The organism is Neobacillus sp. SAB-20_R2A, from assembly GCF_049568635.1.
Classification (GTDB): Bacteria; Bacillota; Bacilli; order Bacillales; family Cytobacillaceae; genus Neobacillus; species Neobacillus citreus.
In genome coordinates this window covers 420,515-535,857 of the sequence record NZ_CP145895.1, presented here as the reverse complement: position 1 = coordinate 535,857, position 115,343 = coordinate 420,515, and the positions used below count along the sequence as shown (strand labels likewise).

Sequence of the window (115,343 nt, the reverse complement as noted above, 5' to 3'; positions counted from 1 at the left end):
TCTGCAATGAATGCAATATTTTTTTTCCAATCTGGCCACTCTCCTATTCTGAATTTTGAAGATGGATATTTTCCTTAAATAGAAAGGCTTCTGGCTAATTCGTAAATAGAAAGATCAATCTTGTGTCGGTCTTTTTCAATTTCCGTAAAGGTTGTATGGGTTAGTTGGCCATTTTTCACCCCTACCATTACACCTTTTTTCCCCTCTATGATTAAATCAACGGCTAGTGCCCCCATTTGGCTGCTCATCATTCGATCATAGGCGCTTGGAGAACCCCCTCGTTGAATATGCCCTAGTATGGTAACCTTTGTTTCAAATCCGGTTTTTTCTTGAATCTCTTTCCCCATTTGCAGCCCTTTGCCAACACCCTCTGCCACTACAATAATGCTGTGTCTTTTTCCGCGCTGATGCCCCTGCTTAATCCGATCAATCACATCTTCCAAATCATAGTCGGCTTCTGGGATAATGATAGACTCCGCCCCGCCGCACACACCTGCCCATAAGGCAATATCCCCTGCACCTCGGCCCATCACCTCAATGACATACGTGCGTTCATGGGAAAATGCTGTATCGCGAATTTTATCGATTGCTTGAACAGCTGTATTTACGGCCGTATCGAATCCAATCGAATAGTCTGTCCCTGCGATATCATTATCAATCGAGCCCGGAATACCAACCGTCGGGAAGCCTAACTCTGTTAATTTTCTTGCACCCCTGAAAGAACCATCCCCGCCGATGACAATTAATCCCTCAATCCCGTTTTCTCTTAATCTTTGAATTGCCTGCTGCTGTACGATTGTGTCCTTAAATTCCTCACACCTGGATGTTTTTAAGATGGTGCCGCCCCGATGAATAATATCCCCTACACTTCCTAGGCTCATTGGAGTGAAATCGCCCTCAATCAAGCCTTTGTAACCATTTACCACTCCATACACATTTAATCCCTTGTGGATCCCTCTGCGAACAACAGCACGAATGGCTGTATTCATTCCAGGTGCATCCCCGCCGCTTGTTAATACCGCTATCTTTTTCATGCAAAACCCTCCATAAAAAGGGCAGATTCAAAAGCTTGAAGTCTGCCCTTATCCAAATTGTTCATAGAACCTTATAGAAGCGCTTTAAACTGGGAAACAATATTCTTAACGGTAAATCCATATTCCTCCATTATTCTCTCGGATGGTGCTGAAGCGCCGAATTGGTCTGCAGCAATGACGCTTCCGCAATCACCAACGTATTTATGCCAGCCCAAGGAAGCCCCCATTTCAATTGCAAGCCGCACGGGAATATTTTTTGGGAGCACACTTTCTTTATATTCCTGCGATTGCTTTTCAAAGCGATCCCAGCTTGGCATGCTTACCACAGAAACACGAATTCCCTCTTTTTCAAGTGCCTTTTGCGCCTCAATGGCAAGCGTTACCTCTGAACCAGATGCGAGTAAAAGTCCATCCATATTTTTCGATTTGGAAACAACATAGGCTCCCTTTTTAACACCTTCGTAGGCTGTCTTAGCATCAACGAGTGTTGGCAAATCTTGACGGGAAAGGATGAGCGCCGTCGGTTCTTGTGTACTTTCTATTGCAAGCCTCCATGCTGCGGCTGTTTCGTTTCCGTCTGCCGGGCGGATCGTTGAAAGTCCAGGCATTGCCCGTAAGGATGCCAGTTGTTCAATCGGTTCGTGCGTTGGACCGTCCTCCCCGACGGCAATGCTGTCATGTGTGAATACATAGATGACCGGCACTTTCATTAGCGCAGAAAGACGGATTGCCGGGCGCAGGTAGTCAGAAAAAACAAAGAAGGTTGCTCCGAATACCTTTACGCCGCCATGCAGTGCCATGCCATTTACAGCTGCACCCATTCCAAACTCGCGTACTCCAAACCAAATGTTTCTTCCGCTATAATCTGCTGCACTAAAGTTTCCTTCACCTTTCAACAATGTCTTATTGGAAGATGACAAATCGGCCGAGCCGCCAAATAATTGCGGAACTCTTTTCGCAAGGGCATTTAACACCTCTCCACCCGAAGAACGAGTTGCAAGTGTATCTTTGCCAACTTGATATTGCGGAACATCCTCATCCCAGCCTTCAGGAAGCTGCCCGCTAATGGCAGATCTTAATTCGTTTGCAAGAGAGGGGAAGGCTTCCTCATACTTGGCAAACAAGTTATTCCAAGCCTGTTCCTTCTTCCCGGATGCCTCTTCCAGCTCCTTAAAATACAGTTTTACATCTTCTGGGATATAAAAATCCTCTTCAAATTCCCAGTTGTATTGCCCTTTTACAAGTTTTATTTCAGCTTTCCCAAGCGGAGCACCATGTGAAGCAGACTTGCCGCCTTTATTAGGAGAACCATAACCAATGGTTGTTTTCACTTCGATTAAGGTTGGCTGTTCTTGATTAGCCTTGGCAGCAGCTAACGACTGGGCTATTTTCTCCACGTCATTCCCATCTTCGACCCGCAATACTTGCCAGCCATATGCTTCGAAACGCTCCTGAACACCTTCACTAAATGACATGTGGAGATCTCCGTCAAGGGAAATATCATTTGAATCATATAACACAATTAAACGGCCAAGTTTCAAATGACCGGCAAGTGAAGCCGCTTCGGCTGCTACACCTTCCATCAAATCCCCATCACCACAAATACTATAGGTGCAGTGGTCAATCACATTGAAATCAGGGCGATTATACACGGATGCCAAATGTCTTTCTGCCATCGCCATCCCAACGGCCATTGCAACTCCCTGCCCAAGCGGTCCCGTTGTGGCATCCACTCCAGCGGTATGGCCAAATTCAGGATGCCCAGGTGTTTTACTTTGCCATTGGCGGAAATTTTTCAAGTCATCCAAAGACAAATCATAACCTGTTAAATGTAATAAACTGTATAACAGCATCGATCCATGGCCTGCGGATAAGACAAAGCGATCACGGTTAAACCAGCTTGGATTTTTTGGATTATAATTCATAAATTTCGTCCAAAGGGTGTAAGCCATCGGCGCTGCACCCATCGGCATACCGGGATGGCCTGTTCCGGCTTTTTCAATTGCATCAATGCTTAGCGTTCTAATCGTGTTAATGGATAGCAGATCCAAATCTACCTTTTGCTCAATCATCATGCTTCCCCTTTCTCCCTATATTGGCCCCTTAGTTTGTCACCAAGCAGGCTTCCGCTTGCTGAGCTTTTCCTGAAGAACCGAATTCACGCATTTTGCCTTTCACTGTATCTTTAATTGCTTCACGTGCAGGTCCCAAGAATTTGCGTGGGTCGTATTCTTTTGGCTTCGCACTTAATACTTCACGAACTGCTTTTGTAGCTGAAATTTGACTTTCTGTATTGACATTAATTTTGGCAGTTCCAAGCGAAATCGCTCTTTGAATGTCCTTTGTTGGAATTCCGGTGCCGCCATGAAGAACAAGCGGAACACCCGTTAATTCTTTCACTTCCTTCATCCGGTCAAAACCGAGTCTTGGCTCACCTTTATATGGGCCGTGGACGGAACCTAACGCCGGTGCAAAGCAGTCTACGCCAGTTTCGCGGACCAATTGATCACATTCAGCAGGGATCGCATACATCGCTTCGGCATCTTCAACGCTTAAATCGTCCTCTTGCCCGCCAATTCGGCCAAGCTCAGCCTCAACCGATACGCCAACAGCATGTGCCACTTCCACTACCCTTTTTGTTAATTCAATATTCTTCTCAAGCGGATAGTGCGAGCCATCGAACATAACAGAAGTAAATCCGGCATGAATCGCTTTAATACACATTTCAAGACTTGGACCATGATCAAGATGAATCGCGACTGGTACTGTCACCTTATAGGCTTCCATCAATTCCTTCACCATCGTAACAATCAGCTTAAATCCGCCCATATATTTGGCAGCCCCTTCGGATACACCTAGAATAACCGGTGAGTTCTCCTCTTGGGCTGCTTGTAAAATGGCCTGCGTAAACTCCAGATTATTAATATTAAATTGTCCAACTGCGTAATGGTTTTCTTTAGCATGAATCAGCATTTCTTTCATTGAAACTAATGGCATATTATTACCTCTCCTTTTTTCAATTCATTTTTTTCAACTGGCAAAAAAATTTTATTTCCAGAACGAATGGTATGCTTCCACCAACTGATATCTTTCACTTACTCCTTTTCCGGTAATGAACGAATGGGTTAGCATTAAACCATTCTCTTTCTTCTTTACCCCCCGCATTAGCATCCCATCTGTTATGCCGGTTGCAGCAAAAAAGCAATCATCTGATTGGACCATTTCATCTAATGTGAAGACCTGTTCCGGATCTTGGATTCCCATCTTGATACAGCGATTAAATTCTTCCTGATTTTGCGGGGCCAGCTGACCTTGGAAATCGCCTCCCAAGCATTTCAAAGCAGTGGCAGCAATGACTCCCTCCGGAGCTCCCCCTGTACCTACTAAAATATCAATACCTAATTCATCAATGGCTGTTGCAATTGCAGCGGTGACGTCTCCATCGGGGAATAGCTTCACTCTCGCTCCGACATCAAAGACCTGTTTCATTAAGTGGTTATGACGCGGCCGATCTTGAATCATGACGGTTAATTCTGATAAATCCTTTCCTAAGGCCTTTGCGACGGAAATCATATTTTCTGTTAAAGAAGCCTGAATGTTAATATGACCTTTCGCCTTTGGTCCAACAGCCAGTTTTTTCATGTACATATCCGGTGCATGTAAAAGACTGCCCCTCGTTGCTACCGCAAGAACTGTGATCGAGTTTTCCTGTCCCTTTGCCAAAAAGGTTGTTCCTTCCACTGGATCAACGGCAATATCAACCAATGGACCCCGGCCTGTCCCTAGCTCTTCGTTAATATAAAGCATTGGGGCTTCGTCCATTTCCCCTTCACCAATCACAACCCGTCCGCTCATTTCAATGAGATTCATGCGTTTGCGCATCGCTTCTGTTCCGGCGCGGTCGGCATCATGTTTATTGCCTTTCCCGATCCAAGGATAGGCAGCAATCGCTGCTTGTTGTGCGACAGAAAGAAAATCCATTGCCAGGGTATGAACACCTTCTTTTACAACACTACTAGTTCCCAAAACATCACCCCTTTTGATTGTCGTATTTTCTACAGTCAGAATACACCGTAAATTCTGAATCATCTGTACAAATATGATTATAAATAGTATAATACCTTTATGTAAGTACGCACTTTAAGTTCATATAGTATCAATTAATATACTAATAATGATTTTGGGAGGAATGATGATGGGCCATATTGATAGTAAGACCTTTAACTGTGAAAAGGAATTGACGCTGGAGATTATCGGCGGAAAATGGAAGATGCTGATTTTATGGTATCTTGGCAAAGAAGGAACAAAACGATTTAATCAACTGAAGTCTTTGATGCCGGGAATTACGCAAAGAATGCTTGTCAATCAATTGCGCGAATTAGAGGATGATCAGATCGTCCATCGTGAAGTTTATCCAGTCGTCCCTCCAAAAGTAGAATACTCACTGACCGAGCAGGGGAAGACTCTTTTACCTATTCTTGAATCAATGTATGAATGGGGAAAGAACTACATGGATACAGTATTGGTTGAAAAAAAGAAATTGATTGAGGCAGATTGATCTCATTGTTAAAATAGCATTTTCATTAGAAATCCCTGTAAATCCCTACGGTAGGAAGGGTTTACAGGGATTTTGATTTGCTATTTCACCTTTACTCTTGCTGCTTTTTCCATTTTTTCAGCCACGAATTTCACAAGCTCGACAACCCTGACTGAATAACCCCATTCATTGTCATACCATGCCAGCACCTTAATTTTCCTTTCACCGATGACCATCGTTGATAATCCATCGATAATGGCCGAATGAGAATTTGAATTAAAATCAATGGATACAAGCGGTTCGGTTGTGTATTCCAAAATCCCGTTTAAATAGCTGTTCGCGGCATATAGAAAGGCAAGATTAACGTCATCAATAGTTACATCCGTTTTTAAATCAACAACTAAATCAACAAGTGAAACGTTGGGAGTTGGCACACGAAGTGCAAGGCCATGCAATTTACCTTTTAAATGCGGCAATACGAGCGAAAGTGATTTTGCCGCACCGGTTGTTGTCGGAATAATACTCTGTCCGCAGGCACGGGCCCGCCGCAGGTCCTTGTGTGGATTATCAAGATTATTTTGATCATTCGTATAAGAATGTACTGTAGTCACCAAACCATTTTCAATCCCAAACTGGTCATCCAATACTTTGACTACAGGGGCAAGACAATTTGTTGTACATGATGCATTGGAAATAATTAAATGCCGCTCAACATCCAACTGATCTTGGTTGACCCCCATCACGACCGTTATATCCTCGTTCTTTCCAGGGGCGGTTAACACCACTTTCTTTGCCCCTGCCTCTAAGTGAAGCACTGCTTTTTCCCTGGAATTAAATTTCCCGGTTGCTTCGACAACGATATCTATATCATATTCCTTCCAAGGAAGGTATTTAGGGTCCCGGCTATTTAATAATTGAATGGTGCGGCCGTTTACAATCAGGTGATTGCCTGAAGGAATCACGTCACCATTAAATTTGCCATGAATCGTATCATATTTGATTAAGTGGGCCAAGGTTTCAGCTGGATAGCTGGCATTGATTGCCACAACATCAAGTGTATCGTCCATAATCGCTTTGCGGAAAACCAGCCTGCCGATTCTGCCAAACCCATTGATGGCTACTCTTGCCTTCATTTCCTCATTCCTCCCATCCTGTCTTTCACTTGTTTTTTGCTTACCACCAATTAAATCCATCTTCCTCCAATAGTTGATCTGCTGCCCTTGGACCCATTGTTCCGGCTGAATAACCATGAAGCGGCAAAGCATTTTGCTCAAACGCATCCAAAATAGGCTGCACCCATTTCCAAGACAGTTCTACCTCTTTCCACTGTACGAAGAACGTGGAATCACCATTTAGAGCATCAAATAACAAGAGTTCATAAGCCTCCGGGACATCCTTTTTATTTGCAGAAAAGGTTACCTTAATAGGCTCAATTTTGCTGTTATTTAACGGATTTTTGCTATTAAATTGCAGGGAAACACTTTCATTTGGACTGATTTCAATGATTAACAGATTAGGAGGTGTTTTCTCATTTTTTTCTTTATATAAATCTGTTAATGAATTTTTAAATTCAATGACTATTCTAGTAGACTTCTCCTTCATTCTTTTTCCTGTTCGGATATAGAATGGTACGCCGCCCCAAAAAGCATCATCAATCCAGAGACGGGCAGCAATAAATGTATCATTCATGGATGTTGGCTTAATTCCAGGTTCAGCCGTGTAGGACGGAACTGGTTCTCCATTGATCTCCCCAAGACTGTATTGGCCACGGACCAAGTTTCTTCCGACATCGTCCATATTTAATGGCCTCAAGTGTTCTAATACTTTAATCTTCTGCTTGCGAATCTCTTCTGCACTTATTTTTTCTGGTTGCTGCATGCCAGTCATCATCACTAATTGAAGCAGATGATTTTGGACCATATCACGAATGGCACCGGCCTGGTCGTAATAACCCGCTCTTTCCTCAACCCCGACCGTTTCGCTTGCGGTAATTTGAATATTGGAAATATGTTTATTGCTCCATAACGCCTGCAGCATTGGGTTTGCAAACGCCAAGGCTTCGATATTTTGAACCATCGGCTTGCCGAGATAGTGATCGATAAGATAGATTTCATCTTCTTCAAAGGCTTCTCTTAATTTTGCATTTAATTCTTGCGCAGACTTCAAATCATGCCCAAATGGCTTTTCAATCACCAAACGCTTCCATCCCTTGCTTGACCCTAATCCGCTTTTTTTGATGTTCAAGGCAATCACATCAAAAAACTCAGGGGCAACGGATAAATAAAAGATACGGTTTTCAGGAATACTCAACTCTTCCTCATATTTTTGAATGACACATAGTAATTGCTTATAACCTTCTTGCTCCGTAACATCTAAAGCTCGATAATGAAAAAAACGTAAAAATTCCTTTATTTTGTAAGCGTCTACATTATTGGAACGTTCAGAAAATGATTGCAGTGATTTTTCAACATGTTTTTGAAATGCTTCATCGGACCATTCTCTTCTGCCTAATCCAATGATGGTTAATGAATCGGGCATTTTTCTATCCAAAAATAAATTAAACAGCGAAGGAAATATTTTTCTCTTTGCCAAATCACCGGTTGCGCCAAACAAAACGAATGTCAACGAATCCAATTTCGCTGGCTTCACACTGTTGAAATCACTGACGACCGATTTAAACTCCTTAGGAATCATTACACCATTCATGCTTTCCCCTCCTGATTTTTAGATTTCCAAAACCCTTTTATCAACAAATTTACCAGTAGTTTGTTATTGTTTCTTATGAAAATAGTATAATCTCAAAAAATTTTGTTTGTAAGTACGCACTTTTTTATTATATAGTATAGAAAAATACACTTAATTCTGATAATTCTGACTTGAGGAGAGCAAGGAGGAAGACAAAATGGGCCATTTATGTGAGAAAATCTTTAATTGTGAAAAGGAATTAACATTATCGATTATTAGCGGCAAATGGAAGATGCTGATTATGTGGCATTTAGGGAAAGAGGGAACAAAACGGTTTGGTGAATTAAAATCTATGATTCCGGGAATTACTCATCGGATGCTTGTAAGCCAATTAAGGGAACTTGAGGATGACCTGATCATTTCACGGGTAGTGTATCCGGTTGTTCCTCCAAAAGTGGAATATTCACTGACAGAACGTGGAAGAAGTCTTTTGCCGATTCTCGAGGCAATGCATGAATGGGGAAAGCAATATATTGAAACCGCTTTACCAGAGCAATCAAACAAAATACTAAATTCTTTTTAATGAACAACAATAACGTAAAACTAATCCCCATCACTAATTTGAAGGATGGGGATTAGGCTATGTTTTATTAAATTGTTAAACCTTCTGCACTAGATTGGTAGTCGAATTCCTAATTTCTCTAATTGCCTTACCGCGATCAGATTGATTGTATATCGCTGATCCAGCGACAAGGACATTCGCTCCTGCCTCAATGCAGAGTTTGGCTGTTTCCGCGTTTACTCCGCCATCTACTTCAATTTCAACATCCAAATTTTTCTCTCCTACCATTCTTGCAACCTGTCTAATTTTTGGCAGAACAGAATGTATGAAAGATTGCCCGCCAAAGCCTGGATTTACTGTCATCAGCAATACAAGGTCGATATCTTCTAAAATATGTTCAATTAAAGAGACTGGGGTGTGTGGATTTAATACTACTCCTGCCTTTATGCCTGCCGATTTAATTTGGTGAATGACACTATGCAAATGTGTGCATGCTTCAACATGAACTGTTATAATATCGGCACCTGCTTTTACAAACGCTCCAATGTATCTTTCGGGACTTTCTATCATTAAATGAACATCTAATGGTAATTTTGTGACTGGCCGGATTGCCTCTACAATTAGTGGGCCAATTGTTATATTTGGGACAAAATGACCATCCATAACATCAACATGAATATAATCGGCTCCGCCCTTTTCAACATCTTTTATTTCATCTCCAAGCCTTGCAAAGTTGGCTGAAAGAATGGAAGGTGCAATTTTGATCATCCAAAAATACCTCTACTTTCTATTAAATTTTTATTTTATTCGTATCTACAATACTCTTCTCACCATATTCTTTTTGCCAATCTTCCATAAATACTTTAACATTTGCTTCCGTTGCACGATGTGAAAAACATAATCTTAAAATATCTGGAGGGATCGTAACACCGTGAGCCCCAACTAGACAAACATCATGCACTTGTTGAACATTTTTAAAGCTTGCAGCAAGTACTTTACTGTTAAAGTGATGTTTTTCTAATATTTGTACGATCTCCTTAACCACATTCACAGCATTTCCTTCAAGTTTTTCTATACGATTAACATATGGTGTAATATACGCAGCACCTGCTTTTGCTGCAATATATCCTTGTAATGGCGTATATATGGTTGTAGCCATTGTTCTTACACCAGCTTCGCTTAATGCTTTGATTGCCTTGATTCCTTCTTTAGTCACAGGGACTTTAATCACTAATTTATCGAGTATATTCTCACGGATATATTTTGCTTCTTTCACTATTTCTTCTGCATGATCAGCTAGTGTTTGAACAAATAATTCTCTATTACATCCTATTACTTCTCTGATTTCCTCAAGTAATTGCAAGAAATTCTTTTTTTCTTTTACAATAATGCTGGGGTTTGTTGTAACCCCATCAATTGGATAATAGTCAACAAGTTCCCTAATTTCATCTAGATTAGCTGAATCAATGATTAATTGCATAATGACAACTCCTTTATTAGTAGCATTCAAAAATTTCTTCCTGAACTTCAAATTGAGTTGGTTGACACCGCAAGATCGGCTGGATAGACAAGTCCAATTTGTTTCCGTGCCTCGTCCATAATTTCTAGTGTCATTAGCGAATTTTTAAAAGAATTGATGGAAGACTCAAATTGGTTACGATTAATTAAATCAATAAATTCTTTAACCTCATAATACATTGAATGATCTTCTTGTAATTGAGTAATATCTTCAAAACTTCCATCCTGGTAACGAATTTGCACATTTGTCGGGGTTTCAATTTGATCGATTATGATGCTTCCTAGTTCTCCCTGAATTTCTGATGGGATATAGGAAGTGGTTATTTTGGAGTGTACGACAATGGCTTCGCTTTCTTTATATTTACAAAGGATACTTCCTTCACCATCTACTCCAGACTCAAGCAATAAACCATTGGCTTTGATTTGTAAGGGTTTTCCGAATAAAGCAACCATTGGATATATACAATAAACGCCAATATCCATTAGAGAGCCATTGGAGAAAATAGGATTAAATGCATTTAAAATGGTTCCTTCTTTATAAGCATCATAACGGGAGGAGTATTTACAAAAGCTTGCAATATACCGGCGAACTTTTCCAATTTTATGTAAGTTGTTCTGAATACTTTTAAAATTGGGGAGACATGTTGTTTTTAAAGCTTCCATTAACAATACTTTATTATTTTTTGCTGCTGTAATCATATTTTGTAATTCTGCTATATTCGATGCAATCGGCTTTTCACAAAGAACATGTTTACCATTGTTCATACATATAATGGCCTGTTCTGAATGAAAAGAATTAGGGCTAGCAATATAGACCGCGTCAATTTCCTTACTTCTTGCCATCTCTTCGATATCCGTAAAGATGGTCGTAACTCCATACTTTTCGGCAAACTTTATAGCAGTTTCCTCAGTTCGAGAATACACAGCGGTTAAGGAAAAACCCTCTACCAAACTAGCTGCTTTAATAAATTTCTCAGTAATCTGATTTGTTCCAATAATTCCAAAACGTATCATTGACTGCCTCCTAATATCACGATTTTCAGTCGGAATATTCCGATATTTAATTTGTGATGTCACCGTTACCTAGTATACTTATTATAAATTGGATAATATCACGATGTAAGTACGCACTTTAATATCAAATAGTGTTTAAGGATATACTATGGGGTTGGTTCATGGGGACGGTTCTCATGCACCAAATTTGTGTGTAAAAAAAATAGTGCCTGCAACGTCCCGAATCATGTCAAAGAAATAGACAAAATGCGGGAGGTGACAGGCACTTATTCTATATGTGAATTACTTTTTAACCAGTTCCAAAAACGAACAAATCGTCAAAATGCCCTTATCAAAGTTCTCCAGGTTAAAATGCTCATTTGGAGCATGAAGATTTTCATCCGGCAGTCCGAAGCCCATTAGGACAACAGGAACATTTAGGGATTGGTTGAAATCCGATACAATTGGAATCGAGCCGCCTTCCCTTTTGTAAACAGGCGCCTTTCCATACACTTTTTCATATGCTTCAGCCGCTTTTTGAATCATCGGGCTGTCGATTGGCGTTAAGAATGGATTACCTGTATCCTGTAGAGTCACTTGTAATGTGCAGCCTTTTGGTGCATGCTCTTCCAAATGCTTTTTGATCAAGCCCTGAATCTTTTCAGGGTTTTGATTGTGGACGAGACGGCAGGTGATTTTGGCATGTGCCTCGTTCGGGATGACTGTTTTCGTCCCTTCCCCCTGGAATCCGCCCCATAAGCCGTTTATTTCCAAGGTTGGCCGGGAACTGATTTTCTCTGGGTATGGGTAATTGTTTTCCCCTCCCGTTAACTCCGTTAATCCTAACGACTTTTTCAGTTTTTCTTGATCAAAGCCCAACGCTTTAATTTGTTCCTTTTCAAACTCTGTCAGTTCCTCGACGTCATCATAAAAATGGTCCACATTCACCTTACCATTTGCATCGTGAAGCGTAGAAAGCAGCTGCACCAATAAATGGTTGGCGTTCTGAACGCCCCCGCCGAACATGCCTGAATGCAAATCAGAATTAGCTGTTTTAAGGGAGAATTCTAGTGCACACAGGCCTCTTAATGAATAAGTGATAGCCGGAACTCCTCTGTCCCACATATCAGAATCGGAAATCACGACTACATCACAAGCTAGTTTTTCTTTATTTTCGGATAGATACTGTGGCAGATGAGGACTTCCGATTTCCTCTTCTCCTTCGATGCAGAATTTTACGTTCACCGGCAATTTTTCATTTAACGCTAGCAGGGTTTCCACTGCTTTGATATGTAAGAACGTCTGTCCTTTGTCATCTGTTGCCCCTCTGGCATAAATCTTTTCATCGCGGATCGTTGGTTCAAACGGAGGGGTTTCCCATAAATGAACTGGGTCTACCGGCTGGACGTCATAATGCCCGTATACTAACACAGTCGGAGCATTTTCCTGATGAAGCCAGTCCGCATAAATAATCGGATGCCCTTTTGTCTGGACGATTTGCACATGTTCCATGCCAATGCCTTCTAATTTATGGGCAATCCATGTGGCTGCATTTTGGATGTCCTCTTTATGCTCAGATAAGGAGCTTATGCTGGGAATCCTGAGCAATTCTTTTAATTCCTCGACATTTTGATCATGATGACTGGATAAAAACTCAGATAATTGACTCATGTTCTCACCTTTTCTATTTTATTTTCTCTTCTTTATTTTATCGAAAACTGGAGAAAACAAGCAAATTGAGGCATGAGAACCGTCCCCATGCCTCAACCTATACCTTACAGTCTAACTTCCGCAAGGGTTTCTTTTCTTTTTCCGTGCATGATGTAGTAGAGTGCCGTGCAGGCTAGGGCGACGATGGCCATGATAAGATATAGGTTACGGTAGCCGGTTAACGGGATGATGAAGCCAATCACGTATGGACCGAATCCCAGGCCGGCATCCAGTGCGATAAAGTACGTAGATGTCGCCAAACCCATCCGCTCAAGTGGTGTGACTTTCACGGCAATGGCCTGTGAACAAGATTGGATATTTCCGAATCCGAATCCAATCAGGACAGCAGCAAGTAAGAAGATGGTGCCGTTGTTTGCTGAGCTTAATAAGAATAATCCTGCTGCAAAAAGAATAAAAGTCGGATACATCACCGAGTTGGCGCCTTTCACATCCATTAATCGTCCTGTGATTGGCCGCGATACTAAGATTGCTACGGCATAGACGATAAAGAAGAAGCTTGCCACATTTACGAGATCAATCTCAATAGCATAAAAATTAATAAAAGAAAGTACGCTTGCGTAACAAATGCCGGCAATCAGTGTGACCAAGGCAATTGGCAGCGCTTTTGGCTCAATATAGTTGGAAAGCTTGAATCCTCCCTTAACCGCCGCTTTTTTGGCAGGTGTCTTGACTTCAGGCACTTTCATAAACAAGGCAATGATGAGGCTGATGAGGCCTAACGCAAAACAGAAACTAAAAATAGCTGAATAGCTTGTATGCTGACTCATGTATAACCCTATGAATGGGCCGATGGCGGTGGCCATTGTGGTACTCATGCTGTAATAGCCAATCCCTTCGCCTTTGCGTGTTTTCGGGATAATCTGGGCAACAATCGTTCCTGTTGCGGTACTGGCTACCCCTAAAGCTAAACCATGTACAAAGCGGGTAAATAGTAAAAAGGTTACTCCTAAATCGATGTAATATAATAAGGATGTCAAAATAAAAAAGATAAGACCAAAAAGCATTGTTTTCCTATTTCCAACGGACTCGATGATGCGGCCGATCACGAGACGGCCAATCAAGGTTCCGATAATGAAAATTCCCGTCACCAGTCCCGCCTGGCTTTCACTGGCATGATAATGATTGACGGCGTAAACCGCGATGGTCACCAATAATAAATAAAAGATTAAGTATAAGAAAAAGTTTGCAGCCGAAATAATGATAAAATCCTTCGTCCACAATTTAGGTCTCGCTTGTTCCAACTTCTCCATCTCCTGATTGAATTATATTTTTTCGGATATCATCCATCACACGGATGGCCGTTTTCAGATCCTCTTCTGAAATCCCTCTTAAAATTTCTTCTTCATAGGCATCAACGGTCTCGCGGACCTCTTGGTATAACTGTTTGCCGGCCTCCGTTAATTGCATCCGCTTTTCGCGCTTATCCTTTCCACGAACCTGCTCGACGTAGCCCAATTCTTCTAATTGGCCGACTGTTCTGGTAATCGTCGGTTTCTCGACACCCTGGTAATTGGAAAGTTCAACAAGGGTGGCAGGATTGATGTTTTCCAAATAATAAATGATTGTCCATTGCGCCCTGTGCAGTTCATGCTTCCCGAGCTCAGTATTGAGCCTTTTTTCAAAAGGACGATACAGCATTAATAGTTTATGGAAAAATTTCCGTGAATAATTAATGTAAATCACCGCCTAAAATGGTTACCTATGGTAACTGTTATCAAAAGTAACTATATTACCTTATCAGGATTTAATAAACCTGTCAATATTTTGAACACAAAAAGTGACTGTCATGCACCCCATAATGTCGAAAAATGACGGCGTTGATAGGTACTTTTTCTAAACTGAGTTCTATCAGAGAGTTCACAGATTTTACTTATCTCTTGTTCAGTACAGGTACGAAACGAGGCAGAACCGTCCCTTTACATCTCCCAAATCTAACGCAGACTCTGTTTGATTAAGCTTAAGAGTGATACAATGAATAAAATAATTGGGTTATAATACCCCCACTGATCGAAGTTTCTCTTTATATGGGGAGGGCTTTTTTTGCGATATTTAGGTTTACTAGTTTTTCTAACACTCCTGCTTTTCCCTGCCTTCCCACAATTGGCGGCAGCGCAGGATCCGCATGTGATTCGAGTCGGATTTGATAAAAGCTTACCGCCCCTTTCCTATTTGGATCAAGATGGCGAAGCTGCCGGATTCGACATTGAACTGATGCGGAAAGTGACTGAACACCAGGGATATCAGCTCCAATTTATTCCGCTTGAGCTAGATGATGCCATTCAAATGCTAAAGGCTGGTCAGCTTGATGTGATGGCAGGGCTAAAATATACCAGTACCCGTAACTCTTTTATTGACTTCAGCGATTCCTATCTAACGATGTCGGACGCTGTCGTGATTCCCTCCAGTATTCGGGATATTGCCGGTATCAATGATTTGAAAGAAAAAGTGGCAGCGGTTCAGCGGGAAGATGCTGTCATTACACAACTGGAAGGTATTAGAGGAAGTCAAATACTAGAAGCCTTTAATCAACCTGATGCGCTCGACATGCTTTTTTTAGGAAGAGCAGATGTATTCTTGGGGAACCGTTGGACGGCTGAATACGTTCTCCAACATGCTGACGAACAAAAACACTATCGAATTCGGACCGGACTGATCCCGCCTGCGGATTATGCTTTTGCCGTACGCAAAGGCAATTATAAACTATTAAATGTATTGAATAAGGGTTTAGCAGAAGCCCATCATAACGGTACTTACGAACGCTTATATTCCCAGTATCTTGAACCATATAGCGGCTTAGCCATTAGCTGGTGGCGCAATCTGGTCTATGGGCTGCTCATCGTGATGGGAATCATATTTACCATTCTGATAGGGAGCTTTATTTGGAATAAACGATTACAACAAGAAGTTAATAGACAAACACAAGCATTAATAGCGCAGGAAAAGATGCGGGCTTTAGGTCAGCTTGTCGCTGGTATCGCTCATGAACTACGTAATCCACTTACCGCGATTAAAACTTTTGTTGAGCTGCTTCCTAGAAAAATAGACGATCCGCGGTTTCGAACTGAACTTGTCCGCCATGTCCCGGAAGAAGTAGGAAGGATGAACCGAATTATTGAGGATTTACTAGATTATTCACGGGAAAAGCCTATGCATCGCGAATGGGGAAATCTGCTGGAACTGGTTCAATCGGTCACGGATCTTTTTATGAAACAAATCCGAAGTGAAGGGATCATGTTAGAAATTGATATTCCCCCAACCTTGGAAGTGTTTATGGATCGGGGGCGGATTAAACAAGTACTAATCAATTTAATCCTTAATGCTATCGAGGCAATGGCAGACGCGAAGGAAAAACGATTGAGTTTTCATGTTTCAACCGAGGGGTCCATGCAAATTCTCAAGATTGCTGATTCGGGGAAAGGGATTAAGGAAGAGGATGCTCTTCATCTATTTCAGCCTTTTTATACCACTAAGAAGCAAGGAATTGGATTAGGCCTGTATATTAGCCAAAAGATTATGAAGGAGCATGGAGGACGGATTGAAGTGAAAAGCGCCAAAAATACCGGAACAACTTTCAACCTATTTTTTGCTAATGAAGGAGATGCTTCGTGATGGATATTTTAATCATTGATGATGAACAGGCTATTTGCTCCTCTCTTTCGTTCGCTCTTGAGGATGAATACACAGTTTGGACAGCTTCTAATGCGGAGAACGGCCAAAAATTGCTGGAAAGCGAAGCAATTGATGGCGTTTTGCTCGACCTTAATTTAGGCAGATCGAGCGGAATGGATCTTCTTAGGATTATCAAGGAAAAGTGGCCGGATACGGTTGTGATTATGATGACCGCCTATGGCACAATCGATTCCACCGTTGAAGCTATTAAAGAAGGTGCCTATCATTATCTAACAAAGCCCCTAAATCTGGAAGAAGTTAAATTAATGTTAAAAAAGGCCCTTACTTTTCAGCAGCTGCACCAGCAAGTCCAAGTGTTGGGCCAAGCGGTACGCCAGCGGGAATCCTATGCGGGTTTAATCGGTAAGAGTGAATGTATGCAGAAAGTATTCCAATTAATTGAGAAGGTGAAGGATATTCCCTCCAACATTATGATTACGGGGGAAAGCGGAACGGGCAAAGAATTAGTGGCCCGTGCGATTCATTTTCAAGGTATACGCCAACAAAACGCATTTTCTGTCATTAATTGTGCAGCCATTCCAGAATCATTGCTTGAAAGCGAACTGTTCGGGCACGAGAAAGGCGCGTTTACAGGTGCTTATCAGCGCAAACAAGGCCTTTTTGAACAATCCGATGGCGGTACTATCTTCCTGGATGAAATCGGCGAAATGCCACTTGCCCTTCAAGCGAAGATTTTGCGGGTGATTCAGGAGAAGGTGTTCACTCCACTTGGTTCTCAAGCGGCAAAGGAAGTGGACGTAAGAATTATATCCGCGACACATCGAAATCTGCTAGAAGAAGTGGCGAAAGGGAACTTTCGCGAGGATCTCTACTATCGCTTGAACGTGATTCCAATCCATGTTCCTCCATTAAGGGAGCGAAAGGAAGACGTTCCGCTTCTCATCGACCATTTTTTAGCTTTCTATTCTGCTAATATGAATATCCGGACGAAATCGTGCAGCCTTGATGCAAAAAGGATGCTTTACCACTACTCCTATCCTGGTAACGTTCGGGAACTTTCCAATATAGTAGAATATGCGGTTGCCCTATCTGATGACGATGTGATCCAGCTGTCAGATTTCCCTGAAGCCGTTTATCGTAAAGATATTCCTTCTAAAGAATCTCCTGATGAGAAAGGTCTATTCCTTCCGGAAGGCCTTTCGCTTGCGGAAGTAAATAGACAGTATATCCTTTATACTTTGGAAAAAAATCAGGGTCACCGCATCAACACGGCTAAACAATTAGCCATCAGCGAGAGGGGATTACGCGAAAAATTGAAGCAATATTTGAGGGAATCGGAATGAGAAGGTTCTTTTTAATAGTGGGGATTGCACTGTTCACTCTAGGGGCTTTTACACTTGGATGTACGAAGCAGCCAGAAAAAATATCTCATCATCCAGCAAACGAACAAGACTATTTAACGATTGCAACCGGCACGGTTTCTGGTCCCTATTTCACCATTGGGGAGGCATTAGCGAAAGTGTATAAAACGAAACTTGGTTACAATACAGCCGTCCGGTCTACAGACGGCTCAGTCGAGAATGTGAGCCTATTAGAGAATCATAAGGCGGACCTGGCTTTTGTCATGTCCGATACAGCTGCCTTCGAGCTGGACCGCTATGTAAAATCCAGGGATGCAAGATCCAAGCAACCGCCATTTAAAGCAGTAGCTGGACTTTATTTTAACTATGTTCAAATTGTTACACTGCAAGATGAAAACATTCAGTCCGTTTACGATTTAAAAGGAAAGCGGGTCGGTGTAGGTGCCCCGAATAGCGGGGTTGAGAGGAATGCGCGAATGATTTTGCAGGAACATAGCATCTCCTATCAGGATATACAGCCTGAATACCTTTCCTATGCTGAAGCAATGGAACAATTAAAAAACAAAAAAATAGATGCAGCCTTTGTTACTTCCGGCCTTCCCAATAACGCTGTCTTGGAGTTGCAGAAATTAAAAGACGTTGCGATTGTTCCTATTCAAGCTAACATTATCGATCATTTATTGAAACAGTATCCATTCTTTGAGAAGGCAGAACTACCGGCCGGTGTCTACCAAAATAACCAGCCCATTCCGACAGTAGCCATTCGTAACATACTTCTAGTTCGTTCCGATTTAACAGATGCTCAGGTCTATAAAATGACCAAGACATTCTTTGAAAACTTGAATACAGTGCAACAAGCGCATCAAGCTGCAAATAATATTAATCGAGATGGAGCAGGTAAAGGTCTGGTTGTGCCCCTCCATTCGGGAGCGATTAAATATTTTAAAGACTCCGGAATTCAGTAGGTACTTATTTATGCAGAGGAAAAAAAATCCGTTTTGATTTAATATATCCGGCAAAAAAATCCGTTTTAATCGGAATTTTTTGCCGGATATTTTTTTGAAAGAAAAATATTAATTATTAATTTTCTTTATATTCCGTTATAAATAAAGGTTTTATTACCACTGAAACAATTTGGCATGAAATTTGCATTGTAAATAAGTAAGCTATTAAACATCAAGGGGCGAAATGGACTCTAGTTTACATTTTTTGTATTCGCTTACAACATAAAAGGGGGATTTAAGAGTGAAAGAACAAAATGATCGTGCAACTTCACGACGTATTACAAGCAACATCTTCAAGGGATCGCTTGGAAATCTAATTGAATGGTACGACTGGTACGTCTACTCTGCTTTTGCTATTTATTTTTCTGCTGTATTTTTTCCACAAGGAAATCCCACCATTCAATTGCTTAACACAGCTGGGATTTTCGCTATCGGTTTTCTCATGCGTCCTATTGGCAGTCTGTTAATGGGAATATATGCCGACCGGCGTGGCCGCCGAGCTGCGTTGACACTTTCCGTCACCATTATGGCAGGGGGGTCTTTAGTTATTGCCTGTACTCCTGGTTATAGCAGCATTGGCATTCTATCACCTATCATTCTCGTCATTGCACGGCTGATTCAAGGAATCTCGCTCGGCGGAGAGTACGGAACTTCCGCCACTTATTTATCTGAGATGGCGAGCAGCGGACGCCGCGGCTTCTACTCTAGTTTTCAATACGTTACACTTGTCGGTGGACAGTTGGCAGCGCTAGGAGTTCTGATTATCCTTCAGCAAACACTTAGTGAGAGCGCTATGCATTCATGGGGCTGGCGTATTCCGTTCGTCATTGGCGCGTTAGGAGCATTGGCCGTATTATGGTTGCGCCGTACAATGGACGAATCTGAACAATTTTCGAAAATGGGCAAAGAAACCCGTAAGGAAGCTGGAACCCTTAAGGTTTTAATGAAATATCCAAAGGCAGTTTTAACAGTAGTTGGCTTAACGCTGGGCGGAACGATCGCCTTCTATACGTTTACAACTTATTTACAGAAGTTTATGATTAACACGGTAGGAATCGATAAACAATCTGTCAGCTGGATTAATTTTCTGGCATTACTCATATTTGTTGTCCTGCAGCCACTTGCGGGGATGCTTTCCGATCGAATTGGCCGCCGTCCGTTATTAATCGGTTTCGGAGTATTTGGAACCATCCTGACGGTACCGCTCTTTATGCTTATGCAACAGACAAAAAATCCAGTCATGGCTTTTCTGCTTATGTTGGTCGGCCTCGTGATTGTGACTGGCTATACATCCATCAACTCGATTGTAAAAGCGGAATTATTCCCTACCGAAATTCGGGCACTTGGCGTAGGATTTCCGTATTCACTCACCGTTGCTATATTCGGCGGGTCAGCTGAATTCGTTGCCTTATGGTTGAAGAATGCCGGAAAAGAATCTCTCTTCTTCTATTACGTTGCCGTTTGTATAGCAATAAGTCTATTTACTTACTGGCGTATGGGTGAATCTTCTAAAACATCCCATATTGAGTCTGAGCTTAATTCCAATAATAAATCAGCATAGACAAAATGCCCTACTAGGTCATCTATAAACTTGTAGGGCATTTTTGCTCGTAGGTGATAGCAAATTAAATGGTAATAAAATTAGGTTAATAAGAAAAAGAACAATATGATATAATCAGCAACAGGTAAGATACATCAAGTTAGCGAAGGAGTTCATATGGTAATGCAGGTGCTTCAAAAAACACAAACGATAGTTCGCTATCAGAAACCTAACGGTAAAGCTTCTTATGGAATTGTTGAAGATAATGAGATATTACAATTGTCCAGTGATTTTGCTGAAATTGTAAATAATGATCTGAAATTTGATGGTGTAAGGGTTAAATATAGCGATGTGAAGATTTTGGAGCCAGTTATCCCCTCTAAAATCGTTAATTTTGGCTGGACATATGCTGGACACGCAAAAGAGACTGGAGGAACGGCCAATCTTAAAGAGCCGTTTTTGTTTTTAAAACCGACCTCTTCCTTGATCCCAGACCAGGGCGAAATCATCCTTCCATCACCTGACTTAACGCAACAGGTAGAATTGGAGGGAGAAGTGGCAATCGTTATTGGGAAGCGGGCCAAAAATGTAACAGAAGAAGAGGCAATGGATTACGTGTTTGGCTATACTTTATTTAATGATGTAACGGCAAGGGACCTTACAAAAACCGATCCCCAATTCACAAGAGGCAAAGGTTTTGATACTTTTGGGCCGCTGGGTCCGTGTATTGTGACCGGTATAGATCCGACTAATTTACGTATCGTAACGAAGTTAAATGGACAAGTGGTACAAGATGGCAATACGAATCAGATGTCCCTTTCCATCCCTTTCCTTATTAGCTGGATTTCACAGGTTATGACACTCGAGCCAGGTGATGTTCTGGCTACTGGCTCACCTTCGGGAAGCTGTCCAATGAAATCCGGAGATGTTGTAGTTGTTGAAGTAGAGCAGATTGGTAAGCTTTGTAATTATGTAAAATAAATAATACGATTTCAATAACGAATGTCCCTATGCATCTTTAAAGCTATAGACATAGATTTAAAATAAGGTGTTAAATGCAAGTATTCATCTACTACTTGCATTTAACACCTTTACTTTTAAACAATACTTATAGAACTTATAGAAAGTTTAGCTTATAAACCTTTTTGGGTCTTCCTCTCAGTTTTTCTTGCTTTTTATGTGAGATTTTGGCTATCCCCTTTTCCTCAAGTTTATTTAAGATTCGGTTGGCCTGACGTAATGTAATCTTTAAATGAAATGCCAATTCATCCGCCGTTAGTTCATCGGTCATATTTTTGGCAATGACCGCCATGATTTTTTTGATTTGCAAGGTCGATATTTCTAATTTTTCGCTAAGCTGCTCTAACTGCGGTTCAACCGTATTGATAATTTGTATGCAATGTTCTTCGCCAAGCGGCCCAACGATTTCCTGATTGTCAGTAATCACGAAAGCACAAGAAATTCCATGCAATTGCGCTTCTTTATTTGCGTTTTCAGCAGATGTTTTGGCCTGATATAACGAGGAACCGGCACCCCATCCTATATATGTATTGAACGAGAGCGTCTTATTTAGGTATTCAAGAACGGAACATTGCGTAAATTGGTTTGTTAGCTCTTTTAGTTCTCCATAGGAAGTGATAATTTCAAAGCAATCATGCTTTTTTTGAATGGCAGACAGTATTTTGTATTGATCATTGTACTCCATAAGCGCTTTATGGAGAAGAATCTGTTTGAAATCCAAATCAGACATGGTTTCTTGCCCTTCAATCGTGATGATGCCGATTGCCAACTGGTTGTCCATTAACCGAGCAAGCTGCACCTCATTGATGATTTGCTTCATCTGTTCCAATATGGATTCAATAGAAGGAAAGATAAAGATATGAGGAATACCTGACTCTTCGAGGCGGCTAACCACATTGCTCATACGCGTAATCGATAAATCAGTCTTCCCTTGCTTCCATAATGTTAGATGCTTTTCAAATGTCCTCTCATAAATGTCTTCCAAAACTTCAAGGTCATGGGTATAGGGAAATTCCTCCTCCTTTAATACTTTCTGGAGACCCATAAAACCATTTTCTTCACTTATAAAGTCAATAAAAACTCTGGAAAAGTTTAAATCTTTATTCGCATTGCTAATAGTAAATAAATGCTTATAAAAATCCCCTTCAGGGATATCCAAATAAAATGTAGGGGTTGAAAAGTGTGCAGTATTCTTGCTCAATATTTTATAACCCAATTCTCCACTACAGACAAACCCATCACAAAATGGCTGATAGTGCTCATATAACTCCTTAATCTCGCTAATTTTTCGATAAGGAATGAAAATGAGTTCACATTGCTCCCGAATCATGGGTTCAATTTTCTTTATTCTTCCAAGCGAATAAGGAGTCGTAATCACGCCAATTTTAATCATAAGCTATTTCGCTCCTTTCATCTGAACATAAGTACTTTTATTATACTAGTTTACTTGATTTAATACTAAACACTAGCCATTTTTAGAAAATTTCCATTATAAATTATATTGTAATTCTTCAAACCGCTCGTTATAATTAATTTAAGACATGTCTTAAATGATTCCAAAAATAGCACTTCTAACTATCATGAAAAGGGGATTTTCTATGAATGAAAACGTGTATAACAAGAAAACCAAAACAATTGTTTTAACCCTTCTTTTTTTAACTTGGATTGTCAACTATATGGACAAAAACTCTATGAATGTTGCTATCATTTCTATTTCTAAACAATTTCACCTAAATCCAACTCAATCGGGAATGATCATCAGCAGTTTCTTTCTAGCTTATGCGATTATGCAATTAATCGGGGGATGGCTGACAGATAAATATGGTTCAAAGAAAATTATCCTCATATCGTTAATTGTATGGTCCATCTTCACCATTTTTACTGGCTTCGCTTGGTCGTTTCTCTCATTGATTATTATTCGCTTCTTATTTGGGATTGGCGAAGGAAGCTTCCCTTCTGCTAGTTCTGTCGCCTTAGCAGAAAATTTCCCTAAAGAACAGCGTGGAAGGGCAAAAGGACTGTTGTCTGCCGCAACGCAAATAGGCGCCATCACGGCTTCTATTGTGGCTGCCTTAATGATTAGTAAGGTTGGCTGGAATGTAATGTTCTATGTCTTTGGCGGGCTTGGCTTTATTTTCCTTCTTTTACTTTGGAAATACCTTCCTGAAAGAACCCAATTAAACAGAAATCAAGAAAAGCCAAAAGTTTCTTATATAAACGTGCTAAAAAATCCACTTGCTTGGAAGTTAATGCTTATTTATTTCGGGATGAGTATGGTGAACTGGGGATTAAGTTCTTGGCTGCCTTCCTATTGGGTAAACGTGCGTCATCTTGCATTAGTGAAAACGGGCCTCATTTCGATGCTGCCGATTGCATTTTCGCTTCTTGCAATCGCTCTCAGTTCCTGGGCGATTGATAAAATAGCAGCAGGGAAAGAAAAGTATATTATCATAATAGGTTCTCTCATTGGTATCATTTCGCTTTACTTAACAATGGGTGCAGCCTCTGTCCCAATGGCGCTTACATTCCTGTGCATGGCTTATTTTGGAGTTGGTCTCACCTCTGTTGTCCTTGCTCTCCCTTTGAAATATTTTTCTCAAGAATCGATGGGAACCACAGTAGGAATTATGTATTTTGGAGGACAGATGGCAGGAACGATTGCACCAACATTAATGGGCTATACCATCACCATATTTAACGGTTCTTACTCTGGGGCTTTCACATTATTAATTCTTTCTCTTGTGATCCCTATTGTGACAAGCCTATTTTTAAAAACAAATTCTCATTCAACACAAATAAAAGGAAGTAATGCAGCATGACGGATATTCAAAAAATAATTGAGATTATTGAAGAAAAAAGGGACCAATTCATTCAGGTCAGCGATCAAATCTGGGATTTTGCTGAAACGCGCTTTCAAGAAACACGCTCTGCTGAGCTAATTTGTCAAACGCTTGAAGCAGAAGGATTCTCAGTTGAAAAAGGAATTGCAGACCTACCTACCGCTTTTGTTGGCAGCTTTGGTACTGGGAGTCCTGTTGTAACCATCCTAGGTGAATACGATGCACTTTCAGGACTAAGCCAGAAAAGCGGAACGACCTTTCACGAACCCATTGAAACAGGCGGAAATGGACACGGCTGCGGGCATAATCTTCTAGGAACTGGCGCTCTGGCCGCTGCGATTGCTCTAAAAGAGATGATGGAACAGCAGGGGCTGCAGGGAACCGTCAGATATTATGGGTGTCCTGCTGAAGAAGGCGGTTCTGGAAAAACCTTTATGGCTAGAGCAGGTTGTTTTGATGATGTTGATTTCGCCCTTTGCTGGCACCCCTGGACAACTAATACCATTTTACCAGGGAACTCATTAGCTAATTACCAAGTATACTTTAAATTCAAAGGAAAAAGTGCACATGCGGCTGTTCAACCTCACTTGGGAAGAAGCGCACTTGATGCCGTGGAACTGATGAACGTTGGAGTAAATTACCTGCGGGAGCACATCATTTCAGATGCAAGAATCCATTATGCCATTACAAACACTGGAGGATTTTCTCCTAATGTTGTTCAAGCAGAAGCAGAGGTTCTTTATTTAATTCGTGCACCTAAGACAGACCAAGTTAAAGAAATATACGAAAGAGTTTGTAAGATTGCTAGGGGCGCAGCGTTGATGACAGAAACAGAGGTAGAAATTGTGTTTGATAAAGCCTGCTCCAACCTGGTTCCAAATACAACACTTAACGCTAAAATGGCTGAAGTAATGAATCAGATTGGTGTGCCGGTTTATAATGAGGAAGAACTTCTTTTTGCCAAACAGCTTCATGCCACATTATCTGAAGCAGACAGAAAAAACGAATTGAACAATCTGCCGAAAGAAGTAGCTGAGGCTCTCAAAAATAAAGCGATTTCCGATATCAATAATCCTTATTCTGATGATTTAGCAGATAAACCGCTCGGAGGGTCGACCGATGTTGGGGATGTGAGCTGGCTTGTACCGACAGCGCAAATTGGCACTGCCTGCTGGGTTTTAGGGACACCGGCCCATACCTGGCAAGTAGTTACCATAGGCGCTACATCTATTGCTCATAAAGGAATGCTTCAAGCAGGAAAAGTACTAGCCGGAACAGCACTTGAAGTAATCAAAAATCCAGAGCTCCTTGAGAAATGCAAACTTGAACTAAAAGAACGATTAGGTGGAGATGTCTATCAATGTCCAATACCTAAAGAAGTCGTTCCTGCATGTAATAGGATTTAGAAACAAAGGGACGGTTCATCTGCTTTCGAAGCAGATGAACCGTCCCTTTTCAGATCTGAAATTCAGAATCCCCCCTTGCATCACATCATGATGCAGAAGAACCGTCCCCATGCATCTTTTTTGTGATGAACAGGATTCCTGGCAGTAATATGAAGGATACGATGAGTAAAATGATGGTCAGCCAGTTTTGGCTGGTGTCGTTGACTCCGGCTGCGAAGATGACACCGAATACGCTGGAGGCAAGGATATTGCCTATGAATCTTGATGTCATAAACAGACCTGAGGCCGTTCCCGTTTCAGCTACAGAAACAAATGAATAGAGCCGTGTTTGTAATCCTATGTTTAATATTCCATTACTTAATCCAATGGTCGATAACACGATAAATATCCAGTAAAGCGGCGAGTTATGATTGATTGTCAGCAATAGGACACCGCCCACTACTCCAATAATCCCTCCGGTTAGTAACGGCTTTCTATATCCAGACTTATCGATCCAACGTGTCGCAAGTGGTGTGGTAACGATGGAGAATATGGATATAGAGAGCATGATGATACCCGTAAGTTGAGAGCTAAGCTTTATAACAGATTGCAAATAAATCGGCATGGACAGCAGCAGGGCAAAAAAGATCACTGTTGCCAAAATATACTGAACATACACTAATGAAATATTGGGGTTATTCTTTAGGAAAATAACATCGATAAAGGGCCCCGCTTTCTTTTTTTCGAAAAAGTAAAACAAAAATGTCAGCACTAAAGAACCAATTAATGCCCATACATTCAAGCCGCTTGCGAGTGTTTGGAAAAAATACATCCAGCATGTGATAAATAAACTGAACAAAATAATCCCAATTCCATCCCACTTGAATGTATTATTTGTACTCCTTACATCATTCGGAATAAAAAGAACAGCCAAAATAGCCGAAATAATGATAATCGGAAAGTTAACATAAAAAATTACATGCCAGCCGCCCTGCTGAATTAACAATCCGCTGATCGTCGGCCCAAATGCGGCTGACGTGGTGGCAAATACTGATAAAGTGCCGATTACTCTGTTTTGATTTTTTTGAATATAGGAACGAACAATACCAATCCCAGCAGGGTATAGAGCGGATGTACCGATCGCTTGTATCGTTCTCATCCCTAAGAGAAATGGCATATTCGGTGATAATGGAGCGGTAAATGAAGAAATACCTACCAATAATAGGCCAAATAAAAAGATCTTTTTCCTCCCATAATTGTCACTAAGTTTACCAATGAGGGGCAGGAAAATAGCACTTACAATAAAATAGGAAGCAATTAACCACGTAATATCTTTTGAAGTAAGCAAAAACTCATTTTTTATCTCAGGTAATGCAACCGTTATCATCGTTGTATTTAAAGGGTTCAATATGACCCCTAACGCGATAGCAACGATCAAGAAATTTCGGTTTTTAACTAAAGAAACATTTTTTGTTGCAAGCATGTACCATCCGATCTCCTCTTACCAATTTAGTTATAAGTATATCATGAAACACGGGGACGGTTCTTTTGCTTCAGAAGCAAAAGAACCGTCCCCGTGCATCCTTTTACTCATTTACGGGAAAATTACTGTAAAAGATTTGAAAGGAGTGATAATTAATTGAAGAAGATTGGTTGGATTTTTATTACGTTATTTATGTTGATTTTTGCCGGGTGCACAACTGCGCACAAGCCTGAGAAACAGCATCAGACGCAGTCTGAAGCAAAGAAAGAAAATAAGGGCGAGGACAGCAAGCCTGGAGCTAGTGATAATCAAACAAAAGATCAACTGGCCGGCACCGATTATAATGCCTATCAGCATATGACTTACAAGGGAAAGGTTGCTCCCAAGTTTGGAGCGGATGAGCTGGCCGCCCCGCCATCAGGGAATTGGCTCACAAACGGCGGAGATATTCGCAATAGCAGATACTCCCCTCTTGATAAAATCACTGCTGATAATGTAAAAAATTTAAAATTAGAATGGGTCACAAGCTTAGGTTCCGGGACTGAGTTCAAATATTCAGGTGAGGGGACCCCGCTTGTTTATGATGGCGTCATGTTCACGATTACAGGAGCCAATCAGGTTCAGGCACTTGATGCTAAAACCGGAAAAATGATTTGGGAATATCGGCCGCAGATACCAAGCGGCATGAATACTGTCTGCTGCGGATGGTTAAGCCGAGGTGTCGCTTTAGGGGATGGAAAAGTCTTTGTCGGATTACTGGATGCCAGACTGGTGGCTTTAGATCAAAAAACGGGCAAAGTGGTTTGGGAAACCAGGGTCGATGATTGGGAAAAAGGCTATACGATTACAAGTGCGCCGCTCTATTATGATGGAAAAGTCTATACGGGGATTGCCGGCGGTGAATATGGAATCAGAGGGTACGTAGCCGCTTATGACTCCGAAATTGGCAGACAAATTTGGCGGAGTTATACGCTTCCTGCTCCTGGTGAAAAAGGAAGCGAAACATGGCCAAACGGCAGCAAGGACTGGCTGACCGGCGGAGCGCCGATATGGAACACTCCAGCGGTTGACCCTGAATTGGGGATGATTTATTTTGCATCTGGGAATACCTCCCCAGACCTGAACGGCAGCAATCGGGAAGGAGATAACTTATTTGCCAACTCTGTTCTCGCACTGGATGCCAATACAGGAGAATATAAATGGCACTTCCAGGAGGTGCATCATGACATTTGGGACATGGACCCGGCCAATCCCGTCGTTTTATTTGATGTAAACATGAATGGACAAATGCGTAAAGGAATTGTCCAGGCCGGGAAAACAGGATGGCTATATATTTTGGACCGGACAAACGGGAAACCGCTGATTGGCATTGTGGAAAAACCGGTACCGCAAAATACCAATCAAAAAACATCACCAACTCAGCCGTTCCCAATTGGCGACGCATTTGTACCGCAAGCCGTGACGGAAGAAGACGTAAAACGCGATTTGCCGAAGGACTTTAAAGGTGACATTGGCAGTATCTTTACTCCTTTCTGGGATAAGCCCGTCACTCTGAAACCATCTCCGCAGGGAGGAGCCAACTGGCCGCCATCTGCGTATAACCCGAACACAGAGTATTTTTACGTAATGGCTAATGACAATTATTTTGCCTATGCCCATTATGCAGAAGAGGAAAAGGACCGATTCTCCGAGGGGAAAGAATATATCGGCAGCGTCTGGCAGCCGGTGAAAAATTCACCAAGCCGCGGCACGGTGACCGCTCTTGATGTTAAGACAAATAAAATTGTCTGGCAAAAGAAATGGGATGCCATCGCCTACAGCGGTTTGTTAACAACAAAAGGAAACCTGTTATTTACCGGTCATAATGATGGACGGATTATTGCCTACGATGCTTCTAGGGGCGATCAATTATGGGAGTTTAAAATGGATGCCGGTGCAAACGCCCCGCCGATTACTTATGAAGTCGACGGAAAGCAGTATATCTCCATCTATGCTGCCGGAAATACACTGGCCGGAACAAAGCATGGCGATAAGATCTATACCTTCTCATTGGAGGGAAAATACGGATCGGTTAAAGATATCCCTAAAAATAAAATCAATACCTCTCCAGTCAAGCAGAATGTGAAGGAAAAGCAGCAGGCTAACAAAACGAAAAAAGAAACCTCGGGCACTGCCTCTGGTGAAGCGGTCTACAAAAACAACTGCATGGCCTGCCATGGCGAAGCAGGGACAGGTGGACACAATGGTCCAAATTTACAACAGACCAAAATGGACAAGGCTGCGATTATTAGACAGGTAGAGAATGGTAAAGGCCAAATGCCGCCATTTAAAGATAACTTAACGACGAAAGAAATTGATGCAGTCGCTGATTATGTAAAGAGCCTGGGCGGCGGATGATAGCTGTCCGAGAAACAAAAAAGGTAATCGGCCTGTTTTAATGGACGATTACCTTTTTTTAGTTGGCAGATGCTTTTTCTGTTAAGGAAATATGAATTAACCGGTCATCTTTATCAGTCGGATTTCCGCGTTTGTCACGGTTACTAGTAATTGTATACAATTCATTGTGATCAACCAGCACATCCCTTAATCTTCCTGCCTCACTGTAAAACTCTTCAAATTTCTTGCTGGCAAGGTCATACGTAAAGATTTTCTTTCCGGCTAAGGAAGCAACAAAGAGCTTTCCATCATTAAAAGCCATACCTGATGGCGCCCACGTTTGATCACCGGATTGAAGAATCGGCTTCATCATGCCTTGCACCTCTTTATCTCCTTGTGCAACAGGCCAGCCATAGTTTTTCCCGGCTTGAATCAGATTAATTTCATCATGCCCTGATTCCCCATGCTCTGAACTATACAGGTTTCCATCCTGATCCCAAGCCAATCCCTGTGGGTTACGATGGCCATAGGAGTAAATATAAGAATTTTTATATGGGTTATCTGCTGGAACATCCCCATTCACGGTCATTCTTAAAATTTTTCCGGCTAAGCTGTCAAGATTTTGGGCGTTCGCCGATTTGCCGATATCACCTGTAGTCGCGTACAGCATGCCATCCGGGCCGATTTTAATTCGGCCGCCGTTATTAACCTCGCCGCCAGGAATTTTATCCAAGAGAACCTTGTCTTCCTGCCACGTCTTATCTTCAAGCTTGAGTGAAATAATCCGGTTCAGGGTCTCGCCATCTTTCTGATAGCTGTGAAAAGCAAATGCTTTCTTTGTTGTTGCAAAATCAGGTGCTAACGTAAACCCAAGGAAACCGGCTTCCCCTTTATTGAAAATCTTCTCAGAGGTCTTTACATTCTGAACATCTACCAAGCCGAGGTCACCATTTATTTGAATGACCGACCCTTCCCGCTGGCTTAGGAAAAACAAACCGCCATTCTTATTAATCGTCCATGGGATATACAAATGATTCGCATTCACACTGCCATCATCGGATACTGCAACCTCGACTGCCTTATTCATTACCTCGCTTGCATCCTGCTGTAAGGAACCCTGTTTTTGGCCAGGATCTTTTGCATCATCTTTATCTTCCCAAAACACCGCATACCCAAGCCCAGCTGCCAAAGCAACACTCAACACACTAAAACCTATTAACTTCTTCAAAATACCACCTCAAAAATATAATTTACACCAACAGTTTAGACATATTTCAGACTATTTAAACAATGGAGAATGGATTGAAGCATGGGTGAAGCATAGGGACGGTTCTCGTGCATCAATTGCGTTGGGACGCAGGGACGTTTCTTGTGCATCAATCGCACGAAAAAAGGACGGTTCTTCTGCTTTTGAGGCAGAAGAACCGTCCCTGTGCATCATTTTTGTTTTAACAAGAATTCGCAAATTTTACTGGAGTTTAGTCTAGCCGCCACATAAGGGGGATGGATTTCTCTGGCACCTTCGAGCGGGAGTCCGAGCCACAAAACCTTTTCGTCGAGCATGACAAACGGAAACGGAAAGTTCTCTTCCTGGTCTGAAATAACGGTTAATTTCACCCGTTCGCTCCTTTTCATTAGCTGCCCCTTCCATTCTTCCGTTAACTCGGTCCCCTTCGGCAAGGAGATGGTAAGCGATGCCTTTACCGATTTCAGGTCCCGAAAAACAGCTTCCAATTTTAGTGCATGAATCCATCTTAATTTAGGGTGTTGGCTGCGAATCCATGAACCAATTTCCTTCGTCGTGACCGTTTGATTGCGCCTGACCTGATAGTCAACGAGCTGCCTTAGCGTTTTTCCTGAGTAAACATGTTTTTGGATAAAATCTCGATTACTGACGTGAAGAAATTTCCCCTTCGTTCTCGTAATCGCGACATTAATGAGACGTTCACTGTCTTTGCCGGTTAAGAGCATTCCAGCCCTGTCCTGCGGGGCACTGTCGACGGTATCAAAGATCATCACATCCCGTTCACTGCCCTGGAATCGGTGGACAGTGGCCGCAATAATATCCGCTTTGCCGAGCTCATTCGTGTATATCTCTTCAAGCAGCAATTCCATCAGATTCGCCTGCGCCCGGTATGGTGTCACATACCCAATCGATTTAGCCCCGTCCAGGTATGCTTCATGAATCAATTGAAAAGACAATAGTAGCTGCCATAGGTTGAATCTTGAATTAGTCGCTTTATCACTCATACAATGTAAGCCCGTGAAACTTGTATCCACAAGCTTGGCAGCCTGCTCTTTAAAGGGGGCAAGGCTTGTGATTCTGTTCCTGCTTTTATAGACACTCTCATGATCCCCAACCAGTGAATGATAGATATACTTGTTGGTAAAGGCAGAAATATCGGGGTGCATCCTCCGCTGTTCTTTTAATAAAAAAACTTGCGGGTGAAGCTTCCCTTCTTTCAGGGATTCTACAACCCCAGCATGATGGAACACATCCTCTTTCAGGCATTTGGCCACAAGCGGATCCCGGCTTGAAGCAATCGGAGGCAATTGTTTAAAGTCCCCGCAAATAATCACCCGATGACCCAGTGCAGCCGCAAAAGCAGCCTGCGGCACATAGGCCATACTGGCTTCATCGAGGACGACGACGTCATACTCTTGCTCATAAACGGCGCTGTCACTGGCTGCCTTTGCCAGCGTCGTCCCGATAATGGACGCCTCTTTTACTAATTGGACTTCTTTCTTCCGGACTTTTTCGAGAACCCTGGCAATTTGTGTTTCAAGCTCAAGCAGATGATCCGAATCTCGTTTGCTAAAAGAATGGGCCAAATCCTGCTTTAAGTTACGTCTTTCTTCTATTAGTCTCTCTCGATCCTGGGCTAGGAGCGGGTCCTCCTTTTCAATGAGCAGACCTGTGGTAATTTCGTGATGGGCAGACAGCGTATCACCGCCACCTCCACCGTAGCGGAGCACATCCCCTTCCCGGAATCGATTTTTTCTTTTAATAAAATCAGTCAGTTCGCCCATTAAGACATCAACAGCTTGATTGCTATGCGACAGAATTAGCACCTTTTTCTGCTGAAAATATTTGTTGGCTGCCGTTCTGGCCAAGGTGTAGGTTTTTCCGGTTCCCGGAGGACCCCAGACGAACGTGACGGGATTGTATTTTGACCGCAACACCACTTCGTGGACATTGCTCTTAATCTTGTCTGCCGGATGCTTGGTTTCCATCGAAGGATTCATCAATCTTTTCACTCTCAGCCGCTTTTGCTTGTTTTTTTTGATTTCATCCAAGCGTTCGATTAATTGCTCGAGCAGTTCCCAGGGATCATGTAGCAAAAAGGCATCGGAGATGAGGTCGCCAAAACTTTGCTCCAATGCAAGAATGACCCCCCTGCCCTCGGAAGAAAGCACCTTTCCGCTGCTTTTCATCGCGCCCCATTCCAACCTAATCGCCGAACCAACGGGTATCCTTAATGGGATGGCTGTATCAAAATAATAGCTGTAAGTGTCATCGTTTGATAACAGCCTGCCATTTGTCACAATATAACGGCTTCCACCGAACTTTTTTAAATGGTTAATCTCTTGTTGTAAGGCTTGCTGCCACTCTTTTAGATAGGTTTTGGTTGTTGTCATTTGCTACCCCTTTGTCCTTGCTGGCTCCTGAAACACATGGACAGTTCTGCTGCCTCAGAGGCAGCAACCGCCCCTTTCATCATACAAATGTAGAAAGGACAAATCAAAATGATTTGTCCTTTCCCTTTATATATTCGCGCAATGATTTGACTTAATCATTATGGATTAATGACTTCAAAGCCCATTCGGATAGCGGGGATGCCGCTTCCTGGGTGGTCTTGTTGATAGGTTAATTGAGGAGCTAGGTAGATATCAGGCTGCAGTTGCTTGCCTCGATAAATCCCTGGATAAAAATCGATGATATGATATCCTGGTTCACCCGATGCAATCATATTAACCGTCACACTTCCTGCCGTATTAAACCCGCAAACATACCCGAAGTATGCATTATCATAAGTAATATCAAAAGTGTTGTCATATTCTGTCCAGCCTACACCTTTAATTTCGATGGTTATAGGTGTTCCAGGCGGCCCTGATGATGGTGAAATCTTGACGATGGAAGGAGTGATGGACAAATATGTCTGTCCATAAGTCTTTCCGTCTACTTGCAAGTCTATCCGGTGAGGGATTCCACCTAAGTCGTCAGGGACAGGGAAGTCTTTCGTGAAGGAGCCTTGGTCATCTGTATTGACTGAAAAGAGATCGATTTTCTTTTCTCCAAAACCATTTCCCGAAACCCTGCTTCCTCTCATGGTATTAAAGATTATTTTGACGTTTTTGTTTTTTGGCAGTCCTTTAGCTGTCATTTTAACATTTTCCCCAACTACTCCTGAGGATTTATCCAAACTCACTTTTACTCCATCATTATTCTTTAATTCAGGCATTTGGACTCCGCCATCAGCACCCGTTGGCACTTTTTCAACATAGTTGTTCAGATCAGGTTTTTCCTCTGTTACCGTAAAATTGAATTTAGGAACTGGTAAATAAGAAGTGGGGGCTTGCTCATGATTAACATATGGAATCCCCAAATAACCATGCCAAACGGTCAAAGTATGATCTCCAACAGGTCCTGACGCCCGTAGTTTGGCAACCGCCTTCCCATCTGTGGTAATGGCAGTTATTAGTCCAGTTAGCTTATTATCATATGTAAGCTGCCAGTTCCTTTCCATGACATCATATCCGATACCTTCAGCTGTAATGGTAATTTCGGTACCGATTGGCCCTGAGGCTGGGGAAATTTTAAAAGTAGGATTAATATGAATGTTTGTTTGGGCTATAAGCTTATCATCTTGATTCACATAGATGGTGTGATTTCCACCGTACCCGCTTGGTACATTAAAATCACCCTCTAATTCTCCCGCTGAACTGCTTTTTCCGGTCGTCAACGGAAGGACTTTGTCCTTTAAGGACACACCAATAAATTTATAAAGTCCATCATAATCATACTTTCCTTCGACTGTTCCCCATGTGAGAGTTGTTTCCTGGTTAGGATTTAACCCGTTGATTTTAAAATGGACGGGGGAGTTAACTTCCGCCTTTGTAGTGGACAGGGTTATTTTCCCTTGAAAAGCACTCTTTTTATCGGATTGTCCACTATTAGTCTTCTTTTCTACTGTTTTTTTTGTAGAGGCAGTGTTCCCACCACAAGCCGCTAGTAGAACGATGGTGGAAATAATAAGGATTATAATCGTAAATCTATTATTTCTATTCATAGTCACCCTCCATTAGAGTAAATCCATTTTAAGAAATGAGGAGTGTAATGATACTCCTCATTTCTTCCTGCCTTAGTTTCTGCTGTCAGTTACGGTAAATTTGTGATTCTTCGGTACCCATACATCCAGAACTTTCCCGTTTTTGCCGTTTTCCTTTACTTTAAACTGATAGTTGTAGGTTCCAGTTGGGAGATCTGTTTCAAATAGGCGGATTGCACCCACCCAAAGAGGGTTCCCGTCTTTATAATCTGCCCCCTCTTGGATCATAGGAAGTTCAAGTACCTTTTGCCCATTGCTGCTTACCTCTACATACACCGAAACTTGATCTGGTGAAAATGCAGTGTTGGATTTAATACCTTTAAGGAAAACAATTGTGTCGCCAACCAATCCGGTCGGATTTCCCTCTTCGTCCATCACTGGAAGTCCTTTGTCAAACTCATGGATATCCATGACACATCCTAATCCACCTGAGATGATTCCGTCTTTAGGTACTCCTCCAGGAAAAAATCCTCCATTGACAAAGGTAACCTGATTCGGCATAATCTTGGCCTGGCCTTCCGCATTCGAGCTAAATCCCGCTAAAGGGATTAATAGTGCTGCACTCAACCCTGCTGATAACAACCATTTCTTTTTCACTTTACTTGCCTCCTTAAAGTTTTTAAAATTTGATAAAACATTTATAATAAACCTTAATTTAAGAGGCTTTATATGCAAAAAAATACCTCTGATATTAAGGATTACTATTGTTTTTAGGCGGCCAAGACGTAAGACGTAAGACGAAGAGCGGATAAATAATCATAATTTGTTGAATCATTCATACCAGGTGCCAAAAACTTCATTCACTACTTTTCGTTATAAAGAACAAAAAGAGGAATCTATAGTTTCCTAATTATCTAGTTTTCAACTACACACAACTTAATTACTATTATAAAAGTACTAAATGTATACGCTTTTTATAAATTTAAAATTTTACATTAATTTCCATAAGACAAACAAAAACTCGGCTTTTTGAATAGTTTTGACAGGAAATTTTGCAGCGTCTTTCGCTAAATAGTTACCAAAATTCATTGTTTCCTGTAAATATAAACGTATATTTCAAGCCAAACTTCCAAGCATTGTAACAAACTCGCTTGAAATTGAAAACAACTTAGTAATCCTACTTATTGTCGATTTTCACTTTACCTTTTCCGATCGAAAACGGCGTATTTTAACTTTTAATAAATGATAATACGTTCATAGACATAGTTCTTTATAACAGAGCGAATGCTAATTATGTTACAACATCGTTCACCACATCGTCTTAATAAATTAAAATCCCATATACATGATGGCGGACAACCCTTTGATTAGATTCACCCTTTCATAGGATTGTCCGCCATATCATTCTTCTTCTTCTTCTTCCTCCTGCTCGTCCTCCTCCTGTAATTTATGGATTTCATCGGAAAGCTGCTCAAACGCTTGGAGTCGAAATTTTGCACTGGCAATTAGGTCATCGATGATTTGAATAAACGTCTCATAATCAATTCTATTTTCGCTGCATTCTTGAATCATCCTTATTAAATCTGCCTCATACAATTGATATCTCTCTTTAAACGTTTCTTTCTTCATCGTTAGAAAATACTCTTCATCTACAACGAATTCATTAAATATTTTTTTAATCAGCCGCGTCTTTGTCACTTTTATTTCTTCTTGATCCTGCTCACTTTCATAATGCTGCGCATCCTCATATTCCGAGCAAAGCGTCGCATAAATTTTCTCAAGCAGCTCCGTCGGCTCTAAATATTTTAAATTCGGCATCTCGAAAACCTCCCATATCTAGTTATTTCCAAATATCAACTGTCAAACACGGGAGTGATGCATGGGGACGGTTCTCGTGCATCAAATGCGTGTAAAGAAGGGACGGATCTTCTGCCTCATAGAGCAGAAGAACCGTCCCTTTGCATTAAATATTAATGGATTATAGTGGTACCTACTAATGCTGATGGATTTTCCCCTAATGCCAACTTACTAATGTTTGCATAGCTAAGTTGTTTGTATGAATTTAACAATTGTTTTAGTTCAGGAAATCTTTCGTCGTCTTTTAATTTTTCGATTTCCTTATGATAGATGGACAATACATACTCATCCTGGAACTGCGGTTCAAATTCACTCGGTTCCTCATCCATTAAAAGCGCGCCCATATATTGATAGCCATACTGCAATTGCCTAGTCAGCTGAATGATATTAATAAACTTTTCATAAATCGATGGTTTTGTTGTATGTAAGTTTGCTATGGCCATTTGTGCATCTTTTAATTCATCGTAATCTGATGATACTAACACAAAATAAACCTCCTTTAGTTTAATTTAGTAATCCCACGGTTTGTCGATGGTTAGTCTCGATACAAGTTCCTTATTTTGTTCTCTCTTTAATTTGCGGATTCTTTCACGTTCTTTTCCCGTTTCAAATAAATATTTTTCTTCCTCTGTTTCTGGAATAACCCCAGGCACCTCCACCGGTCTTTTGTTTTCATCTAAAGGAACAAAAGTAAAGAATGCATTTGCTGCGATTCGACGCTCTCCTGTTTCAAGATCTTCCGCAATCACTTTACAAAAAATCTCCATTGATTTTCTTCCTGTATAAGTGACAAATGATTCGATACAAACCGAATCACTTACTCGAATTGGCTCAAGAAAATTAACAGAGTCGGTCGATGCCGTTACACATTGCTTAATTCGCGTGTGCCTGCGGGCTGAAAGGGTCGCACAAGCATCCATCTTCTTCATTAAAACTCCGCCAAATAATGTATCATAATTGTTTAAATCATTAATTAGTACCTGATCGGTATGAATAATACGTGTTTCACTAACTTTCCTTGCTTCCACTTAAGCATCACCTTTATACAAAATATACTTACGTTACGTCCCTCTTATCTGGATAATTTTTAAACCTCGGACCTAATATGCCCACATTAAAATTTATCATGTAAATCTTATAGTAAATTCATTACTGCACTCTAAAGCATGCGAAATTCCCCTATGAATCTAGATATCGAATGTCTGATTTTTTCAAAGAACTTCCCAAGTTTAAATTCACTCATATCGCCTATAACGATTGATATCAATCGTATTCATCTATATATTGTATTGCATAATTATCAGAAAACAGTAACATTAGTGATATACGTCCTTTAAAAATGCCTGGTTAAGCCCTTGGCATTTTTGTTATGTATAAGTATATTTTTAAAAAATAATGATAGGGGTGTTGCAGCATTATGAAGCTTTATGGAAAAATCTTCAAAGAATATTGGAATCCCTATGTAGCTATTAGTATTGCAGGATTAGTAAGTGCATTGTACTTTGGCATTACCGGAACTGTTTGGGCCGTGACTGGGGAATTCACAAGATTGGGCGGGCATATTTTAGGATGGTTCGGTGTCGATGTTTCGGATTGGGCCTATTTTCAACTGGTCGGCCTTCAAGGGACTCCCGTCAGCCGGACAGATGGCTGGATTGTCATCGGGATGCTGGCTGGCGCACTCATTACAATTCTCCTAAGCAACAGCTTCAAAATCCGGGTTCCAAAACAAAAGAGGCGGTTGGTACAAGGTTTTATTGGCGGAATTATAGCAGGGTTTGGCGCACGTCTCGCTCTTGGCTGTAACTTGGCCGCCTTTTTCACAGGTGTCCCTCAGTTTTCATTTCATTCATGGATTTTTATGGCTGCCACTGCAATCGGGACCTTTTTTGGCGTTAAGGTTGTGAACACAAAATGGTGGCGAGGCAAGCCAACACTAATGAAAGGGACGATGAACCCAGTTGTTACCGAGCATGACCAAAAAAGGAACATCCAGCCTATCTTGGGTGTAGTCTTTGCCTGTCTATATATTGGTATCATCGTTTACTTTTTCGCAGCAGGCAAAACTCTTTTGGCGGTTGCATGTATAGCTGGGGCCTTGTTTGGCATTCTCATTGAACGCGGACAAATTTGTTTCACTTCCGCTTTCCGCGATTTATGGATCAGCGGCCGTGCCGTTATGTCAAAAGCCATTGCCGTCGGGATGATGATTAGTGTCGTGATAACATTCATCTATATTCAAAACGGCTCTGTTGCTCTCATCAAAATTGCTGCTCCTAGTACCGTAATTGGCGGGCTGCTATTTGGATTTGGTATTGTTCTAGCCGGCGGCTGTGAAACCGGCATGATGTACCGGGCAATGGAAGGTCAATTGTTATTCTGGGTTGTTGGTGCAGGAAATATCGTCGGAGCTACATTCCTGGCATACGGCTGGGACCACCTTGGGATTTTTCATGCCCTTGGGGAAAATTGGCCGAAGGTAAACTTAATTGAACAATGGGGACCTACAGGAGCACTGGTTGGTACAATGGCTATGCTGCTTGTTTGGTTTTTACTTTCAAACTGGTGGGAAAAGCGGTTCCGTTATGGGACTGGAATCAAACACGAAAAGAAAGAACGGATTTCTCACGTTACAAAGGAGGCATAATTCATGTCACAGGTGATGGATGTTAACTACACTTTAGATATTCGCGGCGAGCCATGACCATACCCTGTCATTTATGCGCTGGATGCGCTAAAGTCTATGAAAATCGGGGAAGTATTACAGGTCATCGCGGACTGCCCGCAATCATTCCGCAGTGTGCCGGAGGAAGCCGTCAAACACGGCTATAAACTTCTAGCCGAACCGAAAAAGGTTGGGCAGGATATTTATTTTTATATTAAAGTGGTGTGAAACACAGGGACGGTTCTTCTGCTTCGTGAAGCAGAAGAACCGTCCCTGTGCATTATTTTTTACTGATGAAATCACGGAATTGATCCATATCAAAGTTTTTCCCGGGGCATGTCTTGGTTGTCCCAGGTAACTCGCGATGACCTAAAACATCGGATACAGGGATATTGAACTCGTTCATTAAATAGTGACAAAGTTTTTTCGCTGACGATAATTGCTCTTTTGTCGGATTGTCGACATCAAAATCTCCAGTAAGACAAATACCGAGTGATACTTCATTATAATGATAAGCGTGGGCGCCTACATGGTAGCCTCTCCCCTTCAGAATCTCTCCGTTTGCTTCTATAAAAAAGTTATAGCCAATTCCACTCCATTTGCGTACCGCTTGGTGAAAGTGGTGGGTCTTATAAATATCCCAACCCTGTTCCTGAGCATGGTGAATAATAATGTATTTTATCTGACCAGAAATTTTTTTTAACGGTTCGGAAAATTGTAAATGAACATCCCTGACAAAGTTAGGTTCTTTTAACATGAAATCTCTCCTAGAAATCAAGAAACACCCCATCTGGGATAATGTCTTGATGATCGATTTGTTCACGGACCTTTACTGATTGGAGATACCGAAAATGCTTGTCTCCATAAATCTCTTTCTTTATTTCCAGACATTTTTCCATATATCCGGTTACGGCTGCCTGCTTACTTAATAAAAAGGATAACACAGCAAGATTGTGATAGACCTTTGCTGCTTCCGCGGAGGAGTCCCCTAAATTTCCAACCACGATTTGCAAAGCCTTTAGATAAAGATTTAGCGATTTCCGATACTTTCCTTGCCGTATGTATACGTTCCCTAAATGATTTAGAGCCTGGCTAAAGTTAATATGGGTCATACCAAAAACCTTTTTACCAAACTTAATCACCGCAAGACCCATCTTTGCCGCATCCTCGTATTCCTTTTTATGGTGATAAAAATAGACAAGACTGATATATGCTGCGGCAATCTTTCTTTCATCGTAATTCTCCGGCCTTTTTCGGATTTCAATTGATTTCAAATAGAGAGGTTCCGCTTCCTCTAGCCTGCCCATATCTTGATAAAGTGTCGCAAGGTTGTTGGCAGATAAGGCAACGCCAAGGTGATTTGCTCCCAAGACCTGCTCCCTAATCCTTAATGACTCTAAATATAATGGTTCCGCTTCCTCATATTTTCCCTGGTTATGAAAAATTGTCGCCAAGCCATAATAGGTTTTTGCTGTAAAGCTATTATTGGGCCCGTATACCTTCTCAGCAAGATCCACTGCTTTTCTAAACTGCTTTTCAGCTTCTTGATATTTTGTTTGTTTAAAATAAATAAAAGCCAAGTCATAAACAATGATTGCTAATAACTGACCTGCCTTGTCTGTTGGCATCGGGTCAAGATAGTTGATTAGCTGCTGATGCAGAGGAATGGAAACCTCCCACTTACCGTAATTAAAAAATCTGGAGTCCTCCGCTCTGAACCATTCAACAAACTCCTCTAACGGCATCAAATTCTTCACCGCCAAACTAAACCCATGGAAAAATGATTCATCCAGCCAAAATGAGGGCTTTTCTACCGTTGATTTGAACTCATATTGACTTAGCTGTGATGAAAAGTATTGGAATAAAAACAGGTTTCCTTCCATAAATTTATGAGTTCCAATATGGTTACGCAAGCTTTCACGCATCAAAGAATGCATTTCCCATCTTCCATCAGCACCCATTTTTATAAAAGAAAAATGAGTAAGGTCATCAAAATCATCCGCATAAAAGCCAATATCAAATTGTTTCACAAGCAGTGTAAATAACTCCCGGTCCCAGGAACGGGTGAGAGCCAACAACTCTAACGCCCTTCGTTCTCCCTTTGTCAGGTATTTCATGAACCGAGTGAACAGCTTTTCTACATTTTTCTCAAATTGGAAGTCTTCCTTAACGGGGTCCCGTTCTTTTGAAATTCTTTTAAATAAATCGACGGAAAGTTCAATCGAATAAGGCAGTCCTTTAGAGTAGCCCAATATCGTAGAGATGATTTCTTCTTGATAAATGCCGTGACGTCGTAAAATCTCAGCTCCAACTTCTTCTCCTAATGAGGTGAGCTGCGTCTGAACGATGACATCATTCCAATCTTTATCTTTCTCGGCCCATCGTAACCGTTCCCGTCCAAAAATCACCCATGTTATGCCTGGGGTGACTTGAATCCACTCCCGAATCCATTCATCTACGTAAAACTCGTCCCCTTTTAAACGCTGGTCTTCCCATAAAGCTTCATATGTATCTATAAAAATATAAACTTTCGCGGCATTTTTTTGGATATAATCCATCAAATCCTCACTGAAAATTTGCGGCAGCAATAAGAGGAGTTCAGATGCATCTTTATCAGACAACAAAGATAAATAGCTCATTTTCCTTTCATTTAAATACCTTGTTACTAATTTATGGCCTTTATGATATAAGTTATATATTTTAGGAACAAGACTAATGCCCGGAATTTCCTTTACGGTATTGATGACATCTAAAAGGAAGTCACTTTCATCTAATAGCGGGGCGGATGAGTCATTTAACGCGAGATTTGGGTATGCTTTATTCATGTACAAGGAATAGGCAATGTCAAAGAAAGCGAAATTTATTTTGTACTTTTTCCCTAAAGATTTTCTTAAATGAATAAGTGCATTATCAATTTTTTGGTGCTCCTTTGTTTCAAAATTTAGAATGCCAACCGTATCCAAGTTCTGTTGGATTCTTTTGACCATTTCCTTCCTGAGGGCTGTTTTCCCAATGCCTCCCACCCCATAAAAGGAGCGAACCTTATATGTTTCCAAGGAAAGCGGAGCCTGGCTATCCTCCCTAAAAAAGTCCAGTAAGATTTCTTCACGACCAACGAAAATATCACTAGACTGCTGACTTAATTTCTCCCCTAAACTCGGTCTCTTAAATGCCATACAACCACCCTATATATTAATAAGTATATGTTATTTATTATAACAGGATATGATGCATGGGGACGGTTCTCGTGCATCACAAGCAATATAAAAAAGGAGACGGTTCTTCTGCTTTTGAAGCAGAAGAACCGTCCCTTTGCATCATTAAACGTGTTATAATATGTTAACTAGATTACATTTTAGGTTTACCTTTAACGTTAAATGGGGGGAGAATTATGTACAGGCTGCGAGGTCATCATCTTTTTTGCCTTCTCGGCTATAGGGGAATGGGCTATTCCGAAGAATACGTAAAAAATATGACACGTTTGCATGAAAACTTGCGAAAAAACCCCACAACTTTAATTCATCTTGTAGATGGACCTGATCAGTTGTGCGAAAAATACCCTAACTCTGGGCAATACCACTGCGAAGACAATCATATTTATGAAAGAGACGCCGCTATTTTAGAGAAAATGGGGCTTAAAATCGGGCAAATTCTGAGTTGGGAAGAGATCGAATCGCACATTCGAAAGTTTGTCGTCCCCGCAGATATTCAAACCATCTGCGAAACATGCTCCTGGCGTTCCTACGGAGTTTGTGAGGAAGGGATTCAAGAAATTCACGACGGGAAGGGCTTAAGAGAAGTTACATGAAACATGGGGACGGTTCTTCTGCCTCTGAGGCAGAAGAACCGTCCCCATGCATCATTTTATGCCCAGAAACTTTTCGTATTTTGATAATACTTCCATATAAATGGGCGGCGGTGCGACATCTGGTTTCTTTCTCCTGACTTTCCGCAGTGCCTGTTCACGATCTAACCGATATCGGTACATATAAAAAGCAGTTAGAATAAAACCAGTTCTGTGTATGCCAAACCTGCAATGGATTAGAACTCGATGTCCCCGGTCCATCAACTTATTTATTTGCTTCATCAAATTATCTAACCATTCCACACTCGGTTTAACCCAAAGAAAGATGGGAGACCAAATCATAACTCTCCTTGAAAAATCAAATTCAGGCTGATCAGGAGTTATGCGGAGGTTTACGATTGCCGATATTTTTCTTTTAACAAAGTCCCAGTCATCGGAAGAAATACTCCCCCCTGCGTACAATCTTCCTGGGATCATTTCAATATGGTTCAATGTGTTTACTCCTCAGTACTTGATTAATTTACATTATGAAAAAAGAAGGTTAAAGTTCCCCATCATTCATATCCCAGTATTTTTTACGAGCAAACAAAAAACGACAATGTTTGACGATTACATTTAGTAGAATAGTAGTTACAATTTAATCATTTTGTTAAAAAATAGTAAAACTTGAAACATAACCAATATATTCAACGTCTATAGGATTGATAGCTGAAATTACCTAGGGTGGGGGGATTCTTTTTGGAAAGTACGGTAAATATTAATGAAATCAATCAACAACGCGCAAATCCAACAAGACGGTTTGCAAACTGGAAGTTTATCACTGGATGTATCATTATTGTTTTTGCAGTTATTGCAGCAGGCAGCTATTATCAGGCAACCCACTTTAATTCAAATATCAAGATTAATAGCATAAAAGTCAGTGGAATGAGTGCTGAGCAAGCACTTGATAAGTTAAAAACAACCGAATTAAAAAACGTGGTCTTTATCGGTGATCAGCAAATTATAGATGGCAAAGATACGAAGATGGCATTTACGGACAAAGATTTGCCCGATGTCGAAAAATTATTAAGAAGCCAGTGGACGTTTTTTCCGTCTTCAAAAGCAAAAGATTATTCATTAATGCCTGGCAATCAGGACCAGTACCGAAACCAGACTTTGAAAAAACAATTGGAAGAAAAGCTGCTATCCATGAATCCGACTTTAAACGCACCAAAAGATGCAACGGTTCATTTAGAACAAGGGAAGATTGTTGTCACTAACAGCGTTGGCGGTGAACAGTTAGATGTCGCCGGTCTTCTAAAGGACTTCGATAAGCAAGAATACATTAGTGAAATCCATCTTAATCCTACATATATACAGCCCATTAAAGAAGACAGCGAGATTATAAAAAATCAACAGAAAAAGCTGGAGGCATTCCTTGCGCAATCCGTTGAATATAAGGTTCAGGATAAAGTCTTTTCGTTAAACGCCAGCGAATTAATTAAAAATGCGTCTATTTCAAAAGATTTGCAGATCAAGATTGATGATACAGGTGATATAAAGAATAAGATCGCAGAAATTAATAATTCACAATCCACATTAAATAAGGATTTCTCATTCAAGACTCATTCAGGTTCGGTGATTTCGGTAAAAGGCAAAGGCTATGGCTGGGCCATAAACGTTGATAAAGAAATACCGCGGATTCTGGCAGCTTTTGAAAATGGGGAGAAATCCGTTGACGCCGCCAATATTTACGGTAAAGGCTGGAAAGGTGAAGGCTACGGATATGATACGATTACAAACAATGGCATTGGCGATACGTATGCTGAAGTCTCCATTGCCGAGCAGCGAATTTGGATATACAAAAATGGACAATTAGTCGTCACGACGAATGTCGTAACAGGTACACAGAGTACCGGTCATGGTACAACACCAGGAGTGTGGTATATTCTCTATAAGCAAACACATGCCATCCTAACGGGTAGAGAAAACGGAAAAATCACTTATCAGACTCCTGTTGATTATTGGGCACCTTTTACAAATGATGGCCAGGGGTTCCACGATGCCAGCTGGCGATCAAATTGGGGAAGTAAAGCCTATCTTGCGGCAGGTTCACACGGCTGCGTCAACACACCGCCAAGCGTGATGAAAACCGTGTACAATAACCTCAGTGCCTATCAGCCAGTTATCGTTTATTAAAGATGTGAAATATGGGGACGGTTCTTCTGCCTCTTTTTGAGGCAGAAGAACCGTCCCTTTGCACATCAAAAAGTAATGGTATTTATATCCAATGGCAAGTAAAATAGACATGTAGGTATTATTTTTGTTAAGGGGCGGATTGGTATGATTATCGTAACAACAGAAAATATTGCGAATCATAAAGTGACTGAAGTGTTAGGTCCTGTATTTGGATTAACTGTTAGGGCAAGAGGAATTGGTAAGGATATTATGGCTTCCTTAAAGGGGCTGGTCGGCGGCGAAATCAATCAGTATACAGAAATGCTTGAAGATGCCAGGAAACAAGCGATTGACCGGATGGTGAAAAATGCTGCCGCAATGGGGGCAAACGCAATCGTTATGATGCGCTTTGACTCAGGAGAAATCGGCCAGAATATGAGTGAAATTGTTGCTTACGGAACAGCTGTTGTTGCGGAAAAGGAATAATAAACAATGAAGTGGATTTTGGGATTTTACGGCATCCAATTCTTCATCCTGATTATTCTAATCATCCTATCCTGGCTCATTTGGGACCGCCGCTTCAAGAATAAACATGGACAGCAAGTACCTAAAGGCTTCATCCGAACAAATGAGGTATCCATTGATCCAACCACAAATAAAAAATTAGTCGTTTACTTCAATCCGGAAACCGGAGAGCGCTTCTATAAAGAAGATTAAAACACGGGGACGGTTCTTCTGCTTCATTTTTTGAAGCAGAAGAACCGTCCCCATGCATCATATTCCATAATAACCGCAAACAACCTGGCCGACAGCTTTTGCTGCTACTAGGAGGGCGTCTTCGTCAATGTCGAATTTCGGATGGTGGTTGAAGTATGGTTTTTCAACCCCTTTTGGTGTACAGCAAATGTAGAAGAAGCAGGCTGGGAATTTTTTCGCATAGTGTGCAAAGTCTTCTGATGGTGATAATTTAGGGAATTCCTGTACTTCCGTAATATCTTTATCATTTGCATTTTTTAGAATCTCTGCCACCATTTCCGTTAGGTCCGGATTATTATAGAGCGGCGGATAGTCTGGTGTATATGTCATCTCACAAGTGACGTTAAATTCTTCCTCAATCCCTCTAGAAATACGGCGAATTTCTGTTTCGATTAACGTACGGGTTTCATCTGTCATTGCCCGCACATCGCCTTCAATTTCGACGCTATCCTTAATGACATTAAAGGTGCCCTTTCCGTCAAATGAACCAATCGTGACGACGCCCATATCAAATGGGTTTAAGCGGCGGCTGATAACAGTTTGAACAGCCGTTACAAAATGAGCTCCGGCGACAATCGCATCATTGGCTAAATGAGGCGAAGAACCATGGCCGCCTACCCCTTGGACCTTTAATTTAAAGTAGGCACGTCCAGGAAAGACGTATCCACTGTTATAGCCAACAACCCCGGAAGGTCCCATTGGCAGTAAATGAATACCGAAAATATTGTCCAAATCATCAAGCAGCCCTGATTCAATCATGCCGATCGCTCCGCCTGGCGGTACCTCTTCAGCAGGCTGGTGAATAATTTTAATCGTACCAGGGATCTCATCCTTTAATTGGATTAAACAGTCGGCTAAGATCATGAGATAGGCTGTATGGCCGTCATGAGCGCAGGCATGCATGACACCTGGATTTTTCGACTTAAACGGGACATCTGTTTCTTCAAATATTGGCAGAGCATCGAAATCAGCGCGTAATCCAATCGTCTTCCCTGGCTTTCCGCCTGTAATCGTCACGATTAACCCGTTGCCGCCGCCCACTTTCCGATCTACCTTGACATCTTTCCCTTTATAAAATTCTTCGATATATCTGCTAGTGTTTTCTTCTTCAAACGATAGTTCAGGATGTTCATGAAGATATCGGCGAATTTCAATCATTTCATCTTTACGCTCTTCTAACATTTGCATTAGTTTGCTCTTCATTCCCAGTTCCTCCATTCAATCTTTTTTTGCAAAAATTCTCCGCACATTAACTTGCTTGGGGTTCGGTCTTTAGAACACGCCCACGCTCTTTCTCTTTCCCTGCATTTTGGGGAACCATGATGATAATTGATAACAGCGCCAGCACGCCAAAGATCACATTTACAATCACGCCTGCGGTTGCTGCGAATTCAATGCTGGTAACGGCCGCCATTGTGCTGTAGACTGTCGCGGAAATCGCCACACCAAAGGCGCCGCCAAGCGAACTTGCCATTTTATAAATTCCAGCTGCTTCCCCTACTTTATTGGATGGGGCATTGGATACTGAAGTATCTGTAGAAGGTGTTGCATATATTCCAAGTCCCAGGCCAAATAAGGCAAAGCCAATAAACACGGCAACGGTATATGTTAAGTCATTCAGGAAGGTTAATCCCATCATCGCAACGCCAATAGTTGTAATAATCGTTCCCCAAATCATCGGTTTCTTCGCGCCAACTTTTTGAAGAATTTTCTCACCGACACGAATCATGGCTAACACCGCAACCAAGTAGCCGAGTGACAACATACCTGATTGGAAGGCTGTGAATCCCCTGCCGACTTGTACATATGTGTTTGCAACAACAAGTGTGCCTGCGATCGCATTTAATAGGAAGTTTGAATAAGTCGCTCCTGCATATGGCTTATTTTTAAATAAAGAAAAGTCGATTAGTACGATTTTTTTGTTTTTTTCCACCTTGAAAAAAACAATCGCTCCAACAATCGCAACTGCCGCAAGAATGATGGTAGTTGGGCTTGTCCACCCTAAATCCGCTCCAAAAGCGATAAATACGTTTAATGCAAGCATGGTAATAATGAAGATGACTAAGCCTGCATAATCGAATTTAAAAGCACCAGATGTTTCTCCCTTACTTTCAGGAGTGTCCTTAATTAAAAACATACCAAGAAGAGCAAATATGATGGAGAAGATAAAGATCCATCGCCATCCCATATAAGTAGCAATCGCGCCCCCTGCGAATGAACAAACCCCTGATCCGCCCCAAGAACCAATGGACCAAAAGCTTAATGCCCGCTGCCGATCTGCTCCCTCATAATACGCTTTTACTAACGCAATAGTTGCCGGCATAATACATGCTGCAGATAAGCCTTGAATGATACGTCCGATAATAAGAAGAACCGCTCCTTGGGCAAACACTAAACAAAGCGAGCCGATAATGCTTAAAATCAATCCAATATTGGTAATTTTTTTACGTCCTATTTTATCTGCGAGCCCGCCCGCAGCCACAATAAACATACCTGAAAATAACGCACTTAAACTAATCGCTATATTCAACGCCTCAAGTGATACCCCTAAATCCGCTTGAACAGATGGGACGACGTTGACCATTGCTTGTGCAAACAGCCAGAATGTAATAACGCCAAACACAATCCCGGTAATTAATTTATTTGTACCTTTATAGGTGGTCATCATAAATTCCTCCTTGACCTTATAATTTGTTTTTTTAGTCTTAATTAACCTGCAAGTGTGAAGGTGATTTAAATCATCTTGTGCCTTTATTATAAAAAAATGACCCCTTGTAAAAGGAGTCATTTTTTGTGCAGATAACCGTATCATCAAAGGTATTTATTAACTTAAAAAATAGGAACGCAAAATTTTACGGTCAATTTTTTACATTATAGAATGACTTTTCTTATTTCAAAAAAGTGAACCGCATTTACAGTTAGATAGGAGTAAAACGACCACTCCTCATCAATCATTTCATCAAAAACCTCTAAACTTGGATGGCTTGTCCGGATAATATAGTCAATAATCTCTTGGTCCATGCCATATTTACTATTGTTTTCCCTCCAGTTTTTATAAAGGGCCCCATGATCTTTATCAAAGATATATTTGCGTATTTGATATTCACCACTAGGAATTCCACTAATCGTTACCCGCATTTCTCTCATTAATTTTTGCAAAAAAGTTTCTTCAATTGAAAAATAAGGGTTCACAATATTACTGTTCATTAACACAAGCTGATAGCCGCGTTCATTTTCTGTCATGATATAAGACGGACCCTTTGCGACTACTTTACCTTGCAATTTTTTGAAGAAAGACATGGCATAATAGACAGGCCGCTTGCCATTAAAATAATGAAACAGCTCCATTCCTTCTAGAGGAAGATCTTTTCCTCCCATATTTTGCTCGTGTGTTTCGGTATTAATCCAGAAACCGAGCGTTTTCACGTCATCCGAAACTTTAATCGCATCATTTAAAATTAAGGCTCCCCGGAAAAAGGTTCCGTTCGTATAACGGGTATTTCCTGAAATAGTGTTCCATGTCAGCAAATGCAGCGGCTTCTCAATGGAATGCGCTTTTAAATATTGCTTTAATTTTTCCGTTTTTTCCTTGATAAAATCTTTTGCCAACCCATAATGGCGGTCGATTAATTCTTTAAAATTGATCACTTCATTAGGGCTGACTTTATAGGCGAGAAAATCAATTTCCGCAGCTTGCTGCAAAATCCACTTATACTGGTCATTTGTTGTACCTGCGGTAAATGAAAAAGGTAAAAACGCCCCTACTTGAATCGAAGGAATTTCTGTTTTTATTAACTTTCGCAGTTTTAAATAAAATTTCTCTAATTGTTTACTCGCAAAAGCCTGATCAAATGTTTCTGAAAATAAAAAGCACCAGGTGGCAAGATAACTTTCACCGAATACTTGTAAGCAGTGTTTTAAAAAGCTCTGCAGTTTATGAAGATAGGCACTTTCATCGGATGATATTTCGGCGTAGTTTACTTGAATATATAAAGACAAATCATTCGTTTTCATAAACTGGATGACTTCATCTGAATTATAATACGGAGATGTCGTCGGTATTAATTCATCTGTTTCTACCGCTGGAGATATCGACCGTCCGCTCAATAATTTCTGAATTCCAACATATTTGATTTGTAAATCTTCTTTTGCTAATAGCACTTGTGTTCGAACGGGGTTCTTTAGTAATTCCCTTAGTTCGCCGATCATTAAAATAGGGTTTGGATGATTTAATATTTTTCTATTTACCGAATTCACATCAATTTCGAGCTCTTCAAAACCGGCTTCTGTATTACTAAAGGGTTTGGTAGTTTCACCTTCCGCTATAAGAACGCCTAATTTCATTAATATATCTGGAGAACTAAGAAGGATCTCTGATTCTTGCAGCTGAAGGCTTTCAACGAGAGCAACCTTTTCCTGTGAGTTCTTTTCACGAAAAGTATGCGGCGTTTCCCCATAAACCTTTTTAAACAAATTTGAAAAGGATTTGGTATTGGGGAAGCCATTTTTTAACGATATATACGTAATCGATTCGGTTGTATAGAGCAAATCCTTAACGCTGTGTTCTAAACGAATATTCATTAAAAAATTGATAAAGCCTGTACCTAATTGCTGTTTAAAATATCGCGAGAAATAACTAGGAGACAGATAAAATTTATGAGCAACGTCCTCCAAGGTGAGCTGTTCATCATAATGCTGTTCAAGATACAAGATAATCTGTTTCAGCCTGGTATCCTTGACATGAATATTTTCAGATACCCTCCCCTGCTTTTTAAATCGGCGAATTAAAGTGATTAAAATCTTACAAAGCATTTCGTGCAACTCAAGACGGTAACCTTCATCCTGTCTGCAATAAATAACCATTAATTGTGCAAGCAGTTTCCGCATTTCCGACATCAAATTTTCTTTTCCTCTATCTATTTGCTGGGAAAACAGCTCAAATTGATAACGACGGTACTCCGGATAATATTGCGAAATAAAAGAATCAGAAATGCTTAATGTTAAAACCGTATTTTTCTTCGTACCTTGGACTTGATATATTTGATTTCTGTTAATAATAAGGTAGTCATATTCTTTAAGGTGATAAAATCGGCTATTGGTTTCAATCACCAATTCACCATCAAGGACAAGGAAAATTTCAATCCCCGAATACAGAGTGGATGATAAAAGCTCAATATGTTGTAAACGCAACTGAAAATCTTCGCCCGCAGCCACTTGGATCACTCCCTTCATTATTCATTGTATCCAAAAAAGATGCACGGGGACGGTTCTTCTGCCTCACTGAGGCAGAAGAACCGTCCCCGTGCATCAGTTAATTGAGAAATGTTAATAGCAATTGAAAATTGGAGTTTATTTTCCAGTATATTGATTGGCGCCAATTATTTTAAATAAAAGTTCATTCTCCTTGACAAAATGGGAATATTTATATAATAATATCTCTTGTATTAGAATTATTTTAAAAAACTAATTATAATTAAAAGGAAAATAATTAGTTCCCTGTAGTTTTGGCTATAATGCTATAGTGAACTATTTATTAATACACCCTCAGGAGGAAGATCATTATGTCTTTAATCGGTAAAGAAGTACAACCATTCTTAGCGCAAGCTTACCAAAATGGTGAGTTTATCTCAGTTTCTGAAGAAACTTTCAAAGGTAAGTGGAGCGTCCTTTGCTTCTATCCAGCAGACTTCACATTCGTATGCCCTACTGAATTAGAAGACCTGCAAAACCAATATGCAACTCTTAAAGATCTTGGCGTTGAAGTATACTCTTGTTCAACAGACACTCACTTCACTCATAAAGCATGGCATGATCATTCACCAGCCATCAGCAAAATTGAATATATTATGATTGGCGACCCTGCGCAAAAGGTTACTCGTGCATTCGATGTATTAGATGAAGCAGAAGGTCTTGCACAACGCGGAACTTTTATCATCGATCCTGACGGCATTGTCCAAGCTATGGAAATCAATGCAGATGGCATCGGCCGTGACGCAAGCACAATCGTTAACAAAATTAAAGCAGCACAATACGTTCGTAACAACCCAGGTGAAGTTTGCCCTGCTAAATGGCAAGAAGGCGGCCAAACCCTTAAGCCAAGCCTTGATCTTGTCGGCAAAATTTAAGGAGTCTTAACCATGATTTTAGATGCAGATATAAAAGCACAATTAGCCCAATACCTTCAAATGATGGAGGGCGATGTGCTGCTTAAAGTTAGCGCTGAATCTGATGACGTTTCTCGTGACATGCTGGCCCTTGTGGACGAATTAGCTGCCATGTCAACCCGTATTAAGGTAGAGAAAACAGAATTGCAGAGAACGCCAAGCTTTAGTGTGAATCGGATTGGAGAAGACACAGGGATAACATTTGCCGGAGTCCCTCTTGGGCACGAATTTACTTCCCTCGTGTTGGCACTGCTTCAGGTAAGCGGAAGAGCACCGAAGGTTGACCAAAAAGTCATCGACCAAGTGAAAAACATCAAAGGGGAATACCACTTTGAAACTTACGTTAGCCTAACCTGCCACAACTGTCCTGATGTTGTACAAGCACTGAACGTGATGAGCATTCTTAACCCAAGCATCACTCATACAATGATTGATGGTGCGGCATTTAAAGAAGAAGTTGACAGCAAAGACATCATGGCGGTTCCAACGGTGTTCCTAAATGGGGAATCCTTCGGCAGCGGCCGTATGTCACTAGAAGAGATCCTTTCCAAGGTTGGCAACGCACCGGATGCATCCGAGTTTGCCAACAAGGATCCATTCGATGTCCTTGTGATCGGCGGCGGCCCTGCTGGCGCGAGTGCAGCCATTTACGCGGCGCGCAAAGGCATCCGTACTGGTATTGTCGCAGAACGCTTCGGCGGACAGGTGATGGACACGCTTGGCATTGAGAACCTGATCGGTACGAAATACACGGAAGGTCCTAAGCTCGCAGCAAGTCTCGAAGAGCATGTGAAAGAGTACAACGTTGATATCATGAATCTGCAGCGTGCGAAACGCTTGGAAAAAAAGGACCTCGTCGAAGTTGAGCTTGAAAACGGCGCTGTTCTAAAAAGTAAGACGGTCATCCTTTCAACAGGTGCACGCTGGCGTAATGTCAATGTTCCTGGCGAAGCGGAATTCAAGAACAAAGGTGTAGCCTACTGCCCTCACTGTGATGGTCCATTGTTTGCCGGTAAGGACGTGGCCGTTATCGGCGGCGGAAACTCCGGCATTGAAGCAGCGATTGACCTTGCGGGTATTGTGAAGCACGTAACCGTTATTGAATTTGCCCCGGAGCTTAAGGCTGATTCCGTCCTGCAAGACCGTCTAAACAGCCTTCCTAATGCAACAGTCATCAAGAATGCACAAACAAAAGAAATTACCGGTACTGACAAAGTAAACGGTATTACCTACATTGACCGTGCAACCGGAGAAGAACACCATGTAGAGTTGCAAGGTGTGTTCGTTCAAATCGGCCTTGTACCAAACACCGAGTGGCTAGAAGGTACGGTTGAACGCTCTCGCTTCGGCGAAGTCATTGTAGACAAACACGGCGCTACGACCCTCCCTGGAGTCTTTGCTGCAGGCGACTGTACCGACAGCGCATTTAAACAAATCATCATTTCAATGGGATCAGGAGCAACTGCAGCCTTAGGCGCATTTGATTATCTGATCAGAAATTAACACATGGGGACGGTTCTTCTGCTTCATTTTGAAGCAGAAGAACCGTCCCTTTTCCTTTACGTGATGCATTAGAACCGTCCCCCTGCATCACCAATTTATGCTAATTCAAAAAAAGCCAAAAAATCTATTGACATTTATCTCATATACGGATAATATGAAGAAGCATTATTTTGGAAAGCTAAAATATATCTAATCTTGAGTCTTTCCAAGCAGATAATTTTGACCACTTCCTTCAGGGAGTTAAGGCCATACGGACAGCCGGGTCAAGTGCCGAGTGGCAACTTGGTTGCCTTATTGATTGAGTTAAAAGCTCAAATTTTATAAGTTGGTTACTTTACAACCAGTGCATATGCACACAACTTGTGAAACGGTCAATAAGAGTGGAAAAAGGCATTATTTGCTATATAGACTCTGATCAATTGATATATTTTGATTATTAGAAGCTTTCTTCATAATGTCCAATTAACCATTATGGTAGAGGTATCCGTGTGTGTTTTTTACGGTATACTTATGCTTTTTAATATGACGATTATATCTAAAGCAAGTGTTGTGCGCGTAATATGCGAATTACACTTGCTTTTTTTGTTGGAAAAATATTACTAAGTGAGGGGATATGAAAATGGGTAAAGCACTTATTATCGGGGCTGGCGGCGTGGCATCTGTTGCCGTTCACAAATGTGTTCAAAACAGCGAAGTATTCGAAGAGATTTGTATTGCAAGCCGTACAAAATCAAAATGTGACGATCTTAAAGCTAAATTAGACGGCACAACCAAAACAAAAATTACTACTGCTCAAGTAGATGCAGACAACGTTGATGAGCTAATCGCGTTAATTAATGAAGTAAAGCCAGATATCGTTATGAACCTGGCATTGCCATACCAGGACTTAACCATCATGGACGCTTGTCTTGCAACGAAAACACACTACATGGACACGGCTAACTATGAGCCTGAAGATACGGCTAAGTTTGAATACAAATGGCAATGGGAATACAAAGAGCGCTTTGAAAAAGCCGGTATTACTGCCCTTTTAGGAAGCGGCTTTGACCCAGGTGTGACAGGCGTATTCTCTGCTTATGCATTAAAACATTATTTCGATGAAATAGAATATATCGACATCCTTGACTGTAACGGCGGCGACCATGGCTATCCGTTCGCAACAAACTTTAACCCAGAAATCAACATCCGCGAAGTTTCTGCTAACGGACGTTATTGGGAAAATGGCGAATGGGTAGAAACTGATCCAATGGAAATCAAACGCGTTTACAACTTCAAGGAAGTTGGCGAAAAGGATATGTATCTTCTTTACCACGAAGAGCTTGAATCCCTTGCGAAAAACATGCCGGGACTTAAGCGTATCCGTTTCTTCATGACATTTGGCCAAAGCTACATTATGCACCTAAAAGCTCTTGAGAACGTAGGAATGACTTCTATCGAACCAATCGAATTCGAAGGAAAGCAAATCATTCCGCTTCAATTCTTGAAAGCTGTATTACCTGACCCAGCTTCCCTTGGACCTCGTACAGTCGGCAAAACAAACATTGGCTGTATCTTCAAAGGGAAAAAGGACGGCAAAGATAAAACTTATTACGTATACAATGTTTGTGACCACCAAGAATGCTATAAAGAAGTCGGCTCTCAAGCCATCTCTTATACAACTGGTGTTCCAGCGATGATCGGCGCTGCCATGATCATGACTGGCAAATGGAACAAAGCAGGCGTTTACAATATTGAAGAATTCGATCCAGATCCATTCATGGAAGAGTTAAACAAATGGGGACTTCCATGGGTAGAGGATTTCAATCCAGTTCTTGTTGATGAACTGCCAGAAGACGTAAAAAAACCGGAGTTAGTTCGCTAAAATGCGGTTTGAAGAACTACCAACACCGTGTTATGTAGTCGATGAAGAGCTTGTTGAAAGAAATCTAAAAATCCTGAATGGCGTTATGCAGCGTACTGGAGCAAAGATTGTTTTAGCACAAAAAGCTTTTTCGATGACAACAATGTATCCCCTCATTGGACAATATTTAAGTGGTACAACAGCAAGCGGTTTGTTTGAAGCACGGTTAGGCCACGAGGAAATGGGCAAAGAGAATCACGTCTTTGCCCCTGCCTACCGTGAAGATGAAATCGATGAAATTATTTCGATTTGCGATCACATTATTTTTAATTCTTTTTCACAGCTGGAAAAATTTAAAGATAAAGCATTACAGGCGGGCCGAAAAGTGGGCTTGCGCATCAATCCTGAGTGCTCCACCCAAATTGGACATGCGATTTATGATCCATGTTCACCTGGTTCCCGTTTCGGCGTGACTAGAGACCTTTTCCGTCCAGAATTGCTTGAAGGTGTGTCAGGACTGCATTTCCACACCCTTTGCCAGCAAAACTCTGACGACTTAGAAACCACTCTTAATGCGGTCGAAGAAAAGTTTGGCGAATGGCTTCCACAAATGGAATGGATTAACTTTGGCGGCGGCCACCATATCACTAGGGAAGATTACGATATTCCTAGACTAGAAGCTTGTATTAAGAGAATGCAAGAAAAGTACGGTTTAGAGGTATATCTTGAGCCAGGTGAAGCAGTTGCTCTTAACGCTGGCTATCTGATTACATCTGTCCTTGATTTACATCAAAATAAAATGGATATCGCTATTCTTGACACGTCTGCAACCTGCCATATGCCTGACGTATTAGAAATGCCTTACCGCCCTCCTCTCTTTGGTTCAGGCGAAGCAGGCGAGAAGCCATATACATATCGTCTTGGCGGGCAAACCTGCCTGACAGGCGATGTGATCGGCGATTATTCGTTCGACCAGCCATTAAAGAGCGGTGATCGCTTGGTGTTCGGCGATATGGCCATCTATACCATGGTTAAAAATACTACCTTCAATGGCATGGCACTTCCAGCGATTGCAGTAAAAGGTAAAGACGGCGATTGCAAAGTTGTACGTGAATTTGGTTATCAAGACTTTAAAATGCGCCTTGCTTAACCAGAAGCGAAAAAACCAGACTCAGAAACATGAGTCTGGTTTTTTATTTTCTACAGGGAATTTTATTAACACCCAAAATTACCCTCCATAACCATTAAAGATTTAAAGAACTTCCCGACATACCCCCAAAATCTCAAATTAAATCCCTAAAGTTTTAATGTTGGTCAATTTTTGTCGAATAATGTCCGTCCGCAGGATACGCAAAACACTTACGCTTTTCCTTTTACTTTTAAAACAATTGTTTTATTAAAATATAGACCCATTACACCTTAAGGAGGAATCATATTGAATCGAGTTTTCAGGTGGATGATTAGATCCCTTTTTGCACCTGTTACCGGAAATGCAGGAGCCATTGCGAGCACACTAGGTTTTTTTCTGAGCTTTTTGCCTTTACATAGTCTGCTCATTCCATTATTGCTTGTTCTCTCACTTTTGCTCCGCCTTAATATTGTCGCCATATTCCTTGGCACATTGATTACGATTTTTATTCCGAATCTGCGTCACTTACCCCTTCTGGATTTGGAAGCATGGAAAGATAACTGGTTATTTTCCTCCATGAATATACAACTTTCGCAATCCATTACGGCAGGTATCTTAGGTGGTTTAATCGGGCTTGTCTGCTATTTCTTCTTTCAATGGTTTTACAATCTAGGGTTGAAAAAAAGGGTGCAAAACCAAGAACATGTTTTTCTTGATCCTGCCAAAAGACGCTGGACCATTGTGAAACGAATGAGTGCAGGCTTTGTTGTTTTAATTCTTTTAGTCATGACTACTTTTATAGAAAGCTTGAATACAAACCCAGCGTTCCCGGAATTGGAATTAAATAAAAGTTCAGTTAAGAGCGGGATTGAGCCGATTAATCAAAGTTTCAGTGAAGCAGAGCTCGCCAAGCAGCTTCAAAATACGAACCCCTCCCCTCTTACACTTAAAAATAAACAAATCGCAAGCAAACAAGAGGTATATGGTTTTTATGTTAATTGGGACGAAAACAGCAAGACTTCTTTTAAACAAAATAGCGATACCATTACAACATTGGTACCGGAATGGCTGCAGCTTACTCCCGAACTTACCTTAAAAGCGAGCACTGACAAGTCTATTGCCGCACAGGCAAAAGCCCATCAGATTAAGGTGCTCCCATTAGTGAATAATTTTATAAATAATAAATGGGATGGCGAACTTCTTCATCGGTTATTTACAACTCCCGGCGCGGAAGATTCTTTTATTAAAAATTTATTTGAATATGTAAGAGAAAATGAGTTTGACGGTATTAATATAGACTTCGAAGAAATCGATCCTAACGACAAAACGAATTTCACTCGGTTTATCGAAAAAGTATCCAAAGAGTTTCATCAGCATGGCCTCATGGTCACAGTGGATGTCCCTCCGAAACACGAAAGTTTTGATTATGCTGCTTTAGCGGCTAACGTTGACCGCGTGATTGTCATGCTCTATGACCAGCATACGTCTATGAATAAACCAGGACCTGTTGCTGCATCTGATTGGGTGAAAGAGAGTTTAAACCAGCTCCCTATTCCCTCTCAAAAATTAATTGCTGGCTTGGGGAGCTACGGTTATGACTGGGAAGAGGGCTCTAATCGTCCTGCCGCTGCGAAAACGTTCGGGGATATCATGAATTTAGGAATTGGAACGAACCTCCAAATCCATTGGAATAATCAAGCAGGTAACCCTTATTTACGTTATAAGAAGGACGAAAAAAAAAAAGTTGTTTGGTTTTTAGATGCCGCGGCGTTCTATAATCAAATGAAGCTGGCGATGGACACCGGTTCCAAAGGGGTAGCCGTTTGGCGTCTCGGTTCTGAAGACCCTTCTATTTGGAATTTCATGAACCAGCCAAAGCATATGAAAGACCCATCTGGCTCCCTTAAAACCCTGGTTCATCCTGAGCCCGTTCACTATACAGGTGACGGTGAGGTTTTAAAAGTCGCCTCCCAATCAGAAAAAGGGAAAAGATCCATCCAAGTAGATTCACAAGGGTTGATTCAAAATGTAACCTATAGGAAATTACCGAAGCCTTTGGAAGTGGTTCGGTATGGAAAACCTAAAGCCAAGGAAATTGTCCTTTCCTTTGATGATGGTCCGGACCCAGCCTATACATCACAAATATTAGATATACTGGAAAAGCATCATATAAAGGCAAACTTCTTTTTCGTTGGTGAAAATGCCATAATGCATCCAGAACTGATTCAAAGAATATACGTGGAAGGCCATGAAATTGGCAGCCATACTTTTACCCATCCTGATATGGCAGCCATCACGCCATTACAAACAAAAATGGAGCTAAACGCAAATCAGCGAATATTTCAAGCCATCACCGGCCATTCGATGAACCTTTTCCGCCCGCCGTTTGAGGCCGATGCCCAGCCGGGTACAAGAAGCCAGCTGCTGCCCATATTGCGTGCACAGGAGATGGGTTATACCATGGTTGGTGAATTCATTGACCCAGATGATTGGAAAGGGATTTCCAGTCAAGAAATAGTAAAGCGGGTATTGGAACAGCTGCCGGAAGGAAATGTGATTTTACTGCACGATGCCGGCGGCGACCGCTCCAACACGGTTCAGGCCCTGCCAATTATCATTAAAGAATTAAAACAACGCGGGTATACCTTTACGACCATTAGCCATTTAGTCGGAAAAAACGACCGTCAAACGATGCCCCCTGTTACAAAGCAGGACAGCCCTTATCTGGTTTACGACAAGGCTGTATTCAAGGTCATGCAAGGCTGGAATTTAGGATTAAGTGTCCTGTTTTATTCAGCCATCTTTTTAGGAATTCTGCGCCTGGTTATCTTCATTTTCTTATCCAGAAAGCAGGTAAAAAGCTATAAAGAAACCCAAATTGACCCTGGCTACACACCTTTTGTCAGTGTGGTGATCGCTGCCTATAATGAAGAAAAAGTCATTTGTAAAACAGTCGATTCAATTTTATCCAGTGATTACCCTGCTTTCGAGGTGCTGATTGTCGATGATGGCTCAAAGGATGATACGGCTGCAGTAGTTCAAGAAACTTATGCAAATCACGCTCACGTCAGATTAATTAAAAAAAACAATGGGGGTAAATCATCTGCAGTAAACCTTGGTTTTAAGGAAGCAAAAGGGGAAATCGTCGTTGCTCTTGACGCAGACACTCTCATTGCAGAAAATGCTATCTCCCTGCTTGTTAATCATTTTAAAAATGAACAGGTGGCAGCTGTTTCGGGCAATGTGAAGGTCGGCAATAAGGGAAACCTCCTAACAAATTGGCAGCATATCGAATATGTGACAGGCTTTAACCTTGAAAGAAGAGCCTTTGCCGCTCTCAATTGCATTACCGTTGTACCGGGGGCAATCGGTGCATGGAGAAAGAGGGATGTGGAAGCAGCAGGATACTATCAAGAGGATACTCTGGCAGAAGATACCGATATTACTCTTACCCTATTACGTCTTGGGAAAAAGATTGAATTTGAAGAAAAGGCGTATGCCTTCACAGAAGTGCCTGAAGATCTCAAGAGCCTTTCAAAACAGCGCTACCGCTGGGTTTATGGCACGCTGCAGTGCTTATGGAAACATCGCCGAGCATTGTTTAATAGGCAGCACAGCTCATTAGGGTTTATCGGCCTTCCAAATATGTGGGTGTTCCAGTATCTCTATCAAACTATATCACCTATTGCTGATATATTATTCATCCTGGCTCTCTTTAATGGAAATCCAGGAAAAGCAGTCATTGGCTTTATTCTTTTTTACCTGCTTGATTTCGGTACTTCTTTATATGCGTTTCATTTGGAAAAAGAAAGCCCAAAACCGCTTGTCTCTCTGTTCCTGCAGCGCATCTTGTACAAACAGCTGATGACCTATGTCGTGATAAAATCCATATTCTCCGCCATAAAAGGCGTAACCGTTGGTTGGAATAAACTAAAACGGAAAGGGAATGTCAGCCAGGAAAGCTACAATGTGAAGTTATAGGAAAAAATACTATTCGTACAGATCCTTCCCATTTGGGAAGGTCTTTTTTTATATTGAAAAAGAGATCACCAATGTTTGGTGATCCCTTTTTCAAAGATCTATAAATTTTTACCGTTGTTGACTTTTTGATCTTGGCGGCTCGCTGCATTTCCTTTAGCGTCTTGAGACACTTGTTGTCCATAGTTGGCTGTCGCTGTGGCTGCATTTGACCCCGCTGGCGCCGATGTGGTCGTTGTCGTTGGTGCTTGTACGCTTATTGCCGGTTTCGGTGTCGCAACAGGTGTTGTTTCCGGTGTCGGAGCTGAAACAGGCGTTGTGGTTGTTTTAGCATTGACCGGATTGACGGTAGTGCTTTTGGTTACTGTATCTGTTTTCTGTTGGTTGGCTGTTTTATCTAAAGCCAGTTTAGGAGAAGACTTGATTTGCACATCATTTAAATTCGTTGGCGATGTTTGGTCTTTTGCTGTTTTATCAGTTTGGCTGATGATATCTTGCTTTTTATAATCACTGGTTATCGCTAATGCGTGTTCTTTTACTAATCGTTTAACAGTTGGAGTGGCTAACAAGGCGTTGGCAGCAGAAAACGTAAATGCTCCCGCTAACACCATGGCAAAAGCTCCCCTAATACGTTTGTTCATATGATTCCCCTCGTGCTTTTTCTCTCGATTCTATTAAAAAATACGCTAACTCCCTGATAGATTATGGGGGTAATAAGTGAAAAAAGCCTAAAGATGAAGTTTTCCCCGCCTCCCTCTCCCGTAATTTAATAAATTTTTAATACCTACTTAATAGCCCGTTTAGCCTGGTTGGCTATGATTATCTTGTCGGCCGTTTCATTGCGAAGCGGCTGCTGATATATGATAATAACAGTATCAACGCTGGATGATAATAAGATTTTTATAAGCAAAACAATTCCAGAAGAAAGCAGTGGAATCGATGTCCATTAAATTAAGGCTTGTATTATCCAATCTCGCCATGATTCTTGTGCCGATTATTTTTGTTTGCTTATCCGCCGTATTAGTCGCGTTATTGTTCAAAACGGATGTTAAAGAATTGCGGGCGATCTACCTCCCGCCGGAGCATTACAAGAAAATATCGGAACAAAATCAGTTTTTTATTGATTTACGCAAGGAAACTATGAAAAATCCGGAGCTGTTCATGGATCCAGCTTATCTTAAAGATCTTGACAGCCAATTAAATCAATCCACCGACACCTCCTTAATTGTAAGAAGAGGAAAACAGATCATATATTTGCCCGAAAAGTTAAAGGACTTAGACAAGAAGGAACTGCCGCCATTTGGCCTCTTTCGGGAAATCGAACCCGTTGAGCAGGTAAATCATCAATTTGTCTCCATCAAAAAGTTGGATTTCTTCTATCCTGATGGTTCCGAAGGTTCATTATTCTTCGTCAAGGATGCCAGTGGTGTCACCAAATTCGTGCGGACCTTCTTCCCTATTTTATTTACCTTATTAATTCTGGTTTTAATCGGCACGAATGGACTACTGACCTATTATGTCTCCAAAAGCATTATCCGCCCAATCCGAGGACTGCAAAGGGCCGCCCAAAGCATGAAGGAAGGCGACCTCAGCAATCCGATTCCCGTTAAATCGAAAGATGAAATCGGACAACTTGCACAAGGGTTTGAGGAAATGCGGGTTAGGTTAAAGGAATCGATTGAAACTCAGCTTGCGTATGAGGAAAATCGTAAAGAGCTGATTGCCAACATTTCTCATGATTTAAGAACACCAATTACGACCATCAAAGGGTACATGGAAGGAATCCGCGACGGAGTTGCCAACAGCCCAGAGAAAATGGACCGTTACATGCAGACGATTCTTTCGAAAGCAAATGAGCTGGACCGGATGATTGAAGAACTCTTTTTGTACTCCAAACTAGATCTGCAGCGGCTTCCTTTTCATTTTGAAAAAATTCACTTCGACCACTATTTGGAGGATTTTGTTGAAGAGCTTCGTTTTGATGTGGAAGGAAAACGGGTTGATATTAACTTAAATATCGAAAAATCAGGGGATTATCTAGTGATGGGAGACCGTGAGAATTTGAAAAGGGTCATTACCAATATTGTCGATAATTCCTTGAAATACATTGATAAACCGGACAAAGTGCTGTCCTTTCATTTATCAACAAACAATTCCTATGTTCTTTTTAAAATGACAGATAATGGACCTGGAATCGCGAAGGAGAGTTTATCCTTAATATTTGACCGTTTTTTTCGTGCTGATTCAGCGCGGGGAACGGACAAAGGCGGAAGCGGCATGGGCCTATCAATTGCGAAACGAATTATTGAAGAGCACCAGGGGTCCATCTGGGCGGAAAGCCAAGAAGGACATGGAACGACGATACTTTTTACGTTGAAAAAGGCAGGTGTTGAGTAGTGAAACGCATCTTAATTATTGAAGATGATAAAAGTATTGCCGAGCTTGAACGGGATTATTTAGAAATAGAGGGATTCTCGGTTGAAATTTCTTTCACTGGAGATGCCGGACTGAAACAGGCACTGGCGGAGGATTTTGACCTCGTGCTGCTCGACCTGATGCTGCCGGGAGTAGACGGGTTCCAAATTTGCAAGACCATCCGAACCGAGAAAGACATCCCCATCCTGATGGTTTCGGCGAAAAAGGAAGATATTGATAAAATCCGTGGTTTGGGGCTTGGAGCAGACGATTATATCGTCAAGCCGTTTAGTCCGAGCGAGCTAGTGGCAAGAGTAAAGGCGCATCTGTCCCGTTACCAGAGACTGATCGGCAAGGTGCCACAGAATGACAGCATCCTGATCCGCGGCCTTCGCATCGACCAAACGTCAAGAAGGGTATATATAAACGACGAAGAGATTATTTTTACCACCAAGGAATTCGATGTATTAACCTTTCTGGCCCTAAATCCAAACCGTGTCTTCAGCAAGGAGCAATTATTTGAACGGGTATGGGGGCTCGATTCCATGGGCGACATTTCCACCGTCACTGTCCATATCCGAAGGATTCGCGAAAAGATTGAAACCGACCCATCCAATCCCCAATATATCGAGACGGTTTGGGGTGCAGGGTACCGGTTTAAAGGGTAATCATATATAGTATTAACGGCGAACAGTCTCCAGTACCGTTCGCCGTTTTTTAGTTTCACTCATTCTTTACTCTCCTAATATTTGAAAAAATAGAATCAACCCCAGGTGAAAAATGAAGGAACGGTGCCATCTTTGGAAGGTCAAACTTAAAGGGAGAAACCAAGGTATTTTGGCAGATATCTGCTTCCGCACGGTGCAATGGCCAGGGAGCATGGTCAATCTCGCCGCAAAAAATGTTCCCTTTTGCATCGACACTGTATAGACAATATCGTTCGGTCAGCCAGTGATCAAGTGTTCCACATTCCGCAAAATAAACTTCTGATGAAGCGCTAAACTTCCCGTCAAACCCCACTGGAGAAGTGCTTTTCCGATCTTTTCTTACACTATTGTAAGAAAACTCCGCTCTCTCTTCCCAAGCATGAATCTCAGAATAAAAATACGGCAGCCGGTACCACTTCCGTGCAATGGTATAGGTGGCCCAATGCGGTGCATCAAGTGATAAAAAATAGACGCCTGGCTTTCCTTTATATTTCACATAGGTCCGGACATTGATTTCCGGGAACTTTGCAAATAACGGCAGTCTCGGCAACCCGCGCAGAAAAATCCCATCCATTACAAACACAACAATCCCAATCCAGGCATATCTCTCAAACGTATCGATTTGTAACGCTTTAGGAACAAATGGCCGAATCACTTCCACAGGAACGGGCCAATGGGCAAATAATAAATTCCGCCATGATTGCTTCATAATCCAATTTTTCGATACATCTTGAAAGGAATGAAGGAAATCCATTTGAACTCACCCCTGCTTAAGATAAAGGCACATTTGTTACATCACTTGTCGTCCGATCCAGCGTGACAAAATCGCCAGAAGCAGCCAATTTATTACCATGTTTAATCGATCTTTTTTATCTAACTTTTTTGTTGGTTTGAAATATTGGTTCGTGATGAACCAATATAATTTCGAATCCACATCACAATAAGGACAATGACAGGAATCCCGACCAGAAGCGGTAAACCAATTACATACCACATTTTAAAATAAAAAAAATCTTGATAGAGAACTTTATTTTTCGCCCCTAAGACAGAGGTAATAAAGATGAGGGCAACGACTGGGAAAATCAAAGGCTGATATCTTTTAAACTTAAAAATATCGGCTAACCCAATCACCACGACATAAACATATAGAAATATTTTCGCAAAAAATCCAACGGCAAATGTCCCAACCACAATCGAGTCCATTCTCTCGATAATATGGCCGACATTAATTTTCTCAACGGCAAGAAGCAGCGGAATTTCAACGTTCTGTGCGTTTACGCCGATTACACTAATAACCAAAAGAAAGGTCCAGGAAAGGCCTAATCCACTTAACAAGACGGACAATAAACCCGTTCTTTTTACCAATTTGGGCTTATTTAAATATGGGAAAATCATCAGGAAAAGAAAGATTTCCCCAAACGGGAAAAAGACCGTTAAGGGGACCGCCTGTTTAAGCACTGGCATCAAGCCAAATTCTAAGATCGGCTTTACATTTTCAATTTTTATAATCCCGGAAGCAATGACCGTTATATTTCCAATGACGCCAAAGGCAACCATTGCGCCAATTAAGATCTCCGCTGTCCTTCCCAATACTTCAATCCCTAAATAACAGCCATAAGAAACCAATAAGAGACTGATGAAAATAATAACAGGGACAGGTGTTTCAGAAAGAATATAGGTCCCCATTGTATCCCCTAAATGCCGGACGTTATATGCACCGGCAAAGAAAAAATAACAAATATACACGAAGCCAAGAGGCAGCCCGATATATTTACTAAATACCTGAACTAAAACCCCAGTAAAAGGAAGGGTTGGATACCGCTTGAATATTTGAAAATATACAAAGAAAAATAGAATGAGGGCGCCGGCCATACCAAGTGCGATTGATATCCAAGCATCTTGTTTTGCATGCTTTCCTATGCTCGTCACAATGCCGGTTCCTAATTGAAATAGAAACATGAGAGAAAACAGCTGCCTTGCATCAATCTTCGCCTTTTCCATTAGGTTAATGTCCTTCCCTAACAACCAAAATGAATATTCATTATTGTGAGCTTTCAGCTGGTAAATTAAACCTCCACATAATTGTTTTATAATGACCCACGTTAAATAGAATATGCCTAATGTAAGAGGAAATAATAACCTTAAATATAAGAGGAATATGAGGGAAATGACCTTGAATTTTTTTAAAAATAAAAATAAAAAATCCATTAAAGACAAATGGGAAGAGAATCAAAAGGAAACAGCGAAACAGTCTGCCACGCAAAGCCAGGCCAAACAAAAAAATGAACCGTTAGAGCCTGTATTAACGGATAACATCGAAAGAATTAAAGAATTATTAGGAAACAGCGACGACATTATTATAAGGGAAATCAGAATTGGCAAGGATGGCAGGATTAAAGCTTGTGTCGTTTTTACAGACGGCTTGATTGATAGTCAATCAGCGCAAAACTTCATAATGGAGTCGTTAATGTATAATTTGCGCATGACAGATGTCGAAGCGGAAACCTTTACGGGTTTGAACCTTTTATCCTATTTAAAAGAAAGGGTATTAACCGTCGGCGACATTCAGGATTTAAATGATTTTACAAACCTCCTGGATTCTCTTTTATCCGGTAAAGTGATTCTTTTATTTGATGGATATTCGAACGGCTTCACCATTGATATGAAAGGCTGGATGCAGCGGTCGGTGGAGGAGCCTACGACTGAGACGACAATCAGGGGCCCTCGTGAAGGCTTTACAGAAAATATCCGGGTTAACACTGCCCTAATCAGAAGGAAAATCAAAGATCACAACCTATGGATTGAATCAAGGAAAATTGGAAAAGTATCAAAAACAATCGTCTCCATCATGTATATAAAAGGAATTGCCAGTGACAAGATTATCGAGGAAGTACGCAGCCGGCTCGACCGAATTAAGATTGACAGTATTTTAGAAACTGGCTATATTGAGGAATTAATTCAGGATGGAGTACTTACACCTTTTCCCACCATGTATCATTCGGAACGGCCTGATGCCATCGCCGCGGACCTGTTTGAAGGGCGTGTTGCCATTCTGGTTGATGGAACCCCATTTGTTATGACAGTGCCTATCGTGTTCGCACAGTTTTTACAATCACCGGAAGATTATTATAACAGGGCAGATATTTCAACGCTTCTTCGTTTCTTGCGTTATGTTGGTTTTTTTATCGCATTATTGGCACCTTCTTTATATATTGCTATCACCACCTTTCATCAGGAAATGCTGCCGACGCAATTACTCATTACCCTTGCCGCCCAGCGGGAGGGTGTTCCGTTTCCAGCCTTTATCGAAGCCCTTGCGATGGAGGTAAGTTTTGAAATATTACGTGAAGCAGGTTTAAGAATGCCAAAAGCGATTGGCCAAGCGGTTTCCATTGTTGGAACACTTGTTATCGGCTCTGCAGCTGTTGAAGCCGGATTTGTGTCAGCTGCCATGGTAATCGTCGTCGCGATTACAGCTATCGCCAGCTTTATTGTCAGTAATTATGAATTAGCGATTGCCATTAGGATGCTACGCTTCCCCTTCATGGCCATCGCGGCCTCATTTGGTTTATTTGGAATTATTGTAGGATTGATTGCGATGGTTCTACATTTGTGCAGCCTGCGTTCATTTGGCGTACCTTATATGGCCCCCTATGGTCCCTTTATCAAAGAGGATCAAAAGGATGCCATTTTCCGATTTCCAAGATGGGCAATGTCTACACGGCCCCGGTTATTCAGTCAAACCAATATCGTACGCGAAGACACTCCTGCCCCAAAACCCCAAAAATAATGAAAGCTGCCTTTACTCCATAGGCAGCTTTCTCTATTTAGCATCCTTTATACATTTCCTTAATCCATGAATCATTAATAATAATAAAGGAAGAGCAAGCCCGTATATTAAAGAATAAACTGGCCAAATTTCATAGTCAAATTTTGCTGAATGGGTAACATTGGGGTGTGAATACAGGGAAAGCACTACCACCATCATCCCAAAAGGGAACGTAAAGGGACGGTAATCTTTTATATTTAAGGTTTGTCCAAAACTGATAATCCCCGCGTAAAAATAAATCACCATTTTAAAAAAAATTGTGATTAACCACATTATTGCCAAGATGGCTTCAATTCGTTGCAAAAAATCCCCAATTTTTATCGATTGAGCTAAATTATAGCTTGGATACATCTGTCTGGCGCTGGTCTCAGGACCTAAAACTAAAATAGTCAAAAAGATAAGGATGGTTAAACACCCCCCCGCTGTACCGATGGCAATAAAAAAGGATTTCTCAGCCGGCCTTTGCTGCTTCACGAAACTTGGGAAAATCATCAATATAACGATTAATGGAAAAGAAAAACTGCTTAAAAAAATGAATACAGCCCGGATCATTGGTTTTATTCCCGTGAATAGTATGGGTTCTAGATTTTGTAATTTCCATAAATCAGAGGTTAACAATACGGATCCTACAAGCAATACGAACAAAAAAATAAATACAGGAAAGAAGAGTTCTGCAGCACGAGCCACTGTCTCAAGACCAAGGCGGACTCCCATCAATAAGATGCACGCTAATATGATATGGATCGCTTCAATTGGGGTATACAGCAAAATTTGGGTAGTTAGGAAATTGCCAGCATAATAGATTAAATCTGATGCAGCAAAGAAGGCAAAGAACACAAAAGATAGGGAAATGGATTTACCTAACCACTTCCCGAGAACCGATTCCAAGATTTCAGCCAGTGTCATCGCAGGGAATATCCTGCCTATCATGACATATAAACCAACGATCAAACAACAAATGACTGTACCGATAATGGCTATTATCCAGGCATCCTGTTTTACCACATTAGCAAGGCTGCCAGGTATCACTAAGATCGTCGTACCTACAGAAAACAAAATAACTAGAATCGCAAATTGCCGTGCGCTTATTTTAAGATTTTCCATTACTTTCACCCAACCTATTTCAGCAAGCCGTTTATAACATTACTCATTGGCTGGAGAACCATTCTGATCCCATTCAAAGGGTTAGGAATGCTTAAATGCAAGCTTTCTGCTATCCCTAATCCAACTGCCATAACCATTAAGACGGAAAATACCCATAGCTCTTTTGTTAACTTTTTTTTTCGCAGTTTAGGAATTTCAAAAGCAAAAATCAAAATGGCTGCCACTATAGTAATTGCAACTCCAAGCATTTGAAGGTCTTCCTCTCATTCACTGTTATCCTGTCTATTCCCTACTCTTTTTTTCATTATTCACACTCACTCGCCATCCATTCTTCACTTATTTTATACATAATAAACGGTGCGAATCGCATTTGATGGTTTTTGTCGAATTTTCTCTTCAAGAAATAAAACATCCTGCCATTTGCTAGCTTAAAAAACCAGATTTTGGGGAGCATATTACTAGCTTAGAGGCCTAAAGGAGTAATGGCATGAACCGAAAATTCCTTTTACTTGTTTCCATCTGCTCCCTTATCCTTCTCACTTCCTGTTGGAATCGAAGAGAATTAAATCAGCTTGGCATTGTAATTGGAATGGGAATTGATAAAGCAGATGGTAAATACCTAGTGACAACACAAGTCGTAAATCCCAGTGAAATTGCAGCATCTATAGGAAGCGGCGGCAATACTCCTGTGGTTGTTTATCAAGAAAAAGGGGCTACATTATTCGAGGCAATCAGAAGAACGACAACCGAATCACCACGAAAACTATATTTTTCTCATCTTCGTCTGCTCGTTTTTGGAGAAGAATTTTCGAAAAATGGGATTGGTAAATCATTAGACCTTTTGTCAAGGGATCCGGAATTTCGAACTGATTTTTATATTACAATCGCTAAAAACAGCCAGGCAGGCGATGTTTTAAAAGTCTTAACGGCCATAGAAAAAATTCCCGTTCAGCAATTATACGATTCACTCCTAACCTCGGAGAAACAATGGGCACCCACACTGCCCATTACATTGGACCAATTGAATTCAGAATTAATAGATGCAGGAAAGGATGTCAAATTAACTGGGCTTATGATAAATGGGCCGCTGCAAGCGGGAGAAAGTCTGGGGAAATATCAGCAATCTCAAGCAGAAACCTACTTACAATTTGATGAGGTTGGTGTATTTAAAAAGGATAAATTACTAGGATGGTTATCCACAGACGAAAGCAAAGGCCTCAACTACGCTTTAGGGAATGTCAAAAGTACGATAATAACCGTGCCCTGCCCTGAAAAAGGTCTTGCCAGCATTAAGCTGATTCATACAAAAACAGAGTTAAAAACAAAGGTTTCAGACGGTAAGCCAACAGGACACATCAAAATTACTGCAGCGGGAAAGCTGGGAGATGTGTATTGCAACACACTCGATTTAAGTAAACCGGAAACCATCAGCCAGTTAGAACGGAAAGCTGAGAAAAAAATGAAAGACAACATTCTTAAGGCTCTACATGCTTCGCAAAAGAAATATAAACTCGATCCATTTGGTTTCGGGGAAGCTGCGCGCCGTGATAACCCGGATTTTTGGCATTCGGTCAAGAATGATTGGCAGCAAATTTTTGAAAGAATGCCGGTAAACGTGGAAGTTACTGTAAAAGTACATGATGTAGGAATGATTAAGAACTCTCCTTTAAATTTAATGAAGGATTAACCACATTGGAGGAATGAGATGGAACGAAAAACCCTTATACTCATACTTTTAAGTTCCATCCTCCTTTCTGGCTGCTGGAACAAACGTGAATTAAATGAACTATCCATTTTACTTGGATTGGGGGTTGATAAAGAGCAGGACCAATATGTTCTGACTGCCCAAGTAGTCAATCCAAGTGAAATTGCCTCAAAGAAAGGCGGCAGCGGCAAAGCACCAGTGGTCGTTTATCAAAGCAAGGGAGACACACTATTAGAAGCAGCCAGGAAAGTGACCACGGCTGCCCCAAGAAAGCTTTATTTTGCGCACCTGCGAATCCTTGTCTTCGGAGAGAAATTGGCAAAGGAAGGAATAGGCGGAATCATTGACGGTCTTTTAAGGGAACCGGAAGTGCGCAATGATTTTTACATAACAGTAGCCAAGAATGCAAAAGCAGCAGATGTTTTAAAGGTATTAACTCCGTTAGAAAAAATTCCAGCTAATAATTTGTTTAACTCCCTCGAGGCATCAGCGAAATCATGGGCGCCAACCGAAGGTGTTACATTAACTACACTTGTTAATAACATGGCAAGCGATGGGATTAATCCTATTTTAACCGGTGTTGAAATACGAGGAAATGTTAATGAGGGAGCAAATCTTAAGAATACCGAACGGACGAAACCGAAAACAACCTTAGACTATAAAGGAATGGCGATTTTTAAACAGGATAAACTGATTGGATGGTTAAATGAAAGTGAAAGCAGGGATGTTCATTATGCCTTAGGAAAAGTGAAGAGCAGTGTAGGGAATGTAAAATGCCCGCAGGGTGGAAAAGCCGTCATTGAGGTAATGGGAATAAAAACTAAACTTGCTGCAAAAATGATGAAGGGGAAACCTCAAGGCTCGGTAAGGATTAAAGTGCGAGGAAATGTCGGGGAAGTAGAATGCAAGGGATTAGATTTAACAAACCCTAACTCTATCTCTTATTTAGAGAAAGCATCAGAAATTGCCCTTAAAGAAAAATTGAAATTAACGATAGAGCATGTTCAAAAAAATTATAAAATTGATATTTTCGGCTTCGGGGAAGCACTTTATCGCTCAGAACCCGATGCGTGGAAGAAATATAAAAAAGATTGGGACCAGACATTTTCCGAAATGCCTGTTACCGTTAAGGTTGATATGTCCATCCGACAAACCGGCACTATCAGCAATTCGCCCCTTAATAATATGAAATAGGTCTTAAAGGATGTTACCCCTTTGAGAAAAGTGAGGAACATACATGCTTGAAAAGGGTAAAATATCACCACATCAATTTACCATAATGATTGCTTTATTTATAGTCGGCGGCAGTGTTCTGTATGTCCCATCAGGACTTATTCATACCGCAAAACAAGATGCTTGGTTAGCTAGTATTCTTGTGGTCGGGCTCGCACTGCTGCTCGTGTTTATGTTTAATGCACTGGGAAGCAGTTTTCCAAATATGGACTTTACTCAATATTGCGAGAAGGTATTAGGAAAATGGCTTGGAAAACTCGTTTCCCTTTTATATTTCGTTTATTTTTTCCTTAGTACTGCCACTTTTGTACGGCAGTTCGGTGATTTTGTAATTATCCAGCTTCTCCGAGAGACACCTATTCTGGCAGTGCATATCCTGCTCATAGTCATTATGACCATGGCTGTCCGTTACGGCCTAGAGCCCTTTTCTCGTGCGATAGAAATTTTCTTTCCGTTTATTCTTTTACTTTTTGTTATATTTATTATTTCAATTATGCCAATGATTCATTTTCATAACGCCCTGCCGATACTAGACAATGGAATAAAACCAGTATTGGGAGCAACTGTGAAATCTCTTGGAACCCCTTATTTACAATTGGTGTTATTTTTGATGGTCTTCCCTGCTGTTAACCGGACAAAGCCCGCTAAAAAGTCATTTTTGCTTGGGACAGTAATGGGAGGGGGCATGTTAGCGCTTGTCACTTTAATGAGCATTTTGTGCTTTGGGGCCGTTTTTTCTGAAAATCAGCAATTCGTAACCTATGTCCTCGCACTCAACATTAATATCGGCGGATTTTGGCAGCGCATTGAAGCGATTATGGCATTCATCTGGTTCATTACCATTTATATTAAGATCACCCTTTATTTCTATGGATCGGTTATATGCATGGGACAAATTTTTAAACTAAAGGAATATAAATCTTTAACCTTTCCTCTAGGGTTCATCACGCTATTTCTCTCTCTATTTATCAATAAAAATATTGTTGAATCAGACCAACAAGCCGAATGGTGGACCGCTTTTTCCCTTCCTTTTGGACTTTTTATCCCTTTATTGTTACTCGTAGTAAGTAAAGTTAGAAAAAGGGGTAATTAAACAAGAGGCACCTAATCCGAATTCTGGTTTAGGTGCCTTTTCCTTTTTCCGATTATAACGTTCCAGCAAGTCCTCCGTCGATATTCACCGCTACCCCTGAAACATATGAGGCGGCATCAGAAACAAGGAAGGAAATCACTTTCGCTGCTTCTTCCGTATTTCCGATGCGGCCTAGTGGAATTTGCCGGTCTTTCCTTGAAAACTCTTCCCATGATAGATCTGGCGCTTGGTTTTTCCACATTTTTTCGATTTGCTCACTGCGAATCAGACCAATACAAACGGTATTAACGCGGATATTGTCCTTGCCTAGGTCTTTACTCATTGCCTTTGTAAGAGCCATTCCTGCTGCCCGGCTGACCGATGTTGGCAGCGAAGAGGCAGGCGGAGTTTTCCCAGAGATGGCCGTGACATTGACGATAGCCCCGCCCCCTGCCTGACGCATATATGGTACGGCATAGCGTGAACAATGAATCGCCCCGAATAGTTTTAAATCTAGATCCTGCTGCCAAAGCTCCGTTTCCACTTTTTCGAATGGGTGGGCTTGTGACGTACCGGCATTGTTCACCAAAATATCCAGCCGCCCATATTTTTCAACAGCTGCTTGGACCAGTTTCTGACAATCCTCTTCCTTCGTAACATCCGCCACCACGTACAGTACTTCTTTTCCGGTCTTTTCAAAAATAAAGGCAGCCGCCTCTTGTAAACGGTCCTCGTTTCTGGCACAAATCGTGACTTCTGCACCTTCTCCCACTAAATAAAGGGCCGTTTCCAAGCCAATCCCTTTGCTTGCCCCCGTAATGATGGCGGATTTCCCTATTAAACCTAATTCCATGATAGTGTTCCCCTTTCTCATTCACTTTTTATCCTTCCCCTTAATGATACAGAAAAAATGAATAAGTTGGTATTTTCGGGACTCTAGGCTCCTACAACGGTATTTGTCGAACTGAAGCTGATATATCAAAGCAGTTTTTTGCATAAATATATACCCATTACCATTTTCCTGTAGAAAGGGGGAATTTTTTTGATGGATGTCTGCATTTCTTGCGGAATGGAATTATCAATCATGGAGCGCAACAGGGCCGAATGCTGGGAGTGCAGGGATAAGAAGACGACTGAGGTTTACGCCGAAGAGGAAGATTAGTTGTGCAGTCATGTGACTAAGCCTAAAGACTCGCAGCCAAAAATCAAGAGACACCTACCAATTCGGCAGGTGTCTCTTACTGTTTATCCAGCGGTTAATTTCATTTTTTCTATGATTGCTGAAAAGTAGTTCCGGACCGTTCCCTTTTTGTTTGATGGCTGATTCGATGTGTCTATGATTGGACAACCATCGAGACAGTTTGGCTCCTCTGTTTCTAGCCTGGTATCGGGTTCTTCCTTTAGCTCCGGAGCGTAAATCCGCTCTCCCCTCATGATGCTGCGAATCGAACCGGCCAGCTCCTCACTCGGGCTGTCCTTCAATAAATAGCCTGTTACACCCGCCTTTAGGGCACGCTTCCAGTAACCTGCTCTTGCAAAAGTTGTTAGAATGATGACCTTACAGCCCGCCGACATTAAAGATTCAGCAACTTCAAGGCCATTCTTCCCAGGCATATCTACATCCATAATACAAATATCCGGCTTTAAGCGGTGCACGAGTGTCAGTGCTTCTTCCCCGTTGCTGGCCTGCCCTGCCACTTCCATGTCCTCTTCCAGGTTAAGCAGGGAACCAATGACTCCTAACAGCATTTCCTGATCCTCTAAGATGACGATTCTGATCATTTTGTTCCCTCCTTGGCGGCACCTGCCATTATGCAAAGACTCCCCAAAAAGAAACGGGGAGTCAGCCAATAATAGTCATTTATAGCTCCGGTTTTGCGTGAATGGAAACACTTTTTCTCATTACCTCTTTGGCCTCTTTAAAGCTTACAAAATCCTTCTTTTCCTCATCCCATAAGCGAAACTTTAGTGACTTTAAGCTTGTAGCCAGTGTAATGGTTGGAACATTTTGCAGCGGAAGCGTATTATTATGCGCCTCTTCTAATTTATAGTTTGGTACCCTTGGGTTTAAATGGTGGACGTGATGGAAACCGATATTTCCTGTCAGCCATTGCAGAAGCTTCGGCAGTTTATAGAACGAACTTCCTTCCACGGCAGCCTTTACATACTCCCAGTCTTTGTCTTCTTCAAAATAAGAATCCTCGAAGGTATGCTGGACATAAAACAGCCAAATGCCCGCTGCCCCAGAAATCATGAAAATGGTTCCTTGTACGATTAAGAACGCCTGCCATCCAATTGCCCAGCAAAGCAGCCCTGCTAACGCCAGGATCAGAACATTCGTCAGATAGGTGTTATTGCGTTCCTTTTGTTTGGCGCCTCTATGGTTAAATCTATTTTTTAACAGGAATTGATAAATTGGCCCCAATCCAAACAAAACGATTGGATTGCGATACAAACGATAGCCTAAACGAAGTTTGAACGATGCTGCCTTATATTCTTCTACTGTCAGCGTCCAAATATCGCCTGTCCCCCGCTTGTCGAGATTGCCGCTTGTTGCGTGGTGAATCGCATGATCATGCCCCCACTGGTCAAACGGGAACAACGTCAAAACCCCCATAAATGTCCCCACTACTCGATTAGCACGTCGGCTTTTCAAGAAGGAATAATGGGTGCAATCATGAAAAATAATGAACATCCTGACCAAAAATCCTGCCGCCAGAATAGCTGGTACCAGTGTCAGCCAATAGGAGACTGACAAGCTTTGATAAGCAAGGAACCATAATATTAGAAATGGCACGACCGTATTAATTATTTGCATTACACTTTGCTTTATAGTGGTTTGTTCAAAAGATGCAACTTGTTTTCGTAATTGTTTCGTACTCTCTAAGGTCATTTTTCAATTTCCCTTCTTTGTATGTCGTTAAACTAAGTATAGGAGATTGAAAATAATCTTGTTAGTAGCATGTGTCATGGACTAGGCATGACAAATGTCATGAAAAGGCGAAATTTTGGCTAAACATGTAGAAAAATCCGCCTTTATTTAATATATTTTTTAAAAATCAATGTTGCATTATGGCCGCCGAAACCGAAGGAGTTGGATAAGACGACTTGAACATCCTTCTTTTTCGCTGTATTTGGAACGTAATCTAAATCCAGACCTTCATCTGGTGTTTCGTAATTAATGGTTGGCGGAATGATCCCTTCCTTGATGGAAAGTAGCGAAAAAATAGCCTCAATCGCACCCGTTGCCCCAAGCATATGTCCGGTCATCGATTTGGTGGAGCTTACAGATAAGCCGTTGGCATGGCCGCCAAATACCTCTTTGATGGCCATCGTTTCATACAAGTCATTATAATAAGTGGACGTACCGTGGGCATTGATATAGTCCACTTGTTCAGGTGAGATTCCGGCGTCCTCCAAGGCTGCTTTCATCGCACGCTGGGCGCCTTCTCCATCTGGTGCCGGTGTTGTGATATGATGGGCGTCGCCTGAAGCCCCGTACCCAACAATTTCTCCATAGATGCGTGCACCTCGGGCTAGTGCGTGTTCTAATTCTTCCAATATCACGATGCCGGCGCCTTCCCCGATCACAAAGCCATCACGGTTCTTATCGAAAGGCCTGCTTGCTGTATTCGGATCTGGATTTTTCGAAAGGGCGGTCATATTAGAGAATCCGGCAACCGTCATTTCTGTGATGGTGGCTTCCGTTCCTCCGGCGATCATCATTTCAGCATCGCCTTTTTGAATCACGCGGAAAGCATCGCCGATGGAATTAGCACCGGATGCGCATGCCGTAACAGAGCAATTGTTCATTCCCTTGGCACCAAGTTCAATGGAGACTTGGCCGGCTGCCATGTCCGGAATAAACATTGGAATCGTAAACGGATTAACCCTTCTTTGGCCTTTTTCAATAAATTTCTTATGCTGTTCCTCAAATTCGCCTAGCCCGCCGATGCCTGAACCAATCCATACTCCGACCCGTTCAGGATAAATATCTGTACCAATCTGAATACCGGCATCCGCTGCCGCCATTTTACTTGCAGCGATCGCGAATTGACTGTAACGCCCCATTCTCCTCGCTTCTTTTTTATCCATATAGTTTTCTGGTGCGAAGTCTTTTACTTCCGCTGCGATTTTGACATCTACTTTATCTGTATTAAATAGGGTGGCCGGACCGATGCCTGAAATGCCGTTTTTAATATTATCCCATGTCGTCAGGGCGTCATTACCGAGAGGGGTAACCGCTCCAATACCCGTAATCACTACTCTTCTTTTCAACTTACTAACCCCCACTTGTTTATTCACTTAATTCATTGAAAATTTCTCATTCCTTCTATTTTACCTAATTTGGAGTGGTTCTCCTAATATTTCAATTTTCCCCGTGAATTTCGAATATCTCTGAGAAAAAATCAGTCTTTACGAGCGGCAAGGTTACTCCTATCTTCATCAGTTCATCCCCATAAAAGACCTTTTCCCCGTTGTTAAGCCGATATTTCTGTTTCGGATGTAATCCCCGTAACAGAAGGCGACGGAAGGGTGGATTCGGGACTGCTAGTGTTTGATAGTAAAAAACAATCGCATGCTGCTGATTGTCCGCGACGAACATCCAGGCTGTTTCCAGTCCTTCGAAGGGGCTGAGAAGCCTATACAAATCACCAAAGCTAATAAGACCCTGGATTTTACGATAGTGCTGGATTCCCTTTTGTACCGCCAGTTTTTCTTCCGGGCCCAGCTTGTCGACATTTAATTCAAAACCTAAGTTGGCAGCCATGGCCACAGACAATCTCATTTGAATGGGTGTTATTCGTCCAACTTGGTGGTTCGGTACATCTGAGACGTGGGCGCCCATGGTGATGGCCGGATAAACGATGCTAGTTCCATATTGGATTTTCAGCCTTTCGACTGCGTCTGTGTTATCACTTGTCCAGGTTTGCGGCATGTAATACAGCATACCCGGGTCGAAACGGCCGCCGCCTCCCGAGCAGCTTTCAAATAAAATATGCGGAAAACGTTCGGTTAATTTTTCTAATATATGATAAAGGCCAAGCATATAACGGTGGGCTGTTTCCTTCTGCCGTTCAGGAGAGAGTGCAGCGGAACCAATCTCTGTCATGTTTCGGTTCATATCCCATTTCACATAGGAAATCGGGGCACTGCGGAAGAGGTTTGTGAGTGTTTCGAGAAGCCACTCACAGACCTCACTCCGGGATAAATCAAGAATGAGCTGGTTCCGCGACAGCGTCCGGTTCCGCCCCTTTACATGCAGACACCAATCGGGATGCTTCCGGTACAAATCGCTGTCAGGCGAGACCATTTCCGGCTCGACCCACAGTCCAAATTTCATTCCTTTTGTTTGCACGTAGTCCCCCAAGCCCTTTAACCCGTGTGGCAGTTTCTTCTGGTAGACAGTCCAGTCCCCTAGCGAGCTTTTGTCATTGTCACGTCGGCCAAACCAGCCGTCATCAAGTACAAATAGCTCGATTTTAAGCCCTGCCGCCGCATCCGTCAGTTCCTTTAATTTTCGTTCAGAAAAATCAAAACGAGTGGCTTCCCAGTTATTGATAAGGACTGGGCGTAATTTATCGCGATAGGTTCCACGGCACACCCTGGCTCGCAATAGTTTGTGAAAGGTTCGTGACATTCCGCCAAGACCTGCCGATGAATAAACCATGATGGCCTCCGGGGTTTGAAATGTTCCCCCAGGCTTTAATAGCCAAATGAAATCAAACGGATTAATGCCAATCGAGAGCCTCGTTGTTTCGTAAGGAGCGACTTCAATAGACGCTTCAAAATTACCGCTATACACCAGACTAACCCCATAGACCTCTCCATGTTCTTCGCCCGCATCCTTTGAAAGCAGTGCGAGAAAAGGGTTATGCTGGTGGCTGCTGGCGCCCCTTGAGGAGGAAATCGATTGAACTCCATGATGGAGCGGCTCCCGTTCGAGACAGCGCTCCCTTGCCCATGTTCCGTGAAGATGGAGCCAGTCCCAATCAGAATGGTGAAAGTCCAAGGACATGCTCATACATTTGTGTATTTCCACCGCCTGGGTTCCTAGGTGCTCGAAGGAAGCCGATCTGGTAATCACATCAAAGTCCCTGTAAATAGTGTAAAAGAGGTTAATCCCTATCCCCAGATTAGAATCAACCATCGTAATGACCAAGGTTTCCGCTTCGGAATCATCCTCGACATAGGCAAAAGGCAGCCCTACTAGGGATGGCTTTCCTTTTAAGATTTCATGTGAATCATAAACAAACTCGGTAATCGTAGAACCGTCACTGGTGCGCAGCTGATAGGCCGGGCACCTAAAATCACCGTTGCCGTACGCCGGATACTCTTGGGGAAGAGTGTCCAGGGAAAATTGTTTGCTTGTTGGTTCTGTTGTTGGCGAAAAGGTCCTGCCTTTAAAGGAAAGGATCGAAGCAGGCTGCAATGTGTGAACCCGCTTACCCCAGTACAAATGGGCAGGAAATTTTCTATGTACAATTTGAAGCAAATAACTTGTCCGTTCATTAAATAGGTGAAATATCCCATCCTTTTCATTCCACTCGATTGGCACGACAATCCTCTCCCTTGCTTTTATTGTCTTATTTCATCCTATTTTGCTCTGCATTGAAAAATCACTAGGATTAGGTAAAAGATCAGGAGGTTTTTGTTATGTTTTCGAAGAACTTATTTTTTAGAATCTTTTCAAAAGATTGTGGCTTTCCGACTAAGGAATAACATATTGCCCCGCTGTAAGCGATAGAACACTTGGTAATATAACTTGTCCAGTCGCATATAACCTTTCTATGCACCCCAACGCTTGTAAAAATCAGCGGTTCGGTCGCTTATAACCTTTCTATGAGCCCCAACGATGGAAAAAGTCAGCGGTCCGTTTGCATATAACCTTTCTATGCACCCCAACGCTTGTAAAAATCTGCGGTTCGGTCGCTTATAACCTTTCTATGAGCCCCAACGTTTGTAAAAATCTGCGGTTCGGTCGCTTATAACCTTTCTATGAGCCCCAACGTTTGTAAAAATCTGCGGTTCGGTCGCTTATAACCTTTCTATGAGCCCCAACGTTTGTAAAAATCTGCGGTCCGGTTGCATATAACCTTTCTATGCACCCCAAGGCTTGTAAAAACCAGCGGTTCGGTCTTATAGGAGCAAAAACAACAATATTTAAGAAAACAGCAATTTTTAAAAATAATTGAATATATTTATTTCATATTTTTTCCAAAATATATTTTGATATCGCTTAGATAACACGCTTTTTTAGAAGGCAATCTAAACAATCATAACAAGAGGTGAAAAAATGAGGTCCCGTTTCCATGCACTGTTGTTGTTCATCGGCGGGCTTGTTTGGGTAATAGTCGGCACTCGTCTGGCTCTTAGTCCCCCTGGCAACCCAGCTTTGGATATCTACCGGGATTCAAAAGGCTCGATGCCGCTGCTCAGTATTGGAATACTGTTTATTACAAGTGGAATGGTGATTTTTTACCAGGATATTTTCCTTCATAAAGGCCTTGCGAAATTCTCCTTTATTCTCATTCAATCTGGAAGCGTCCTTTATTTTATCGGCCATTCACTAAGACAGTTCTTGATTGGCGCGTGGGAACCGGCAGCACCTGTCGGTTTCATTATGTTAATTATAGGCATGTTTCTGTCCGGCCTTAGAAATATAAAGGTAAAATCACTGCCTGCACCAATCAGTTATTTCATATTAATAAGTTCACTATGCCTGCTCTTCTTTAATGACCAATTCTTCACTGCATGGATGTCAGTGCCATTTGGGCTCATTTGGATTGCCATTGGTGGAGCCTTATTTTTTAAGCCTCTTTGAACGCAATTTGCCAGCATCATTTTTGCACATTAACGGACCATAAGGCGTACAAATTAATTTAAAGTGTTAAAGTGCCATGGAATACCAAGTTTTCCATACTCAAATTATTGTGTTTTTTCTGAAAAAGTCGTAGTCTCTATATATAAGAGATTTCGAGATGAGGTGCGAAGATGACACAAGAGATTACATTTATTCAACGAGAACAATTAAAGGCTAAGCCTGATCCCGCTTCGCTTGGATTTGGGAAGTATTTTACGGATTACATGTTTGTAATGGATTATCATACAGATAACGGCTGGCATAATGCCAGGATTGTACCTTATGGACCATTAACACTTGATCCATCATCCATGGTATTCCATTACGGACAAGCGATTTTTGAAGGAATGAAGGCCTATAAAACTCCAGATGGTGAGGTGCAGCTTTTCCGTCCGGATAAAAACATGAAGCGTCTGAACGACTCCTGCGACAGGCTTTGCATCCCGCAAGTTGATGGGGAGTTCTTATTAAAAGCGATTAAACAATTGGTTACAGTTGAAAAAGACTGGGTTCCGGAAGGCGCCGGACAATCGCTTTACATCCGCCCATTCATTTATGCATCGGAGGCAGGTCTTGGGGTACATCCTGCCCATCAATATACATTGCTTGTTATCATGTCTCCGTCAGGTGCCTATTATGGGGATCAATTAAATCCTGTTAACATCTATGTTGAAGAGCATTATGTCCGCGCAGTTCTTGGCGGGGTTGGACACGTGAAGACTTCCGGCAATTACGCAGCAAGCCTGAAAGCCCAGGAAAAGGCCGAAGCGAACGGCTACGCGCAAATTCTTTGGTTAGATGCGAAGGAAAACAAATATGTTGAAGAAGTAGGCAGCATGAATATTTTCTTCAAAATAAATGGTGAAGTCGTTACACCTAAGCTAAATGGCAGCATTTTACCAGGGGTAACTCGTGATTCTGTTATTCAGATTTTAAAACATTGGGGAGAACCTGTCCGCGAGGAGAGAATCTCCATTGAAGAGGTTTTTGCGGCATATGAGCGTGGAGAACTGGAAGAGGTTTTCGGAGCTGGAACTGCAGCCGTTATCTCACCTGTTGGCGAATTAACATGGAACGGCAAAACGATCGTCATTAACGACCGCAAAATCGGGCAAACATCCCAACGCCTCTATGATGGCATCACAGGCATTCAATTAGGCAAGCTCGAGGATCCATTTAACTGGACCGTTAAAGTGAGCGCTGTAGAAGTTTAACCAATAGAAAAGGTGCCTGCTCCCCGCCGTGATAACGCACGCAGGGGTCAGGCACCTTTTATTTTACTGACAACTCTTTTATTTTTTCTATCCAATCTTTGAAGCTGCCGAATTCATTGGCATCGAATCCAAAGTGTTCTTTTATGATTTGGATGGTTTCGCTTTCTTTTTCTTGAAAAACCCCATCTGAATAAATCAGTTGTAAGAGTTCTGCTAAAACAATATTTTTGGAGCGTTCAGTTTTGAAAGTTATCAGAATGTCTTCGATTGCGAGACCTTCTATTTGGTAATCCTTCAGCCCCATTTCCTTTTGAAACTTGCTAAGGACGGAACTTTCAAATATCGACAAATTCCCATCAATATTGGCAATCATCGCCGCAAGTTCAAGAAATGCCTTTTTCTCCTCAGGCTGAAGTTCTGCTAGAAACATTTATTACATACATCTCCTTGTAATCGTATATATTTATATACGTAACATGTCTATAAAAGTTTCATTTTAACCATATGCTTGTAAACTGTTTCGCACTTTTTATTTTTTCAAAACTGTTTTTTCCAAAGCTCCATTGGACTTTCTTGTCCTTCTTCTAAAGGCATTTGGATAAATTGCAAGGACCTTTCGGATGGAGACTTTTTCAAATCCTCGTAAATGGATTTTGATTTTCCCAAACCCAACTTCAGCGGCGTCCTCTACCGACGCACAATAATAGACTTTTTCAACTCCTGCAAAGTACATGGCTGCCAAGCACATCGCGCAAGGCTCACCGCTGGCGTAAACTACACACCCCGATAAATCATTCGTTTGAAATTGTTCCTGGGCGCGGCGAATGGCCAGCAACTCCGCATGGCCGCTGATATCAAACTTTTTGTGGAGCTCATTTACACCCTCTGAGACGATTGTATTATTTTTGACAAGCACCGCTCCAAACGGCTGCCCGCCTTCTGCGACATTTTGAAGTGCGAGCTCTACAGCCCGTTTCATGAATTTGTCCATTTCTTTCTTCCTTTCTTTTTTAGGATAAGACTCCATATCCGGCAAGTATCTAGTTGTTTTTCCCTATAAAGCCACACATTCCCATTTCGTTATCATTTTGATATAATGATAGTATACCCTATATGCATCCAGAAAGATTTCCTCCAGATAAAGGGCTATCTTATAAAAATAAAAGGAGGTACCTCGATGTATCAGATCAAAGGGAAAGAAAAAATTTTCGTTTACACAGGTCCTGATGGTTCCGGACGAAAAACTATTGCGAAAAATGTCGCTACCGCATTTGACATGGAAACTGTTCTCTCTTACACCACTCGTTCCCCACGGCATTATGAAAAAGACGGCGAAGATTACCACTTTATAACTGAAGAAACCTTCAAAAACATGCAAGCCCAACAAGAATTTCTCGAAAGCGTCGAGATTGATGGAATCCATTATGGGATCCGTGAACAAGATGTTGTAGAGGCCTTTAAAAACCATGATTTCGTTTATTTGACCTTAAATCCCGAAGGTGCTGAAAAGCTGAAAAAAATGTATGGAGATCATGTTGTACGAATTTTTGTGTACGCGGATCGTGATACGGTCATCGAAAGACATAAGAATCGTCAAGATAGTGAGGAAGTCATTGAACGGCATATGAGCCATTATAACGAAACAATGAGCTATAAAGGCAGCTGTGAACATGCATTCGAAAACTTCGATTCCCCGCAGGTCTCTTACCAAGTCAGTGAGCTAATCGAATCCTACCTGGACAGAAATCTCACCGTAACGGATTACTAAACTACTTAAAAGGGGCTTACCCCGCATTAACCTAGAAAATTGGTAAAATGAAAGGCGGACAGTACACACGGGACTGTTCGCCTTTTGTGTTACTCCATCACACCGGAAAAAGGGTTTCCTTTTACCGTTTTAGTAGTTATAAACTCTTTATAACGATTCACTCATTCCTCCAACCGTTCAGGCGTTATGAACTCTTCATAGTTTATATATCTTTTAAGGATTACGAGTTGTAAACAGCCTTTTCAATAAAATTCTTGAATTTTCCATATCGCACGCGTACTCTATTTAAAACAAGGGGGGATTATGGCGTGATTAGAAAGCTTACCGAACAAGACCATCAGCAGGTTCTTACATTTTTAAGTGAAGAACCGTCTATTAATCTATTTATCATCGGGGATATCGAGGCTTTCGGATATTCATCGGAGTTTCAGGAAATTTGGGCAGAGTTTGATGAACAGAGTACAATTAAAGCTGTTCTTCTAAGATTCCATCAATCTTTCATTCCTTACGCAAAGGGAGAATTTGATACTGCCGGCTTTGTCTCCATTATGAGACGGTACACGCAGCCTATTTTTCTATCAGGGAAGTCCGATATCCTGGAAAAATTCGAGGCCTTTGAGGAACTATCTCTTGGCAAAAAACAAGTAACATTCTTTGCAGAGTGCCTTTCTGACGACTGTCTTGGTGACAATGATATAGAGGTTAAAAAGGCGACAATTGAGGACGTTGATCAAATCATTGAGCTTCGCAGCAGCATTGAGGAATTTCACATTAGAAGTGACGCCCGGAAGATGCTAATCAATGCAATGGAAACCAACACAGGAAGAACCTATTATACCTCCCGCCAAGGCGTGATGACCGCCTGTGTTTCCACGACAGCAGAAAATTCCATATCAGCGATGATTGTCGGAGTCTGCACGCGAAAGGAAAACCGCCGACAAGGTCTAGCAACAGCTATCATGGAAAAGTTATTTAAGGATGTTCTAGCAGAAGGTAAAACGCTTTGTCTCTTCTATGATAACCCGGAAGCAGGCCGTATTTATAAACGGCTTGGCTTTAAAGATATTGGGAAGTGGACCATGTACCGCTAAAAATCGCCGTCAAAAAAAGTAAGGTGCCGAGTCACCTTCCTTTTTACCGTTAATACACTAGGTATAAGTCCCGCACTCACCATTACCTTAACAAGCCGGGGGCTGTCCCACTGCATAAAATCACCTGCATGCAAATAAGCTAATATAAGCATCTAAATAAAGGGGTTGGAAGCAATGGCCATTTTCAACAAAATCGCCTTATTCTTTGTCATTTTATATTCCGTTTTCACCATCATTAATACCTATTTAGGTGAAACCGAGCGAGCCCAATCCAACGTCATTTACTTCCTGATGAACGGATTTGCCTATATCGTCACCGCATTCGAAAAAGAAAAACACAGTCAGGCTTCAGATGCATTCACGTATTAATGCAACTGGGGCCTTGCCCCCGGCGCGTTAAAGCGGACAAGTATACCTATCGAAAACTCCAATAACCATTTAGCTTTTCAAAGATCTGGGTTTGGTCTGTGTTTGATAGGTTTACTATGAATGGGGTCTCCCCTTTTTCCTTCAGCACTTTCGCGGTAATCCCTTCCCCCATAGGACTGCAAAACAAAAGCTCTGTTCCGGCCAGGGCTATTTTTCTGCACCGAGCATTTAATTCATGGTTTGTGAACTCCTCTTTCACTTGGAGGTTAAGGAGTTTCCCCCAGATGGCCAAGGTATCGTCCAAATTATGAACCGCAAAACCAACACTCTCAAATCGGACACCCCCTGCCGGATGGCGGTCAATAAGACCTAACTGATCTAGTTCTGCCAACCGTTCGTCGTCGGATTTCTCCCATTGAATAAAGAAAGGAAGCCGCAACTCCGACCCAGCATACTCTGGGAATAGCAGCGACCATTTAATGACCTCGCCGTCACCGCGGACACGCTCTCCCGGAATCGATCCATAAACCGTAAATCCTTTCTTCTTCAGCTGTACTGCCAATTCTTCGATCTCATTTGTACGGATCGCAATCCGGGCCGGCCCTTCCCCATTCCCCTTCGGAAGCTGTTCCACAATGTGTGTAATCAAGCGGTTAGCTTCATGCGTCGCAGCTTTTTGCCAATCCTCAATCCCTAAAAACTCTAAGTAACTTAATCCAAAATAACTTAAGGTGTTATACGTCCCCCAAGACTCATGCCGTCCGCCGGGTACCAATTTTAACCCTATTTGTTCAAGAGGCTCGATGGCCTCCCCCGGGTTTTTGAAGAACCAAACTAAATGGTCGAAAGAAAATTGCATATGAATTCCCCCTGTTATGTAAAAATCATTTCAAGTATAAAAAACTATTGCATCGGATTCATATAATCATTTACCAATATTTGTACCTCTTCACCTTCGGAAATGCCCCCCGGTCTTTCCACTGCACAAACGATTCCCCGCCGCTTATACCCGGCACGGACAAAACGTGCGGCCAGCTTAGGATACTCCGGAAAGTGCTTTTGAATCTCCTCACCAGGGAAGATGCACGGCAGGTTTTCCCCCATGCAGATCAATCCGGCCCCACTTGGAAACAGAATACGCGAGCCCAGCGTTAATTTGGTTAACTCCGGAAAGCCTTGCACCAATAAGTTCGCTCCTAGCCATTCCGGCAGAACATGCTGTACCCCTAACTCTTCCGCAATCTCGGCACAATCTTCCTCTGAAACGACTGTAATCTGCCGGCGGTTCAGAATTTCCGTCCCCTTTGGATACATGGGCTGTCTAGAGTCAGCCGCGCACGTTACCCCGAAATGACGATCACCTCTTATTCCGCCAAATTCAAGTTGTACCTCCGGAATCCTTCTGGTCACAAAGCTGCCCTCCTGATCAGCGATTAAAATAGCCTTGATGTTTGCTTTTGCTTTTTTCATATCAAAATCCTCCCGTAAAAAATCCACTAATTCTACTTTACCTCAGGCTGACACCAAATCCAATTTTTACAAATCGACCACGTTCACATAATTTTCAGATTCATTTTTTCATAGATAAGTTATAATACGGTTGTCACCCCTAGAATATCTTCTCTAGCCCCTTTCAAAAAAATCCACTTAGAAAGCTGGTTGATTCGTTCTATGAAAAAACAATCTTTATGTCCGTGCGGCAGCGGCAAACCTCAGGAGAAATGCTGTGGTAATAAGCTGCAAATGAATGTATTTATACAGCCTTTCGCTAATCCGGAGGAACGGGAAGAATTTATAAAGAACATGGCGATAGGCTCCCAATTTCATCTTCGGCAACGCGGCCACTTTTTCTATTACGGAAAAGATATTCTCTCCTACAAACGGGAACAGCCTGCCAACAAGCTCCGCAATGAATTTCTCGAGGCTTTTTCAAGCTTTATGACCGATACGTTAGAAGATACCTGTCCTCCTTCATGGTATGAATGCGATTCCTCATTCTGGGAAGAATTAATCTTCACTCATTTTCCTCATTGTATGAAAATTACGCCGCAAGAAAAAGAAACCGAAAAATTCCTGATGCAGTTGAAAAATTTCGTCCGCTGGCTGGACCGTAGGGTTGGCACTTCTTGGTATGATCTTGTTAACCAATATGCGAATGAGGCCCGCTCCGACCTTAAAACCTGCGAACGCCTGCTGAATTACCTCTTTTTATGCGATTTCCCTCGGCTTCACCACAGTGACTTTAATCTCGAGTTGGCTTTGCAAAAAGTCGAATATAAGTTTGACCAGTTTGATGAACGGAAGGATAGTCTGTTTGAAGTGACCAGTAGAATTGAAGATACCATTGTGCTAACCGAATTCAACACCAACCGGACTTATTACATAAAGGGAATCCCTCGCCACTTGATTAAACCGGGGCTCATAATGAACGGTTCCATCGGCCGCAAAAAGGGTGAAAAAGCATGGGAATGGTATCACACAGAGGGTATTTATCCGAACAGAGGCAGGAAGTATATGAGGCTGAATATCCCTGAACTAGAGCCTACTCACGTATAACACCTTAACGAAGTGAGGCTTTTCATTCTTCATTTTCCTTATAAAAAGTATTATACTCTTCCTAATAATAGCAACGATGGAGAGTGTCTGACACCTTGACTAATATCAGAGATTTAGCAAAAATGGCCGGCGTTTCCGTCACGACGGTATCTAGGGTGCTCAATAATCACCCATATGTCAAAGAGGAAAAGCGCAAGGCTGTCCTCGATGCCATTAAGCAAAGCAATTACCAGCCAAATATTAACGCGGTTCATTTAAGCATGGGAAAAACCTTCCTTGTCGGTGTGGTGGTCCCATACATTGACCACCCCTATTTCGCTTCGTTAATGAAAGGAATCTCCCATGAAGCATTAGCACACAATTATAATCTCGTTCTTTTCCAAACCAACTATAAGGAAGAAAGAGAATTAGACGCCTTGCAAATGTTAAAGCAAAAACAAATTGATGCGTTAATCATTTGTTCGAGAGCAAGCAGCTGGCCGTTGATTGAGGAGTTTCTTCCTTACGGCCCGATTGTCCTGTGTGAGGACACCAGGGGCAAAAAAGTGTCTTCCACCTTTGTGGATCACTATCAAACCTTTATCTATGCACTGGAATATTTAATTCAAAAAGGGCATCGAAAAGTTGGTTATTCTATCGGACGCAAAACGGGTACAAACAGTAAGTTTAGAGAACTGGCCTATAAGGATTTTCTGCAAAAAAATCATTTACCATTTGACCCTGCTCACGTTTTCGATAATTGTCTTTATTTTGAGGATGGCGAACGGGTCGTTGATACGATTGCAAGTATGGACGATCCTCCGTCTGCCCTCCTGGTGACAAATGATGATGTCGCTGCCGGAATCGTCACCTGCGCAAGGAATCGGCAAATCTCCATTCCTAGTGACCTAGCGCTGATTGGCTTTAATAACCAGCCGATTGCTCAAATAATGGACATCACGACGATTGAAATCCCGCTTGTAGAAATTGGCAGGAAGCTTTTCCTTCAGGGAATAGCAGTAGAACAGGAAATTTCTTATCAGGAGGTATCTGTTAGGTTGATTGAACGCGGTACAGTCTAATCCAAAGACTTGCGTTCAGTTGATGCGGCTGTACCCAATTTTTCTTTAAAAAATTGTATCAATCTCCTTGACCTGAAACGCGTTTCATACTCTATCCTAAATTTTGTAATACCGCAGCACCTAGCTGGCGTGATCGGATTCTCGAGCGTTACGGTAGGTGCTGCAGGCAGCTTAGCTGGAAGCAAGCTCCTCTCTTGTTATTGTCATTTTCTGTGTTATAATATTTCCCGGCATAAGTTGATTCATAGAATTCTAACTTGATGCGGGCGGGAGAGGGACACACTAGAAAGTGTGATAAGAAAATGAAGGGAGTTTTTAAACTAAGCGAGCATGGAACAAGCTTGAAGAAGGAGGTTATTGCGGGGGCTACGGCGTTCTTTTCCATTGTCTATATTATCGCTGTCAATGGAAGTATTCTGCAGGATGCAGGCATACCACTCGAAGCCGGAATTATCGCAACCGTACTATCTTCACTGATTGGCTGCTTGCTTGTGGCATTTGTTGCCAACGCACCATTAATTATCGTACCAGGAATGGGAATTAATGCCCTATTCACCTACACGATTGTCGGTACGATGGGCCTGGACTATAAGGAGGCACTGGCTGCCGTTGTCGTGTCAGGCATTCTCTTTGTGATTGTGGCTTTCACGAAATTATCCGGCATCATCTCAAGAGCGATACCGTCATCTTTAAAGGAATCCATTTCAGTCGGAATTGGCTTATTTATCGCCTTTATCGGCCTGCAAAAAAGCGGCATCATTGTTGGGAATCCAACGAACTTCGTGGCGCTTGGCAATTTAGCGTCCCCGATTGTAATGGCGTCGATTATTAATCTGATCATCACGTTATTTTTATTTTTAAAGAAAGTACCTGGGAATTTCCTGATTAGCATTATTTTAGGAACGTTCGTGTCCTATCTTTTCGGATTGGTAGACTTTTCGAAAACCCACACCAGTTTTATTTCCTTTGCGGACTATAAAAACGTCTTCCTAAGTGCAGACTTTGAAAAAATAACCACGATTCCGTTCTGGACAGCGGCTTTTTCACTGGTATTAGTGCTTGTATTTGAAAATATCGGCCTGCTTCATTCCCAAGTAGACGGGATGCTGCAAGCACCTGAAAAAAACGGAAAATCCTTAAAGGCCATTTCGATTTCCACGATCGTATGCGGATTATTCGGCACAAGTCCATCTGTATCAACGGTTGAAACGGCAGCAGGGATTACCGCAGGTGGAAGAACAGGTTTAACCTCGATTATCACGGGGCTGCTTTTCCTGGCATCGCTTTTCTTCATGCCGTTCATCAAACTGGTTCCGGCAACAGCGATCGCGCCAATCCTAATTATTATCGGTGGTTTAATGCTGACCAATATCGTAAATATTGATTTCACTGATTTTACGGAAGCCTTTCCGGCTTTTCTCGTAATCATCATGATTCCGTTAACCTACAGCATCGTTGATGGAATTGCCTTCGGATTTATCGCCTATCCGCTGGTAAAGCTGTTTACCAACAAGAAACATCAGCTTTCCCTTTCCATCTATATTATTTCGATTCTTTTCTTGACGAACTTTTTACTGCACTCGATTGGTTAACAGCAAGTGCGTTTAATATACACAAAAAGCAGAATGCCAACTCAGCATTCTGCTTTTTTAATTACTATATTATGCTTCCACTACATTAGGCTGTTGGTAAACTTCGCTTTCGAATTCGCCGGTTGCCTTACTTGTTAATACTCCCGCAGTCATTGCACCACTGACGTTAAGGGCTGTACGACCCATGTCAATTAAAGGCTCAACGGAGATTAAGAGACCAACAATCGCAACTGGCAGGTTCAAGACTGATAGAACGATTAAAGCTGCGAAGGTTGCCCCGCCGCCTACACCGGCTACGCCGAATGAACTGATTGCAACCACAATAATCAGAGTGATGATGAAAGAAATGCTTGTTGGGTCAATACCTGCAGACGGCGCTACCATGACTGCGAGCATCGCCGGATAAATTCCTGCACAGCCGTTTTGTCCGATGGATAGTCCGAAAGAACCGGCGAAGTTGGCAATCCCTTCAGACACACCAAAGTCTTTCGTTTGTGTCTTAATGGTCATTGGCAATGTTCCTGCACTTGAACGTGACGAAAAGGCAAACGTTAATGTAGGCATCCCTTTTTTCACATAGTTTACAGGATTTAATTTTGCAAATGTTAAAAGTAATAAATGTACAATAAACATCAAGATAAGTGCTACGTAAGATGCGACGACAAACTTTCCTAATTTTACAATCGCATCGTAATCACTAGTCGCTGCCACCTTTGTAATGATGGCCAAAATACCGTATGGCGTTAATCTAAGAATGAGTGTTACCACCCTCATGGTGATGGAATATAACGTATCAATTATTTTTGCAAAAAACTCAGCCTTCTCTGGTTCCTTGCGTTTTATCCCAAGATATGCAACACCGATGAAAGCTGCAAAAATAACAACTGCAATTGTTGATGTTGGGCGGGCGCCTGTTAAATCTAGAAACGGATTGCTTGGAATGAGTTCAACGATTTGCTGTGGCAGTGTCATACTTTCAACGCCAACCACTTTTTCTTTCAATAGCTCATTGCGGGCATTTTCAGCATCCCCCGCCGTTAACTTTATTCCATCAAGCCCGAATCCGAGTGCAGATCCGATACCGATGGCTGCAGAAACCGCCGTAGTCCCAAGAAGGATGGCAATGACAAGAAAACTGATTTTCCCAATATTTTTAGTCAGCTTTAACTTTGTAAAAGCCCCTACAATCGATACGAACACTAATGGCATAACAACCATTTGCAGCAGTTTGACATAACCGCCGCCGACAATATTAAACCAGTTAATCGACTGTGTTGTTACTTCATGTGTTCCACCGTAAATAAGATGTATAATAAAACCAAAAACAAGACCTAAACCAAGTCCAGTAAACACACGTTTTGAAAAAGAAACATGCTTTTTTTGCATCATGAACAAGCCGAACATCAGCAAGAGAAGCACGACCACATTCACAATAATTAATATGTTATTCATTTCATAACCTCCTATTTTAATACTTTCAAATTTTAATGTATTTATTCCTATGAGTCAAGTCGGAATTAATAATGCTTTAAAGCATTAAGTTTTTACTTTAAAAATACAATAAGTAACGGGCATATTCCATATAAACCAAAGGCGTCCTTAATAGGATTTACTATATTAGTATAATTTAATCGTTTTCAGGTAGAAACATTGATAATCTCCCACTGTTGGAGTTTCATTTTCCACGTCTCCTTTAAATAATTGGTCACGGCCCTGGTATGAACCCATTTGAAAAAAGAATAACCATATAGATGAAAGAACATATTACTCCAATTGGCACAAGAACGACTGGTATGAAAATGGTTTTTCTAAGAAAAGGATTACTTTTTACCAGCTCACCCTTGGCCGTTTTTTCGAAAAAACACTGTAATAACGGAATAAATAGAAGTGGATATAGACGGTAGTATTCGAAATAAATGGTAAAATCAATCGGCAGTATGTAAGGGATCATAGTTACGATTAAGGCTAAACTGACGACACCAGCGGAGTATAGTAAATCTTGCTTACTAGCTTTTATAAGATACATGACGAATAGGTGAATCCCTGACCAAATAATAAAAATGATCTCTATCCCCTCTTCTTTGTCATCATAAAAATGCGGTAAATAGCCGATTCCGTCAAATAAAAATGTCATAATAAGCGAAGTGGTGCCGCTGATGACAAAAATCTTTTTTGCTATTTTGCTTTGTTTTAATTTAAAAGCAAGCAAGAAAATCAAGTAAAACGCTGGCAGCAGGAAGAGGATGATTTCCTCATATATGATTCCTAATGCAAACAGAGTAAAGGCAATGATTAGATAAAATCCATGTGTGAAGAGGTGCTCTTCGAGGGTCTTCTTATTTCGATTAAACAAGTAAAGGAACACATTAATAAAACACCAGGCAGCGAGTAGAACAAAAATAAATATGGCCTGATCTGCTATTTTTACACTCCAGTCAAAAATTACTATTTGAAGGAAAAACAAAGACAATATGGCATAACAGATGTAATAAAGACTAAAATTACGGATCAACGTGGCCACCCCGGTTTAATAATTTATGGAAACATTTGTTAATTCAAATTCTAACATAATATGAATCTACCGTGTCTTTTTTTGAGAACGGGGCCTATTGGACAATTGGTTTGCCAGGACGCTCCGTTTTGTCCTTTAGAAGCCTTCTATTGGAAGCTTTACGATCGCATAGTTTCGGTTTTGTCTTTTATTTTCTTCACAAAAAACTTAAGCCTCCCCACTGTTCAAAAGTGATGCAAAAGAACCGTCCCCATGCTTCCCCATGCTTCATTTGGCAAGTACGCCAAAATACTTTATGATGTTAGGAGTATTTTGTTATTGGAGGACTTGACCATATGAATATTGCTACTATCGGAACGGGTTCGATCGTGGATACCTTCCTTTCTGCACTTAACGCAATCGATGACGCCCAATGTGTGGCGATGTATTCCCGAAAACAGGAAACTGCCCAACCGTTAGCCGAAAAATATCAAATCCCTGCTATCTACACCGACATCGAAAAAATGTTCCAGGACCCAGGCATCGACTTTATTTACTTGGCATCCCCAAACAGCCTGCATTACGAACAGGCCGCAAGAGCTCTCCAACATGGAAAACATGTCATATGTGAAAAACCGTTCACATCGACCGTCGCAGAACTTGAAAGCTTGATAGCACTCGCCAAACAAAAGAAGTTAATGCTGTTTGAGGCTATCACAACCATTCACCTGCCCAACTATCAACTCATTAAAGATAACCTGCCAAGCCTAGGGCAAATAAGGATGATCCAGTGTAACTACAGCCAATACTCAAGCCGGTACGATGCCCTGCTTGCCGGGGAGACACCGAATGTATTTAATCCGAAGTTTTCCGGCGGCGCCCTTGTCGACATCAACATTTATAACCTGCATTTCGTGATGAACCTGTTCGGTATACCAGAATCCATCCGCTATACGGCAAATAAGCATGCGAACGGGATTGATACCTCAGGGGTACTTGTCATGAAATATCCTGACTTTATCGCCGAATGCGTGGGAAGCAAGGATACACAAGGCCTGAACTTTGTCCTCATCCAAGGTGAAAAGGGATATATCCATGTTGAACATGGGGCAAATGGGTGTCAAAACGTCATCTTACATACCGAAGGAACAGCCGTCACCTTAAACAATCAGACGACAACGAACAAGCTTTATTATGAACTGCTGGCTTTCAAAGAAATGTTTAAAAATCAGGATTTTGACCGCTGCTATAAACTGCTTGATTACAGTTACTCAGTCATGGAGATGCTAGTTGCAGCTAGAAAGGACGCCGGCATCGTTTTCCCAGCCGACCAGCCATAATTAAGAAAAAATGGCCCCGTGCCTTTTTGGCGGGGCCATTTGCATATGTTTACTTAGATTTCAACCTTTGGCACAAATATTTTTTCGTACTGATAGTCCCCATCCACTTCGTCAATCTTGATGACAGAGGCATTTTCAATCGGCTTGAAATTGATTAAATCTTCGACCGGCGATTCCATCAGAAAAGCCAGCAGCATATGCATAAAGGCTGCATGCGTGACAATCACAAGGTTATCGTAGCGTTGCTGCCGCTTAAGGCGGTCAACGACTGTGTTCATAAACATGGTCGCACGCAGATATACATCAGCAAGGGACTCCCCATTTTGAAAGCGAAAATAAAATTGCCCCGCCGCTTTATATTCCTTTTTAGCCTCCGGAGTTCGGTTGTTGAAATCATAAAGATTGCCAAGCTCCCATTCTCTTAATAGAGGGTTCTCGAAAAATGGAACCTCCCCCGGCAGCAAGGAATGGATCGCCTGGGCGGTTTGTTTCGTCCGCAAATAAGGGGAACTATATAGTACGGTCTTTCCATTCACGTTTGTCTTCATGAAATCGGCCGTAACTTGGGCTTGCTTGTGGCCTAGCTCTGTCAAACTATGCTGGGAATCGTGCGTATGCGCCATCACGTTCCTGTCAACGTTATGCTCTGATTCGCCGTGACGGATAACATAAATATTCAAAATCTCCACCTCTAATTTCTTAGTTTTTTTCTTTTTTGATCATCTTTTTTATGAGCCGAATCTGGCCCCTATGATTCAATTCATCTTCAAAAACATGAAACCATTTAAAATAGTTATTGGCTGGAAGGTTCCACCAAAATGGAGTCTGCTCAAATAACCACTCGTCCGGCAAGGTTTTAAACTTTTCAATGGTGGCAGCCCGGACTTCGGCTAATTCCTTTAAGTAATAATCAATGGAATAACCTTTGATTTCTTGTGCGGGTCTTCCCAGATCTAGTGCTGGATTAAATTGGGCAACTTCTTCATCGGTTAAATCGTCGCGATTTTCAAAGGTAACGATTTGGTACACTTTTTCAACTGCTGAAAAATGCGCTAGCAGCATTCCGATCGAATTGGCATTCTCGTCATAAAGAAAATCCAGCTCCTCGACGGTAAGATCCTTCACTTCTTCAATTGTTGTGGCCCTTGCGTAGTCCATCATTGAAACTAGTTTGCTGAATTCTGGACCCAGCCCATCCTTTTGATCAATGATTAATATTGACTCCATATCCTTTATCAAATCTGCTTTCCTCCACTGTCCGAAAATTCATTCTCCCTTTTATTCGGCATCTGGCATTCGATTTCCTGTTAATTTTATGCAAAATAAAGAGACACCTCGTTCAAACGTGCCTCTTCCATTTTAATAAACTATCATGTTTGCTTTTCCTAATTAGAGCACCGCATTATAAGGATCTTCCTCACGTCTTTTCCTTTTTCTCTCCGCACCAAGGACTTTTAGAGAAAGATAGATGCCTGAACCTGTTAGAAACATCATCGCAATGGCAGTCAGATCGATCAGCCACTTGACATCGGTATTTCCGATTCGCCCTTCATGAAGCCCCCTGATGATGCCCATAGCGGATGTTTGGCCAATGCCTTCACCGCGGAACCCTCTCGTGAAGTTTCCGTTTCCGTTAAACCTGCCAGCTCCTCCTTGGAATTGGCCGTTTCCGTTCTGCCCCTGCATTTGGTTACCATTTTGTCCTTGCATTTGATTTCCAGATTGCCCATTTGGTTGTCCTTGGTTGTTATCGCCCGCTTGGCCTTGCATTTGGCGATTAAACCCTCCTTGAGCCTGTCCAGCTCCGTTTGTAAAACCTTGTCTAAATTGACCAGGCTGGAAATTGCCGCGCTCCCCCATTTGTGTCTGTCCAATCAACCATGGTTCATTCATAAGCAGTCCTGTGAGCGACTCCATAAAGATTAATACAGAAGCTATTAAACCAATCCATAAATGCGCTTTTCTCACTTTTTTCATTTAAAGTTTTCTCCCTTCAATATGCTTGTACCCATTAGATACCCTCATTATGAAGAGCTTTCCTTAAGATATTCTTAAAAAAATTAAAGAACCCAAATTAATTTTTTTGGGTTCTTGGAAATACAATTTCAATCGATGTTCCTTTACCAAGCGAGCTGTCCACTTTGACTTTTCCGTGGTGCTTGTCAATAATCCATTTAGCGATGGATAAGCCAAGTCCCGTTCCCTCAGCAGATGTCCGAGCTTTATCGCTTTGGAAAAAGCGGTCAAATATACGCGGGATGTCCTGCTCCGGAATGCCAATCCCAGTGTCCTTTACGGTAAGCGTAATGCTTGAGTGGCTTTGCAGACAAGACAGCTTGATCTCCCCGCCTTCATTTGTATACTTCATCGCGTTGTCCAATAATATAACAATGAGCTGGTGAATCCTTTCCTTATCCCCGCAAAATGCAACGGATTCAGGTGTCTCTAAATGGATTGATTTTCCTTGATATAAAGCAATATCTTCAAATTGCAGAAGGATTTCTTTTATAAGCTCGTCGATTTGAAACTCTTGCTTCTTCATTTCCAGCTGATTGGAATCAGACCTAGCCAGCGTCAATAAATTGGTCACCAGCTTGGAAAGTCTGCGCGATTCCTTAGAAATAGTGGAAATATCGTGAATTTTATCCTGGATGGTAGACTTTGGATTCCGGAACAGCACATCAGTTTTGGCCTGAATTACCGCCAACGGCGTCCTCAGCTCATGAGAGGCATCCGAGACAAATTCCTGCTGTTTATCCCAAGCCTTCTTAATCGGGACAAGAGCCCTGCCAGCCAGGAAATACCCGGAAGCCAGCGCGCAAATCACACCAATACCGCAGCCGATGAAGATAATTAATAACAGCCTATTTAATAATTCTTTTTCCGAATTGACGTTGCGAATGAATTGCACGGTGATTTTTCCGGCCGTCGTATTCACATCAAAAGCGATATATCGGTAGGAAAACCCTCCTGCTACCACATCCTGCAAGGAATTTAGTTTCTTCGGCCGAATCTGCTCCTCTTTACCCGCAAACAACTCGGCTTCACGACCTTGTTCCCCGATCAGCTGTTTACCTTCTCCCTGCCACAATAAGGTCATAATCCTTGGGTCCCGTTTCATGAACCTAGGGCCGGGAGAATCATGATCATCATCGTCAACGCCTGGCTGCTGTTGAAAATGATTAACAGATTCCATTAACGACCGGTTTACATCCTGATATAATCGATTATCGGTATAAAAATAAATAATGCTTCCAAGAATGCTGATTAACACGATGAAAACCAGCGAATTTAACAAAGTCAGCCTAATATGTGTGCGCCTGAACATATACTGCCCCTATTCCTCGTTCAGCATATAGCCGACACCGCGAATAGTCTTAATATCGGAGTGGTAGCCGCATGGTTCCAACTTTTTCCGAAGATGATGCATAAATACCTCGACTATCGCGATGGTGGTGTCGGAATCAAACCCCCAGACACGGTCATAGATTTGTTCTTTTGTTAAAATCGCTCCCTTGTTCTGGATCAGAAATTCAAGCAGCTCGTATTGCTTGGCCGTGAGCTTAATGGGTTTGCCGTCCACCACAATATCCCGTTCCCGGCCCAGTAATTCAATTCCCCGGTATTGAATGGTTTGGTTGGTCGTTAAGCTCCCGCTCCGTCTTAATAGCGCACGGATCCGTGCCTTTAATTCCGCTGCTTGGAACGGCTTCACTAAATAATCGTCCCCGCCGCTGTCTAGTCCTTTTACGCGGTCCTCCAAGGAGTCCCGTGCCGTTAGAAAAAGAACCGGAATTTTCAGGCCTTCCCTGCGAATGGTTTGAAGGACTTCAAAACCGTCAATCTCCGGAATCATCACATCCAATACAATTGCATCATGAATGTTTTGCATCGCTAAAAACAAGGCATCTTCTCCGTTGGCTGCCTGGTCCACTTCAAATTCATCGGATAATAGCTGAACAATGGATTCCAGCAAGGAGAGATTATCCTCTACCACTAATAAACGCATAAATGAACGCTCCCAAAATATTTATTAAAATTATTATATAGGAAACAAAGCGGCCGCAAAAGAAAGGCCGCTTAAATCCAAACCTTTTATTCGTACCTCAGGGCTTGAATAGGGTTTAGTTTTGACGCTTTATTGGCCGGGAACACTCCGAAGATGACACCAACCATCAGCGAGAAGAGGAACGAACCAATCATCACCGAAGAGGTGAATGACACTGTTAAACTAAACAGCGATGACAGCAGCTTTCCTAATCCCACGCCGGCAAGGATCCCAATCAATCCCCCGACGCCGCTTAATACAACCGCCTCAATCAGGAATTGCAGCAGCACATCTCGCCGTTTGGCGCCAATCGCCTTGCGGATCCCGATTTCCTTCGTCCGTTCTGAAACCGAGACGAGCATGATATTCATGATTCCAATCCCGCCGACAAGCAGAGAAATTCCAGCAATTCCGCCCAACATCATCGTCATCGTATTCGTTACGGAGCTCATCGTATCCATCAAATCCTTTTGGTTAGTGACGCTGTACGAATCGCTCTTGTTTGGATACATGCCAGCAAGCGCCAGTTTCACTTCATTCATGACCGCATCCATTTGGTCCTCGCTTTTTCCTTGCAAGTAGACCTGGTTAATGGTTGTGCTTTTCACTAAGCGCTGACCAGTGCTAAGCGGAACGATAATGGTGTTATCGCCGCCCTGTCCCATTGAACTTCCTTTTGATGCGAGCACCCCGACAACTTTAAATGAAGTTCCTTCTATCTGAATGTATTGCCCGACTGGGTTTTCCGCTCCAAAAAAGGTGGAAGCTGCTTCCGAGCCGATCACAGCAATTTTTTGCCGATATTCAATATCAAGGTCGGTGATAAAACGTCCTTGCTTAACCTTTGTGTCGCGCACATCCGAATAAGCGGCGTTAGTCCCCGTCACGGATACCTGCGAAGCGGTTTTATCCTTTTTCACATTGACACGGCCCGAAACAACAGGAGAAATGGCTTTGACACCATTCAATTTACTAAGTTCACTGATTTTATCCTCCGTTAAAGCTAAATCCGTTCCAAACGTATTGATGGTTAACAGGTTTGTACCAAGCTGATTAATCCTGCTGGTAACGTTCTGGGCCGAACCTTGGGCAATCGACACAAGCACAATCACCGAGGATACCCCGATAATCATCCCCAGCATGGTGAGGGCCGATCTGAGCTTATTGCTTTGGATACTGCGGAGTGCCATTTTAATAGATTGCCATATTCCCAATCAGCTCACCCCCATTTTCCAAAAGCTGTCCATCTTGGATGCTGACCATTCTCCCTGCCTGCTTCGCTATGGCCAAATCGTGTGTAATCAAAATGATGGTATGGCCTAATTCGTTAAGTTCTTTCATTAAGCTAAGAATTTCCTTACTTGTCTTGCTGTCAAGGGCACCAGTTGGCTCATCGGCAAGAAGGATGGAAGGATTTCCGGCCAATGCTCTGGCAATGGCAACCCGCTGTTGCTGACCGCCGGATAGCTGGGTAGGCAGGTGCCCGGCCCGCTCCTTCAAACCAACCTTGCTTAGGCTTTCCATTGCTCTTGCTTTCCGTTCCTTTGCCGGAACACCTGCATACAACAATGGCAGTTCGACATTTTCAAGAGCTGTTAATTTTGTTAACAGGTTAAAGTTTTGAAAAATAAAGCCAATTTTTTGATTGCGGATCACCGCCAACTGGTTATCATTCATCTTGCCAATGTCCTTGCCATCCAACAAGTACTTTCCGGACTGGGGACGGTCAAGACAGCCAATCATGTTCATCAAGGTTGACTTCCCCGAACCTGACGGGCCAATGATCGCTAGAAATTCCCCTTTTTCAATTTCGATAGATACATTGTTTAAGGCATGAACTGTTTCGCCGCCAAGCTTATAGGTTTTCATTAGGTTGCTGATTTGAATGATTGGTTGAACCATTACTGACTACTCCCTTCTGAGGCCGTAAAATGACGGAACGGAACCATTTGCTCGCTCATTAGTTCCCGCTCCTTTCTCCGCCGGACCGCCATTGTCCACCACCGTTGTTGCTGCGATTAAAACCGCCCATGCCGCCCATGCCTGCTCCAAATCCGCCTTGCATCATTCCGCGGGTATTGGTGGTAGACGAGCTGTCTGTCGCCAATTGAGGCAACTGAAGGATATCCCCTTCTGAAACACCTTCTGTGATTTCTACATAATCTTCATTTGCTAAACCTGTTTTTACCGTTTTTTGTTCTGATTGACCGTTAGAGCTGTTTGAAGCAACGATGACATATTTCTCTCCATTTGCTGTATGGACGGCATCAAGAGGAACATAGAGGGCATCCTCTTTACTTGCAGTCAGGATACTTGCCTCTGTGCTCATGCCGACTTTCAGGTTATCGATTTGATCAAAATGGATGGTGACATCGAATGTGGACACCCCATTGGATGATGTCCCTTCATTAGCCACCGCCGATACTTTTCCTGTGAAAGTTTGATCAGGCAGCGCATTTACCTTTATGTTTACCGCTTGTCCTACTTGAATCTTGGTTATATCCAGCTCATCGACCTGTACGACGGTTTGTAAGTCTTTATAGTTCGTTAAGTGGGCAACAACCTGTCCTTGTGTAACCCGATCACCTGCTGCAATGGAAAAAGAAGTGATTATACCATCTGCAGGTGCCGTGACAGGGTCGCTTCCATCTGTATAGGTGATTAATTCTTCACCTGCTTTTACTTCATCACCGGGAGACCACAATACTTCATCGATTATTTTATTGTTTTCGTTTGACTTAATATCAGTACTTGTCACCGGCTGGACCGTACCTGATCCGCTGATTTTCACTTCTAATTTTCCTTTTTGGACGGTGGCGGTCCGGACTTGTGCCGATGCCGTTTGTGTGGCGTTTTTAGAGTTATACCACTGATATCCGACATACCCCACAATCAGCACACTAATTGCAATAAGGATCCATTTTTTCATCTTTGCTTACTCCTTTTCATATCCGGTAGAGCCCAGCCGGAAACATATTTTTGGATAAGCCTATTATCAAATCCCTTCCTTAACTTTTCCTTAAATAAAAACTCGCCGATTGGCGAGTCCGATAGGACGGTTCATGAGGCGTAGTTAAATTATGCTTTTCTATTAGCAAAAAAAGACCTGAGCCGCTCTGGGTCCAGGTTGCTAATTTTCTATTATTCTATTTTCCGGCCTCAAGAAACATTGTTTTGGCTCTTTTGATAAACAAAAAGGAGAAAATCGCGACGACTGCAAGGTATCCTTCGATAATCCACAGGTTCGTAAATTGGCCGACTTGGGCAAATACGATTGGGAAGTCAATCCCAGCATGGATGAGAATAGCCAAAATCACATAGGAGAATTTCTTTTTTGCAATGCCCAATAAAACCAGTAAACTTAATGCCATTTGTAGGAAAACTGCAAAGAGACGCTCTAGAGCAGCCAAGTAATAAAAACTTGCCCCCTGATTTAGGACCGCTTCTTTAATGGTTGCCAACTGGTCGCTTGGCAGTTGAGCCATTGAGCTTTCAAACGTTCCGTCATTGAGCATAAAGGAAAAAACCAAAGCCTGACCGCAAACCATCAGCATAAGGAGAATTGCCTCAATGCCTCCCCAGCCAATTCCAAACGAAATACCGCCTTTATAGTCATGGAATTTTTTCAAAAGCCATGTAAATAATATGAATCTACCTAATTCTTCAAAAAGCCCTGCCGCCAAGGCGCCGTATGTTCCCCATGCCAAAGGATGGTCGGCGTAATTTGGGAAGCTTGTGATTACGACCACATGCAAAATCTTCTCAAGCACTTGAGTGAACACAATAAAACCAACTGCCCCTAAAATTATAGGCCTTGCAGACACCCCAGTTCTCTTTTTATAGAACAAAATCAATCCAATAAATAAAACAAACGAAAAGATAATTGGAACAAACATCGCAATAATCTTTGCTGTACTTACCATTTCAATCTCCCCTTTAAACCCTCTGTTTTTATTATTATCATTCTCAATAATGATAATAATGTCTTTTCTAATATCTGTCAATTGCTTTTTGGAAAATTTCTTTTATCGGGCTCTTCCCTATCGAGCTATGAAAAAATCAGGCAAAAGAATGAAGGTGCGGCATATGATAATAACATTCCTATTAATAGGTTTATGAGGCATGCTTTCGATATAGGACAAAAGAATCAGCTGCCGAGGGGAGGTTTTCTCTTGCGAAAAACATGGCTGTTAGGGTTCGGATTTTTCAGCATTAGTATCGGCTGGTCTTTGTATAATGGCTTTGTCCCGTTCTTTCTGAACGATTATCTGGAAAGCACGGCTTTAATTGGCTTTCTCATGACGATTGATAATTATTTCGCCCTTTTTATACAGCCCTATGTAGGCAGCCTCAGTGACCGGACCGAGACACGCTTCGGAAGGCGCATGCCCTACCTGCTGATCGGCATTCCACTCGCAGCCCTCTTTATCGCGCTAATTCCTTTCCATCATAATCTTTTCACGTTAATCCTTTTCATGGTTGGTATGAACTTATCAATGGCCATTTTCCGCTCACCCACCATTGCCCTGATGCCCGACATTACACCAGAATATCAGCGTACCAAGGCGAACGGGATCATTAATTTCATGGGCGGCCTAGGGGCCATCTTGGCCTTCAGTGTGGGGGCATTTTTGTTTAATGTTCATGAATCCTTGCCATTTCTGTTGGTGGGGATGGTATTAATCGTTACGTTATGGGTTCTGTTTAAAAATATTAACGAAAACCGCGATTCTTTACCGGTTACCATGTCGACTGCTTCTAAGATAGATTACAAAGGCGAACTGAACTCACCCACGATTTTTTTACTGGCGGCCATTTTCTTTTGGTTTGTGGCGATCCAAGGGATGGAGGCGTTATTTACCTTGTATGGGGTGAAAGAACTTGGCTTGTCGAGAAGTGATTCCGCCTTCTCGTTAGCGTTCTTTTCATTAAGCTTTGTCCTATCCTCGATTCCAAGCGGGTTTTTTGGCGCTAAATATGGGGAGAAAAAGGTGATCTTAATTGGAGTCATCGGGTTGTTCTTTGTCTTTCTCTTCTTAAATTGGGTGGACTCCGTGTTAGTCTTGAGGTTCTTTCTCGTCGCCGGGGGAATGTTTTGGGCCTGCATCAATATAAATGCTTATCCTTATGTGGTTTCAACGGGGAGTGAACACAGAAACGGGACCCGAACCGGCTTATATTATTTGGTTTCCTCCCTTGCTGCCATCGTATCCCCGCCAGTTTTAGGTCTGCTGATTGACCGCTTTGGGTTTAGGATGTTATTCTTTGCAGCTGCTGTAAGTATGCTGTTTGCGTTGGCCTGCATACTTAAAGTTAAGAATCTGGAGTCGGTCTCTCATTCAGTTCATTAAGATTCCTGGTTGGATTGTCCGTAAATTTGAACATTCTGTGACAAACCATAAAAATATTATCAACCATTAGTACCAGGTGTTAATTAACTCACTGCATTATGGAAACCCTATTGCTACAATGAGAAGGTGTAAATTCCTTCAAAATTAAAATGAAATGGGGTTTTTTCTTGAATTTTCCTCAATTGAAAATAGGTCATATGATGCCCAAATTTCCAATCATGCAAGGCGGTATGGGAGTAGGTATTTCTTTAAGTAAGCTGGCATCAGCAGTTGCAAACGCAGGGGGCATTGGAATTATCTCAGGAACAGGGATTACGGTCGAGGAAATGAGATTGCATATTAGAAAAGCGAGGGAAAGTATAACGGGCACTGGTTATATTGGTGTTAATGTTCTATTTGCCATGAATGACTTTGCGGAAAAAATGAAAGCAGCCATTGAAGAAAAGGTTGATTTCATCATATCAGGAGCAGGAATTTCAAGGGATATGTATGCCTGGGGTAAAGAAGCGGGCATTCCCGTCATTTCGATTGTTTCTACAGCAAGGCTTGCGAAGATGTCTGAACGCCTTGGGGCTTCCGCTGTTGTGGTTGAAGGCTTTGAAGCCGGCGGGCACCTTGGTACCGACAGGCCTTTATTCGATATCCTGCCAGAAGTAATAGATGCAGTGAAGATTCCCGTCATTGCTGCCGGCGGCATTTTGACAGGTGAGGACCTCGCTCGCGCCTTAAAGATGGGAGCATCAGGAGTCCAAATGGGCACTAGGTTCGTAGCCAGCGAAGAGTGTGATGCACCGTTATCATTTAAGGAAAAATATGTTCATGCCCGTCAGGAAGATACGATTTTGCTCAAAACCACAGTTGGCCTCCAGGGACGTATGATTAAAAACCATTTTACCGAACTCATTTCAGATGAGAAAAAAGTGAAAATAAAGCATTGCATTGATTGCCTGAAGAATTGTTCTTATCGTTTTTGCACACTGGATTCGTTGATTACATCCATGAATGGAGATAGTGAGAACGGCCTTGTTTTCGCGGGTGCAAGAGTCCATGAAATCAAAGAAATCCTGCCGGTCAAAACCATTATTAGCAACATTATGAGAGAATACGAAGCTTGTGTTTGAGTGCATGGGGACGGTTCTTCTGCCTCATTTTAAAAAATGAGGCAAGAGAACCGTCCCCATGTTTCATATAACTTTATCTACGAATATTTGGAAGATCAGGCCGATTGTCACTACTCGTAAGATGGGTTTCACATATTTTGGTTTTAGTTTTTCGGCAATGCGTACGCCGATTTGCGCTCCAGAAAGGGAACCAAGCAGCAGCGCAATCGTCATCGGCCAAATGATTTTTCCAGTTGAGATATAGGAAATGGCAGCGCCAAAGCAGCTGGAAAAAGTCGCGATCCGCACCAAAGCCACAGCGCGAAGGTAGGCAATATTCAAATAGCCGAACAAATAAAGCATCAGCGTTCCTTGTCCCGGGCCAAACAGGCCGTCATACAATCCGATTCCAAACAAGCCTGGCACACTGACCTTGTTCATCTTTAACGGTTCCGTGCCGGCGAAATTCCCTTTCCCCTTAAAGGAAGCGGAAAAACCGAAAATAAGCAAAATAATAGCGATGATGTACATATTTTTCCCCGATATATGGGATGCGATGAAGCCGCCGGTGACCCCGCCGCCGAGGCTGACAGGAATAATCCAGATGGCTTCCTTTAGGGAAATTTCCCTTTTTCTATAAAGATGGTAAAAGCTCGAAAAAGAACTAACCGTGTTGGATACTTTGTTCGCACCAATAGCCGAGTGGATTGGCAGCCCTAATATCAGCATGGCAGGGAGGCTGATGAGTCCGCCCCCGCCCGCAAGCGTCCCAAGCGTTGTAGCACAGATTCCAATCATGTAAAGCAAGATATATTCCATCCTTGACACCCCCTTGTCACTTCACTACCAGTATATTCCTGTCCCCTCGATAAATAAATTTCGCAGTTATTATGAAAAAGAATAAGAATTACTTATTGGGAAACTTTCAAATCGGTTTAGTGGAAACAAAAAAGAGTGTCCGCCCCACGCGGACACCTGTCCACGCGTGGGGCCTGACACCCTACCAACGAAACTCTCCCCATACCTTACCCAGCCGCCAAAATCTGCCGCAGCTGTTTCCTAGCCCGGTACAGCCGGGTTTTGACAGTGGCGGATTTGAGGTTGAGGCGGCTAGCGATTTCGGTTTCTTTTAGTCCGTACTGCATTTTGAGTATCAGCACCTCCTGGAATTCCTTGGAGAGGTTCTCTATTGAGCCGCCAATCTCCTCTTGGAAAAGCCGGATGACGGCCGCCTCCTCTGTACTAGAACCGCTACCCGCTACCGCTCCGAGACCGTGCAATGGTTCCAGCTTGGTGTAGTCCATCGGCGTCCATTGTCGTCTTTTCTCTGACCTAAGGAAGTCAATCGCGGTTCTCGCGGTAATGGCCGAGAGCCATGCTCCTAATTTGCCATTGTCCTCGACCGTGTCCAATTTTCGGTACGCCTTTAAAAAGGATTCTTGGACGATATCCTCTGCCAAAAACTCGTCTCTCGTATACTGATAAGCAATATAATATAGCCGTTTTGCGTGTTTAGAATATACCTCATTAAAATTAACTGCGTTCATTTCTCGCTCCCGCTTATTTAAAATGATTTTTAATAAACTCAGGCACATGCTCCTCATCAAAATAAGTGACTTCATTAAAATGACCATCATTAAAATACACAATAGCCGCATATTCACTACGAGGATTTGTCCCGGCCTTCTCAAGTACTTGTTCAATTTGGCCTTTATCGGTAATTTTCAAGGTGTTCCCACTGTGTTCTATCGCTGATTCGATATCTGTCGAAAATTTCCCGCTGTCCTCAATGGAAGAGAAATCACCCTTTGCCACCAGGACATGTGAAATATCTTCTGCGGTTACCTTTGCCTGATCGAGCACTTCCTTTTCCTTCAACCAACTCTCAAATTTCCGATAAGTCGGCTTAAATTCAAACATGACAGACTGTTCATTCCCCAAATTGAGTTCAATGGTTGATCCAAGGCCCGAATAATAAATACTATCATTATAGGATTCTGCCAGCACATCTTCCCTTAATAGCGACAACGCCTGCCTTACATCCTCCGGCTTTGACAGGGTCACAAACTTGTTCACCGGCCCATTGGCCCTGATTTGCAGATAACTCACTTTCTTTTCATCCACCATAAAAATCTCTTTTGAAGTCATTTTATATTCCTTCGATTCGTAAATCGGCTTATATAAATCCTCGTAAAGACGCGTCATGACACGGTACTGGCGAATGACCTTTTTCCCGTTTTTCAATTCATACATGATAAAGAATTCTCTATCGGATTTATTCTTTTCCTGCTCATTGATTTTTTTATTGGCCAAGATTTGTTTATGCATCTTCAGGACGGCGGCGATATTCTCCGTTTCCTTCATTGGTTTAGGGTCAAAGACATCCCCGTAAAAACCATCATGGCTCAGGTAAAAATTCGGATTATCCGTCAGCAGGACATTCTTAATGTCACTTTGTTCCGGGATTCTATTTTCATAAAATCCAAGCGCCTGAACCCCTACTACAAGAAACGCAATAACAGCTAGATAAACGACAAGACCCTTGATGCGAGTGAAAACCCGCCATGTCTTACGCAGCACCATCTCCGCCGCAAAGTAGCCGATAGCTGCTCCGATTCCATAACCAAACAGGGTCCAGCCAAGATTTTTAAAGGAAACATCGTTAAAATACGACCCGCCCAGAAGCATGAAGCAAAAGGCAGTCCCATATTTAAAGACGGAACGCAATTTCGGAAAGGCAATCGCTTCAGAGGCAAGTTCCAGATTTCTTTTTTTATAAAAAAACAGGGACAGCCCGTACAGGACAATTGTCAGGACAATATACAGCACAGCATCCTTCCATTGAAAAGCTCGGCTTTCAAGAACAGCCGTAAAGGTGATCGGTGATAATTTTTCCAACTGGCGGTTTAGGAAAAAATCGCCCGGGAATCCGTAGAGCAAGATTTTCAAATTATAGGACAGCAATACGGTAATCCCGATTGGGAAAAACAGAAAAACATACGCCAGTACGGCTTGAACTACCGAGATTCCCGTCAAAATTCCAACAAATACGCTTGCTATATACAGGAGCAGCGTAATAACGATGATTGTGCCTGACCAGTAGAGTAAATCATGGATCGTGAACAAGCTGCCGAGGTCATAGGTGAAATGCATGATGTAAACAATTCCTGTCACGATGGCTACCGGGAGGATGAGCAGCACCATTCCTGTCAGAGCATAATGGTGAAAAATTCGCTCCCTCTTTAACGGAAGACTATGCATGAGGTCCGCTGCTTGTTTGACATGCAGGAACCGAAACAAAAAGACAGCCAAAATGACAGGGGCAATCGCAATCAGGAAAACCTGAATCTCGTAGTCATATTGAAAAAGGTTGTTACGAGACTGATAGTATAAAAAATTATCAGAATCTGAATATAGAATTAATAGAATACGAATCGGGAGCACAAACAGCAGACCAAGCAGGTAAATGACGGAAATCCAGCCTGTACTGCGTCCCATTTGCAGCATCAGTTCTTTATTAAACAACGACATTTTTGATGGCATAGCCGATATCCCCCATTTCGTAAATAAAGATTTCTTCAAGTGTTAGTGGGAGCAGGTCAAAAATGACGGGATGGGTCTCAATAATTTGTTTTGCTATTGCTGCCTCCTCACCCCTGACGATAAGCAAATGGACACTTCCCCGTTTTTCCGCGTGAAGCGGCTTTAGTTTATCGAGCAGTCTATCCGGCAAGCCATTCTTATATGCAACTTGGACTTTGTGGACATTGGACTTTAGGTCATCCAGTTCTTTTTCGATTAAAAGTGACCCTTTGTGAAGGATGCCGATATGGTCGCAAATGTCCTCAATTTCCCGAAGGTTGTGGGACGAAACGAGAATCGTCATTTCCCTCTCTGCCACATCTTGAATCAGCAGATTCTTCACCTTTTTGCGAACAACCGGATCAAGGCCATCCATTGGTTCATCGAGGATGAGAATGTCCGGTTTTGCCGCCAGAGCCATGATAAAGGCAATCTGACGCTGCCAGCCTTTGGAAAAGGATTGAATTTTCTTATTTACATCCACCTCAAACGCTTGGGCTAGATTCTTGAAGCGTTCCTCATCCCAGCTTGGATAGCAGCTTCTGTAAAAGCGGGCCATTTGCTTGGTGGTGTATTGTGGGAAAACGTATGGATGGTCTGGTATGTAAAATATTTTTTCTTTGAGGTAGATATTTTCAAAAACGGGCTGCCCGTCAATCGTGACTTCCCCTTGCTCCTGCCGGTAAATACCCGCGAGGAGCTTGATGATGGTGGTCTTACCTGCCCCGTTTGAACCTATTAATCCATATATCGAACCTTTTTGAATGGTTAGGTTGACGTTTTCGACCGCGACGTGTCGATCAAATTTTTTAATTACGTTTTTCATTTCAATCATTACTTTTAGCCTCCCCCTTTTGAAGCATCAAGGTCTTGGATGAGAGAAATCAGTTCCTGCGCCGGAATCCCGAGGTACAAAGCCTCTAAGATTAATTTTTCCAGTTCCTTCTTCATTTCCGTGATTTTCTCCTTGTCTATAGCTTTTTGGTTTGGATTGACAAAGCTTCCTTTCCCTTTAAGGGAATAAATAAACCCCTGCGTCTCAAGCTCTCGATAAGCCTTTTGAATCGTATTCGGGTTAATGGAAAGCTCCGTTGCAAGCTGCCGGACAGATGGAAGCTGTTCATCAGGCTTGAGCAGCTCATTCATAATCAGTTCCTTCATCTTGTCCACCAGCTGTTCATATATTGGCTTACGGCTCCTCATATCCAGCTCAAACATAACTGGGTGCCCCCAATCTGTATTAACTGTACTATCATACATAGTACACTATGATTATATTCCATCCCTTTCCAAAAGGGAAGCCCTAATTTGGTATTTGCAGGAAAAAGGTGACAGGCACCGCACGTGGGTATTGTTCACCTAAGGCTGACAAAATGCAAAAAGCTGGATGCCCCTGTTTTGGGTCATCCAGCTTTTGTACTTGTTTTTTTGTTCTTTAATTAGAAGCTGCTGTTTCTTATGATTAGTTTGGTTGGGAAGGTTATTTTTTTGGCGATGGTTCGGCCTTCGTTTCTTTCGAGGAGGGTGTCGACCGCCGTTTCTCCCATTTGTTCGGTATAGACTTTTACTGTGCTTAAGGCTGGAAAAACATATTTGGAAACGCTAATATCGTTTATTCCGATGATGTTTACCCTTTCAGGTACGGAAATCCCCGCTTCTAGCAAAGCCTTAAGTGCTCCAATGGCAATCGGGTCATTACCGGCGAAAAAAGCCGTCGGCAGGCGGTCACCGTGATCCTCAATCGCCTGCTTCATTAGAGTGCAGCCTTGGTCCACCGAAAATCCTCCGATGTACATGAATTTCTCATCCAAAAGCCCTTTTCCTGTCAAATACCGCTTAAAGGCCAGTTCCCGCGAATCCTCGATGACAGTGGCTTGGTCTTTATAAGCTTCTCTTCCCCCAATATAGCCAATTTCCTTATGCCCTTTCTCCAACAGATAATCCAGAATTTTCATAGTGGCTCTTTCCATATCAACTACAACGGAATCATATTGATCCTCATCGGGAGAATAATCGACAAACACGATGTTTTCCGTTACAGAAGCCAGCTCGCTGATCTGCCTGCTGCTAAATTTACCGATGGCAATCAGTCCGTGGATATCTTCTCCCTTCAATTCCTCAAAGCTATCCTGAAAGTATTTAATGACCTGAATCCCATGGTACCGGCAGCGATTTTCCACTCCAAGACGAATGGACATGTAATACAAATCCTCTAGCTCTTCTTTTTCTGTATACCATTGAAAAAGAGCAATCTTTCCTATTTCGGGTTTCCGAACAACCGCTTTTTTCTTATAATCCAGCTCCCCTGCCACTTCAAAAATTCTCTTTTTTGTTTCATCGCTAACTGAAAGAGTCGTATCATAATTCAGCACTCTTGATACAGTGGCTATTGATACTCCCGCTTTTTTTGCAATATCCTTAATAGTTGCCATAAATCAAACTCCTATTGTATTTGAAAAAAACCGATACTTCGTTTTTGAATAGTATACTTCCTCAGGATGTAAAATCACAGTAGAAAACTCCGGATGGTGAACAGCATCTGGAAGACCTTGCGTTTCAAGACACACACCCAAATAATTCCTTGCGCGGACACCTGATATCGAAAACGGACCTTCCAGTTGATTACTGGTATAAAGGACCACACATGGCTGGTCTGTTGTCACCCTAAGAGATCTGCCGCTTTCTTTATCACTTAACATGATTGTATTTTCTCCACTTTTTTTAAAAAGAAGCGGATGATCATAGCCGTTTCCAGCAAGCACGATTTGCGGATGGGAGGACTTCATTCCTGACAACAAGAAACGCCCCTGATTAAAATCAAATGGCGTATTCTTTGATTCCAGCATTTTCCCTGTAGGAATCAAATCTAGTCCAAGTTCTAAAAAGCGGTCACTTTCCAATTGAAGGATGTGCTCAGAACAATCCCTTTTCAGATTGCCGCTTAAATTAAAATACGAATGGTTCGTTAAATTGATTAACGTCTTATGATCCGTTCGTGCTTCATAGCTGATGCTCAGCTCATTCGTATTGGATAAAAGATAGGTAACAGCAATATCCAAATTACCTGGGTATCCCTCTTCTCCGTCCATACTTCGATAGAAATACTTCATCCCGACCATATTTTCCTGTTCGATTTTTTCTGTTTTCCAAATTACTGAACTAAACCCCTTCTGCCCGCCATGCAGGTGGTTGGGATAATCATTCGCTGCCAGCAGGTACTTTTCTCCATCCAATTGAAACTGGGCATCCTTTATTCTTCCAGCCACTCTCCCAATTACTGCCCCAAAATAAGGCGACCATTCCAGGTAGTCCTCAAACCGATCAAAACCAAGGACAACATTTTCAAAATGGCCATTCCTGTCAGGAACAATAATTTTTGTAATAACGCAACCGTAGTTCAAACAAGAAACAGACATCCCAAAATCATTCGTCAATGTATACTCTATCACCAGCTCACTATCATAATTACCAAATTCCCGTTCAACTATTTTCATTGATTTACCACTCCATTTTCAAACTCAAGATATTGTTTGGATAAATCGATGAAACCCGGTTTCTCCCTCTTCATCCCGTTTAAAGACACCAGCGTCCTCTAATACTTTCAAAAACTTTTTGCCGACCTCTTCCCTAACCAAAGATTCTATGTTTGATTCGTTCGCAATTGGGGTTAATCGGTGTTTTAACTGCTCTGCCCATTCCAAATGGTAATCAGCCACTGCATTTGGCTTTCCGAGGATGTACTTTTCAACTTCGGACAGCTCATCCTTTAAACGGGCAGGCAATACAGCGAGCCCCATGGCCTCAATTAACCCAATGTTTTCCTTTTTAATATGATGAACATCGGCATGGGGGTGGAATATTCCAAGCGGATGCTCTACACTCGTCCGGTTGTTGCGAAGGACCAAGTCCAGTTCAAACAAGTTCCCTTTTTTACGGGCAATCGGTGTGATTGTATTATGAGGAGTCTCACTGGTCCAGGCGATGATACCAAGCGATTCGTCACTATAATTTTTCCACTTTGTTAAAATATGGACAGCAGCATCCGTCAGAGTGCTTATTTGCTCCGAACGGAGACGGATAACAGACATCGGCCATTTGACAACAGAGCCTTGAACATCCGGAAACCCGGCCATTTCAAAGCTCCAATCATCAGTTGCTTTCGCCATCGCAAATTCATAATTGCCGCCTTGATAATGGTCATGAGAGAGAATGGAACCGCCAACTATCGGCAAATCGGCATTGGACCCTAAGAAATAATGCGGAAACTGCTCGACAAAGGTTAACAATCTTAAAAACGTCTCTTGATTAATTTTCATATCTGAATGGGTTTCAGATATGACGATGCAATGCTCGTTATAATACACATACGGTGAATATTGCAAGTACCATTTTCTGTCCAACAGATTCACGCGGACCATGCGATGATTGGAACGGGCCGGATGGCCAATCCTCCCGGCATAGCCTTCATTTTCTATACAAAGTAGACATTTTGGATAGGCTGTTTGTTGCCTCTCGCGCTCGCGGGCAATGCTATTCGGGTCTTTTTCTGGCTTCGAAAGGTTGATCGTAATATCCAGCCTTCCGTATTCCGTCTCCGCCTTATATTCGATATTTTTCCGAATCTGCTTCATCTGGATGTAGTTACTGTTTTTGCTTAGATTATAAAAATACTGAGTCGCCGCTTCCGGACTCTGTCTATAATTTTCATAAAATTTCTGATTGAGCGTCGATGGCCGGACGATGAAACAGTTCATAATTTTACTAGTAAAAATCTCTTTTTCATCAAAAATATCTTCAATGATTCCTTTCTTGCAGGCGTAATCTACAATCTCCTCTAACACATCGGGAATCTCAAGATTTGTTTCTCCTTCACATTCCGTAAACTCATTTAATTGTAATAGCGACAGGATTTGGTTACGGGCATAGATTTCGTCATCCCTCTCGATTAAATGAACAGCCAGGGCTTTACCGATTAGTTGTTGAACAAGTTGATTAATCATCTTGTTCACCTTCATAACCATTTGGGTGATGCTGATGCCAATTCCAAGCATCGCTGATGATTTGCTTGATTGATGTTCTTCCCGGGTTCCAGCCGAGTACTAGCCGCGCTTTTTCGGATGAGGCGATTAAGGTGCTTGGGTCACCGGAACGGCGTGCCCCCAATTGAACCGGAATATCAATACCCGTAGCCTCTTTCGCCGTTTCAATAATTTCATTTACGGAAAACCCTTGGCTGGAGCCGAGGTTAAAGATATTGCTTTGTCCGTAATTTTGCAAATACTTGAGTGCTAAAATATGGGCAGCAATCAAGTCCTCGACATGGATATAATCGCGGATACAGGTTCCGTCCGATGTATCATAATCATCCCCAAAAACGGTAATCGCCGGCCGCTTTCCTAACGCCGCTTCCAATACAACCGGAATCAGGTGGGTTTCTGGATTATGGTCTTCTCCAATTTGTCCGTCACTTCTTGCTCCTGCCACATTGAAATACCTTAAGGATACATACTTCAGGTCGAATGCCTTCTCACACCATGCCATCATTTTTTCCACAGCCAGTTTGGTTTCTCCATACGTGTTAGTTGGCAGCTCCGCCACTTCTTCTGCAATCGGCATTATTTCTTGTTCTCCATAAACGGCAGCTGTCGAAGAAAATACGATATGTTTCACGCCATATTCCTTCATCATTTCAAGAACAATTTGTGTCCCATGCACATTGTTGTCAAAATACTTCAGCGGTTCCAACATCGATTCTCCAACAAGGGAGTTGGCAGCAAAATGCATAATAGCCTCTACATTTTCCTTTTCAAAAACCGTCTTCATAAACTCCCCGCTGCGGATATCACCTTTATAAAAATGGGCTTTTGGGTGAATGGCACCCAGGTGGCCGGTTTGCAGGTTATCAATCACTGCCACATCATAACCTTGGTCAATCAATTGGTACACAGCGTGCGAGCCAATATAGCCCGCCCCGCCTAAAACGAGAATACTCATTCCGCAACAGCCTCCATTTCGATTTCCTTTGCCCCCCCGCCAATGCCGGCAACATAGAAATCAGCCTTATAGCCAATCTTTTCAAAATACACCTCACCGACATTAGCGATAAAATTTCCAACCTCTTCATTAGCAACTATTGCAATCGCACATCCGCCAAACCCAGCACCTGTCATCCGAGCACCAAAGACGCCCGGCTGCTGCCATGCCGCTTCTACTAAACTATCAAGTTCAATTCCTGTCACCTCATAGTCCTCACGTAACGAGGCATGGGATTGGTTCATCAGCTGGCCAAACGCCTCCAAGTTGCCGGCTTTTAATTCTTCAAGTGCCTTTAACGTTCTTATATTTTCATAGATTGCATGCTTTGCACGCTTTCGAACCACTTCATCGGTAATAAGATGTTTGTTATCTTCAAATTCTCGTTTAGACAGCTGCCCTAACGCATCAATTGGGAGTATTTGCTGAAGCTGGCTCAGTGCCACTTCGCACTGGCCCCGGCGCTCATTGTATTTTGAGTCTGCCAACTCCCGGCGTCTGTTTGTATTCATTATGATAATTTTGTGATTTTCCAGCTTAATCGGCGCGTACTCATATTTTAAGGTCTGGCAATCTAAAAGAATTCCCCTATTTTCTTTGCCCATGCCGACAGCGAATTGGTCCATAATTCCGCTGTTAACACCAATAAATTCATTTTCCACTCGCTTGCCAATCTTAATTAACTCAAGGCGGGGAATGTCTAATTCGTACAGGCCGTTTACTAAAACTCCTGTTAGGAGCTCTATGGATGCAGATGAGGAAAGACCTGCGCCATTAGGAATATTTCCTTTAATTACACATTCAAACCCGGTCGGAATCATATAGCCAGCTTCCATAATAAAGTGGATTATTCCCTTTGGGTAGTTGGCCCAATGATGATCCTTTTCGTAATCCAGTTTGTTTAAGTTAAATTCAATCATCCCTTTATCCGGAAAATTTTCCGAGTATAAACGGACGAGCTGATCTTCCCGTTTCCGAGCAGCCGCATAGGTTCC

General features: G+C 42.0%; 100 protein-coding genes (1 of these 100 cut by a window edge). 38 read left to right on the top strand and 62 right to left on the bottom strand.

Features of this window, described 5'->3' with window-relative positions:
* Nucleotides 1-74: 74 nt before the first annotated feature.
* The 4 genes from pfkA to glpX all read right to left on the bottom strand — a co-directional run bounded on the left by pfkA (nt 75) and on the right by glpX (nt 5,015).
* Nucleotides 75-1,034 (bottom strand): 6-phosphofructokinase, encoded by a 960-nt coding sequence (gene pfkA / locus V5M37_RS02635; RefSeq protein WP_423800636.1) that lies wholly within the window; start codon nt 1,032-1,034, stop codon nt 75-77.
* 71 nt (nt 1,035-1,105) lie between these two features.
* On the bottom strand, nt 1,106-3,106 hold the full coding sequence (gene tkt, locus V5M37_RS02630) for a transketolase (protein ID WP_423800635.1): 2,001 nt from the start codon (nt 3,104-3,106) through the stop codon (nt 1,106-1,108).
* 31 nt (nt 3,107-3,137) lie between these two features.
* The gene (fba, locus tag V5M37_RS02625; protein WP_423800634.1) at nt 3,138-4,031 is read right to left on the bottom strand and encodes a class II fructose-1,6-bisphosphate aldolase; all 894 of its coding nucleotides are present in this window, start codon (nt 4,029-4,031) and stop codon (nt 3,138-3,140) included.
* 51 nt (nt 4,032-4,082) lie between these two features.
* Nucleotides 4,083-5,015 (bottom strand): class II fructose-bisphosphatase, encoded by a 933-nt coding sequence (gene glpX, locus V5M37_RS02620; protein ID WP_423802563.1) that lies wholly within the window; start codon nt 5,013-5,015, stop codon nt 4,083-4,085.
* A gap of 214 nt (nt 5,016-5,229) precedes the next feature.
* Here glpX and V5M37_RS02615 point away from each other — a divergent pair, with 214 nt between their 5' ends.
* Nucleotides 5,230-5,592, top strand: coding sequence for a winged helix-turn-helix transcriptional regulator (locus V5M37_RS02615; protein WP_423800633.1), 363 nt, complete (start codon nt 5,230-5,232; stop codon nt 5,590-5,592).
* Between the two features lie 80 nt (nt 5,593-5,672).
* Here V5M37_RS02615 and V5M37_RS02610 read toward each other — a convergent pair whose 3' ends face one another.
* Nucleotides 5,673-6,704, bottom strand: coding sequence for a glyceraldehyde-3-phosphate dehydrogenase (locus V5M37_RS02610; RefSeq protein WP_423800632.1), 1,032 nt, complete (start codon nt 6,702-6,704; stop codon nt 5,673-5,675).
* Nucleotides 6,705-6,744: 40 nt separating this feature from the next.
* Nucleotides 6,745-8,205 (bottom strand): glucose-6-phosphate dehydrogenase, encoded by a 1,461-nt coding sequence (gene zwf, locus V5M37_RS02605; protein ID WP_423802562.1) that lies wholly within the window; start codon nt 8,203-8,205, stop codon nt 6,745-6,747.
* Nucleotides 8,206-8,473: 268 nt separating this feature from the next.
* On the opposite strand from zwf, the gene V5M37_RS02600 reads away from it, so the two are divergent.
* A complete protein-coding gene (locus V5M37_RS02600; protein ID WP_423800631.1) occupies nt 8,474-8,839 on the top strand; it encodes a winged helix-turn-helix transcriptional regulator in 366 nt (121 codons plus the stop codon).
* Between the two features lie 75 nt (nt 8,840-8,914).
* Here the strand turns inward: V5M37_RS02600 and rpe are convergent, their stop codons facing one another.
* From rpe to V5M37_RS02570, 6 genes are all read right to left on the bottom strand, one after another.
* Nucleotides 8,915-9,586: a ribulose-phosphate 3-epimerase gene (gene rpe / locus V5M37_RS02595; protein ID WP_423800630.1), complete on the bottom strand. Its 672-nt coding sequence runs from the start codon at nt 9,584-9,586 to the stop codon at nt 8,915-8,917.
* Nucleotides 9,587-9,608: 22 nt separating this feature from the next.
* The gene (locus tag V5M37_RS02590; protein ID WP_423800629.1) at nt 9,609-10,298 is read right to left on the bottom strand and encodes a fructose-6-phosphate aldolase; all 690 of its coding nucleotides are present in this window, start codon (nt 10,296-10,298) and stop codon (nt 9,609-9,611) included.
* Between the two features lie 47 nt (nt 10,299-10,345).
* Nucleotides 10,346-11,350, bottom strand: coding sequence for a Gfo/Idh/MocA family protein (locus V5M37_RS02585; RefSeq protein ID WP_423800628.1), 1,005 nt, complete (start codon nt 11,348-11,350; stop codon nt 10,346-10,348).
* Nucleotides 11,351-11,632: 282 nt separating this feature from the next.
* Nucleotides 11,633-13,000, bottom strand: coding sequence for a dipeptidase (locus tag V5M37_RS02580; RefSeq protein ID WP_423800627.1), 1,368 nt, complete (start codon nt 12,998-13,000; stop codon nt 11,633-11,635).
* Nucleotides 13,001-13,104: 104 nt separating this feature from the next.
* Nucleotides 13,105-14,301, bottom strand: a complete 1,197-nt coding sequence (locus V5M37_RS02575; protein ID WP_423800626.1) for an MFS transporter — start codon at nt 14,299-14,301, stop codon at nt 13,105-13,107.
* Nucleotides 14,282-14,743 (bottom strand): MarR family winged helix-turn-helix transcriptional regulator, encoded by a 462-nt coding sequence (locus V5M37_RS02570; RefSeq protein ID WP_423800625.1) that lies wholly within the window; start codon nt 14,741-14,743, stop codon nt 14,282-14,284. Before V5M37_RS02570 ends, V5M37_RS02575 begins: the two co-directional genes overlap by 20 nt.
* A 357-nt stretch (nt 14,744-15,100) precedes the next feature.
* Between V5M37_RS02570 and V5M37_RS02565 the strand changes: the two genes are divergently transcribed.
* The 5 genes from V5M37_RS02565 to V5M37_RS02545 all read left to right on the top strand — a co-directional run bounded on the left by V5M37_RS02565 (nt 15,101) and on the right by V5M37_RS02545 (nt 21,576).
* Nucleotides 15,101-16,669 carry a transporter substrate-binding domain-containing protein gene (locus V5M37_RS02565; protein WP_423800624.1) on the top strand — a complete coding sequence of 523 codons (1,569 nt, stop codon included), beginning with the start codon at nt 15,101-15,103 and terminating at the stop codon, nt 16,667-16,669.
* A complete protein-coding gene (locus V5M37_RS02560) occupies nt 16,669-18,033 on the top strand; it encodes a sigma-54-dependent transcriptional regulator (protein WP_423800623.1) in 1,365 nt (454 codons plus the stop codon). The genes V5M37_RS02565 and V5M37_RS02560 overlap by 1 nt, the downstream gene beginning before the upstream one ends.
* Nucleotides 18,030-19,016, top strand: a complete 987-nt coding sequence (locus V5M37_RS02555; RefSeq protein WP_423800622.1) for a TAXI family TRAP transporter solute-binding subunit — start codon at nt 18,030-18,032, stop codon at nt 19,014-19,016. Before V5M37_RS02560 ends, V5M37_RS02555 begins: the two co-directional genes overlap by 4 nt.
* A 280-nt stretch (nt 19,017-19,296) precedes the next feature.
* Nucleotides 19,297-20,616 (top strand): MFS transporter, encoded by a 1,320-nt coding sequence (locus V5M37_RS02550; RefSeq protein ID WP_423800621.1) that lies wholly within the window; start codon nt 19,297-19,299, stop codon nt 20,614-20,616.
* 162 nt (nt 20,617-20,778) lie between these two features.
* Nucleotides 20,779-21,576, top strand: a complete 798-nt coding sequence (locus V5M37_RS02545; RefSeq protein ID WP_423800620.1) for a fumarylacetoacetate hydrolase family protein — start codon at nt 20,779-20,781, stop codon at nt 21,574-21,576.
* Between the two features lie 136 nt (nt 21,577-21,712).
* On the opposite strand, the gene V5M37_RS02540 is transcribed toward V5M37_RS02545, so the two are convergent.
* A complete protein-coding gene (locus V5M37_RS02540) occupies nt 21,713-23,008 on the bottom strand; it encodes a transcriptional regulator (RefSeq protein WP_423800619.1) in 1,296 nt (431 codons plus the stop codon).
* A gap of 205 nt (nt 23,009-23,213) precedes the next feature.
* On the opposite strand from V5M37_RS02540, the gene V5M37_RS02535 reads away from it, so the two are divergent.
* Entirely contained in the window at nt 23,214-24,434 is a 1,221-nt protein-coding gene (locus V5M37_RS02535) for an MFS transporter (RefSeq protein ID WP_423800618.1), read from the top strand.
* Nucleotides 24,431-25,861, top strand: a complete 1,431-nt coding sequence (locus V5M37_RS02530) for a M20 family metallopeptidase (RefSeq protein WP_423800617.1) — start codon at nt 24,431-24,433, stop codon at nt 25,859-25,861. Before V5M37_RS02535 ends, V5M37_RS02530 begins: the two co-directional genes overlap by 4 nt.
* Nucleotides 25,862-25,946: 85 nt before the next feature.
* Here the strand turns inward: V5M37_RS02530 and V5M37_RS02525 are convergent, their stop codons facing one another.
* Nucleotides 25,947-27,323, bottom strand: a complete 1,377-nt coding sequence (locus V5M37_RS02525) for an MFS transporter (protein ID WP_423800616.1) — start codon at nt 27,321-27,323, stop codon at nt 25,947-25,949.
* A 156-nt stretch (nt 27,324-27,479) separates the two neighbouring features.
* Between V5M37_RS02525 and V5M37_RS02520 the strand changes: the two genes are divergently transcribed.
* Entirely contained in the window at nt 27,480-29,720 is a 2,241-nt protein-coding gene (locus V5M37_RS02520; RefSeq protein ID WP_423800615.1) for a PQQ-binding-like beta-propeller repeat protein, read from the top strand.
* A gap of 58 nt (nt 29,721-29,778) precedes the next feature.
* On the opposite strand, the gene V5M37_RS02515 is transcribed toward V5M37_RS02520, so the two are convergent.
* The 7 genes from V5M37_RS02515 to V5M37_RS02485 all read right to left on the bottom strand — a co-directional run bounded on the left by V5M37_RS02515 (nt 29,779) and on the right by V5M37_RS02485 (nt 37,854).
* On the bottom strand, nt 29,779-30,927 hold the full coding sequence (locus tag V5M37_RS02515; RefSeq protein ID WP_423800614.1) for a PQQ-dependent sugar dehydrogenase: 1,149 nt from the start codon (nt 30,925-30,927) through the stop codon (nt 29,779-29,781).
* Nucleotides 30,928-31,136: 209 nt separating this feature from the next.
* The gene (locus tag V5M37_RS02510) at nt 31,137-33,338 is read right to left on the bottom strand and encodes a DEAD/DEAH box helicase (RefSeq protein WP_423800613.1); all 2,202 of its coding nucleotides are present in this window, start codon (nt 33,336-33,338) and stop codon (nt 31,137-31,139) included.
* A gap of 158 nt (nt 33,339-33,496) precedes the next feature.
* Nucleotides 33,497-34,990 carry a hypothetical protein gene (locus V5M37_RS02505; RefSeq protein WP_423800612.1) on the bottom strand — a complete coding sequence of 498 codons (1,494 nt, stop codon included), beginning with the start codon at nt 34,988-34,990 and terminating at the stop codon, nt 33,497-33,499.
* Between the two features lie 72 nt (nt 34,991-35,062).
* Nucleotides 35,063-35,626 (bottom strand): hypothetical protein, encoded by a 564-nt coding sequence (locus V5M37_RS02500; RefSeq protein WP_423800611.1) that lies wholly within the window; start codon nt 35,624-35,626, stop codon nt 35,063-35,065.
* A gap of 744 nt (nt 35,627-36,370) precedes the next feature.
* Entirely contained in the window at nt 36,371-36,787 is a 417-nt protein-coding gene (locus V5M37_RS02495; protein WP_423800610.1) for a hypothetical protein, read from the bottom strand.
* A gap of 152 nt (nt 36,788-36,939) precedes the next feature.
* Entirely contained in the window at nt 36,940-37,311 is a 372-nt protein-coding gene (locus V5M37_RS02490; protein ID WP_423800609.1) for a hypothetical protein, read from the bottom strand.
* A 24-nt stretch (nt 37,312-37,335) separates the two neighbouring features.
* Nucleotides 37,336-37,854 carry an acyl-CoA thioesterase gene (locus V5M37_RS02485; RefSeq protein WP_423800608.1) on the bottom strand — a complete coding sequence of 173 codons (519 nt, stop codon included), beginning with the start codon at nt 37,852-37,854 and terminating at the stop codon, nt 37,336-37,338.
* 389 nt (nt 37,855-38,243) lie between these two features.
* Here V5M37_RS02485 and yedE point away from each other — a divergent pair, with 389 nt between their 5' ends.
* Nucleotides 38,244-39,473 (top strand): selenium metabolism membrane protein YedE/FdhT, encoded by a 1,230-nt coding sequence (gene yedE / locus V5M37_RS02480; RefSeq protein WP_423800607.1) that lies wholly within the window; start codon nt 38,244-38,246, stop codon nt 39,471-39,473.
* Between the two features lie 69 nt (nt 39,474-39,542).
* A complete protein-coding gene (locus tag V5M37_RS02475) occupies nt 39,543-39,719 on the top strand; it encodes a sulfurtransferase TusA family protein (RefSeq protein ID WP_284037878.1) in 177 nt (58 codons plus the stop codon).
* 52 nt (nt 39,720-39,771) lie between these two features.
* On the opposite strand, the gene V5M37_RS02470 is transcribed toward V5M37_RS02475, so the two are convergent.
* Entirely contained in the window at nt 39,772-40,248 is a 477-nt protein-coding gene (locus V5M37_RS02470) for a peptidoglycan recognition protein family protein (RefSeq protein ID WP_423800606.1), read from the bottom strand.
* 10 nt (nt 40,249-40,258) lie between these two features.
* Entirely contained in the window at nt 40,259-42,667 is a 2,409-nt protein-coding gene (locus V5M37_RS02465) for a tetratricopeptide repeat protein (protein WP_423800605.1), read from the bottom strand.
* Between the two features lie 215 nt (nt 42,668-42,882).
* Here V5M37_RS02465 and V5M37_RS02460 point away from each other — a divergent pair, with 215 nt between their 5' ends.
* On the top strand, nt 42,883-43,299 hold the full coding sequence (locus tag V5M37_RS02460; protein ID WP_423800604.1) for a DUF1284 domain-containing protein: 417 nt from the start codon (nt 42,883-42,885) through the stop codon (nt 43,297-43,299).
* Between the two features lie 51 nt (nt 43,300-43,350).
* Here the strand turns inward: V5M37_RS02460 and V5M37_RS02455 are convergent, their stop codons facing one another.
* The gene (locus V5M37_RS02455) at nt 43,351-43,788 is read right to left on the bottom strand and encodes a protein-tyrosine phosphatase family protein (RefSeq protein ID WP_423800603.1); all 438 of its coding nucleotides are present in this window, start codon (nt 43,786-43,788) and stop codon (nt 43,351-43,353) included.
* Nucleotides 43,789-44,034: 246 nt separating this feature from the next.
* Between V5M37_RS02455 and V5M37_RS02450 the strand changes: the two genes are divergently transcribed.
* From V5M37_RS02450 to V5M37_RS02440, 3 genes are all read left to right on the top strand, one after another.
* Nucleotides 44,035-45,474: a L,D-transpeptidase family protein gene (locus V5M37_RS02450; RefSeq protein ID WP_423800602.1), complete on the top strand. Its 1,440-nt coding sequence runs from the start codon at nt 44,035-44,037 to the stop codon at nt 45,472-45,474.
* A gap of 144 nt (nt 45,475-45,618) precedes the next feature.
* On the top strand, nt 45,619-45,939 hold the full coding sequence (locus tag V5M37_RS02445; protein ID WP_213147589.1) for a YbjQ family protein: 321 nt from the start codon (nt 45,619-45,621) through the stop codon (nt 45,937-45,939).
* A 6-nt stretch (nt 45,940-45,945) separates the two neighbouring features.
* Complete coding sequence (locus tag V5M37_RS02440) at nt 45,946-46,170, top strand: hypothetical protein (RefSeq protein WP_423800601.1); 225 nt, start codon at nt 45,946-45,948, stop codon at nt 46,168-46,170.
* A 57-nt stretch (nt 46,171-46,227) separates the two neighbouring features.
* On the opposite strand, the gene V5M37_RS02435 is transcribed toward V5M37_RS02440, so the two are convergent.
* The 3 genes from V5M37_RS02435 to V5M37_RS02425 all read right to left on the bottom strand — a co-directional run bounded on the left by V5M37_RS02435 (nt 46,228) and on the right by V5M37_RS02425 (nt 51,423).
* The gene (locus tag V5M37_RS02435) at nt 46,228-47,412 is read right to left on the bottom strand and encodes an amidohydrolase (RefSeq protein WP_423800600.1); all 1,185 of its coding nucleotides are present in this window, start codon (nt 47,410-47,412) and stop codon (nt 46,228-46,230) included.
* A 46-nt stretch (nt 47,413-47,458) separates the two neighbouring features.
* The gene (locus tag V5M37_RS02430; RefSeq protein ID WP_423800599.1) at nt 47,459-48,877 is read right to left on the bottom strand and encodes an MFS transporter; all 1,419 of its coding nucleotides are present in this window, start codon (nt 48,875-48,877) and stop codon (nt 47,459-47,461) included.
* Between the two features lie 203 nt (nt 48,878-49,080).
* Nucleotides 49,081-51,423 (bottom strand): helix-turn-helix domain-containing protein, encoded by a 2,343-nt coding sequence (locus tag V5M37_RS02425; protein WP_423800598.1) that lies wholly within the window; start codon nt 51,421-51,423, stop codon nt 49,081-49,083.
* Between the two features lie 347 nt (nt 51,424-51,770).
* Here V5M37_RS02425 and ahpC point away from each other — a divergent pair, with 347 nt between their 5' ends.
* From ahpC to V5M37_RS02400, 5 genes are all read left to right on the top strand, one after another.
* Entirely contained in the window at nt 51,771-52,334 is a 564-nt protein-coding gene (gene ahpC, locus V5M37_RS02420) for an alkyl hydroperoxide reductase subunit C (RefSeq protein WP_423800597.1), read from the top strand.
* A gap of 12 nt (nt 52,335-52,346) precedes the next feature.
* The gene (gene ahpF / locus V5M37_RS02415; RefSeq protein WP_423800596.1) at nt 52,347-53,876 is read left to right on the top strand and encodes an alkyl hydroperoxide reductase subunit F; all 1,530 of its coding nucleotides are present in this window, start codon (nt 52,347-52,349) and stop codon (nt 53,874-53,876) included.
* A gap of 619 nt (nt 53,877-54,495) precedes the next feature.
* On the top strand, nt 54,496-55,737 hold the full coding sequence (locus V5M37_RS02410) for a saccharopine dehydrogenase family protein (RefSeq protein WP_423800595.1): 1,242 nt from the start codon (nt 54,496-54,498) through the stop codon (nt 55,735-55,737).
* Between the two features lies 1 nt (nt 55,738).
* Entirely contained in the window at nt 55,739-56,866 is a 1,128-nt protein-coding gene (gene nspC / locus V5M37_RS02405; protein WP_423800594.1) for a carboxynorspermidine decarboxylase, read from the top strand.
* A gap of 654 nt (nt 56,867-57,520) precedes the next feature.
* Nucleotides 57,521-60,826: a glycosyltransferase gene (locus V5M37_RS02400; protein WP_423802561.1), complete on the top strand. Its 3,306-nt coding sequence runs from the start codon at nt 57,521-57,523 to the stop codon at nt 60,824-60,826.
* 98 nt (nt 60,827-60,924) lie between these two features.
* Here the strand turns inward: V5M37_RS02400 and V5M37_RS02395 are convergent, their stop codons facing one another.
* Nucleotides 60,925-61,464, bottom strand: a complete 540-nt coding sequence (locus V5M37_RS02395) for a hypothetical protein (RefSeq protein ID WP_423800593.1) — start codon at nt 61,462-61,464, stop codon at nt 60,925-60,927.
* A 298-nt stretch (nt 61,465-61,762) separates the two neighbouring features.
* Between V5M37_RS02395 and V5M37_RS02390 the strand changes: the two genes are divergently transcribed.
* Nucleotides 61,763-63,220, top strand: coding sequence for a sensor histidine kinase (locus V5M37_RS02390; protein ID WP_423800592.1), 1,458 nt, complete (start codon nt 61,763-61,765; stop codon nt 63,218-63,220).
* Nucleotides 63,220-63,906, top strand: a complete 687-nt coding sequence (locus tag V5M37_RS02385; protein ID WP_423800591.1) for a response regulator transcription factor — start codon at nt 63,220-63,222, stop codon at nt 63,904-63,906. Before V5M37_RS02390 ends, V5M37_RS02385 begins: the two co-directional genes overlap by 1 nt.
* A 55-nt stretch (nt 63,907-63,961) precedes the next feature.
* On the opposite strand, the gene V5M37_RS02380 is transcribed toward V5M37_RS02385, so the two are convergent.
* Together V5M37_RS02380 and V5M37_RS02375 are read right to left on the bottom strand one after the other, a co-directional pair.
* Nucleotides 63,962-64,699: a YqjF family protein gene (locus V5M37_RS02380; RefSeq protein ID WP_423800590.1), complete on the bottom strand. Its 738-nt coding sequence runs from the start codon at nt 64,697-64,699 to the stop codon at nt 63,962-63,964.
* A 119-nt stretch (nt 64,700-64,818) separates the two neighbouring features.
* Entirely contained in the window at nt 64,819-65,946 is a 1,128-nt protein-coding gene (locus V5M37_RS02375; protein ID WP_423800589.1) for a GerAB/ArcD/ProY family transporter, read from the bottom strand.
* A 166-nt stretch (nt 65,947-66,112) separates the two neighbouring features.
* Between V5M37_RS02375 and V5M37_RS02370 the strand changes: the two genes are divergently transcribed.
* Nucleotides 66,113-67,735, top strand: coding sequence for a spore germination protein (locus V5M37_RS02370; RefSeq protein WP_423800588.1), 1,623 nt, complete (start codon nt 66,113-66,115; stop codon nt 67,733-67,735).
* Nucleotides 67,736-67,768: 33 nt separating this feature from the next.
* Here V5M37_RS02370 and V5M37_RS02365 read toward each other — a convergent pair whose 3' ends face one another.
* Together V5M37_RS02365 and V5M37_RS02360 are read right to left on the bottom strand one after the other, a co-directional pair.
* A complete protein-coding gene (locus V5M37_RS02365) occupies nt 67,769-68,878 on the bottom strand; it encodes a GerAB/ArcD/ProY family transporter (RefSeq protein ID WP_423800587.1) in 1,110 nt (369 codons plus the stop codon).
* Nucleotides 68,879-68,892: 14 nt separating this feature from the next.
* On the bottom strand, nt 68,893-69,126 hold the full coding sequence (locus V5M37_RS02360; RefSeq protein ID WP_423800586.1) for a hypothetical protein: 234 nt from the start codon (nt 69,124-69,126) through the stop codon (nt 68,893-68,895).
* A 239-nt stretch (nt 69,127-69,365) separates the two neighbouring features.
* Between V5M37_RS02360 and V5M37_RS02355 the strand changes: the two genes are divergently transcribed.
* From V5M37_RS02355 to V5M37_RS02345, 3 genes are read left to right on the top strand one after another with little or no spacing between them, the layout of a single operon-like run.
* On the top strand, nt 69,366-70,565 hold the full coding sequence (locus V5M37_RS02355; protein ID WP_423800585.1) for a Ger(x)C family spore germination protein: 1,200 nt from the start codon (nt 69,366-69,368) through the stop codon (nt 70,563-70,565).
* An 18-nt stretch (nt 70,566-70,583) separates the two neighbouring features.
* Nucleotides 70,584-71,777, top strand: a complete 1,194-nt coding sequence (locus V5M37_RS02350) for a Ger(x)C family spore germination protein (RefSeq protein ID WP_423800584.1) — start codon at nt 70,584-70,586, stop codon at nt 71,775-71,777.
* Nucleotides 71,778-71,820: 43 nt separating this feature from the next.
* Nucleotides 71,821-72,909, top strand: coding sequence for a GerAB/ArcD/ProY family transporter (locus V5M37_RS02345; protein WP_423800583.1), 1,089 nt, complete (start codon nt 71,821-71,823; stop codon nt 72,907-72,909).
* 52 nt (nt 72,910-72,961) lie between these two features.
* On the opposite strand, the gene V5M37_RS02340 is transcribed toward V5M37_RS02345, so the two are convergent.
* The 5 genes from V5M37_RS02340 to V5M37_RS02320 all read right to left on the bottom strand — a co-directional run bounded on the left by V5M37_RS02340 (nt 72,962) and on the right by V5M37_RS02320 (nt 79,447).
* The gene (locus tag V5M37_RS02340) at nt 72,962-73,741 is read right to left on the bottom strand and encodes an SDR family NAD(P)-dependent oxidoreductase (RefSeq protein WP_423800582.1); all 780 of its coding nucleotides are present in this window, start codon (nt 73,739-73,741) and stop codon (nt 72,962-72,964) included.
* Nucleotides 73,742-74,133: 392 nt separating this feature from the next.
* Nucleotides 74,134-74,670, bottom strand: a complete 537-nt coding sequence (locus tag V5M37_RS02335; RefSeq protein ID WP_423800581.1) for a response regulator — start codon at nt 74,668-74,670, stop codon at nt 74,134-74,136.
* Nucleotides 74,671-74,749: 79 nt separating this feature from the next.
* On the bottom strand, nt 74,750-75,781 hold the full coding sequence (locus V5M37_RS02330; RefSeq protein WP_423800580.1) for a fatty acid desaturase: 1,032 nt from the start codon (nt 75,779-75,781) through the stop codon (nt 74,750-74,752).
* 143 nt (nt 75,782-75,924) lie between these two features.
* Nucleotides 75,925-77,166: a beta-ketoacyl-ACP synthase II gene (gene fabF, locus V5M37_RS02325; protein ID WP_423800579.1), complete on the bottom strand. Its 1,242-nt coding sequence runs from the start codon at nt 77,164-77,166 to the stop codon at nt 75,925-75,927.
* Nucleotides 77,167-77,257: 91 nt separating this feature from the next.
* Nucleotides 77,258-79,447, bottom strand: a complete 2,190-nt coding sequence (locus V5M37_RS02320) for an alpha-galactosidase (protein ID WP_423800578.1) — start codon at nt 79,445-79,447, stop codon at nt 77,258-77,260.
* 738 nt (nt 79,448-80,185) lie between these two features.
* Between V5M37_RS02320 and V5M37_RS02315 the strand changes: the two genes are divergently transcribed.
* The gene (locus V5M37_RS02315; protein WP_423800577.1) at nt 80,186-80,713 is read left to right on the top strand and encodes a hypothetical protein; all 528 of its coding nucleotides are present in this window, start codon (nt 80,186-80,188) and stop codon (nt 80,711-80,713) included.
* A 170-nt stretch (nt 80,714-80,883) separates the two neighbouring features.
* Nucleotides 80,884-81,966 carry a branched-chain amino acid aminotransferase gene (locus tag V5M37_RS02310; protein ID WP_423800576.1) on the top strand — a complete coding sequence of 361 codons (1,083 nt, stop codon included), beginning with the start codon at nt 80,884-80,886 and terminating at the stop codon, nt 81,964-81,966.
* Nucleotides 81,967-82,024: 58 nt separating this feature from the next.
* Here V5M37_RS02310 and V5M37_RS02305 read toward each other — a convergent pair whose 3' ends face one another.
* The gene (locus V5M37_RS02305; protein WP_423800575.1) at nt 82,025-82,396 is read right to left on the bottom strand and encodes a hypothetical protein; all 372 of its coding nucleotides are present in this window, start codon (nt 82,394-82,396) and stop codon (nt 82,025-82,027) included.
* A 99-nt stretch (nt 82,397-82,495) separates the two neighbouring features.
* The gene (locus tag V5M37_RS02300) at nt 82,496-82,957 is read right to left on the bottom strand and encodes a nucleoside deaminase (protein WP_423800574.1); all 462 of its coding nucleotides are present in this window, start codon (nt 82,955-82,957) and stop codon (nt 82,496-82,498) included.
* A 186-nt stretch (nt 82,958-83,143) separates the two neighbouring features.
* Here V5M37_RS02300 and V5M37_RS02295 point away from each other — a divergent pair, with 186 nt between their 5' ends.
* From V5M37_RS02295 to V5M37_RS02285, 3 genes are all read left to right on the top strand, one after another.
* Nucleotides 83,144-83,734, top strand: coding sequence for a guanylate kinase (locus V5M37_RS02295; RefSeq protein WP_423800573.1), 591 nt, complete (start codon nt 83,144-83,146; stop codon nt 83,732-83,734).
* A gap of 308 nt (nt 83,735-84,042) precedes the next feature.
* Nucleotides 84,043-84,825, top strand: a complete 783-nt coding sequence (locus tag V5M37_RS02290; RefSeq protein ID WP_423800572.1) for a GNAT family N-acetyltransferase — start codon at nt 84,043-84,045, stop codon at nt 84,823-84,825.
* Nucleotides 84,826-84,999: 174 nt separating this feature from the next.
* Nucleotides 85,000-85,194 carry a hypothetical protein gene (locus tag V5M37_RS02285; protein ID WP_213147620.1) on the top strand — a complete coding sequence of 65 codons (195 nt, stop codon included), beginning with the start codon at nt 85,000-85,002 and terminating at the stop codon, nt 85,192-85,194.
* 46 nt (nt 85,195-85,240) lie between these two features.
* Here the strand turns inward: V5M37_RS02285 and V5M37_RS02280 are convergent, their stop codons facing one another.
* On the bottom strand, nt 85,241-86,053 hold the full coding sequence (locus V5M37_RS02280; protein ID WP_423800571.1) for a VOC family protein: 813 nt from the start codon (nt 86,051-86,053) through the stop codon (nt 85,241-85,243).
* 44 nt (nt 86,054-86,097) lie between these two features.
* A complete protein-coding gene (locus V5M37_RS02275) occupies nt 86,098-86,664 on the bottom strand; it encodes an MOSC domain-containing protein (protein ID WP_423800570.1) in 567 nt (188 codons plus the stop codon).
* A gap of 201 nt (nt 86,665-86,865) precedes the next feature.
* Between V5M37_RS02275 and V5M37_RS02270 the strand changes: the two genes are divergently transcribed.
* From V5M37_RS02270 to V5M37_RS02260, 3 genes are all read left to right on the top strand, one after another.
* Nucleotides 86,866-87,750, top strand: coding sequence for a hypothetical protein (locus V5M37_RS02270; RefSeq protein ID WP_423800569.1), 885 nt, complete (start codon nt 86,866-86,868; stop codon nt 87,748-87,750).
* Nucleotides 87,751-87,845: 95 nt separating this feature from the next.
* Nucleotides 87,846-88,811 (top strand): LacI family DNA-binding transcriptional regulator, encoded by a 966-nt coding sequence (locus V5M37_RS02265; RefSeq protein ID WP_423800568.1) that lies wholly within the window; start codon nt 87,846-87,848, stop codon nt 88,809-88,811.
* Between the two features lie 302 nt (nt 88,812-89,113).
* On the top strand, nt 89,114-90,403 hold the full coding sequence (locus V5M37_RS02260; protein ID WP_423800567.1) for an NCS2 family permease: 1,290 nt from the start codon (nt 89,114-89,116) through the stop codon (nt 90,401-90,403).
* Nucleotides 90,404-90,472: 69 nt separating this feature from the next.
* On the opposite strand, the gene V5M37_RS02255 is transcribed toward V5M37_RS02260, so the two are convergent.
* Nucleotides 90,473-91,855, bottom strand: coding sequence for an L-cystine transporter (locus tag V5M37_RS02255; RefSeq protein WP_423800566.1), 1,383 nt, complete (start codon nt 91,853-91,855; stop codon nt 90,473-90,475).
* Nucleotides 91,856-92,108: 253 nt separating this feature from the next.
* The gene (locus V5M37_RS02250) at nt 92,109-92,915 is read right to left on the bottom strand and encodes a hypothetical protein (RefSeq protein WP_423800565.1); all 807 of its coding nucleotides are present in this window, start codon (nt 92,913-92,915) and stop codon (nt 92,109-92,111) included.
* 335 nt (nt 92,916-93,250) lie between these two features.
* Between V5M37_RS02250 and V5M37_RS02245 the strand changes: the two genes are divergently transcribed.
* The gene (locus V5M37_RS02245; RefSeq protein ID WP_423800564.1) at nt 93,251-94,234 is read left to right on the top strand and encodes a Gfo/Idh/MocA family protein; all 984 of its coding nucleotides are present in this window, start codon (nt 93,251-93,253) and stop codon (nt 94,232-94,234) included.
* Nucleotides 94,235-94,287: 53 nt separating this feature from the next.
* On the opposite strand, the gene V5M37_RS02240 is transcribed toward V5M37_RS02245, so the two are convergent.
* The 9 genes from V5M37_RS02240 to V5M37_RS02200 form a co-directional block, all read right to left on the bottom strand.
* On the bottom strand, nt 94,288-94,914 hold the full coding sequence (locus V5M37_RS02240; protein WP_423800563.1) for a histidine phosphatase family protein: 627 nt from the start codon (nt 94,912-94,914) through the stop codon (nt 94,288-94,290).
* A gap of 19 nt (nt 94,915-94,933) precedes the next feature.
* Entirely contained in the window at nt 94,934-95,461 is a 528-nt protein-coding gene (locus V5M37_RS02235; protein WP_423802560.1) for a DinB family protein, read from the bottom strand.
* 162 nt (nt 95,462-95,623) lie between these two features.
* Entirely contained in the window at nt 95,624-96,211 is a 588-nt protein-coding gene (locus V5M37_RS02230) for a PepSY-associated TM helix domain-containing protein (RefSeq protein ID WP_423800562.1), read from the bottom strand.
* Nucleotides 96,212-96,308: 97 nt separating this feature from the next.
* A complete protein-coding gene (locus V5M37_RS02225; RefSeq protein WP_423800561.1) occupies nt 96,309-97,562 on the bottom strand; it encodes a sensor histidine kinase in 1,254 nt (417 codons plus the stop codon).
* A gap of 9 nt (nt 97,563-97,571) precedes the next feature.
* Nucleotides 97,572-98,243, bottom strand: coding sequence for a response regulator transcription factor (locus V5M37_RS02220; RefSeq protein WP_423800560.1), 672 nt, complete (start codon nt 98,241-98,243; stop codon nt 97,572-97,574).
* Nucleotides 98,244-98,329: 86 nt separating this feature from the next.
* The gene (locus tag V5M37_RS02215; protein WP_423800559.1) at nt 98,330-99,496 is read right to left on the bottom strand and encodes an ABC transporter permease; all 1,167 of its coding nucleotides are present in this window, start codon (nt 99,494-99,496) and stop codon (nt 98,330-98,332) included.
* On the bottom strand, nt 99,474-100,184 hold the full coding sequence (locus V5M37_RS02210) for an ABC transporter ATP-binding protein (protein WP_423800558.1): 711 nt from the start codon (nt 100,182-100,184) through the stop codon (nt 99,474-99,476). The genes V5M37_RS02215 and V5M37_RS02210 overlap by 23 nt, the downstream gene beginning before the upstream one ends.
* Before the next feature lie 58 nt (nt 100,185-100,242).
* Nucleotides 100,243-101,211 carry an efflux RND transporter periplasmic adaptor subunit gene (locus V5M37_RS02205; protein ID WP_423800557.1) on the bottom strand — a complete coding sequence of 323 codons (969 nt, stop codon included), beginning with the start codon at nt 101,209-101,211 and terminating at the stop codon, nt 100,243-100,245.
* A 217-nt stretch (nt 101,212-101,428) separates the two neighbouring features.
* The gene (locus V5M37_RS02200) at nt 101,429-102,205 is read right to left on the bottom strand and encodes a YhfC family intramembrane metalloprotease (RefSeq protein ID WP_423800556.1); all 777 of its coding nucleotides are present in this window, start codon (nt 102,203-102,205) and stop codon (nt 101,429-101,431) included.
* A 249-nt stretch (nt 102,206-102,454) separates the two neighbouring features.
* Between V5M37_RS02200 and V5M37_RS02195 the strand changes: the two genes are divergently transcribed.
* Nucleotides 102,455-103,633: an SLC45 family MFS transporter gene (locus tag V5M37_RS02195; RefSeq protein WP_423800555.1), complete on the top strand. Its 1,179-nt coding sequence runs from the start codon at nt 102,455-102,457 to the stop codon at nt 103,631-103,633.
* 149 nt (nt 103,634-103,782) lie between these two features.
* The gene (locus tag V5M37_RS02190; RefSeq protein WP_378588144.1) at nt 103,783-104,754 is read left to right on the top strand and encodes an NAD(P)H-dependent flavin oxidoreductase; all 972 of its coding nucleotides are present in this window, start codon (nt 103,783-103,785) and stop codon (nt 104,752-104,754) included.
* Nucleotides 104,755-104,817: 63 nt separating this feature from the next.
* On the opposite strand, the gene V5M37_RS02185 is transcribed toward V5M37_RS02190, so the two are convergent.
* From V5M37_RS02185 to V5M37_RS02140, 10 genes are all read right to left on the bottom strand, one after another.
* Nucleotides 104,818-105,552 carry a sulfite exporter TauE/SafE family protein gene (locus tag V5M37_RS02185; protein ID WP_423800554.1) on the bottom strand — a complete coding sequence of 245 codons (735 nt, stop codon included), beginning with the start codon at nt 105,550-105,552 and terminating at the stop codon, nt 104,818-104,820.
* Nucleotides 105,553-105,758: 206 nt separating this feature from the next.
* Nucleotides 105,759-106,280: an RNA polymerase sigma factor gene (locus V5M37_RS02180; protein ID WP_423800553.1), complete on the bottom strand. Its 522-nt coding sequence runs from the start codon at nt 106,278-106,280 to the stop codon at nt 105,759-105,761.
* Between the two features lie 13 nt (nt 106,281-106,293).
* Nucleotides 106,294-108,276, bottom strand: coding sequence for a DUF6449 domain-containing protein (locus V5M37_RS02175; protein WP_423800552.1), 1,983 nt, complete (start codon nt 108,274-108,276; stop codon nt 106,294-106,296).
* Entirely contained in the window at nt 108,251-109,150 is a 900-nt protein-coding gene (locus tag V5M37_RS02170) for an ABC transporter ATP-binding protein (protein WP_423800551.1), read from the bottom strand. Before V5M37_RS02170 ends, V5M37_RS02175 begins: the two co-directional genes overlap by 26 nt.
* A 5-nt stretch (nt 109,151-109,155) precedes the next feature.
* Nucleotides 109,156-109,533 (bottom strand): GntR family transcriptional regulator, encoded by a 378-nt coding sequence (locus tag V5M37_RS02165; protein WP_423800550.1) that lies wholly within the window; start codon nt 109,531-109,533, stop codon nt 109,156-109,158.
* A gap of 221 nt (nt 109,534-109,754) precedes the next feature.
* Nucleotides 109,755-110,747 carry a LacI family DNA-binding transcriptional regulator gene (locus V5M37_RS02160; protein WP_423800549.1) on the bottom strand — a complete coding sequence of 331 codons (993 nt, stop codon included), beginning with the start codon at nt 110,745-110,747 and terminating at the stop codon, nt 109,755-109,757.
* A 3-nt stretch (nt 110,748-110,750) separates the two neighbouring features.
* Nucleotides 110,751-111,809, bottom strand: coding sequence for an aldose epimerase family protein (locus tag V5M37_RS02155; protein WP_423800548.1), 1,059 nt, complete (start codon nt 111,807-111,809; stop codon nt 110,751-110,753).
* Between the two features lie 24 nt (nt 111,810-111,833).
* A complete protein-coding gene (gene galT, locus V5M37_RS02150) occupies nt 111,834-113,315 on the bottom strand; it encodes a UDP-glucose--hexose-1-phosphate uridylyltransferase (RefSeq protein WP_423800547.1) in 1,482 nt (493 codons plus the stop codon).
* Nucleotides 113,308-114,309, bottom strand: a complete 1,002-nt coding sequence (galE, locus tag V5M37_RS02145) for a UDP-glucose 4-epimerase GalE (RefSeq protein ID WP_423800546.1) — start codon at nt 114,307-114,309, stop codon at nt 113,308-113,310. The genes galT and galE overlap by 8 nt, the downstream gene beginning before the upstream one ends.
* Nucleotides 114,306-115,343 carry the 3' portion of a galactokinase gene (locus tag V5M37_RS02140; RefSeq protein WP_423800545.1) on the bottom strand. The gene runs 147 nt beyond the window's last position, so the window shows 1,038 of its 1,185 coding nt (coding positions 148-1,185); its start codon lies beyond the right edge, outside the window; it ends in the stop codon at nt 114,306-114,308. Before V5M37_RS02140 ends, galE begins: the two co-directional genes overlap by 4 nt.

Coding starts and splice junctions, on each gene's coding strand:
- pfkA (WP_423800636.1), bottom strand. CDS start 1,034: ATGAAAAAGATAGCGGTATTAACAAGCGGCGGGGATGCACCTGGAATG.
- tkt (WP_423800635.1), bottom strand. CDS start 3,106: ATGATTGAGCAAAAGGTAGATTTGGATCTGCTATCCATTAACACGATT.
- fba (WP_423800634.1), bottom strand. CDS start 4,031: ATGCCATTAGTTTCAATGAAAGAAATGCTGATTCATGCTAAAGAAAAC.
- glpX (WP_423802563.1), bottom strand. CDS start 5,015: ATGGATTTTCTTTCTGTCGCACAACAAGCAGCGATTGCTGCCTATCCT.
- V5M37_RS02615 (WP_423800633.1), top strand. CDS start 5,230: ATGGGCCATATTGATAGTAAGACCTTTAACTGTGAAAAGGAATTGACG.
- V5M37_RS02610 (WP_423800632.1), bottom strand. CDS start 6,704: ATGAAGGCAAGAGTAGCCATCAATGGGTTTGGCAGAATCGGCAGGCTG.
- V5M37_RS02600 (WP_423800631.1), top strand. CDS start 8,474: ATGGGCCATTTATGTGAGAAAATCTTTAATTGTGAAAAGGAATTAACA.
- rpe (WP_423800630.1), bottom strand. CDS start 9,586: ATGATCAAAATTGCACCTTCCATTCTTTCAGCCAACTTTGCAAGGCTT.
- V5M37_RS02590 (WP_423800629.1), bottom strand. CDS start 10,298: ATGCAATTAATCATTGATTCAGCTAATCTAGATGAAATTAGGGAACTT.
- V5M37_RS02585 (WP_423800628.1), bottom strand. CDS start 11,350: ATGATACGTTTTGGAATTATTGGAACAAATCAGATTACTGAGAAATTT.
- V5M37_RS02580 (WP_423800627.1), bottom strand. CDS start 13,000: ATGAGTCAATTATCTGAGTTTTTATCCAGTCATCATGATCAAAATGTC.
- V5M37_RS02560 (WP_423800623.1), top strand. CDS start 16,669: ATGGATATTTTAATCATTGATGATGAACAGGCTATTTGCTCCTCTCTT.
- V5M37_RS02555 (WP_423800622.1), top strand. CDS start 18,030: ATGAGAAGGTTCTTTTTAATAGTGGGGATTGCACTGTTCACTCTAGGG.
- V5M37_RS02545 (WP_423800620.1), top strand. CDS start 20,779: ATGCAGGTGCTTCAAAAAACACAAACGATAGTTCGCTATCAGAAACCT.
- V5M37_RS02540 (WP_423800619.1), bottom strand. CDS start 23,008: ATGATTAAAATTGGCGTGATTACGACTCCTTATTCGCTTGGAAGAATA.
- V5M37_RS02535 (WP_423800618.1), top strand. CDS start 23,214: ATGAATGAAAACGTGTATAACAAGAAAACCAAAACAATTGTTTTAACC.
- V5M37_RS02530 (WP_423800617.1), top strand. CDS start 24,431: ATGACGGATATTCAAAAAATAATTGAGATTATTGAAGAAAAAAGGGAC.
- V5M37_RS02525 (WP_423800616.1), bottom strand. CDS start 27,323: ATGCTTGCAACAAAAAATGTTTCTTTAGTTAAAAACCGAAATTTCTTG.
- V5M37_RS02510 (WP_423800613.1), bottom strand. CDS start 33,338: ATGACAACAACCAAAACCTATCTAAAAGAGTGGCAGCAAGCCTTACAA.
- V5M37_RS02505 (WP_423800612.1), bottom strand. CDS start 34,990: ATGAATAGAAATAATAGATTTACGATTATAATCCTTATTATTTCCACC.
- V5M37_RS02495 (WP_423800610.1), bottom strand. CDS start 36,787: ATGCCGAATTTAAAATATTTAGAGCCGACGGAGCTGCTTGAGAAAATT.
- yedE (WP_423800607.1), top strand. CDS start 38,244: ATGAAGCTTTATGGAAAAATCTTCAAAGAATATTGGAATCCCTATGTA.
- V5M37_RS02470 (WP_423800606.1), bottom strand. CDS start 40,248: ATGTTAAAAGAACCTAACTTTGTCAGGGATGTTCATTTACAATTTTCC.
- V5M37_RS02465 (WP_423800605.1), bottom strand. CDS start 42,667: ATGGCATTTAAGAGACCGAGTTTAGGGGAGAAATTAAGTCAGCAGTCT.
- V5M37_RS02460 (WP_423800604.1), top strand. CDS start 42,883: ATGTACAGGCTGCGAGGTCATCATCTTTTTTGCCTTCTCGGCTATAGG.
- V5M37_RS02445 (WP_213147589.1), top strand. CDS start 45,619: ATGATTATCGTAACAACAGAAAATATTGCGAATCATAAAGTGACTGAA.
- V5M37_RS02440 (WP_423800601.1), top strand. CDS start 45,946: ATGAAGTGGATTTTGGGATTTTACGGCATCCAATTCTTCATCCTGATT.
- V5M37_RS02435 (WP_423800600.1), bottom strand. CDS start 47,412: ATGAAGAGCAAACTAATGCAAATGTTAGAAGAGCGTAAAGATGAAATG.
- V5M37_RS02430 (WP_423800599.1), bottom strand. CDS start 48,877: ATGATGACCACCTATAAAGGTACAAATAAATTAATTACCGGGATTGTG.
- ahpC (WP_423800597.1), top strand. CDS start 51,771: ATGTCTTTAATCGGTAAAGAAGTACAACCATTCTTAGCGCAAGCTTAC.
- ahpF (WP_423800596.1), top strand. CDS start 52,347: ATGATTTTAGATGCAGATATAAAAGCACAATTAGCCCAATACCTTCAA.
- V5M37_RS02410 (WP_423800595.1), top strand. CDS start 54,496: ATGGGTAAAGCACTTATTATCGGGGCTGGCGGCGTGGCATCTGTTGCC.
- nspC (WP_423800594.1), top strand. CDS start 55,739: ATGCGGTTTGAAGAACTACCAACACCGTGTTATGTAGTCGATGAAGAG.
- V5M37_RS02395 (WP_423800593.1), bottom strand. CDS start 61,464: ATGAACAAACGTATTAGGGGAGCTTTTGCCATGGTGTTAGCGGGAGCA.
- V5M37_RS02390 (WP_423800592.1), top strand. CDS start 61,763: ATGTCCATTAAATTAAGGCTTGTATTATCCAATCTCGCCATGATTCTT.
- V5M37_RS02380 (WP_423800590.1), bottom strand. CDS start 64,699: ATGGATTTCCTTCATTCCTTTCAAGATGTATCGAAAAATTGGATTATG.
- V5M37_RS02375 (WP_423800589.1), bottom strand. CDS start 65,946: ATGGAAAAGGCGAAGATTGATGCAAGGCAGCTGTTTTCTCTCATGTTT.
- V5M37_RS02370 (WP_423800588.1), top strand. CDS start 66,113: ATGACCTTGAATTTTTTTAAAAATAAAAATAAAAAATCCATTAAAGAC.
- V5M37_RS02365 (WP_423800587.1), bottom strand. CDS start 68,878: ATGGAAAATCTTAAAATAAGCGCACGGCAATTTGCGATTCTAGTTATT.
- V5M37_RS02360 (WP_423800586.1), bottom strand. CDS start 69,126: ATGCTTGGAGTTGCAATTACTATAGTGGCAGCCATTTTGATTTTTGCT.
- V5M37_RS02355 (WP_423800585.1), top strand. CDS start 69,366: ATGAACCGAAAATTCCTTTTACTTGTTTCCATCTGCTCCCTTATCCTT.
- V5M37_RS02350 (WP_423800584.1), top strand. CDS start 70,584: ATGGAACGAAAAACCCTTATACTCATACTTTTAAGTTCCATCCTCCTT.
- V5M37_RS02345 (WP_423800583.1), top strand. CDS start 71,821: ATGCTTGAAAAGGGTAAAATATCACCACATCAATTTACCATAATGATT.
- V5M37_RS02340 (WP_423800582.1), bottom strand. CDS start 73,741: ATGGAATTAGGTTTAATAGGGAAATCCGCCATCATTACGGGGGCAAGC.
- V5M37_RS02335 (WP_423800581.1), bottom strand. CDS start 74,670: ATGATCAGAATCGTCATCTTAGAGGATCAGGAAATGCTGTTAGGAGTC.
- V5M37_RS02330 (WP_423800580.1), bottom strand. CDS start 75,781: ATGACCTTAGAGAGTACGAAACAATTACGAAAACAAGTTGCATCTTTT.
- V5M37_RS02315 (WP_423800577.1), top strand. CDS start 80,186: ATGAGGTCCCGTTTCCATGCACTGTTGTTGTTCATCGGCGGGCTTGTT.
- V5M37_RS02310 (WP_423800576.1), top strand. CDS start 80,884: ATGACACAAGAGATTACATTTATTCAACGAGAACAATTAAAGGCTAAG.
- V5M37_RS02305 (WP_423800575.1), bottom strand. CDS start 82,396: ATGTTTCTAGCAGAACTTCAGCCTGAGGAGAAAAAGGCATTTCTTGAA.
- V5M37_RS02300 (WP_423800574.1), bottom strand. CDS start 82,957: ATGGACAAATTCATGAAACGGGCTGTAGAGCTCGCACTTCAAAATGTC.
- V5M37_RS02295 (WP_423800573.1), top strand. CDS start 83,144: ATGTATCAGATCAAAGGGAAAGAAAAAATTTTCGTTTACACAGGTCCT.
- V5M37_RS02285 (WP_213147620.1), top strand. CDS start 85,000: ATGGCCATTTTCAACAAAATCGCCTTATTCTTTGTCATTTTATATTCC.
- V5M37_RS02280 (WP_423800571.1), bottom strand. CDS start 86,053: ATGCAATTTTCTTTCGACCATTTAGTTTGGTTCTTCAAAAACCCGGGG.
- V5M37_RS02275 (WP_423800570.1), bottom strand. CDS start 86,664: ATGAAAAAAGCAAAAGCAAACATCAAGGCTATTTTAATCGCTGATCAG.
- V5M37_RS02270 (WP_423800569.1), top strand. CDS start 86,866: ATGAAAAAACAATCTTTATGTCCGTGCGGCAGCGGCAAACCTCAGGAG.
- V5M37_RS02260 (WP_423800567.1), top strand. CDS start 89,114: ATGAAGGGAGTTTTTAAACTAAGCGAGCATGGAACAAGCTTGAAGAAG.
- V5M37_RS02255 (WP_423800566.1), bottom strand. CDS start 91,855: ATGAATAACATATTAATTATTGTGAATGTGGTCGTGCTTCTCTTGCTG.
- V5M37_RS02245 (WP_423800564.1), top strand. CDS start 93,251: ATGAATATTGCTACTATCGGAACGGGTTCGATCGTGGATACCTTCCTT.
- V5M37_RS02235 (WP_423802560.1), bottom strand. CDS start 95,461: ATGGAGTCAATATTAATCATTGATCAAAAGGATGGGCTGGGTCCAGAA.
- V5M37_RS02230 (WP_423800562.1), bottom strand. CDS start 96,211: ATGAAAAAAGTGAGAAAAGCGCATTTATGGATTGGTTTAATAGCTTCT.
- V5M37_RS02225 (WP_423800561.1), bottom strand. CDS start 97,562: ATGTTCAGGCGCACACATATTAGGCTGACTTTGTTAAATTCGCTGGTT.
- V5M37_RS02220 (WP_423800560.1), bottom strand. CDS start 98,243: ATGCGTTTATTAGTGGTAGAGGATAATCTCTCCTTGCTGGAATCCATT.
- V5M37_RS02210 (WP_423800558.1), bottom strand. CDS start 100,184: ATGGTTCAACCAATCATTCAAATCAGCAACCTAATGAAAACCTATAAG.
- V5M37_RS02205 (WP_423800557.1), bottom strand. CDS start 101,211: ATGAAAAAATGGATCCTTATTGCAATTAGTGTGCTGATTGTGGGGTAT.
- V5M37_RS02200 (WP_423800556.1), bottom strand. CDS start 102,205: ATGGTAAGTACAGCAAAGATTATTGCGATGTTTGTTCCAATTATCTTT.
- V5M37_RS02190 (WP_378588144.1), top strand. CDS start 103,783: ATGAAATGGGGTTTTTTCTTGAATTTTCCTCAATTGAAAATAGGTCAT.
- V5M37_RS02185 (WP_423800554.1), bottom strand. CDS start 105,552: ATGGAATATATCTTGCTTTACATGATTGGAATCTGTGCTACAACGCTT.
- V5M37_RS02180 (WP_423800553.1), bottom strand. CDS start 106,280: ATGAACGCAGTTAATTTTAATGAGGTATATTCTAAACACGCAAAACGG.
- V5M37_RS02175 (WP_423800552.1), bottom strand. CDS start 108,276: ATGCCATCAAAAATGTCGTTGTTTAATAAAGAACTGATGCTGCAAATG.
- V5M37_RS02170 (WP_423800551.1), bottom strand. CDS start 109,150: ATGATTGAAATGAAAAACGTAATTAAAAAATTTGATCGACACGTCGCG.
- V5M37_RS02165 (WP_423800550.1), bottom strand. CDS start 109,533: ATGTTTGAGCTGGATATGAGGAGCCGTAAGCCAATATATGAACAGCTG.
- V5M37_RS02160 (WP_423800549.1), bottom strand. CDS start 110,747: ATGGCAACTATTAAGGATATTGCAAAAAAAGCGGGAGTATCAATAGCC.
- V5M37_RS02155 (WP_423800548.1), bottom strand. CDS start 111,809: ATGAAAATAGTTGAACGGGAATTTGGTAATTATGATAGTGAGCTGGTG.
- galT (WP_423800547.1), bottom strand. CDS start 113,315: ATGATTAATCAACTTGTTCAACAACTAATCGGTAAAGCCCTGGCTGTT.
- galE (WP_423800546.1), bottom strand. CDS start 114,309: ATGAGTATTCTCGTTTTAGGCGGGGCGGGCTATATTGGCTCGCACGCT.